Raw genomic sequence first — 111102 nt, 5'->3', positions numbered from 1 at the left:
GCAGCAGCAAATCGGCGCTGCGACGGCCGACTTTCAGTCCAAGCGAGAAGACACCATTCTCGTCCAGCTCCATGGGGATGGATGGTTTGCCCACTTTTCCGCGCTGGGGTTTTCCGCGTTTCAGAAGTCCGTCTTTTGTGAGCTTGCGTAGGATGATGGAGACTGTTTGAGGGGAGAGCCCGGTATGTCTTGCAAGATCAACACCTGACATGCCACCGCGTTGCTGCAACACCGAAAGAAGCAGGCGCTCATTATGGTCGCGAACCCCGCTCTGGTTTGCGCCTCCTTTGAGGCCAATGATTCTATTTACATCCACGGTGGAGACCATACTCAACTCCATTTATATGCGCAAGTTGGCATCGATTAATTAATAAATCAACTTTATTTATTAATTGACAGGCAAAATGAAATGTGGCTTTTTAGCTATCAACCTGAAGCTTGATATTCAGGGTTCGGACCTGGAGGGAGCCGGGAACCATACGAGATAAACTACAGATTTGCGGAGGAAATCATGAAAAAGATACTTGCAACTACAGCCATGGCATTTGCGCTTTCAAGCAGCACAGCGTTTGCTGGTGACATCAGCGCTTGTCTGATTACCAAGACTGATACCAATCCATTCTTCGTCAAGATGAAGGAAGGCGCAACTGCCAAGGCTGGTGAGCTTGGTATCAAGCTTGATACATTTGCAGGCAAGATTGATGGTGATGTGGAAAGTCAGGTGGCCGCAGTGGAAACCTGCATCGCAAGCGGAGCGAAGGGCATTCTGATTACCCCATCTGACAGTCGTGCTCTTGCGCCGGTGGTGACACAGGCCCGTGAAAATGGCCTGCTTGTGATTGCTTTGGACACACCGTTTGAACCTGCTGATACCGCTGATGCCACTTTTGCGACTGACAATTTCAAGGCGGGTGAGCTGATTGGGCAGTGGGCCAAGGCAAAAATGGGCGACAATGCGGCAAATGCGAAGATCGCGTTGCTTGATCTGAATGCTTCCGAGGTTTCTGTCGATTATTTGCGCAACAACGGATTTCTGAAAGGGTTCGGCATCGACATCAAGAACCCAAAGGATATCGGTGATGAAGATGATCCGCGCATCGTGGGCAATGATGTAACCAATGGCAATGAGGAAGGTGGCCGGACAGCCATGGAAAACCTGTTGCAGAAAGATCAGGGCGTCAATGTAGTCTATACAATCAATGAACCCGCTGCTGCCGGTGCTTATGAAGCGTTGAAAGCGGCTGGTAAAACCGATGGCGTGTTGATTGTTTCGGTTGATGGCGGTTGCCCGGGCGTTCAGAATGTCAAGGAAGGGATCATCGGAGCAACCTCCATGCAGTTTCCGCTGCTGATGGCGTCCAAGGGCGTCGAAGCCATCAAGGCCTGGGCGGAAAATGGCACCAAGCCGCAAAACACCTCTGGTCTTGATTTCTTCGATACAGGTGTGGAATTGATTACCGACCAGCCAGTCGATGGCATCAACTCCCTTTCCTCGAAAGAGGGACTGGGTAAGTGCTGGGGCTGATAAAAGCCTGTCATGAAAGCGGGGTGCATTTTGCACTCCGCTCTTTAGAACGTAGACTCATAAATGAACTGGATTTGGCGTCAATATGGTCAAGATCTGGCGTCGGCAAAGAGCTTGAAAATGCAGCACATTGTCTGCATCCTTGCTCCTTGTGACCAGAAAAATTTGCCTCTACCAAATGCATCGCATTTATGAGTCTACGTCCTGGTGTTCCAAAAATTTGACCCCTTAATTGCCGTTGATATGTTTTGCGGCAGCGGCAAGGGAGGCCTCAGTGACAAGTCAATTACAATCCGGGCAGGACTTTGAGCGCTCATTGGATCGAAGCGATACCAAGGTGGCGGAGTTCGAAACCAGTTATCGTTCTCCGCTGGATGGTGTTCAACATGTGTTGCACAACAATCCGACCCTTGTTCCGGTTATCGTTCTCGGGATCAGTCTGGCCGTTTTCGGCCTGATTGCCGGTGAGCGATTTTTCTCTGCATTCAATCTCAGTCTGATCATGCAGCAGGTGTCGATCATCGGTATCCTGGCCGCCGGGCAGAGCCTGATCATCATCACGGCGGGAATTGATCTGTCGGTTGCGGCAATCATGGTGCTGATGTCGGTCATCATGGGCAATCTGGCCGTCAATATGGGGGTGCCATCGGGCATTGCGTTGCTGGTCGGGTTTGCTGGCGGCGCAGCGGCGGGCCTGATGAACGGTCTTCTGATCACCAAAATAAAGTTGCCGCCTTTCATCACGACACTCGGTACCTGGTCGATCTTCTTTGCGCTGAATTTGTGGCTATCAGGGGCTCAGTCGATCCGCAGTCAGGATATTGATGCAAACGCGCCATTGCTTAAGTTTTTCGGAACTGCCTTTTCGTTTGGCGGCGCCCGGATCACGCTTGGCTCGATCCTGATGATCGTGGTCTTCATTGTGCTGTGGTACATGCTCAACAAGACGGCCTGGGGTCGCCATGTTTATGCAATTGGCGATGACAAGGAAGCAGCCGACCTTGCGGGTATCCGCACCGACCGCACACTTGTCTCCGTATATATGCTTGCTGGGCTTGTTTGCGCCATTGCCGGCTGGGCATCAATCGGGCGGGTCGGTTCCATTTCTCCGCAAAGTTTCTACGAAGGCAATCTGCAATCCATCACTGCGGTGGTTATTGGCGGTATTTCGCTTTTTGGAGGACGTGGTTCCATCATGGGTGCCTTGTTCGGCGCCTTGATCGTGGGTGTTTTTCAGTCTGGTCTGCGTCTTGCTGGCGTTGACGTGCTTTGGCAGGTCTTTGCCATTGGCTGGCTCATCATCATTGCAGTTGCGATAGATCAGTGGATCAGGAGGGTTTCAGCATGACATCAGATGTAACGCCTGTCGTACAGGGCCGGGGCATTGTGAAGCATTACGGCCATGTCACAGCCATAGATCATTCCGACTTCGAGCTCATGCCCGGCGAAATTCTGGCGGTCATCGGTGATAATGGGGCTGGCAAATCCTCCATCGTGAAGGCGATTTGTGGTGCGGTTCAACCCGATGCGGGAGAGATTCTGATTGATGGCGAACCGATCAGATTCTCTTCCCCCATCGAGGCGCGGGAACGGGGCATTGAAATTGTCCACCAGACGCTGGCATTGTCACCGGCCCTTTCCATCGCCGATAACATGTTTGTTGGCCGTGAAATTCGCAGGAAGGGCATTCTTGGAGACTGGTTTCGGCTTTTGGACAAGAAGGCGATGGAACGATTTGCGCGCGACAAGCTGACCGAACTTGGTCTGATGACGGTTCAATCGATCAATCAGGCGGTGGAAACCCTCTCGGGTGGCCAGCGTCAGGGTGTGGCTGTTGCCCGGGCTGCGGCCTTTGCATCCAAATTCATCATCATGGATGAACCAACGGCAGCTCTTGGCGTCAAGGAAAGCAGGCGTGTTCTGGAACTGATCAAGGATGTCCGTGCGCGCGGCATTCCGATTATCCTGATCAGTCATAATATGCCGCATGTGTTCGAATTGGCTGATCGCATTCACATTCACAGGCTTGGCAAGCGGTTGTGTGTTATCGATCCGAAGGATTATACCATGTCTGATGCAGTGGCGTTCATGACCGGCGCCAAGGAGCCACCCATCGAGGCAGTATGAGCAGCATGATACACGGAATTCCGAGGGCATTGCTTGAGCAAATTCAATCTGCGCCCCGGGCTGGCCGTCGCCGGTTGGTGGCATTGGTGGGACCACCTGCGAGTGGCAAGTCCACTTTGGCGACCAAGCTGGTGGAAGCGCTGGCAACCTTTGATCGCAAGGCGCAGGTTGTTCCGATGGACGGGTTTCATCTGGACAACAGGCTTTTGATGGAACGTGGCCTGATGCATCGAAAGGGGTCTCCTGATACTTTTGATGCTCGCGGGTTGCTGTCTCTGGTATCGCGGTTGTCCGATGAAGCGGATGTCATCTTTCCGCTCTTTGACAGGGCGCGTGATATTGCCATAGCGGGGGCAGGTCAGGTTCGCGATGATTGTGAAATCTTGATCATCGAAGGGAATTATCTTCTTTATGATGCTCCGCTCTGGCGTGAATTATCCCCTTGCTGGGACTTTGCCATCCGGCTTGAAGTCTCCACTTCAATGCTCAGAGAACGCCTGATTGATCGTTGGCTTGCCAATGGCTTGTCGCAGGAACAAGCGCAAAAACGGGCAGAAGAAAATGATCTGGTAAATGCCAACCTGATTGCCATGCATCAGCTATCTGCCGATGTTTCACTTGTGCCCGCTGCGAAAGACAATGAGTTTGAGCTGGCTCCCGGTTTTTAAAGCACCACTCACTATTTCTGGCCCAAGGTTGCCGTGGTTATTCTCCATAATATGTTCTTTAACATAAATAGATGCTTGGTATGACTAGGGTCTGATCACACCAAAAGGAGATGGATCATGCCAAAATTTCTGCTCATCTATCACGGAAAACCTGACATTCAGAGCCCTGAGGACGGGGCAAAACATATGGCAGCCTGGAAAGCCTGGAATGCCGGTATGGGCGATGCTGTTGTCGATCCGGGGCTTCCAGTTGGGCCGTCCAAAACCATCAGCGCGAATGGGGTGGAAGATCATGGTGGTGCCAATCCGGCGTCCGGCATGACGGTTCTTCAAGCCAATAGCATGGAGGAGGCAATTGCCCTTGCCAAAGGTTGTCCTCATCTGAGTGGTACCGGGACCATCGAGATCGCCGAGGCGTTGGATCTGGAAATGTAGATTGGGTTGGAAAAAATGGATTCGATTTTTGAAGTGCTGCCCTATCTCGGCGCCTATCGTTTTTCTTTTCTTGTGCTTGCCGGACTTTCCCTGATCACACTGATCCAGAATTTTGCGACTGCACCGCTTGCATTCATCAATGAGGAACAAGTACCGGGCCTGCCAGTGCGGTTTGATCATTCCAAGCTGAGCTTTCGTGTGCTGAGAACCTATTCGAATTCTGCCGAGACGTTTCCTGCGTTCGGGTGGGCGTTGCTTGTGGCCATCATTGCCGGCGCCTCGCCAATGCTGGTGAATTGGTTGGCAGGGGGATATTTTGCCGCTCGGATCGTGTTTTGGGGGCTGTATTATGCAGGGACCGGCAAGCCTGCCGGTGGCCCCAGAACACTGGTCTTTGTCGTTGGCTTGCTATGCAATATCGGATTGGCGATCACGGCTATCTGGTGTCTGGTGCAATAGCCTGCATGCTACGATCTCAAGCCGTCACTTGGCATCGGGTGTCTTTCACATGCAACAGGGGACCAGCTTGTGAAAGACACCCGTTTTTGTAAAGGAACCCTCGCGTCTTGCTGAGCGGGATGCGAGGTGTATTTTGTTTGTCGTTGTTGCTCGGCAAAGATCGCGATATTGGTAGCAATTTCCGAACCAGCATTGCCAATGAATGGCTGCTTTGAGCTGATATCTACAATATCAAGTATCCATGATTTGGCCTATACGAAGTAGGTTGCCATCCGTGTCGACGACTGCCAACTCACAAACCCCCCAAGGTTTGTTCTCGGCCTGTGTGAATCGCGGGATACCATCAGCCGGTAAATTTAGAGCCGAATACTCTTTGGAAAGACTGTCAACGTCTTCAGTCCTGATAAAAACACCATGATCTGATGTTTCTGCAACATGTTGAGGGGATTTGAAAAAATGTAGCTCAATATTATTTCGATGAAGGATCAAGTATCCTTGTTCGGGATATTCAGACCCAAACTCAAACCCTAAATTGTTGTAGAACTTTTTCGTCGCTTTAAAATTAGTGCTTGGTAGAATTGGGCAAGCATGAGTGAGCATCACTTTAATCTCCTTCTCTGGTGTTATTCCATCCCGCTTACTGGGTGACTGCTACTTGGTCCGCAAAGTTGACATATGATATACCAACCTCGTTTGGTGAAATTGGCAGGCGTTAGAGCCTGATTTAAAAGCCTTGAACCAAGCCCTTAGACGGGGCCATTGGTGGAAATCATGTTGTTCTTTCTACAGAATGCAGCGAGGGTCAGCTTTTGGTTGATGACCAGTTCCTAATAGGTGATCAATGTATCATTCAAAATACCTTAGAATGAAGTCGTGTGTTCTTATTCATTCAAATCTCAGCAACTGGTCATGCAATATTGGGCCTGCAAACATCTCGCATTGTTTCCTGACAATTTAGTATTACGAATGGGATAGGCATTGCAGAGTGCCCAAGATTGCCTGTGAAACGGTTTGTCATTCAGGAAGAGCGCCTCCATCATATCCCAGGATGGTTGTTCCGACCCTCAACTTGCTGCCTCTGCTGCCGTCTTGAACCGTGCTCTATAATCGCGCGGCGAAAGCGAGAAGCGTCGGCGAAATACTTTGCGCATCTGCTCGTCAGAGCTGAAACCCGATCTGAAAGCCACATTTTTCATCGGCAGATCGGTATCCAAAAGCAGTGCCTTGGCCCGATCGCAGCGCAGTCCTTCGAGATAGGCCATAGGTGTCACCCCAAGCTCGGTTGCAAAAGCACGTGTGAAGCTGCGCACACTCATCTTGGCCTGTGCGGCCATGTTGTCCAGTGTCATCGGCTGATTGAAATGCATGCTCAGCCAGGTCTGGATATCGCGCATGCCGGAAGAGCCGCTCATCTGCCCGGTCAACATGGTACTGAACTGTGACTGCCCGCCCGGTCGTTTGAGATACATGACCATGTCGCGGGCAACCCGCAATGCAATATCGCGGCCGAAATCCTGCTCTACAAAGGCCAGAGCCAGATCTATCGCCGCCGTGACGCCGGCTGACGTCCATAGGGATCCATCCTGTAGAAAGATAGCATCGGCATCAACATCAATCTCCGGGAAAAGTGTTTGTAAGCGATCTGCATACTTCCAATGGGTAGCTGCTTTGCGGCCATCGAGCAGTCCTGCTGCTGCAAGGATGAAACTGCCGGTACAAAGCGCGGTGAACCGCTTGGCCTCGAAAGCTCTGCGTCTGCACCAATCGACCAGTTCCGCCTCCCGTGTCAGCACAGTTTCGATGTCCTGGGCGCCGACGATAAATACCGTATCCAATGGAATATTGTCCGGCAATGCCGTACTGGCTTCGAGAGACATCAATGTATCCGAGCATACGGCACCAGGCTCAGGTGCCATGATTGTCACCTGATAACCACCATTCAGCTCGCCGCTACACAGATGCTGTCCGGCATAACTCAACACCGCCAGCACGCCGATTGCCTCAAGCGCCTTGAAGCCCGGATAGACTACCAGCGCCACGGATCGATTTTGTTCTGACATAGGGCGAGACGTCCGGTTCATATGTCTGTCCTCTTGGGCCGGGTTGATGTGTCGAATGGCCAGATATGCCTGATCGGCAGCCTTCGATGTGATTTTGATACGATATAACATTACATATCAGAAAATTGAAGAAGGAGCACTGTTATGAAGACCCGTGCAGCCATCGCTTGGGAACCCAATCGGCCTCTGGAAATTGAGGAAATCGATCTGGAGGGCCCCAAAGAAGGCGAGGTTCTGGTACGTATCGTGACGACCAGCTTGTGCCACACCGACATGTTTACCCTATCGGGTCGTGACCCGGAGGGATTGTTTCCGGCAGTTCTGGGTCACGAAGGTGTCGGCGTGGTCGAGGATGTTGGTCATGGTGTGACCTCGGTCGTGCCAGGTGACCATGTGATCCCGCTCTACACGCCTGAAGATCCCGAATGCCCCTATATCAAATCCGGCAAGACCAATCTTTGCCAAACCATCCGCAAGACCCAAGGTCAGGGGGTGATGCCCGATGGAACCTCGCGGTTTTCCTATAAGGGCAAGATGATCCATCACTATATGGGTACATCGACCTTCAGCGAATATACCGTGCTGCCTGAGATTGCGGTTGCCAAGATCTCGAAGGATGCGCCATTGGCGAAAGCCAGTGTCATGGGGTGTGCCGTTCCCACAGGAATTGGTGCGGTGCGTAACACCGCCAAAGTCGAGCAGGGTTCGACTGTTGCAGTCTTTGGTCTTGGTGCGGTTGGTATGGCTGTTATCCAAGGTGCCAAGATGGCCGGGGCAGGCCGCATCATAGGGATTGATACCAACCCCAACAAGTTCCAGCTTGCCCAAAGTCTGGGGGCGACCGATTGCATCAACCCCGCTGATTTCTCTCAGCAGATTCATGATGTCATCATCGAAATGACCAACGGAGGTGTCGACTATTCCTTCGAGTGTATCGGCAATGTCAGCGTGATGCGTTCGGCACTGGAATGCTGTCATAAGGGCTGGGGTGAATGTACCGTGATTGGCGTGGCTGGTGCAGGCGAGGAGATTGCCACACGTCCTTTCCAACTGGTAACAGGCCGTGTCTGGCGTGGTTCCGCTTTTGGTGGTGTTCTTGGACGCAGCCAGTTGCCGGGTATGGTGGATGAATGGTTGCGTGGTGATTTCGACGTAGACCCCTATATCACCCACAATATGGCCCATGAGCAGATCAACACTGCCTTTGACCTTCTGCATGCGGGCAAATCAATCCGGTCGGTCATTCATTTTCAGCCGAATGACACCATGTTTGTGAATGATCTACCTGGTGTTATTGTTCCAGCTTAACAAAGCAAGGTTCGCCGCTACCAGCGGCGGGCCGCGCAATTCCGTGGCCTTCTTGTCAGGGTTGGGGCTCTTGTCTCCCACTTTCCATTTTGTTCAATGCTGCGGTTAGAGCCTATTCCCGAAAAGTGTGCGTGGTTTTCGGAATTGAAATAGGCAAACGAACTTGCAGATGAATGATACCTGTTTCAATTTCACCACACTGGTTCCGATAGGTGTTTGTGCGGAAAAACGCTGTTGTCGTTTATGGCAGGACACTGGCGTTATTCAGCAAAGCCGATGTAGTGAGAACAGGAAATCTGAAGGTGTGAGGATTGGCAAAGAGAGGCGGCGCCTTTTTAGACGCCGCATCTGTTAGAGCGTGATGCCTATTTCGTAATGATCTCGGGGCCCATGAAGGTGTTGGGCAAGAATGTCGAGATCCAGGGCACATAGGTCACCAGGATCAGGAAGACGAAAAGCACACCGAGGAATGGCAGGGCGGCGCGTACGACCCGCATCATTGGCATCCCTGCCACTCCAGAGGTCACGAACAAGTTCAACCCGACAGGTGGTGTGATCATGCCGATCTCCATGTTCACCACCATGATGATGCCCAGATGGATCGGGTCAATGCCCAGTTCAATGGCAATTGGAAAGACGAGCGGAGCCACGATCACAAGCAATCCTGACGGCTCCATGAACTGCCCGCCGATCAACAGGATGACGTTGACGACAATCAGAAACATGACCGGTCCGAAGCCAGCCGACAGCATTGCGTTTGCCACATGCTGTGGAATCTGCTCATCGGTCAGGACATGTTTGAGGATCAGCGCATTGGCGATCACAAACAACAAGGTCACTGTCAACTTGCCCGCCTCGAACAGAGTGTGCTGCGTATCCCGGTGGAAGAATGCGGTCACAATGGCCCAGGGGCGATGGCGCAACGGAACGCTGCCAGCGACCCCAACCGCTGCAGCAGCGGAGAGATTGCTCGGCTGCTTTTCGACCAAGGGGCCCATATCCTTGTAAACGAAGCACGCTATGAAGAATGCATAAACCGCAGCCACGGCCGCCGCTTCGGTCGGGGTAAATATTCCGCCGTAAATGCCGCCAAGGATGATGACGATCAGGAACAGGCCCCAACCGGCTTCGCGTCCCGATGCAAGGATCTCTGCCCAACCCTGCCACTCTCCTTTGGGCAGGTTCTTGACCTTGGCCATGATATAGATGGCGGTCATCAGCATTATCCCGGCCAGCAGACCCGGAATGACACCGGCCAGAAACATCCGGCCAACGGATACTTCGACAGATGCCGCATAGACCACCATGACGATTGAAGGCGGGATCAGGATCCCCAACGTGCCGGCGTTGCAGATGACGCCAGCAGCAAAATCCTTGGAATAACCCACCTGACGCATGCCGCCGATGACGATGGTTCCAATTGCCACCACAGTTGCCGGAGAAGACCCCGATAGAGCGGCGAACAGCATGCAGGCAAAGACACCGGCAATTGCCAACCCACCGGGAAGATGCCCGACACAAGCGATTGAAAACCGGATGATCCGTTGTGCAACCCCTCCGGTCGTCATGAAGGACGAGGCCAGGATGAAGAATGGAATGGCCAGCAAGGTATAATGACCCTCAAAAGCACCAAACAGGGTCTGTGCTACCGAGGCCAATGAACTGTCAGAGAACCATAGCAGAAAGAGGACCGACGACATGCCCAGCGCAACCGCGATCGGGACGCCGATCAACAACAGACCCACAACCATGGCGAATAACAATGCGACGTCCATCAGGCTTCCTCCCCGAACTGCTCGCGAACTTCCTGGATTTCGTCTTCAACTTCGTGGCTGGCGACGACCCGATCACTTTTGCCGATCCATAGTGACCATCCGGCTTGCAGGAAGCGGAACAGCATCAGCGCCATCGATAAAGGCAGAACAACATAGGGCAACAAGCGCGGTATTTTCTCATATTCCTCGCCCTCGTTGAACACGGTCTCCATCCAGGACAGTATGACGGGATGCGGGATGTCATTGACCTCGTACCATCCCTTGTCGCGGTATTTCTCTTCAAAACCGAGGGGGAACCAGCGCCCCTCCGTGCCCGGGAGATTGGCGAAATTGGCCCAATAATCCCATGCCCCTTTCAGCATCAGAAAACTGAAGGCGATGCACACAGCCACCGCAACGAGCCCCATTGTGCGGCGCGGTTTCGGGGGCAGCATATTGACGACGATGTCGACGCCCAGGTGAGCGCCTTTCTTGACCGCGTAGGATGCTCCGAGAAGCACGAGCCAGCCGAACAAGAAGACCGTCAGCTCCAACGCCCAGAGGATGTTCTGACTGGAGCCATAACGCATCACCACATTGGCAAATGTGATCAGCGTCATGACCCCAAGGATACCTGCGATCAATGTCTCTTCAATTCGGTCCGTGAATGATCTTGTGTGATCCATCCCTTGCCCTCCCATTGAACGTTGGGGACGGAAAACCCGCCCTCAACGGTTTGAGTTCAGTTTCCGGAGTTGAAGGACTGCGCAGCCTTGATCATGTCCTGGCCAACATCATCAGAGAATTGGTCCCAGACTGGTTTCATGACATCGACCCAAGCCTGCCGCTCCTCGGGCGTCAGTGTGCGCACTTTGCCACCAGCGTCAATTATGGCCTGCCGATTGGCCTGATTGACCGCAAAGGACTCGGCATTGCGAAGCTCGGTAACTTCGTTCAGGATCTTCAGGAACGGGTCACGGACATCTGCATCCAGGCTGTCAAGCCAATCAACGCTGGTCACGACCAGATAATCGAGAACTCCATGGTTGGTCTCGGTGATGCCGTCCTGGACTTCAAAAAACTTCTTGCCGTAGATATTGGACCAGACATTTTCCTGCCCGTCGACCACACCTTGCTGGAGTGCTCCATATACTTCGGAGAAGGCCATTTTCTGCGGGGCACCCCCAATCGCCTTCATCTGTGCCACCAAAACGTCAGACGACATGACGCGGAATTTCAGCCCATTGGCATCCGCAGGCGATATCAACGGCACATTGGCAGACATCTGCTTCATTCCGTTGTGCCAGAACGCCAATCCCTGAATGCCACGACGCTGCATGCTGTCGAGAAGGGTCTGGCCGGCGTCGGATGCCTGGAAGGCATCAACAGCGACGATGTCCTTGAACATGAAAGGCAGATCGAAGATGCGGAACTGTTTGGTGAATTTCTCGAATTTCGACAGTGACGGGGCTGCGAGCTGCACGTCGCCCTGAAGCAACGCCTCAAGGACCTTGTTGTCATCATAGAGCGTCGAATTCGGGAAGATCTCCATGCAGGCCTTGCCATTCATTTCTTCGTTGACCCGCTTGGCAAGCAACGTGGCGGCGATGCCTTTAGGATGTTTGTCGGTATTGGTGACATGGCTGAACTTGATGACGGTCTCGCCCTCATCGCACGCAGCAAACGCAGATGTGGCACCCAATGCCATAGACAAGGTCAGGGTCGCTCTGAGCAGAAATTTCATGATGTCCTCCGGTTTTCTGTTTCGCGCCTCTGGTTCCTCCCCAACAGCGCTTTATGACACCGGATATTAATTGGGATCTCCGACAGGATTAGTCGCCATTATTGATCAGTTTTCCCGATTAGTTATTCTGATTTGATCTGAGATAATGAAGAAAATCTGATTTCCTTCAGGAGTCGAAAATGTTTCAGGAATTCGTGGAAGAGCGGGTCGAAGGAGACGGTGCGACCTTGTTCATCCGCCGTGCGGGACCGGATGGTGCGCCACCGATCGTGTTGTTGCATGGATACCCGCAGACGTCTGCGATGTGGCACGGTGTGGCACCGATATTGGCGCGATCATATCAGGTCGTCTGTCCGGATTTGCGTGGTTATGGTCGCTCGGACAAACCAGCGTCCGACCCATTTCATCAGCCCTACTCGAAACGTGCCATGGCCAATGACATTGTCGCGGTCATGCAACGTTTGGGACATGAAAGATTTCTCGTTGGCGCTCATGACCGCGGAGCGCGGGTGGCGCATCGTATGGGCCTTGATCATGCTGATCACGTCAGTGCCATGGTCTTGCTCGACATTGCACCGACCCGCGAGATGTATGCCGGGACAAATGCCGAATTCGCGCACGCCTATTGGCACTGGTTCTTCCTGACCCAGCAGCAGCCGCTGCCGGAAAAAATGATTGCTTCTGATCCCGAGGAATTCTGGAAGCTGAAATGCTTCAATCAGGCCCGTGGTGAGAACCCCTTTTCCTCCGAGGCCTTGAAGGAATATCTGAAGGCCTTCCAAGAGCCGGAGGTCATTCACGCAAGCTGCGAAGATTACCGCGCCGCCGCAAGCATAGATATCGAACATGACAATGCTGACAAGGGGCGAAAACTCACCATGCCCCTCCTTGCTCTTTGGGCGAAACGCGGCGTGATCGAGACCTGCTTTGATGCTCTTGATCTCTGGTATCAGCGTGCCGAGCGGGTCGAGGGTGATGCGCTCGACGCAACGCACTATATGGCCGAAGAAATTCCGGATGAAATCGCCGCACGTATGGTCGGTTTCTTTTCCCGCAACCCAATCCACGCGGAGGCCGCAGAATGAGCCGGACACTCTATGACAAACTGGTCGACGCTCATAAGGTTTGTGATCTGCCAGACGGCGACATGCTGATCTATGTCGATTTCCACATCATGAACGAATATACCAGCCCGCAGGCCTTTTCAGGACTTGATACAAAGCAGTTGAGCGTCTGGCGTCCCGAGGCGCATCTGGCGGTGGTCGACCATGTGAATGCGACCCGAAGCAGGGAACCGCATGATGCTGCATCAAAATTGCTGATCGACAATCTGGAGGCAAACTGCACCAAACACGGCATCGCCTTTTACGGTCTTGGTGACCGGCGACAGGGTATCGAGCATGTCGTGGTGCCCGAACAGGGACTTGTTGTGCCGGGCATGTTGATTGCCTGCGGGGACAGCCATACCACGACCTACGGAGCGTATGGTGCACTTGGCTTCGGCATCGGCACATCCGAGGTTGAGCACGTGCTGGCAACCCAAACCCTACGCTACAAGCGTTTGAAGACGATGCTGGTCGAGATTGAGGGCGATCTTGCCACCGGCGTAACCGCCAAAGACATCATCATGAAAGTGGTGCAGGTCATCGGTGCCGGCGGAGCCAATGGCTATGCCGTGGAATTTGCTGGCTCCGCCATCAGGGCGCAATCGATGTCGGGTCGCATGACAATCTGCAACATGGCCGTGGAACTTGGAGGACGCGCCGCACTGATTGCAGCGGATGACAAGGCCTTTCGCATGGCCGCTGGTCGCCCTCACAGTGAGATGCTGCACTTCGACGGTGAGGAATGGGTTTCAGACCCCGGCGCAGAATTCGACACCCTTGTCAGGATCGACGCCGGTGAGATTGCACCATTGGTCAGTTGGGGCACCAGCCCCGATCAATCGGTCTCCATAACGGGTCACGTTCCACATGCCAGCAGCCTGTTCACTCCGAAAGCCAAAGCGGCGCTGGAACGGGCGTTGGACTATATGGGTCTGACAGCCGGGCAATCGGTGCAGGACATCCCGATTGATGGGGCATTCATCGGTTCCTGTACCAACAGCCGGATTGAGGATCTGCGTGATGCGGCCCTTGTCCTGAAAGGACGCAAAGTCGCCAAGGGCGTCAACGCCATTGTTGTTCCGGGGTCCGCTCTGACACGACTTCAAGCCGAGGCGGAAGGGCTCGACACTGTGTTCATCGAAGCAGGCTTCGATTGGCGACCCGAAAGCGGCTGTTCCATGTGTCTGGCAATGAATGACGATATCGCCATGGATGGAGAACGCATTGCGTCCTCGACCAATCGCAACTTTGAGGGTCGTCAAGGGCGCGGTGCGCGCACGCATTTGATGAGCCCGGCCATGGTGGCCGCTGCTGCCGTTGCAGGTCACCTGACCGACGTGCGCAACTGTCAATTGGAGGCCAATTAGATGCCAAAAACGATCTCGGGTCTGGCCGCACCCCTTCCGCTGGCCAATGTCGATACCGACGTGATCATGCCCAAACGTTTTCTGATCACGATCACCCGTGAAGGGCTTGCCGACGGCACATTCGCGGATTTGCGCTTTGACGAGGCAGGTGAAATCCGCCCCGACTTTGTTCTGAACAAGACACCATGGTCCCAGGCCACAATCCTGATTGTCGGAGATAATTTCGGCTGTGGCTCCAGCCGCGAACACGCGGTCTGGGGCATGCGGCAACTAGGGATTGCGGCTTGCATCGGCACCGGGTTTGCGGGGATCTTTTTTGATAATGCCCGCAAGAATGGGCTGGCTCTGCCCATTGTGTCTCCTGACGCAAGGGATGAACTTATGAACTTGGCCAGCAAGGAATGCGGAGCCGAGATCTCGATTGATATCGAGCGTCGCGAGATAACGGTGGGCGAGTTGATCGTGCCGTTCCAGATGGATGATGCGACCCGATCCGCCCTGATCCGCGGCAGCGATGACACTCTGGACACGTTGAAATATGCTAAGACCATCCGTGCCTATGAAGCCAAGCTGGATGATAGAATGCAGGTAAACGTCATCAAATGACATGAGGGAGAAACGGATTGGACATCAGACAACTGGAATGCTTCGTCTCCGTCGCTGAGGAACTTCACTTCCGCAAGGCTGGTGAACGTCTGGGGCTTAGCCAATCCGCTCTTTCCGAACGTATATCTGCTCTTGAACATGAGCTCGGTGCACGGTTGTTTTTTCGAACCACCCGGCAAGTCAGCCTGACACAGGCCGGGGCGGAATTTGTTCAGGACGCCAAGAAAATTCTCTCGGATATCGAAAAATCGGTATCCAATGTTCGCCATACTGCCGAGTCCGATCTACGCCACATACGGGTAAGCGGCGTGGATGAGGCCATTTCGATGCTGTTGCCCCGGATGCTGCTTGCATTTCGCGAAACCGATCCGAATGTACATATTCAGGTTCTCGAAATTTCGTCTTCCGAACAACATTCACAGGAGTTGATCGGGCATCGAACCGATGTGGCCTTCGTGCGCATGCCCCAGAAAGACGAATTCATTACCAGCGAGCTTTTGCATCGTCAGCCGGTTGTGGTGGTGCTTGCCGATACAAATCCTCTCTCAAGCGCAACGACCCTTTCCGCTTCCGATATCGCCGACCAACCGATCGTGGGATATCCAAAACACGCCCGGCCAATCCTGCACGAGGCGCTCTGGAGCGAGTTCCGCCAGATCGGCGCCCAGCCGAACATTGTCTGCGAGATTATCGACAAGTCCACACTGCTGCAATTCGTGGCGCATGGGCTCGGGATCGCACTGGTTCCAGGATGGGTCCGCAACATTGCTCTTCCGGGCGTCACCTTCGTCCCGTTTGAGCCATGTGACAATCAGATTGAGCTATATGTCGCGTTTCGCAAATCCGGAAACTCTGACACCGTGGATAGGTTTGTGGAAGTGGTCAGGGCGACCGCTGACTGATTTTGCTCCCCCAATTACCTGGACAATGGCGCCCTATTTCACCGCTTGCGAAAGATAACTGTTTTCGTAAAGGAACCCGCGCGCGCCTCAGAACGAGGGAAGAGGTTTGTTTCTTTGGAATAGCCCCTTTCCCGCGGGCTTCTATTTTTTGCGAAGGATCTCAATATGTTTCTTGATCACAGCAGCGGTCAATGGTCCGCCATGACCAAGGAAGAATTGTTCGCAACCTCTCGACAAGAGATCCTCCAGTGAAGCAATAACGGTGCTTGTGTCTTCTTCGAATGGAGGTTGTTTGGGACGATTGCGCATCACAATTCCTCCCAGCAATATTCCGGAGGCAGTCAAATCCCCTGCGATAACACGACCTGCTTCCAAAAGAATGGATACAGATCCCTGTGTGTGACCCGGTGTATGAAGGACGCGAGCAGGAAATCCGTACTCATCGAGATTGAGCGTATCGGTCTCCATAATCCGGTCGGGTGTGAAGTAATCAAATGGCTGCTGGATTGCACCGGTTTTTTGAAATAACCGCCCAAATGTTCCAGTTGGTCTAAGAACTGGAGGCCGCCCCAGACAATATTGCACCTCATCTTGATGTGCGAGGATATCCCCCTGTGATAACGAACGGATTTCTGCAGCTGAACCAGAATGGTCAATGTGCGCATGTGTCAAGATCGTAAGGTGGAGGTTCGACCAATCAAGCTTGTGCTTGCTCAATGCCTTTTCGATTTTCATTTTTGAGTTTGGTAGGCCGGTATCTACCAGAAGAGCTTTTCCTTTGTTGACCACCAGAAAAGCGTTCAACATGCCAAAGGGCAGTATGGGGATGGTTTCTACGATCGTATCGGTCATTACCTGGGCCTTGTAGTTTTGAGACATGCCCATTCATGGCATTGTCGCGATTTTCCAATATGTTCCCAGGCGAAATTACCCTGGCAGAATGTGCTTAATTTGCGGGTCCCGAGCCTGGGGCATTGGCACGCCGGCGTTCGTAGCCCAGGCTAAAAATGGCAAGCATAACGATTGGGAAAAACAGCCATCCCTGAGGCATCGTCATATAGGACAAGCCGACGCCCGGTGGCAGGAGAACTCCCCAGATCTCGATGCATGCCATCATGCATGTCAAGAACATGACCAGCTCTACAGACGGTTTGACAATTGCGGACCATAGATAGCCCGCAGCGGTGGCCCACAGCACGATGGTTACAATGTGCCAACAAAAGAAGTTTAAGTATTTTGCCCGGTCCTCAAGCTCTGACGCCAAAAGCGGATCTGCGATCTCCGGGGTGCCAACAAATGTATGCAGGGCTGCAAGGGCCGCTGCACCAACTCCAGTAACAAGTTGGATTTTGTTCATGTCAGATATCCTTGCGATTGTAGATTTCAGTGTCTGGTGTGACCAATCCAAGCCGCTCTGCGATCAACACAACACTGGTTTCATTCTGAAAAACCCTTAGCTTCAATGTTGTCCAATTGCTCACGGCGATCTCCTTGGTTATATGGATGTTTCTTACGGTACCGTGGGAAAGGGAAATAGTTGCATCGCTAAAAAAAATGCCGGAAATCGCGCATGAATTGGCGCAATTTACTGGCTGACGTGATAGAAAGAAAATTGGCATCCAACCCGAAAGAAAAGAGATCGATATGACATCCAGAAGGCATCGAACATTGTCAGATCTTGGTATGGATGGCACCCAAAGCCTGATAATACCACAAGGATTGCATGACTACTCAGATGCTCAGGTGATCATGGAACACGGACAAAAAGCAATCTTTCAAAAGTGTATTCGGTCCAGTGTCTTTGGTGTGGAATTCTATAACAGTTGCCCATGCCTGTGTTTTGTTACCAAGGGCAAAGAGGTGTTTTTCACTCCCACAGGTGAGGAGATCATTGTCAGGGCCGGTGAGATGATCCTGCTGCCACGCAATGTTTTCATGGTATCCAATTTTTCAAGTACCGACGGACCATTGGAAGCGCTTTTGTTCTTCTTCGACAATAGCGTGATCCGTGAATTTGAGCGGCAAAGCGTACACTATTACGCTCAACCAGCGTCGCGGATAGGTGCTTACAAAATTGATCGGCATGACAGCTTAAGTGGTTTCATGCGCTCTATTACCGATATCTACAAAGGCATTGATGGGACGCGGGAGTTATTGCACACAAAACTGATGGAGCTGTTGTTTCTGGTCGCAGCGGAAGATGAGCCAAAACGCCTCAAATCGTTTCTGCATGAAAATTGTTCAGACAGTGGCAAACGCAATATTCGCCATCTGATGCGTGAGCATTGCTCGCATAATCTTAGCGTGCATGACTATGCACATTTGTCTGGACGTTCGGTGTCGGCATTCAACCGGGAATTCAAACGACAATATGGCGTTGCACCCAGCAGATGGTTGATTGAACAGCGCCTGACTCGCGCCCACGACGCTGTGGTGTCAACCGACGCATCAATTACGGATATTGGATTTGAGATCGGATATGAAAATACTTCCCACTTCATATCTCAGTTCAAAACGATGTTTGGGATTACACCCAAACAATTACGTTTGAAGCAGCTCTAGCAAATATTCCTGAGTTTTTTGGGAACAGGCTCTAACATTATCCTCCGATCAGCAGTTTGACTTATTTGGTTGTCCGATATTGCTGTCTGTTTTCAAGCGGCTTGCTTTCATCCTGCTTAGCATTTTGCCCCGCAATATTGAAACATGGGCGAGTTTGCCTTTTCCCACGACTTTCGGGTCGATCGAAATGACTGGAATGACTAGGTTCATTGAAGAGGTGATAAATGCTTTATCCGCGCATGATATCTCATCCAGCCGAATGGAACGTTCATCGATCGAGAGTCCAGGAAATTGTGTCGACTTGGTGTTGCGGTGTGCTCACAATTGATCCGGTGCAAGCGCAATATGTAGTTCCAGATGGCGCCCATATTGATCAATGCCGCAGCGTGTTCTAATGCCCGCGAGTCTGTTCTTCTAGCGATAGTTATCTCTTCTACCCACGCTTTGAATATCGTTCTGCCCACGCGCTCCTATGATCCATATTGGTGAGAAGGCAGCGGTCCAGTTGACATTTGTAATATAGAATGTATATTTGGATCCATGGATACAGAATCATCAAATACAATTTCGCAGACCCTTGAAACCGAGATCATTAACGGCAAGCTGCTTCCTGGATCTTTGCTACAGCAAGAGGAGTTAGCCGAACGCTTCGGTGTCAGTCGTCAACCGATTAGAGCAGCACTTGACATCCTCAGTGCCAAAGGTCTCGCAGAGAAGCGGCCTAACAGAACCGTCGAAGTTGGCGGTCTTCATCTTGGTGCGGCTGAGGAAACTCTTGCAGTAAGAAAACTGTTGGAGCCGGAGGCTCTACTTGGGTCTATTGATCAATTGACCCCTGCTGACCTGCTTATTGCTAAACAGGCGCAGGAAAGGTTTGAAATAGAGACGGATTCAGACCGTTTGGCACAGCATGACACGGACTTTCATCTTGCCTTGTATGCAAAATGCGGAAATCGGGTTTTGCTGGACCTAATCGTAAGCCTTCGACGCCTCAACCGACGTGCCTATCTTGGACAGCCTTTGGGCTCCACAACGCGAGAGCTTTGCATTCACGCACATTGGCAGTTGCTTGATGCGGTCTCCCAACAAGATAGCGATAGAGCTATATCGCTGTTGCAAGAACACTTCGATCACGTAAAGGAACGGGATAAATGACAGGCCGGTTCACGGAAACACCACAAAATCACTATTACGCAGTCATCTTCAGTAGTCAGCTAAGCGAAGATGATGCCGGATATGGCGAAATGGGCGACAAAATGTTTGAGCTCGCCTGTGAACAGCCTGGCTGTTTCGGAGCGGAAAGCGCAAGAGATGGGACCAATTTTGGCATAACAGTTTCGTACTGGGACAGCGAAGAAAGTATCGCTGCCTGGAAGAAGAACGCAAAACATCTGGTGGCGCAAAGTGTGGGCATCGATCGCTGGTACACGCACTACGAATTGCGCGTTGCCAGGATCGAGCGGTCTTATTCCGGCCCAAAGGGGCGTTCAGTCAAATAACCAGCTTTTTGGTGAACCCTGATTTCGCCAAACACCCGACATCGTTCGGATTGGAGTACTCTCATGAATATTCAAAACAATGACCTGGCCTATCAGGTCACCCATTGGCTTGCGGAATTTGAGCGCATGTTTGCGATCATGGATATGGCCGCTTTGGAGCATCTCTTCGATGATGAATGTTACTTTCGAGATGTGCTCGCGCTGGATTGGGATATCCGAACATTGGTTGGCAAGGGCGAGATACGCACCGCGCTCGAAGACACTCCTGGCAGGGGCGTTCCGCGGAACATCGCGTATTCTACGGACCGGACCCCTGCAAGCCGTACAGAGCTTGCCGGTATTGATGTTGTCGAGGCGCTTTTTGAATTTGAAACCGACGTTGGGCGGGGGGCTGGTGTTTTGCGGCTGAAAGCAGACCCTGAGCGGTATGGCCCGCCCAAAGCATTGTCGGTGTTTTTCGCGCTGAAAGAGTTGAAGGGTCACGAGGAGGCGCTTGGACCCAGTAGGCCCGCCGGGGCGGGTGCAATGCGTAACTTTCGAGGCCCCAACTGGCTTGACCAGCGAAATGCGGAGCGCGAATTTTCTGATCGTGACCCGGCTGTTCTTGTTGTCGGGAGTGGTCAAGCCGGCTTGTGTATTGCCGCTCGCCTGAAGCAACTCGGCGTTGATACTCTGGTTGTTGATCGCGAGGCCCGAGTTGGCGACAACTGGCGCAACCGATATCACGCATTGACGCTCCATAACTCGGTTGAAATCAACCATCTTCCTTATATGCCGTTTCCGCCCAACTGGCCGAAATACATCGCGAAGGACAAGCTCGCGAACTGGCTGGAATCCTATGCCGAGTCTATGGAGCTGAACATATGGACGGAGTCGGATTTTCAGGGTGCTACCTTTGATGAGAAAACCCAGAGTTGGACAGCACGGATTGAGCGGGCAGACGGAACCGTAAGAGAGGTCAAGCCCCGGCATGTTGTCATGGCGACCGGTGTCAGCGGAATTCCGAACATTCCAGACATCAAAACTCTGGAAAATTTCGGGGGGCCAGTTATTCATGCTGGCGCATATCGTGATGGCGATGACTGGGCTGGGAAGAAAGCCATTATCGTGGGAACAGGAAACAGCGCCCATGATATTGCCCAAGATCTGCATTCCGCAGGCGCATCTGTGACAATGATTCAGCGCAACTCGACCATGGTGATCAATGTCGAACCAAGCGCCCAACTCGCATATGAACGCTACGAACAGGGCCTTCCTCTGGATGATAGTGACTTGCTGAACATCTCCATTCCTTTGCCTCTGACCAAACGCGCGCATATCGGGCTGACGCAGATCGCAAAAGAGAACGACAAGCCGCTTCTGAAGAAGTTAGAAAAAGTCGGGTTCAGATTGAACTTTGGTGAGGATGAAACCGGCTGGTTGTTCAAATACCTCACCAAGGGAGGAGGATACTACTTCAACGTGGGCTGCTCCGATCTAATTGCAGATGGCAAAATCGAAGTTGTGCAACACGATGAAATCCATGGTTTTAACGCCAAGGGTATGTCGCTGGATGATGGCCGGCAAATTGATGCTGATCTGGTCGTTCTAGCGACGGGATACAAAGATCAGGAGTACCTTGCGCGGACATTGTTCGGGGATGACGTTGCGGATCGTGTCGGCCCGGTTTGGGGATACGGCGACGGGTTGGAGCTGAGGAACATGTTTACGCGAACCAACCAACCGGACCTCTGGTTCATGGCAGGAAGCCTTGCCCAGTGCCGCGTGTACTCCAAATATCTGGGGCTTCAAATCAAAGCTACCGAAGAAAATATGATTTAGATAGAACAAGATTGAAAGTAGCAGATATGGTTCATCTCATTGCAACTCTCAAAATCAAGCCGGGCAGCATTGAGGCATTGCTGTCCGCAGCAGCACCGTGTATTGAAGCAACACGAAAAGAGCAAGGGTGTATATCCTATGATCTATACCGAAGTACTACGGATCCAAATACCCTAGTATTTGTTGAGGTATGGAAGAGTCGTGAAGCCCTCACCTTGCATTTTGCCACTGAACACTTGCTAAAATGGAAAGAGCAAAGTGTGCCGCACATTGTGAAGCGAAGTGCGAAGATTATCAACTCGGGCGAAATTGAGGAAATTTAGTATGAGCAACAAGCGTGGTTGACAATAGATCTCCTCAACGTTGGAATGCTTGGAAGATCTTGCCAGTGATCTCAGCCTGTTTTGAAAATCATTGCGGACGTTTGTTTGAGCGCCGGTGAAAGACAGATTAGTCCTGTAGTGCAGGCATACCATATGCCAATCTCGTTTGGTGAAATTGGCGTATGGCTGACGGGGCTATTGGCAGAAGTCATGTTGTTTATTTTGACGGTGATGGTACTTTGGCGCACGGCCTGAACGGTTGACTTGAGGTGGGTTATTTTTCAAGTTCAATGAGGACTAGCTCGTGAAAGACAAGCCGTTTTCATAAAGAAATCCTGGTGTCTCTCAGAAAGGGATGCGTAGCGTATTTTCTTGATTGCTGTTGGTTGATACAGACTGATTGGATTGCCCGTTAGTCGAGCGCCTCGACGGATATTGAATAGCCGGTTGTCCAGATCTGGTCTTTTTCGAAAGTCTGATATGTCCGGATACCTGCTTGCGACAGAGGGTTGGTTCCGACGGAAATATCCGTGCCAAGGTCAAAGGCCGAGCAAACGGGTTCAACGCCAAGTGCGAGATGCTGACCATTCCAGGGGGACGCTTGTCTGCCACGGTTGGATATCCATAGCATGACAGAGGGAAAGTGGTCGGCATTCCATTCAAGACTTGTTTTGTATCCTTCATCCAGATTGTGAAGCTCAAAATGTCCATCGGTTTCTGTCAACAAAAGCAGGCATTCACAAGGCTCTGTGAGTGGCAGGCGAGAGAGATTGATGATGGATCCGTCTCTTGTCCGCATGGCGGACAGGGTCTGATGATGACTGTCTGTTTCCAGCGGACATGGCCCTCCTGTATCACCTGGATATGTCCATATGTCCTTATAAGTTCCTGGATGCAGAGATATGGCACCAGCTGTTGCGGGCAGGGCAAAAGTTGGGTGTAGCCCAATGGGAAGAGATGTGCCACGCCTTGCCGTAACTGACAGCGTGATATCAAGACCCGGTTGGCCTTTTTTCCCGGTCACCCTTCGTGTGAGTGAGCTGATCGGGGACTGGTCCGGATAGTCAAGTTGGGCACGGATGGCGCCGGATGTCTTGTTTTCCAGTTTCCAATGGGTATTTGAGCCAAAACCGTGGGGATGAAGGTTTGAGTGATCTGCGTGGTTCTCGGATGTGTTGTCAGATTTCCAGCGTGGAGGCAAAGGCCCGGTATCGGTGGCCCCAAAGGGCACGCATGGCCATTCTCCGCGCAGGTGATGCAGGATTGGGGGAAAGGATCCGATTTCGATATCCTCCTGCCACCTGGCAATATGCATTGGTGAGACATCTCTGCCATCGGGAAGAAGAAAGGTCACGGGTGCCAACATGGCCCCCAGACTTTGCATGGTTGCTCTGCCACACTCCCATTGCATGTCCATCTGTTGGCAGTGAGTTGCTTCTTTCATGGTCAGGGCCTATTGCGTCAATTCGCTTTTCCAGGGGGAATTGGCCCCGGCTCTGGAAACGGTAATGGCGGCAACCTGCGCGCCAAGAGACATGGCCGCCTGAAGTTGTTTGCAACTCAGGGTGCCGATCGCGTCTCTGGTCAGCAAACCCTGGTTTGAAAGGGATGCCAGAAATCCGGCATTGAATGTATCGCCCGCACCCACCGTGTCGACCACTTTCACTTTACGGGCCTTTATGGTGACTTCCAGATTGTTCGGGCCGAAAGCGGTTGCCCCTTCGCTGCCACGGGTCAGGATGATATAGAGGGCACCATCTTCCTGCAATCGGGTGACTTGTTCCGAGAGGGAGGCTGACGGATAGATCCAGTCCAGATCCTCATCCGATACCTTGATAATGTCAGAAGCGGCAATCATGGCTGCCAGACGTGCACGATGGGCTGTATCGTCCAATATGAAACCGGGCCGAATATTGGGATCCAGCATAATGACAGCCCGCCCGGCTTCCCGTTCGGCGAAAGCCTGATAGGTATCGGCGGCGGGTGGATTGCACAGGCTTATGCCGCCAAAATAGAGGGCTGTGATATCGTCCGATTGCGAGGGAAGGTCGGATATGGCAAGGCTGCGACCTGCGGAATTTTCGTCATAGAAAGTATAGGTTGCGTGCCCTTCAACCAATTGTACGAAAGCCAATGTGGATGTGCGATCCGATATGGCAATCCGGGCGGTATCCACGTTGCTTTGCTTCAAGCCTGCCAGCAATTGCTGACCGAACAGATCACTGCTCAATCCGGTGACCATACCTGTCGGGGCTCCGAGCCGTCCAAGGGCGATGGCGGTGTTGAATATGGCACCACCATTGAGAGGAACGAAACCGGTCTGACCGTCTGTTGTTGCAGTCGGGATCATATCGATAAGGGCTTCACCGCAGCATAAAATCATTGCGCAATCTCACTTACAGAAAAGTGTCGTAATCTGACACCAGCAGATGAAGGGGGGCTACATCCTCTTCCACTTTTGCAAAGCGGCCTATCTTCATTTCAAATTCATTGTCGGTGCGATCATCATTGACGGTGGAGACCTCTCCGATGAGTACATCAGCTCCTTCACCCCAGAAAGCATGCCAGACGCCGGGCATGAGGGTCACGCTTTCTCCCGGATCAAGCTTGAGCAATCCTCCGGCAGGCAATGTTGTCAGTTGGCCATCAACTGGCACTGTCACATCTGCCTCACGGTCTATGGATCCGTCCGGAGCGCCTGCAAACAGTTCCAGAACCAGCTTTCCACCACCACGGTTGATGATATCCTCCGCCTTGAGGAAATGCCGGTGCATGGGGCTGAGCTGGTCCTTGCGGCTGATCAGGAGTTTTTCGGCATAGAGCATGCCTTTGCCTTTCGCAAGATCGGTGACTTTTCCATTGCGAACGGTGAAAAGGAAGAGCCCCAGTTCATCAAATTTCTCCTGACCATAGTCGGTAATGTCCCAGCCCATGGCTCTTTCTTTCAGAACCTCGTGGTCGCTGGCCTTCAGCGCTTGTGGCGACAGATAGGCAAAAGGGGGGAGCTGGTAACCAAAGGAGCGAATGAAGGCATCTCCTTCGCGCAGGATTTCGTTTATCCGGGATCGTTTCATTGGGGTGTCTCGCGGCTTCTTTCCTGGTGATCTGTCGTTCTGTGTCTGTATCAGAGATTGGATGCCGACACAGTATGTTTCCTATAAAATCCGATTGGTGGTGTCCGGATCGAAAAAGACCACCTTTGCCATGTCGAAGGCAAGGCTGGTTGTCTGTCCTGTCTGGACCTTTGCGTTGGCGCGCAGCCGGGCGATTGCCTGTTTCCCGCCCAGTTGCAGAACGGCGAATGTGTCCGAGCCTGCCGGTTCCACAACATCGATCAGGCATTCGCGTTCTATGATCTGCTCTGATGCCTGGTCGGCGCCGGACGGATCTGTCAGGGCTTCCGGCCGGATACCGAGGATGACGGATTTTCCAAGATAGCCGGAGATATTTTCCTGTTTGTCGATTGGCAACAAAACGGGCGCTGTGGTGCCGGTTGCAAGACTTGCGGCAAGGCCGTCATCGGATGCGACGATTGTGGCTTCAAGCAGGTTCATGGATGGAGACCCCATGAAATCGGCGACGAACATGTTGACAGGATTGTCATAAATCTCGGCCGGAGTTCCAAATTGCTGCAAAAGGCCGTCCTTGAGCACGGCAATCTTGCTTGCCAGCGTCAGGGCCTCGATCTGGTCATGGGTGACATAGACAATGGTGGTGCCCATGCGTTGATGCAGGCGCTTGATTTCCGTCCGCATGTCGACCCGCAATTTGGCATCCAGATTGGAGAGAGGTTCATCGAACAGAAAGACCTGCGGGTCCCGTACGAGCGCCCGCCCCATGGCGACACGTTGACGCTGGCCGCCCGAGAGCTGGGCAGGTTTGCGATCAAGCAATTGACCGATCTGAAGTATGTCAGCCACACGTTCGATTGCGGCATTGCGTTCGGCTTTGGCAACGCCCCGGACTTCCATGCCAAAACTGATATTTTCAGCCACCGTCATGTTGGGATAAAGGGCATAGGACTGAAAGACCATTGCAATGTCCCGCTTTGACGGGGCCAGACCGGAGACGGATTGCTTGCCGATCCTGATGTCGCCGTCTGTGATATCTTCCAGCCCTGCAATGGTGTTGAGCAGTGTGGATTTTCCGCAGCCCGAAGGCCCGACCAGAACCAGAAATCCTCCATCCTCAATTTCGATATCAATGCCTTTGAGGACATCAACATTGCCATAGGATTTGTGCAGATTGTCGATTGTAAGTGAAGCCATTGTTTTATCCTTTTACGGATCCTGCCATCAGCCCGCGAACAAAGTAGCGACCAGAGACGATATAGACGATCAGAGTGGGAAGGGCGGCGAGGATGGAGCCAGCAAAATGGACGTTATATTCTTTGACGCCGGTTGAGGAATTGACCAGATTGTTCAAGGCCACCGTCATGGGAATGGAGTCGAAATCCGCAAAGGAGGCACCGAACAGGAAATCATTCCATATATTGGTGAATTGCCAGATGATGGTGACAACGAAGATGGGTGCTGAATTGGGCAACAGAATGCGACGGAATATCTGGAAGAAGCTTGCCCCGTCAATCTGGGCAGATCGCACCAGTTCGGTCGGAAATGCATCATAATAATTGCGGAAAAAGAGGGTGGTGAAGCCCAGCCCATAGACGGTATGGACAAGAACCAGCCCGGCTGTTGTTCCGGCAAGATCCAGTATTCCCAGAATGCGGGCCATGGGTATCAGAACAATCTGAAAGGGAATGAAACATGCCAGAAGCAGCATGCCAAAGACAATTCCGTGACCTCTGAATTTCCATTTGGTCAATACATAGCCGTTGAGAGCGCCCAGAAATGTCGAGAGCAGAACCGCAGGTACAACCATCAGGATCGAGTTGATGAAGAAAGGCTTTAGGCCGGTCGGTTTCACACCAATCTGGGCGGAAGACCAGGCGGTCAGCCAGGAATCGATGGTCCATTGTTGCGGCAGGTTCATCATGCCGCCGCCACGGATTTCCTCCAGAGGTTTGAAGGAATTGATCACCATCACATAGAGGGGCAGCAGATAATAGATCGCGAACAGGATCAGGCTTGCATAGATCAGGGCCCGAATCATGCGGTTGCCGTGTGTTGCGGACGAGGCGGAAACAGACTGGTTCATTTGGAGTCTCCGCTTTTCATTTCGCTATAGAGATAGGGGATGATGATGGAGAAGATCATGACCAGCATGATGATTGCGGAAGAGGCTCCGACGCCCATCTGGTTGCGGGTAAAGGTATAGGAATACATGAAGGTTGCTGGTAATTCGGTGGCGCGTCCGGGTCCGCCGCCGGTCAGGGCAATCACCAGATCATAAGCCTTGATTGCCAAATGGGCGAGCACAACAAAAGCTGAAAGAAAAACCGGTCGCATCATGGGGATGACAATCTTGCGATAGATTCTGAATTTCGATGCGCCCTCCATTTCGGCGGCTTTCAGAATCTCGGTATCAACGCCGCGCAGACCTGCAAGGAACATGGCCATGACAAACCCTGATGATTGCCATACTGCTGCAATGACGACCGTATAAATTGCCATCGAGCGATCCTTGATCCAATTGAACTGGAAGCTCTCCCATCCCCAGGCATGCATGGTCGCCTCGATGCCGATGCCCGGATCAAGGAACCATTTCCATGCCGTGCCGGTGACAATGAAAGACAGAGCCATGGGATACAGGAAGATCGGGCGCAAGACGCCTTCTGCCCGGATTTTCTGATCAAGCAAAATTGCAAGCAACAATCCGAGACAGCTGCTTATGGCAATATAAAGAAATCCGAACAGACCCAGATTGATCAGGGCCGTGTTCCAGTGTTTCAGCTTGAAGAGCTTCACGTAATTTGCAACGCCGATCCAGTCATTGGATGGCAGCATTCTTGAATTGGTCATGGAAAGATAACCGGAATACAGAATGAAGCCATAAACAAAGACAAGGATCAGTAAAAAGCTTGGAGCCAGCACGAGGCGAGGCACCCATTCTCGCAGGCGATCAACCATTGTATCATTCACATCTGAAGGTCGACAGGGAGATCGGAGAGCCGTTGCCCTCCGATCCGGGGATCTGATGTACCGGCCAGCGGCAATCAGAGTGGGGTTCGTCGATCATTTGCCCTTTATTGGGCAGCTTCTACCGCATTGACCAGCTCTTTTGCTGCGGTCTTGGCGTCATATTCGCCATTGAAATGGGCGGTTACAACGTCATAAATGGCGTTCTTGATGCTGGCTGGAACGGAATGGCCATGGGCCATCGAGCCGAACAGGCGGCTGTTTTTTGCTGCGTCCGACAAATCGGCCATGCCTTTTTTGCCGCAATCGTCAAAGTCTGTGTCAGGCACATCCGTCCGGGCCGGAACGGAGCCTTTGACAACGTTGAAGACGGACTGGAAGGCCGGATCCATGACAGCAGAGGCCATTTTCTTCTGTGCGTCGGTTCCTTCCTTGATGTCAAACATGACAAACTGGTCGGAGTTGAATGTTACCGCGCCTTGGGTGCCTGGGAAGCGGATGCAAACGAAGTCTTCGCCAGGCTTCTTGCCTGCCCGCAGGAACTCGCCCTTGGCCCAGTCGCCCATCATCTGCATGCCTGCTTCGCCATTTATGACCATGGCAGATGCGAGGTTCCAGTCACGACCCGAGAAATTGTCGTCGACATAGGAGCGAAGGGTTGCCATGCGATTGAAGGCTTCCACCATCTTCTCTCCACCAAGCACTGCCGGATCAAGGTCAATCATCGAGGCTTTGTAAAAATCATCTCCAAGCGAGAGGACCACTGCGTCGAAGATGGTGGCATCCTGCCAGGCCTGCCCGCCATGGGCCAATGGTGTGACACCTGTTTTTTTCATGGCGTCCAGAAGGGAAACAAGCTCTTCCCATGTTGTGGGGGCCTTGCCACCTGCGGCATCAAGGATGGATTTGTTGATCCAGACCCAGTTGGTGGAGTGAACATTGACAGGAGAGGCAATCCAGTTGCCCTCATGTTTGGAGAAGAATTGCAGGGCTGGTGGCACAACCTTGTCCCAGCCTTCTGCCGATGCAACATCATTGAGGTTGCCCAATACGCCTTCACCGGCCCAATCCTTGATATCAAATCCAAGCATCTGAACGGCGGTTGGCGGATTTCCTGCCGTAACACGGGCACGCAGGGCTGTCATGGCGCTGCTGCCACCACCGCCTGCTACAGGCATGTCCGACCAGGTCACACCCTGACCTTCGAGATTTTCCTTGAGAACCTTGAGGGCTGCCGCTTCTCCACCTGATGTCCACCAATGCAGAACTTCAACATTTGACGCTGCATTGACCGTTCCGGGTATGGATGTCATTGCGACAAGTGTCGCGCCAGCGAGTGTGGATTTGAGCAAAGATTTCAGTTTCATAAATTCCTCCCAGTTATTTGATGTCTGAAATTTCTTTATATTTATAACGTTATAATTATTTGCCTTGTCAATAGAGAATTTTATCCATCTGAAAAGTATAAGGTTTTTTGTATGAAATTGACTGACTTTATAAAATGTGCTAATCGAAATATTGAATTATATTGGGAAATTGATTGAGATGGCGGGTAAGAATTCCGATCAAAAGGGCTTGATTGACAAGCCACGTCCGACACAGAAAACCATCTCTCAGCTTACCGGTCTGGCCATTACCACTGTTTCAAAAGCCTTGCAGGGCGATCCCAGGATCGCCGCCAAAACGCGTGAGCGCGTGGAACAGGTTGCTGCGGAAATAGGCTATGTGCCTGATCGGGCGGCGCAGAGATTGCGTACCGGAAAGACCAAGGTTATCAGTCTGATTCTGGATCCGCATGATGAAATTCTGAGTTTTGGCAACTCGATGATTTCGGGTATCGTGGAAGCGCTCAAAGGATCGGATTATCATCTCAACATTACCCCGCATTTCACTGTTGGGGGAGATCAGGATGCCGTGCGTCATATCGTGCGCAATGGTCTTGCAGACGGGCTGATCTTCACGCGTACGCGGGTGTTTGATGAACGGGTCCGTTATCTTATGGAGCGTGAGTTTCCGTTCATCTCTCATGGGCGTACGGACTTTTCCGAGCAGCACAGTTTTTTTGACTATGACAATGAGGCATTTGCCTATCAGGCTGCGATGCGCCTGGTGGATAAGGGATGTCGGAACCTTTTGATTCTTCTGCCTATTCGAGATTTTACCTTTTACCAGCATATGCGGTATGGTTTCATGCGGGCCGTGCGCGAAACCGGTGTTTCCTATCTCATTCCCGAAGATGTGACGCTTGATTCCAGGCGGTCTGAATTGACGCAATGGGCGGCAAAGCTCGCCGGATCCGGGGATATGCCGGATGGTATCGTATGCCCCGGAGAATCATCCTATTTCGCGCTTCTGGCCGGTTTCAGAGAGCATGGTCTTTTGCATGGCAAGGATTTCCTTGCAGTTGTAAAAACCAATTCGGACATGCTGGATATGATTGATCCGACGGTTGACCGGATAGGGGAGGATATCAAGGTTGCGGGATATGAGATGGGGTCTCATCTGCTGAACAGGCTGAGAAGCAACGAGGGTGATCTCTGGCAGCGTGTTCAGCAGCCAAAAATCATTTTCTGTGAGTAATGATGGATGCATCCTGCTCATCTATGAGACTACGGCCTACACCAATTCGATCCTACCCTTCATATGGGGGTGGAATGCGCAGAAATAGCTGAGTTCCATGTCTGCGGTTACCTTGATCGAGCCGGTCTCGGATCGGGCGATCTCTCCTGTGTCCCAGCCGCCCTCCATGGCCGTAGCCGTGTGCGGGGCGAGATCCTCATTGGTCCAGACGATCACATCGCCGACCTTGACCCTGATATGCTGTGGCTCGAAGGTGAAGGATTTGATCCTGACATGATGGGTCTCTGGTGATGCAGCCAAGCCAGTTTTGCCAGATAAGGCCAGAGTGGTGGCACATGCCGCCACCCCGACCAGAATATCTCTGCGTTTAAGGTTCGATGTCATTATTTCAGCGCGCCGACCATCATCTCGGCATGCTTTTCATGGGCTTTGAAGATCCTCAAGCCCTCTTCGAACAGAGCCTTTACCTCGGCATTTTCGATATTGGGAATGAAGACATCGCCAACCAGAGCATTGACCGCCTTGTGGTAAGCCAGCTCATTTTCGGCATAAGCCTTGTCAAATTCCGCCCCGCTCAGCGCGCTGAATTTGGCAATGATCGCATCGCCATCGCGGTTCAGTTTCTGGCTCAGGAAATTGTCCTTGGCCTGCACACCCAGCTTTTTCAAAAGCGCCAGCGCCAACTCGTTCACCGCTTCATGATCGCGGATCATCGTCTTGGCGAAGACATGAATTTCGGGATTCTTCGATTTGGCCAGCGCCAGATGGGCATAGCGAATGTCCAGATTGTCAGCGGTGTAAGCCACATGCGCAATTTCGACATCGCTCAGTTCTGCCGGGTCATTGGCAAAGGCCTGCGTTGCAAACATCATTCCTGCGATGGTCAGTCCGGCTAAAATCTTTCTCATGATCCACTCCTGTTGTGATTTCTGTCCCTTCCAAATACAACGCAGAGCAGCGGCCAAACATGCCAGATCATGCGAAATTTCATGCAGATCGTTCAAACCTCTGTACAGAAGCAGATATTGATGTAATCTCAGCTTATGCTTGATCTTCTCAGTGACATCCTCACCAGCCTTTCGATGCGCGGCACGCTTTATTTCCGCACATCGCTCACCACCCCATGGGGCATTGAAGTGCCGCCCTTTGAAAATGTCGCGCGCTTTCACTTTGCCCATCGCGGCAATTGTCTGATCGAGGTGGCGGGTTGCGAGAAGCCGGTCGCAATTGCCCAAGGGGATCTGCTCATCATTCCCCATGGCGCTTCGCACAAACTCTATTGCGCCCCGGAAACAAGAGACGCGGTTCTTCCACTCGACACCGTCATTGAAAAATCAGGCTTCACCGGAACCGGAGTTCTGGTTTATGGCGGCGATGACGATGACCGCGAGACGCAGCTCATCTGCGGGCATTTTTCCTTCGAGCCCCACGCAAAACATATCCTGATGGAACGACTGCCGCCTTTCATTCATCTCAAGAATTATGGAGAAACAGCGGGCAAATGGATGGAAGCCACCTTGCGGGTGATTGGCGACGAGGCCGGTGGCCAGCGCATGGGCGGCGATCTGATTGCGCTAAAAATGTCCGAAGCCATCCTCGCCCAGGCCATTCGCAGTTTCATAGAGAGCAACGAGGCCCCGGAATGGGGGCTTGGTGCCTTCTCGGACGACAATCTGAGACGGGCACTGGATGCCTTTCACAAATCCCCTGCCACACCTTGGACGGTCGAAGCGCTGGCCCAGACGGCCGGCATGTCACGCACCAGCTTTGCGGTCCTGTTTCAAAAGAAAATGGCGATGACGCCCATGGAATATGTCACCGCCTGGCGCATCGAAATCGCCAAAAAATTGCTTGTGCATCCCAGAAACTCACTGACTGACGCAGCAGAGGGCGCAGGCTATGCCTCTGACTCTGCCTTTGCCCGTGTTTTCAAAAAGGAAACCGGCATGACCCCGGCAGGGTTCAGAAAATCGATTGCCACTGATCATTCAAATTCATGAACGATCTGCACAAAATATAGAGTGATCAAACATAGTTTGATCAGACAGCATCGCCTATTTCTCTTCCAGAGCAACCAGCTCGCTCAAACAAAAGGAAGAGAAATCATGTTCCCACGTTTCATCACCAAATCCATTCACGCCTATCTCGACTATCCGGTTGCACTTATACCAACGAGGGGAAAGAATGACCCATATGACCGGACTTTTCGGGCTTTGTGGCAAGGAGCAGATGCCGCTCTGGTCTGGTTGACCAAAAGGTAGCTGCGACGCAGTCTGTGAGGCTTGACAATCCGGCCTTCGGTGCTTTTCGATTGCTCGCTGAGCAGCGTTATCTTTCTTCCGAAAATGCCCCGGCATTGTCCGTCGAAAGCTGCCTTGTCAGCAAACAATCGAAAAACATCCTATGGCTTATTGTTCCCCCTCGTTGGTATTAACCTCATGGCCATGCCGTTTCTGTTTGGCCTGGGTAGCGGCAATGGTCTGGCATTCTGGCTGTCCGTCGTGACCGGCATCGCGGCCCTTATATTGACGCTGCTGACGGACCACCATCTCGGTGTATTCCGAGTGCTGCCCTATAGCGTGCATCTCACTGTCGATGGCCTCGTCGGCATCACCTTCATCGCCGCGCCGCTGCTGCTCGGCTTCGCTGGCATCGAGTTCTGGTACAATATGCTGCTCGGCCTGACCGTCATCGCCGTAGTCGGCCTGCACCAACCCGAAGAGCGCATGGCTGCCGCATGACCCAAACCCACAACGCAAACGGGCTGCAGTCATTCTGCAGCCCGGCGCGTTTGGTCGAAATTCTGAGGGCTACATTGTGTCCAAGATGCAGAAGTTCAAAAGAATGACTGGAATGGGGGCTTACGGGGACTGACAGCACCCACAAGATGAGCACACAAAAGCAGACATTGACTCTCCGTTCCTTCGCTCCTGTTTTTGCGAGAAACTTCGGCAAGTTAAGATTTCTGTTTCCAAACAGAGACCGAAATTGCGGGAGAACTATTTCTCTACAGTCGGCAATTTTCTATGGTCTTGAAGCTTACTCAGCATTGTGCGTTGCAACGCACTATACGATCTGATCATGATCTGTGGATTCATCCTGTTCCATGCCGCCTTGAATTGACGTACCTGAGGGTCTTCGGTTTCCTCGTCAGTCCCGATCAACAGCACGCCCGTCGGTTCTCGAAACTGGTGAAGTTGCAGACTGTCGCGAAGGTACGCCTGATCGCGGGCAGCATAGTCGAGGTAATTCATGAGCTGACAGACGCCCTTGTTCGCTTCAGCTGACAAATACACGCGCTTCCCTTGTTTCACGAAGGCCCTTTTATCAGGCCCCTTCAGTTCTAGCACAAAGTATTGGACCCCCATACTGTTGGCGCCAGCAACTAGATAGTCGGGTATAAGTCCGCCAACCTCCCCAACCGAGGGCCTGAACGGTGCCTTAGGGAAGATCCAGCTCATGTGATGTCCTGTTGAGAACAGCCAGATTACCATTGAGAGTGCCTCGCGGTTACGTGTGAGGAACATCTCAATCTCTCGCTCCCCGGCTTTCGCATCTAGTAGGGCAACCAATTCCTCATATTGCGCCACCGTCACGTCGTGGGGTATCACGTGCTTCGACTTGTCTGGCCAGTCCTGCGGCCATCGATTAAACAGATCTTCACGCCAATTTTCTGCGTTCGTAAACTTCATAAGCTTCGCCTTCCCACTTCCAATTGGCGGTTTCTGTTTGTCTTAGTGAATGGCCTCTTTCTGGCAGCGTACTAAGGCGCTTGCACGACAGGCACGGGGGACACTGCGCGCTGCCTAAATGGCAGCTTTCGCTAATAGGTATAAAATCCGTCAAAATCAGATGGGCTGGCTACCTCGGAAGGCCTGTCACAAATCTCCAGATATGTTGGTCTAGGAAACTAGTTGCACCATCCTCCGTACCCTCAAACTTAAGCATCTCAATCAACTCCTTGTTAGAAAGCAGAATAATAAGCTTTCCACTCTCTCTCATCGCTCCTTGAGCTGCGCGAAAACAACCCTCATCGTGTCCCTTGCGAGAGATTAGAAAAGCTACGGTTCTGAGCGCAGAGGTAAAAAGGTACCGTTCGGTTGAGTAGATCTGATCCGCAGTGATTTTATCTTTATAGTTCTTACATTCAAACAAAATGACTCGTGTGCGGAAATCTCTCTGCAACGCATCCCAGAACTGATCTCCTGACTTGATTCTGCAAACGAAATCAAATCTGTTTGCACCATCTGTAGTGCGATGTTGATCGCTAAAGCCAAAGAGAAATGGGTCGAAAAGAAACGAAAACACTTCCCTGCATAGTTTTTCGTAATCGGTTGGTGTCAAGCCATCCTTAGCTTCGTGTGATCTGAGACGTTCTATTAGGGAACTAGCTACTACTTCACGCTTCTCGCGAGATGCAGTATTGATATCCTGAGTATTCATATTTTCAGGGTCAATGAGCATATCTAATCGCTGGCGAAGCTCTTTCAGCTCAACAGTTTTATTTCTCAGCTCTTGGTAATCCCACACGCGAATGTCAAAGTTTGAAGATGACCAACCTCTAGCATACGCCGTGAGGGAGCCAATGATAACAAGTATGGGATTTGATAAACGTGGATCCACGGAAACCAGTTGACGCAAACGTACCGCATTCTCCAAAATGGTAGAATTACTAACCCGTTTTAAGAAAAACTTGACTTCCACTGGGTGCCATAAGCCATCACGCTCGATAATCATATCAACCATGATGCCACCGATGAGGACCTCTCTCGTGACAACATAGCCGAGCGCTTCAAATAGGGATGCTGCAAACTCTTCCGCCTCGAAACCTAGTTGTCGCCCTGTTGACTTTTTATCAGTCATTCAAACTATCGCTCTCACTACTTCTTGCTCAATATTCACGGGGCAATATCTCCATAGACGACGTAGTATATAATTCACAAACCATCAATTACTCGATGATTGCTACCAGATATTTCACAGGAAGCGGAGAGATGAAATGATCATTGATGTAATGACAACGAAAGTCAGCATTATCCGCCTGCCGACATGCCCGCCTCCCCACACAGACATGCCATCTCGAAACCCTGACTGCAACCACCCTATGGCCCAGCCCACTTAACGAGGCCCAAGATAACAGGATGGGCCTCGTCGTAATGTCAGCATCATGATCAAGCCGGAAGGGCGTCTGAGGCATATTGATCGGCAAAGTCTGCGGTCGGCGGAATGGGCTTGATCACATCAATCAAAACGCCGTTCGGATCACAGGTGATGAAGTGGCGCTGACCAAAGGCCTCGTCCGTCAGTGTTTTCAGAATGGGCAGGCCTGCTTCCTGAACATGCTGGAATTCCGCATCCACATCCTCCACCTCGAAATTTAGGATCAAGCCATTGACCGTTCCATGTCCCTGTTTCGGGATGGTCTCATGATCACCTTTCAGGATCGCGATGTTTACGCCTTCATCTTTGCTGGATTGCAGATGACAATACCAGTCTGCATCAAAGCTCACCTTGAAACGAAAGTGATCCACATAGAAGGCCTTTGTTGCTGCCGCATTGTCTGTCTGGATCACGGGATAATATTGGGTGCATTTCATATTGCGTCTCCTTCTAAAAAAACATACAGTCTGTATGCGATATAGTTATGAGCATCCAGGCTGAATGTATGAAAGAGAAAGAACAACCAAGGTCCAATAAGGCTCGCACCGAGGCCATGCGCTCTGCGCTGATTGGTGCGGCCAGAGCTCTATTTGCGCAAAAGGGCTATGCGGAAACCTCCACACCGGAAATCGTGAAGACCGCGGGGGTCACGCGCGGGGCGCTTTACCACCATTTCAAAGATAAAGAGGCGATCTTTCACGCTGTGGTCACCGAGGAATTTGTCGCCGTGGCCGATGAGATAAATGCATCCATCAAGCCCGCTCCTGCCTCTGCAATTGACGCATTGAAGCAGGGGAGCCGTGGCTATCTCCGCGCCATGCAGGAACCGGGGCGCGTCCGCATCATGCTTCTGGACGGCCCGGCAGTCCTGGGGCAGATCGAACTCGACAAGATCGATCGTGAAACCTCTGCAGATACATTGCGTCTGGGGCTTGCCGCCGCCATGAAAGCGAGCGAGATCCGGACCCTTCCCCTTGAAGCCCTGACGCAACAGCTTTCCGCCATGTTCGACCGAGCCGCCCTTGCAGTCTCTGAAGGGGATGATCCTGAGGATCATTTACAGGTGCTCGATGCCCTGATTGCCACCTTGAAGGAAGGGTGAAAGCCCAAACATCTGTGCCAGATTGAGATCCTGGCTATAAAGATGGTGACTGTCGGCTTTCTTCAAGACAGGACATCAGCCGCCTGTTTATCCTGCCTGCAAGAAGTCAATTCTGGAGGCACTTTGAATGATCTTTCGCTACACGATTTTTTACGTGGATGATGTCCCGGCTTCACTTACCTTTTTCGAGAAAGCATTCGGGCTTGAGCGCGCCTTTCTTCACGAGGGTGGCGATTATGGGGAATTGGTCACCGGAGAGACGAAACTGGCCTTTTCCTCAAAGGCTCTCATGCATCAGTTGGGCAAGAACCCGGCATCCCCACGATCTGATAATCCGACATTTGAGATTGCGTTTGAGACGGATGATGTAGCAAGCGCCCTGAAAAGAGCGGTTGATGCTGGCGCGACGCTCATTCAGGATGTACGTGACGAGCCATGGGGGCAGACGACATCCTATGTCGCAGACCCCAATGGCTATCTGATCGAGATTTGCTCAGCAGTCCAGCTTCCGGGATAAATACATGATGAATGAAATTGAAAAAGCCGAAATTGCCGAGCACTTGAAGGCCCTGATAAAACGAGTGGTGCCTGAAGCGGCATTCGTCGCGAAATATGGTGGCACCATGGTCGAGGCCATCCCCGGAGAGATGAAATCGCAATTCTGCGGGGTCTTTGCCTACAAGAACCACGTCTCGCTGGAATTCACCAACGGATGTGATCTAGATGATCCCGATAAGATCCTGGAAGGAAGCGGGAAGTTTCGTCGCCATATCAAGTTCGCCAAACTCTCAGACATCGAGGAAAAGCAAAGCGAGGGCTTTTTACGTCAGGCGGCTAAAGCTCTTTGATTTGAAGCGACTTCTTATGACCAATTCCCAAGGCCCGGCTCTGCCAGATACTTCATGACATCCGGGCTTTGGCGCAACTGGGCTGGCGTCAGGCCAAACCATCGGACAAACTCCCGCGTCATGTGGGCCTGATCGCTATAGCCATAGTCGAGGGCAATGTCACTGAGCGGCACCCGACATGGCAGCGCCTGAACGGCCCTCCTTGCCCGCCCCAATTGACGCCAGAAGACCGGCGGCGGAAGGGAAAGGCTCTTGAAATGACGTTGCAGACTTCTTTCCGATACCCCTTGCTGTCTGGCCAGGCCATCGACGCTGCTTTCCGGTAAACCCAGAGCTTCAATGATCTGCGTGATCTCTTGATCAGGGCTTGCAGCATCATTGATCATGGCCTCCAGATTGGAGACGTTACCGACTTCTGCATTAAGCTCGGGAAGATCGACCATGGTTCCTGGCCGAAGCCGATAGCCAGTCAGAGTAAGCCCGGCACGAAGCGCTACCGGTCTCGGCGAAAAGTCCCAATGAGTGGCACACAGCATATCCTTTCCCGTCTCCACACAGGAAACGACAAGAATGTCCAAACACCCGTCCGGCAGGACGATAGAGGTCTCGTCTTTCTCAACCGTGTAGGACCAGCGGTGAACACAGGAGGGGTTTTCGTCGGTGAAATCAGCCATATAGGTCAATCTAAACATTAAAAATCAATCGGTCTAGCAGGTTGCACAGGTGACATTGCCGGTAAGATAAATCTTTTTATTGATTGCTATATACAATCATTGTATATAGCAATGATTATGAATTATGAGAATTTTCCGCATTACTGGGTGAACCATCTCGGGTTTCAGCTCCGAAAGGAGCTTGAAACAGCATTCGTTGCCAACGGGCATCGGGTGACCAGTGAAGAATGGGCCTTGCTGCTTATTTTGAGCAAACATGGTCAATTGAGCCCGCGTGATCTGTCACAACTGACATTGCGTGATCCCACGACAGTATCGCGCCTGATTGACCGGCTGGAAGGCAAGGGGCTGCTCGAACGCACCCGAACCCGCAAGGATCGCAGGATTGTTGATGTCGGCATAACGGAAGCAGGTCGCGTCCTGTTTGCAAAACTTGCTGACATTGCCAGCCGCCTTATCAATCTTTCCTTGCAGGACATTGCCCCACAGGATTTGGAGCTGGTGAACCAGGTGCTGAAAAAGATGTCAGAAAATCTCAGCAATCTGGAAAGGGGAGCAGATGTATAATTATAGTCAGTTCAATGCCGAGGATTATGACCTTGTGAATTTTCGCGGACCGCAACCCGGCACCAATGCTCCTGATTTCAACCTGACCCTTGCAGAAGGCGGGCAGTCTCGTCTGCTGGATTTTGACAATTCTTTCCTTGTGCTGGAAATGGGTAGCCTGACCTGCCCTTTGTTTCAGGGACGCCGGAAAACCATGAGTGCGCTGCATCATGAGCATAAAGATGTCAGCTTTGCCGTGCTTTATGTGCGCGAAGCTCATCCGGGAACCATGATCTCGGCGCATCAGTCCGATGAGGAAAAGCAGAGCTGTGCGGCGCGTCTTCGTTCGGACGGGGAAAATCGCCGAATATTGGTCGATGATCTGGATGGATCGGCCCATCAGGCCTATGGGGGCTATCCGAATTCGGTTTTTATCATCAATCACAATGGCTGTGTGGTCTATGCATCGGACTGGAACAATCCTGAAATCACCGCCCGGGCGCTGACATTGCTCAAACAGGGCAAGCCTGCCAATCTGAAAGCCTGGTTCAAACCGGTGCCACCAACCGTGAGCTGGAAGATATTGCGTGCCGGTGGACAAGGCTCAATGGCGGATTTTCTGCGAGGGCTGCCCAGACTGATCTGGAACAATCTCATATTGCGCAACATTCGTCTCATGCGTGGCAAACCGATGGAGATATCACCGGATGTGCACTGTTGAATGTTATCGGGTGCGATAGAACTGCATCATGGTGCCGTTTTCGCTGGGTTCAGATCTTGTGAGCTTCAATTGACTTGGTGTGCTGCCATCTTCAAACAGCCGTTTGCCACCACCAGTTATGATTGGAAAAATCCACAGGCGATATTCGTCGATCAATTCATGAGCCATCAATGTCTGTATCAGCCGGGCGCTGCCATGCACTTGCAACAACGGCCCGTCCTGCTTTTTCAGAGAGCGAAATCTTTCAGCAATATTGCCTGTGATCGGGTGGGAGTTCTCCCATTTCAAACTGTCCGGGTCTGAAGTCGCTACATATTTGCAAGCGGCGTTCAAGCGATCCGACAGTGCGGATTTTGGTGCTTTCGGCCAGTGGCCGGCGAAGATATCATAGGTCGTTCGACCCAGCACCATATCATATGGCTCGGACATGGCATGGCGTTCGACCTGTGCCATGATGCCTTCCCAATAGGGTGCTGCCCAACCGCCTTGCGTAAATCCACCGGAAGGGTCTTCGTCTGGCATGCCAGGAGATTGCATCACGCCATCAAGCGTAACAAATGTCAGGGCTGCAAGCTGTCTCATGGGGTTCCTTTCGGGGCTTTTTCAGAGCCGAACCTGCGGTGTAGCCAACCCAGAACAAGACCAAAGATCCCGAATTGCAAAAAGCCGACAACGAGTTCGATGCGAAGCCAATCCGTGATCGAAGGGACAGCATATTTTGCCGGTTCTGTCAGTGCGATATAGCTGACCAGGAATGCGCCAAAGATCAGGGAAATCAATAATCCCTCTTTTATTTGCACAGCGTCACCCTTCCAGATTTGCAGGCTGAAACTGAGAATGGCGCCCTGAATGATCATGACGGCGAAGCCCATTGCCATGATTGGCTCGGCTCGCAGGAAACCAATGGACGCAAAGTGATCGGCATTGATGACGAAATGCGACACACCCTGTGCCGCAAATGTCACCAGCATGAAGGCGATAACCGACAGGATATGAACGATCATCAGACGGCCTTGTCTTTTGCGGAAAGATACTCGGTCAGCTTGTCGAATGCCTGGTTCCAGCCGCCAGCACCAGCTGTTCCGGTCTCGACGCCGACATGAACCATGATCATCAAGGTTTTTCCATCAGATTCAGATAGTTCCACGATTACTTCCGTGATGTCGGGAAAATCAACCGGCATGCCCATCGACTGGGGTGAGATGAGTTTGCCGTCCTCATCGCACATGCTCTCGGTATAGACGAGGCGATGCGGACGCGTGACTTCCTTGTAAATGCCGGTGAACCACATCTTCATGGAGCGCTCGGGAGAAGTCATTTCCATGCAGATCTTGCGTTTTCCGCCCACGGTGACGTTCATTTCCGCGACTGGTATCGACATACCACGGGGGCCGTACCATGCCTTGAACAAGATCGGATCTGTCCACATGTTCCAGATAGTTTCAATCGGAGCGTCAAATTCGCGCTCAATTTTCACCCACTTCTTTTCATTGCTCATTCGGCGGTTCCTTCATTCCTTGTAGAATTCGGTCCATTGCGTCGAAGCGACCTTCCCAGATGAAGCGATATTGGTCAGTCCAGCTCGCAACGGTCTGCAACGGCTGTGTGTCCAGGACACAGGGGCGGAATTGTGCCTCTTTGCCGCGAGAAACCAGACCTGCAGCTTCCAGCACCCGGATATGTTTGGAAATCGCTGGCAATGTCGCGTCGAATGGTTCTGCCAGTTCATTCACGGTTGCGGTGCCTTTGGCCAGCCGTGCCAAAATGGCGCGCCGCGTTGGGTGGGCCAATGCAGAGAAAATTGCGTCAAGTTGTTCGTCATTATTCATGAAGGCTATATTATACCAATTCGTTAATTAATCAATGGGTATAATACTGACGCCAGCAGTTTTCTCTTCAGACAGCTCGTGCTGATGGGGTGCCATTCTGGCAGCGGATGTCGGCGCAGTTACGGCCAAAGTTTGCCCGGTCTGCACAATTCGAGTTTGCTGAATGTAGCGAATGACTGCTTTGAGTCTTTACTACCTACTTCTTGCAAGCCATGAAGGCGGCTAATGAGGGCAAAGCCAAGCATTTAGATAGGTCGTCAGTCTATTCCTGATATCCTTATCACTATGCAGAGCACAAAAACTCAATGCCACCGCATTGATGCAAAAGGACTGAATTCCTTCCGACAGTAAGTCGGTCGAAACATCTTGTCGAAATGGATTGTCTTTCAACTGATTGACTAGAATTCGCTCGTGTCGATAGATCGTAGTGGCAATATTTCCAATTTCCTCAACTGCAAGCGCGCCAGACAGTCGCAGGAATACATCAAATACATATCGCTCGCTTGATATGAAGCACAGTAATGGCATCGTGCTATCTACGAGTTCTTCGACCGTTCTGAAATGAGGCTTTGCTTCCATTTCATTGAGGACATCATCAATTTTTTCTCCAATGAGAATGTCCATCAAGGCGTCTTTGTCCTTGAAATGGGCAAAGAATGTGCCTTTCGCAACCTTGGCACCTTTGACAACCTCTTCGACACGCAAAGCCTCATATCCGACATTGATCACTATTTCACGAGCAGAGCTGATGAGCTGTTCTCGTGTCTTCAAGGTTCTTTGTTGCGTGGCTCGTTTCATAGTTTTTTGTAAACCGTATATTGACCGCGGTCAATAATAATGCAAATAAATGACCATGGTCAATTTAAGGAATGATTATCATGACAATCAAACGCATTTACATTCTCAATGGGCATCCCGCCGAGTCCTCGCTTTCAAAGCTGTTTGCTGAGAAATACTCGGATGCTGCAGAAAAGGCTGGCCACGATTTACGGATCACTCATTTGCATGATCTGGATTTTGATCCTGATTTTGAAAATGGTGGATATAAGAACGTCAAACCACTGGAACCTGATCTTGAAGTGGTTTTGGATAATCTCAAATGGAGTGAGCATGTGGTGGTGCTGACGCCGATGTGGTGGGGCGGACTGCCAGCCAAACTCAAAGGGCTTATCGACCGGATCCTTCTGCCGGGTGAAGCATTTGATACACGTAACACATCCCGATTGGGCCTTCCTTCTCCGTTGCTAAAAGGACGGTCTGCGCGTGTGATAATGACATCAGATACGCCGAACTGGTTTTTCCGCTTTATCTATAAATACGCGATGGTGCATCAGTTGCGTGGACAAATACTTGGGTTTGTGGGTTTCAAACCCACACGCATCACTCACTTTTCAGGAGCCAGTCACCCGGAACCTGCGACAGTTGAGGTCTGGTCAAAAAAAATATCTGAACTTGGAACGCAAGCTGCCTAAATCAATGAAAGCAGATCTTGGTTCCAAGAGATCGATCTTTACTTTATCCGCATAGTCGCCATTTGCTGCAAGATTGTGAGGGTGTGATTGATGCTGCGGCGTGGAGCGCCTCGCAGAGCGGGATGCGAGGCGCATCTGGGAATGTCATTCGGCAAAGGCAGAGCCATGCATGGCATCGCAGAAATTGTGGCGGTGATGGCCCTCGACATGACGTTCCAGTATATCCTCGGCAAAGGTGTGCATGGTCATATGGGGCTTGCGGCCAACAACCTCTGCAATGCGTTCGAGCATTTTGTTCTTGAAATCGGCACGGGGATATTCGACCAGCACTTCATCGACGAATTGGCTGTCGAGCATTTCCAATGGTACCACGCCGACATCGATGCCAGCACCCAGTTGGACCAACCCGATTTCGGGTCGTTTGCTTTGGGGAATGCCCAATGTGGTGTGCAGGGCAATGGCATCCCAGACAATCTCGATCTTGTCGTCCGGATAGCCTGCCCCGAGAAGGAAGTCGGCTGCTGCATTTGCGCCATCAATCTCAAAGCGATTGTCGCGTACATAGTCTTCCACCAGCCCCAGATCATGCATCACTGCTCCCAGAAAGAACATCTCCTGATCCAGTTTGGCAGAGGCCCGCTGCGCAGCCAGTGAGCCGAAAAAGTAGGTCCGCATGACATGGTTGAGCAGAAAAGGCTCGTGACTGGCTTTGACAAATTCCAGTGCTGTCTTGCACATCTGACTGTCGGGAATGGAGACATCATTGAAAATGGGCATTGGGGACTCCTGCGAAAAGTGCCTGATCATTGTCGAAATGAAGGACATGAGGTAAGTTTGGACTTGAATTGTGTACTGGATCGCATAAAAATAAGGGGCGGTCAATATTTATATGCGAAACGGTACAGAAATGAATAAACGTGGACGCCCGAGGCAGTTTGATGAAGATGCGGTCAATGAGGCGATGCAGGATCTGTTCCTGCGGCAAGGCTTTGCGGCAACGTCGCTGGATGACATAGCAAAGGTCACCAGTTTGAACCGGCCCAGCCTCTACAGAGCGTTTGGCAACAAGGAAGACATGTATCTGGGTTGTCTGCGGCACCGAACCGAGGAATTGGCTGCTGAGCTTGGTGGGGTGTTTGTGGAGGCCGAGAGTTTCGAAGCTGCGCTTTGGGGCTTTTATGCCGGGCTGATCGAGTATTATTACGAGGCAGGAGACGATAGAGGGCTTGGTTGCCTTGTCTTTTCAAATGCGATAGCTGATGCCCCTTCCAACGATCAGATCAGGGCGTATCTGGGAGAGACGTTGGAGCGAGTTCGCCGGGCCATTACACGCTGTGTGCAAAAGCATCACCCTGATTGTCCTGATGCGCAATTGAACGCGGCCACCGAACTGGCTCTTTCGGTCTTTCTTTCCCTTGGCACCCGCACGCGCAGCGGACAGGAACGAGCCAGTGTAGAATGCGCAACCCGCGCCTCGGTCAAGGCAATTGCCGGCTTGGTCGGGTAGGGGACTTCATCCTTCTGGACCATCTTTGCTATCAGACTGTTTGTTCCAGGTTGCCAATGAACATTCGAGCTCATCCATCAGCCAGGATTTGAACTTCCTGACACTTGGATTGCGCTCGGATCGTTTGCTGCAGGCAAACCAATAGCTTGACCCGAGGTCTGATCGTATGTCGAAGGGAGAGACAACCAATCCTCGCTCCAAAGCATCGCAAGCAACGATTTCCCATGCCATGAAGATCCCTTGTCCGGTCATCGCTGCATCTAAACACAAAGAGCCGTCCGCATAGGTGGGGCCGGGGATCAGATCTTGTCCTGAAAGACCGACTTCAGCGAGCCATGGCTTCCAACCTATGAATTCGTCATTCTCGCGAATGATCGGAAATTTCAAGATATCTGCGGGTGTTTTGATTTGTGCGGCAATGCCGGGCGAGCAGACTGGAAAGACGTGCTTGTCCAGCAATTTGGTGACACCATCGTCTGATCCAAAATTGGCTCCAACCCGGATGCCGATGTCAACCTCGGAATTCTCCAGATCGACCACATCATTCGTGGGTAGAATACGCAAGGAAATGTGAGGATTCTGATCGGTGAATTTCTTTATTCTCCATATAAGCCAACGGCTTGCAATGATAGTGGCAACGGTGACCGTCAGGGTGTTCTGGTTGTTGTCCCTTATGTCCGAGACAATGTTCGACAATTCCTGAAAGACTGATGTCAGTCTTGGGGCAATCTCAATGCAAATGTCCGTTGGTTGCAGTCCGGTGGAGGAGCGCACAAACAGCGTTTGTTGCAAAGCAGCTTCTGTTTTTGCCAGTCTTTGGCTGAGTGCGCCAACCGTCACGCCCAGCTCTTCTGCTGCACTGCGCATGGAGCTGTGCCTGGCAAGCACTTCTATGGTTCTGAGTGATGAGATCGAAAGGCTGTTGAGATTTTGCATTTAGATAAACTAAACACATTGCCTTTCGAAGTCGATTCCGAATTGCGACAATGTCCGCGATAATTGGGGCATGATACAGACTATGACAGCATATCTTGCACGCCTCTGGAAACGACTGTTGCAAACAGATGATGGGTTTCATGATGGGGCAAATTTCGACCGGGACCCCCTTGCGCATCCTGATATTCAAAGGATGACAGAAAATCAGAAAGCGGATCTTCCCTTCTGTGCGTCTTGCGTAAAACCTGAATAGAGCCGGCTCTGTATGTGTCAGAGCAACCTGCAGAATGCTTTTGATCAGGGAATGAAATATGGGCCATCTATTGTGCGCTGATCATTGGCGTGATCGGTTTCTGGTGGCGCTGATATTGGGTGTGTCTCGGTCAAGGCAATTGCCGGGTTGGTCGGGATGGGATGGTTGTTTCAGAGCTTGCCGGATCGGAAATCGTTATCGGCAGTCCGTAGCTCGATGGGTGACAATATTCCGTTCTTATCCTTGTCTACAATTGAAAAGGCAAAGCCATAGGCACGAAAAAAGCGGATGCGTTTCGCAGCGGGCTGCCCCGCCGTTGCCATCAGATTCACAAAAGTGCGAAATTCGCTTTTGTTCAATTTCTGATCGGCATTTGTGTCAGCCTTGATGAAGGCATTGATCTCGGTTCGGTTTGCTTTGACTTTTTCAGCCCAAAGGCTGCCGGTACTCATGAAGACCGTGACTATGGATGCAATGGCAATCAACGGTGTCGATGGGTGCATTCCTGACTGTCCTATTTGCCGATTGTCTGCTTGGGCCTTTGCTGTCGGCGCGCGGGAGTGCAGAGGCTTTGATCTTCTGATCCTCATGATTGTCCCCCAGATCCTGGTCAAAATCCGCATTTTCTGGTGAAGATGACACGGTGCGCATCATGCAGGCCTTTGATGCAGCTTGTCAAAGTTTGCGTTCTTTTGGGGTGTTGACCCCATACAGTCAGCCTTGAACATTTGGCATTTTCCTTACATCGAACTTCACAACAGCTTCAGCCCCAACCGAGCCGGGGCCTACCCAGAGGGAAATGACCAATGAATACTTTTAGCAAAATCTCACTTTGTGCAGCCGCCGCACTTGTTTCTGCTGCCTGCCTGTCTTTCTCCGTTTCGACACCAGCAGAAGCTGCTTTCAATATCTGCAAGAATGTGAAGCTTCATGTCGACAACAAATCCTCCAAGACCGTTCGCCTGTTTGATATCGACTATTATGATTATGCCAAACGCAAATGGCGCTCCGAGCCGATCCGCGATTTCATCATGCAGCCGGGTGCAAAGTTCCGCAGAACACACAATCTGGAAAAGGTGAACCGGACCGAGACAAAGATCCGGGTGAAATATCGCACATTGAAATCCAACGGTCGCTGGAACAATGCCCAATATTGGTATTACGACTCTCCCAAAAAAGTCTGCAGAAATGGCAGCAAGTTCAAGATCAATATCTGGCAGTAAGCCGATCTGACCAGCCAGCCACGCTTCATTCCTCCCGGGAGCGTGGCTTTTGTGTTTCATACGTATATTTGGAAACAAGGATATAGAACCATGTTGAAAAAATATTCCCGCCCGTCTCTGCTGCTGATGACATCCTCATTTCTGGTTCTGGCCATTGCCATGTTGGCCGGCTCTCAATTGCTGGAAAGCAACAAGATCGAACCGTCTTCCGGCGGGACGCTGTCCCTATCATCGGAGCCGGTGAAGCCGGCCAATGACCAATATCTGAACGAATTGAAGAGTCCCCTGCCTTCCACCCGTGTGGAAATGGGCAAGGGGACTGCTCAGAGCCATGCTCCGCAACGCAATCTTGTAGGTCTGTTCAATATGTCGGGACAGCAGGCGGGTGGTATGTCCAGAAAGGCTCGAATATCGAGCACCGATCACATGCCCGCACCGCCCCCCACCATGCTGGATCGCGAGCGCTTTCCTGATATGGAGCAAAATCCTCTCAAACAAAGTCTGGAAGATCCGGTTTCTACCTTTTCCATAGATGTCGATACCGCCTCTTATTCCTTTGTTCGCAGCAATCTGAATGCGGGGCGCTTGCCCAAGCCTGATGCGGTTCGCATTGAGGAAATGGTGAATTATTTTTCCTATGATTATGAGAGGCCAGTCTCTCTGGAGAGGCCTTTTTCATCGAATATATCGGTGATGCAGACCCCCTGGAACAAGGCTACCCGGCTGCTGCATATCGGTATTCAGGGCTATAAGCCTGATCTGGCCAGTCTGCCGCCACAGAATCTGGTCTTCCTGATTGATACGTCCGGGTCCATGAGAGCGCCAAACAAGTTGCCTTTGCTTCAGCAATCCTTCCGTCTGCTGTTGTCTTCATTGCGGCCGGAGGATGAGGTCGCCATCGTGACTTATGCGGGCAGTGCGGGTGTTTTGCTGGAACCTACGAAAGTTGCCGACAAGGATCTTATCCTGAGCAAACTGAACCAGTTGGGTGCGGGTGGCTCCACTGCCGGGCAGGCGGGTCTCAAGCAAGCCTATGCAGTGGCGAGCCAGATGAGTGGGCAGGGCGAAGAAGCGCGCGTGATCCTGGCCACCGATGGTGATTTCAATGTCGGTCTTTCCGATCCGGAAAGCTTGAAGCGCTATGTATCGGACCAACGCAAAAGCGGTACAGCCCTTTCCGTATTGGGATTTGGACGTGGCAATTATAATGATGCCTTGATGCAGACATTGGCACAGAATGGCAATGGTGTTGCTGCCTATATCGATACCTTGTCCGAGGCGCGCAAGGTGCTGGTGGATCAAATGGTCAGCTCTCTGGTTTCCATCGCACAGGATGTGAAAATCCAGGTGGAGTTCAATCCATCGAAAATTGCGGAATATCGACTGGTGGGTTACGAGACACGGGCGTTGAAGAATGAAGACTTCAACAATGATCGTGTTGACGCTGGCGATATCGGGGCCGGACATACGGTGACAGCTATCTATGAGATCACGCCGGTCGGGTCGCCAGCGGTTAAGCTTGATGAACGCCGCTATGGTGCAAACTCCCCGAAAAAGGTTTCATCCGACAGGAGCGATGAACTTGCTTTTGTCAAGATCCGTTACAAGAAACCCGGACAGTCGCACAGTAACCTGATCAGCACGCCTGTGCTGGAAGAGGAGCAGGCCATCAACCGCACCGAGACACGATTTGCGGCGGCTGTTGCAGCCTTTGGTCAATATCTGAAGGGAAGCAAATATCTCGAAGACTTCTCTCTGACCGAGATCGAAAATCTTGCCAGAGCCAATCGAGGGACGGATGATTTTGGTTATCGGGCGGAATTTCTCAATCTCGTTCGTCAGGCCCGGATAGCCCGGCGATAGGATTTGTTCCTGACTGTATACTCATGCAAGAAGGCCGGCTTCATGTCGGCCTTATACCAGCGAGGGGGAACAATAACCCATAGGATGCTTTTCTCTTGTTTGCTGACAAGGCAGCTTTCGACGGACAATACCGGGGCATTTTCGGAAGAAAGATAACGACGTTCAGCGAGCAATCGAAAAGCACCAAAGGCCGGATTTTCAAGTTTGGTGGACTACGTCGCTGCTCCCTTGCGGTCAACCAGATCAAGACGGCATCCGCTCCTAGTCACAAAACCCGAAAAGTCCGGTCATATGGGTTATTGTTCCCCCTCGTTGTTATTATTGGTTCCAGTCAAAACGGATATCGGTCTTGTGGTTGTTGCCAATCGGGTTACTGGCAGCAAATGAGGACACGTCCCCCGCAAGAGCGAGTGTGGTGGTGACAAGGACAGTTGAAAGTGCTTTGGAGATCATGGGGAGGTCCTTTCAGTTTGGCTGAAAGGACCGTAACGTGCGGCCTGTTCCCGCCCTATGGGGGAAATACCCCATTTGAAGTCGGGCATGCACTCATCGATATGATCAACGATCTGCGCCTAATCCTGTTCCCAATTGAGCGTGATCTGGGTTCCCTCGGAGTCGCGCAGGTCCAGTCGATTCGACAAGGTAAGGGCCAATTTTCCAAGGGTATTGGTTTTCCAGAAATAGATGGTTTGGCGTGTCGGCTCGAATTTGGCACAGGTGGTCTTGCCGGAACCAACGACAAAACGCGGGCTATCCCGCCTTTGAACATCGAAAGCCTTTGTACCGGAATTTGTGGCAGCATTGCTGAGACAGACGGTTACCAGCCGCTCTGAAATGCCATTGTCGAGAACAGGGCGCGGCGCAAGGGCTGATCCAACAGGTGATGCCAGGGGGGACTCGGAAAGTGATTCAGGAACAGGGGGTGGAACCAGAGAAGCAGCTGGCGGGGCAATGGCATTGTTTTGAATGCTTGCGCCACCGCCTGATGACATCGGAGCGATCCGGGATGCAATATCGGGCTTTGCAGACGGCTTTGCCATTTTGCGCTTCATTCTGGTCGGGGAGGTGGCTTTCCCGATATGGGCGCGTTGGCCAGCAGACGGATCTTCCGCCGAGAAGGTTGCTGATGAGCGGCGTCTCAGAGCTTTGGAAGGCGATTGGGGGGCAATAGGGGTGGCGGCATCCGGTATCTGGCCCCGTTGAAGGCTGATAACGTCATTGCTGCCGCTTTCCATCACTGTTGGCAAGGATTGATTTTGCGCCAAGCTTGCTCCTGCCATGAACAAAATCATGGCGGAACCAACGATCGCATACCTGCCTTTCGTTCTGGAAACTTCTTGCACCGTCCGGTTGCCTTTCCTCTTCAGTTGATGTTCCGGTATTGAAACCACACACCGGAACCACGTACTGGAACCACGTACTGGAACCATTGTCTATTTTGCAGGGTAAAGGTAGCCTATGTGAACCCATCCTGCAATTTGTCCAACGCTCACTTTGCACCAATTGCCTTCACAGAAATTGCTGAGTTTGAGCGAGCAATCGCCAGCGGGCAGCTGACCAATCACAGCAAATCGCAATCCTGGCCCTGCGCGCACGGGGAGCATCTTGCCCATGGCGAGCTTCACACACATGCGGTTGTCGTCCGCTGACATCGCTTTTGTCGGTATGTTCAGGCCTGCAATGAGGAAGGTGATGGCGGTGATCAGCAGGGATGTCATCACGGCACGCATGGCGGCGTCTCTGTGTTCACCCGTTATCGGCACAGACCGGTTTCCGTCATACCCCGATAGCAAAGCGGCTTTACATGCATGGAGAGCAACTCCCAGCGCCCGTTGGAGGTGTAAATGACATGGCCGAGGAAATGTTCGCCGCGTATTGAATCATCAAGATATCCGTCCTTGATGATAGTGACCTGATAGCCGCTGCCGCTCTGACGGACCCGGATATCCATCTTACCGATACTTTCGTCATTTTCCGGGTGATCCTGCACGAAGGGAAGAATGGTGCCGATCAGGCTGTCGGCTTTTGCATAGCCAGGCGCGACCTTGATTTCCTTGAAGCCTTCAAGCGGGTTTGACGTCATATCCGATGCCTGAGCCAGGCCGGTGCCGAGCATGATTGTTGCCATAAGCAAGGTGGTCAGGGGTTTGGAAATCTTCCGGCAGACAGGAGATGACATGGCTTTTTCCTCTATTGGCTGTTTGTTGCCATTCTGGATCATATTCGGTTGCGCTCATATGGGGTAAAGACCCCAATGTGTTTGTTGACTTGACGTGCCAGAACGTAAATTGATGAACCCGGCTCATTCATGAGCCTACGGCCTAAAGCTCAAGAGAGGCGTCGATCATGCCTTCTTTCAGGGCCAGTGCCATCAATTGAGGAACAGAATGAACCTTGAGTTTTTGCATCAGACTGGTGCGGTGTTTATCGACGGTTTTGACGCTGATGCCCAGACCTTCGGCGATTTCCTTGTTCGAACGTCCTCTGATGATCATGTTGAGCGTTTGGCGTTCCCGGTCGGTCAGGATGGCCGGTTTGGGATTTTCTTCAAGAACATCAAGAAATTGCTTTGCAATATGGCGACCACCCCTAAGAATATTGGGCAGCTTTTCATACATTTCTTCGTTGGAGGATGCCTTGGAGAAGAGACCATCAACGCCGGCTTCGATCAGCTCGCTTATCAGGCCGACAGCCGAGACGCCGGTCAATACCACAACCTTGGTATCCGGCGACCAGCGACGCACCTCCACCAGAACTTCGACACCCCCGGCAAGCGGCATGGATACATCCAGCAACAATAGTTCAGGGCGGTGTTTTCGCACCTCTGCGATCGCACTCAGGCCATCCCCCGCTTCGGCGACAACCTTGATGCCGTCCTGTTCAACCAGTCCGGGTTTTTCCAGTGCATCTTTCAATCCGGCGCGCACTATTGCGTGATCGTCTGCAACAATAGCATAATATCGGTCATGTCTCATAAGATGCATTCCTTTAGGTAATATCCTCAATGTGCCGGAGCTCCTCAAAAATATCCAGCAAAATAAGCCTGCTTGTTCTGCTGGCATTGCTGGCCTGCTCCTGGTTTTCGGCAACGGCCATGGCGGTTGACCTTCAGCCGGGCAGGGGAATTGCGGACCTTGAAAGGCATTTGTCTTTCCATGGCGACCCATCGGCGCGCCTTGGTACAATGCTACGGCGTTTCCGTGACGGTGCCTTTGAGACAGAAATGAAGGCATCACCGCGCTATCCCAATTCTGCCCCAATCGTCTGGGCGGCCGTCGAGATCGTCAATGCGACTCTGGATGATGGCCGCGCACCTGACCCGTTTGTTGTTACGCTTGCGCTGGCTTTGCCAACGGCAGTTGATATCTATGTCATTCGGGAAAGTGGTTTTACGGAAAGCCTGCTCAATTACACGGCCCGACAGTCCTTCGTGCCGGAAGACCATTCCGTTACACGCTTGAGAACACCACAATTCGAGATTGCCCCGGGCGAGACTGTGATCCTGATGGCAAAGCTGACTTTCGGCCCGATCCAGTCTTTCAATCTGGCTCTGGAAACACCCGTGGAACTGGAAGCGTCTGCATTTTCGTCTGGCATCTATCACACGGCATTCTATGCCTTTGCCATTGCCTGTCTTGTCTTCTTCTTCGGGTTTCATGCCGCGATGAAAAACTGGATCGGCTTTACTTATGCCGTTCTTTTTGCGGTCGCCCTGGGCTTCATTGCCTTCATCGACGGGTTGCTGTTCCGCTTCCTTTATCCCGATGCTCCGCAATGGCATTCCCTTGCCGGATTTGGTTTTCTTTTTGCCCTGTCCGGTGTCGGCCTTTTTGTGGCAGGTCGATCCATGCGGCTAGATGGACGCGAGACGATCCTGTCGCTGGGTGTCAGTTCACTGAGTGTGCTCTCCGTCATCGGTTTTGTGATCTCGCTCTATTCGCCCGGTCCCTATACCGCTCTGGCCGCCTATATCTTGCTTGGTCTGGTTCCCGTCACAACCTTCATGGCCAGCAATGTGTGGCGCAGGAATGAAGGCGATGTGCAGATCAGTTCCATGATTGTTGCAGCCATTTCCATTGTTTGCGTCATTGGCGTGCTGGCTTTTGCGGTGATGGGATGGGCGAACAATTCCGTGCTGCTGCCAGATGCGGTGAAAGCTGCCTTTGCCGCCATGTTGCTTGCGACAATGACCAGTCTGACAGTGCATATGATGAGCCTGCGCCGCAATCATGCAAAGGCGGTGAAAGCGCAGATTGCAGCCCTGCAGGAAGAGGCAAGGCGCAGTCAGGAATTGCTGGAAGCGGAGCAGAATTATTCCCGCGCGCGTGAACTGGCATCCCTGCGTCAAAGGCAGCTTGCAACTGCGTCCCATGATTTGAAGCAGCCCATTGCCTCATTGCGTATGAGCTTTGACAGTATTTCGGCAGAGGCCGCCCCTGAGCTGCGCAGTCGGATGCGAGAAGCATTCGACTATATGGAGCAACTCTCTTCCGACTATCTGAAACAGACCACGCCCGACATGCCTGAAGATGGCGAACATGAGCAGAGTTTTGCTGATGAGGGCGATCCCGACAAAGTCGAGGAAGCTTATGAGCTTTCGCTGGTATTGGGAACAATTCTGCAGATGTTCCATGAAGAGGCCATCTCGAAAGGGCTTGCTCTGCATATGGTGGCCTCTTCCCTGACGACACAGGTGCCTGCTCTTGCCATCATGCGTATTGTCAGCAATCTGGTCTCAAATGCCGTGAAACATACATTGACCGGGCGCGTGCTGTTTGGTGTGCGGCGGCGGGATCATCATGCAATCATTCAGGTATGGGATACAGGACCAGGCATGAGCAAGGCGCAGCGACTGGCATTTCGACAAGCCTACCGCAAAGGTGCCGGTTCGGACGGCCATGGCCTTGGCCTTGCCGTCTGCTTCGACCTTGCCAAGCAACACGGTCTGAAGCTGGATGTGCACTCAGTTCCCGGCAAGGGAACAAGGTTCGATCTGCATGTGCCGGTGTCCATGTGACTATCCCTGAATTTTGGGCCTTGAAGTCTTCCAAAACTGATAGAGGATCAGGACAAACAGAAACATCGATCTGATGTCGAAAGTGAAACCGGATTATTGAGAGTTAAATTTCAAGCCATAGGCAGAGTCTCTTATGATTTTCACAAGCGCCCTGGCAGATCTACTCAGATTTCTTGAAGATGGGACGATTGCAAAATGGGCCTCTGGCAAGGAAGGCAAGAGCGAATTCTGAGGAAGAGGTGCCAGACCCTTGGTGAGGCTTGACAAGGTTAGCGGCGTAACGCCCAGTCCTGCAAGAGCAGCAGACTGAACCCCCGCCAAACTTGGACTGGTGCATGAAAGTTGCCAGTTCGTGCCTCTCTTATCAAGACTGGCAATAGCAACTTCTCTATACGGGCACGGCTCAGGAAAAACTGCAATTGGCAAAGGCTTGCTCCAATCAGGTTCCCGCTGGCTCGCAAACGCCCAAATAAGCGGCTCGCTCCATAAATGTTCGGCACCTTCAATTCTCTTGCAAGTCGGACCAACAACGATGTCAATCCCACCTTCCTGCGCCTCCGGGAGCAGGTCTGTGGTCAAGCCCAGTTGAACTTGAATGGTTACATCCGGATGCTCTGAATTGAACGAGGAAACGATTGGCAACAACCAATTGGCAACAAAACCTTCGGAGCAGCCAAGTTTGATACATCCAGAAAGATCATCTGAGGAGCCGAGGCGAAGCATGGCCTGTTCATGCAAGGCAACGATTTGCTTCGCATAGCCGAGCAAAAGCTCTCCTTTCACCGTCAGCTTCTGTGTTCTGGTTGTTCGCTCCAGAATTACAAAATTTGCCTGCTCTTCCAATCTTTGAATTTGGGCGCTGACAGCTGACTGCGTGAGGTTAAGTCGCTCTGCGGCCTTTGTGATGCTTCCTGCCTCAACCACATGAACGAGACTACGAAGGAGTTGAGAATTAAACATAAAACCTTATTCAGTGATTTTCTTTCTGAATTGAAGTAAAATAATTCGTTTTATTTGTCAATAAATCAGTGACAATCTCTTCTGTGGCGAAACCGTCGTTTACCAGCAATCAGAAACCAGATCCGACAGCTCTTGATTTTTTGAAATCGTGGTAGCGGCCCTGGCCTGAATTCAAGCCAGCCAATCGGAAGCTCCGGTAGCCCAGGCGGAGATGTACTCCGCCGCTTGTGAACCAGATCAGTCCATGAAGGGAAAATCCATTGCCAAAAATTTTATATGTCGAAGCGTCTCCAAGAAAGGAACGTTCAGCCAGTATCGAAGTCGCAACTGCTCACATTGAGCAAATAAAGAAGAAACACCCGGACACCGAGGTTCGGAAGCTTGATGTATGGAATATGGAGCTACCGGACTTCACTGGACATATCATGGACGCGAAATATGCAGCATTAAGCGGTGTAGAACTTTCGCTTGCTCAGAAAGATGCCTGGGAGAAAATTCAGGAACTGGCTGCGTCATTTTTTTGGTCAGATCATATTGTGTTTTCCATTCCTCTTTGGAATTTTGGAATACCATATAAACTCAAGCACCTGATTGATGTGATCTCTCAAAAGGATATTCTGTTTTCGGTGACGGAAGATGGACTGGAGGGGTTGTTGGGAAAAAAGAAAGTCACAGCTATTTATGCGCGTGGCCTTAACTTTGACACAGATTCCCTGACACCAGCGCGTAATTTCGACTTCCAAAAGCCCTATATGGAGATGTGGTTTCGCTTTATTGGGATAAGCAATTGGGAGTCCATTGTCATCGAAAAAACTCTCTTTGGACCTGAGGTTGATCACGATGCTCGCGCCGAAGCGCGGCTGGCGGCGAGCGAGAAAGCTGACTTGCTGTGGTGAACTGGCAACGGTTACCACTTGTTTTGGTATAGTCTTCTTGTTGTGTCAGCAAATACTGAAGCGTCATTTATATGGTCTGGCCAAATAGGGCAGGCTGTCACAAGGCTGCAACGTAACGGGTTTATCGATTCATATCACTAGTCTGAAAAGCGTTGTTTCTTCAGATATAGTCAGGACCAAACAAATCCCGATGCATGGCGAGAAAGAATGACCATTGGTCATGTGCGGGATCGCAGCTATTGCCGACCATATCTCAGATTTCGTTTTACAGACAAAGAGGCTCGAACAGTAGACCAGAACTCAAAGGTATATCCATGTCTTCCAACCATGAAACCGAAGTCAGCTTTGACGATTTTGATGAGATTGTAAATCCACGTCCTGACGAAACCGATTTTGACCGGGTTGTCGAGGCTTCCATCAGTCGCCGTGGATTTCTCGGTGGCACTTTGGCATTCGGCAGTTTTGCCATGCTGAACAGCACTTTTTTGTCTACCAGTGCCAAGGCTGCGACCGACCGGTTCGCCTTTGAGGCCATTGCTGCCAACAGCGATGATGCCATCACAGTGCCCAAAGGTTACAAAGCCGAGGTGCTGGTGCGCTGGGGTGATCCGCTCTGGTCCGACGCTGCCGAGTTTGACCCTGCCACACGTGGTACGGCCAAGTCCCAGGCACGTGCATTTGGTGACAATACCGATGGCATGGATGTCTTTTCTCATGGTGATAAAACGCTTTTGGTGGTCAATAACGAATATACCAATCGCAAAATCATCTGGGGCAATCGCGAAGAGGGAAAAGCCGCCAATGATGATGATATTGCCAAGGGTAAGAATGCCCATGGCCTCTCTGTCGTGGAGATTGCATTCAAGGATGGAAGCTGGAGTCTGGTGAAAGACAGCCCTTATAACCGTCGTATCACTCCGGACAGCGAAATGGAGCTTACCGGGCCTGCTGCCGGGCACGATCTGCTGAAAACGGCTGCGGACCCGACCGGAACCAGATCGCTGGGGACATGGAACAATTGCGGCAACGGTAAAACCCCTTGGGGCACCTATCTGGCATGCGAAGAGAACTTCAACGGCTACTTTTCCTCGAGTGATGAGAGCGTTGAATTGTCATCTGAGCTGAAGCGCTATGGCATCGGTAAGAAGGACTGGGGATATGGCTGGGCAGCAATCGACGAGCGCTTCGATGTTGCCAAGCATCCGCAAGAACCCAATCGTGCCGGTTATGTCGTGGAAATAGATCCTCGCGATCCCAATTCGACACCGAAAAAACGCACGGCTCTGGGCCGCTTCAAGCATGAAAATGCGGAATGTGTGGTCAACAAGGATGGCCGTGTTGTTGTCTATATGGGGGATGATGAGCGTGGCGAGTTTCTGTATCGCTTTGTCTCCAAAGGTGTCTATGCGCCGGGTGGGGAAACCGATACTCTTCTGAGTGAAGGATCTCTTTATGTTGCCAAATTCCATGACAATGGTGCTGGCGAATGGCTTGAGCTCAATCCTGAGACCACCGGCATGGCCAGCCAGGCGGAAATCTGCATCCATGCGCGTATCGCTGGATCCAAGGTCGGCGCCACCACCATGGATCGTCCTGAATGGGTTGCAGCCAACCCCAAAGCGGATGAAGTTTACTGTGCTCTGACCAATAACAAGAACCGTGGCATCAAGCCGAACAAAGGTGGTGATTTGACGCCGGTTGGTGGTCCGAACCCGCGTGAAGCCAACAAATATGGTCAGATCTTGCGATGGAAACCAAATGCTGGTGACCATACTGCCAAAGGCTTTGCATGGGATCTTTTCGTGATTGCTGGTAACCCGACTGTCCATGAAGATGATCGTGCCGGATCTGACAATGTCAATCCGGATAACATGTTCAATTCTCCGGATGGTTTGAAATTTGACTCCAACGGCCTGCTCTGGATTCAGACGGATGGCAATTATTCCAATGAGAAGGATTTTGCCGGACAAGGCAACAATCAGATGCTGGCCGGTGATCCTGTTACCGGAGAGATCCGCCGCTTTCTGGTTGGCCCAAAACAGTGCGAAGTAACCGGCCTGTCCTGGACCGCTGATCGCCGCACCATGCTGGTGGGTATTCAGCATCCTGGCGAGCGTGGCGACAGTCATTGGCCAGAAGGCGGTGATAGCGTTCCTCGCTCTGCAATCATTGCTGTCACCCGTGAGGATGGCGGTCTTGTAGGCTAAATCGCCCTTCAGGTGGAACAAGCTTGCTGGCCGGGTCCCTTGGGTTGCCCGGCCAGTTCCTTTTGAGCTTATGCCCAATGAATATGGATCAATTCGGTACTGGAACCTGACCATGGCCAAACCGAAAATGACAGACCGACGTGATATTTTGGCGTTGATCTTTGCTGGTATTTTTGCAGCTTTCGGTGAGCGTGGTGTGCAAGCTGAGCCGAATACCAAAGTCATCAAGCTGGAAAAATGGTCCTGCACCAATCACGATTGTGATCCTTACATCTATGATCCTTCGGTGGGCGATATGAATATCAATGATGAGGATAATCCCATTCCGCCAGGTGTTGCCTTTGAGGATCTTCCCGATGACTGGATCTGCCATGTCTGTGGCGATCCCAAGAGCCACTTCGAACCGATGGGGGAGTGGGTGGACGTCGTCTTGCAAGTCTGAAAAGGTGCATGAAATGCTTTGATTCAATCCTTCCTGATCCTGGATAGATAGTTTTCTGCGATATCAATCCGAATGCCGCATTGTGCCTGATGTGGTATGTCTGCAGTTACTGTTTCCAGTCCAATTGCAGTCAAAATCTAAATAAGGTGGTGGCCGCTCATCTGCACATAAATTGGGTGCTCACTGGACATGCGATTGTAGAAGCGCCCCCACCATCGTTTGGAACGATCATAGGCATTGCGTGTCGTCGACGTTCTCATATGAAGAAACTGGATCAGGCTTTCCAAGGTATGATTGGTTATCTCTGTTTGCGCCGACATCATACGTCCAATCGACGCCATACCACCCGACGCCCCCATTCCCAATGATTCTCCTGCGGTATTCATGCCTTGAGTGAGCGGCTTTCCAGAGACTATGATGGTTGGAAAGCGAGTAAGATCATACATAGGAAAAACCTTCTTTCAGCCTAGTTGTGGTGCGAATTTGTTGGAAGTCACAGATCGGTTCAAATCGTTTGACAAAGTGTTGCACAGCTTATGTGGTGCCGACGTGAAAAACTCTTCCTGTGTTGTAAGGAAGGCTATTTGGCGCTTCATGATCATTGGATATAACCATGTTAAATGTTCATTCTTTATGTGGCCGTAGACAGATTAGCCGTGGATGAATGAGCCTTGAGACGATATTCTGGTTTCATGGAAGTCATCAAAACGTCCCACAGCATGTATTGCCTTCGATATGATGTGGTGTGGGTTTGCAAATATCGTCGCAAGATCCTGAAGCCTGGTGTCTGTTCGTACATCCGTAAAACTCTGCCCGGCCTGCTGCGCGCAATGCCCGGTGTTACGATAGAGACAATTGGCTTTGACCAAGACCATCTGCATATGTTGATGGTCATTCCTCCCAAATACAGTATTGCAGACGTTATGGGGCAGCTAAAAAGCCAATTGGCGTCCCGTATGCGTAAATTCTTTCCGTGGCTTTCGAAAGTTTATTGGAAGGAAAACATTATCTGGTCACCTGGCTATTTCGTGAGCAGTGTCTGGCTGGACGAAGAAACGATACGTCGCTATGTGGAGCACCAAGGGCAGCAGGATTCAGGACAACTCCGGCAGGAGTTGTAAGCAGACGCGATAGCGGGCGCAAGCCATAGGACCCCGGCTTTAGCCAGGGGTATCTATGTACGTAGTATGAGCAATGAGTAAAACCCTGCGATTGAAAGGATTTTTCGGCGAGTTGGTGGTGTTTAAACCCCACCCATCGAACCAATTGTATTGCATATCATCCCAAGCATCGCCCCTCCGGTCAGATCGCTGGAACTCATGCGCTCCATGGCCGCCCACGGCAACGGCGTCGGCATCAGCTATTCCCGCCCACCCGGCGCACCTGCTATGACGGCGAAACGCTTAAAACCATCCCCATCATCACCCCGGAAGCCAAAGTCGACATCAAACTGATCTGGTCAAATTTGGCCGAGCTGGAGGATTTGTTTGAAGAGGTAGCAAGGTGCTTGGTTGCTGTGCTGCAGGAGTGAAACGTCTTTTCATTAACTCTCGCTAAAGTTGCTTGTCATATTTTTTGAGCGTCTCCCGAGTTTTGCGGAGATGATTTCCGCCCCATTTCAAAGAATTCGCTAACGACAAGTGGTTCCATTCAAAATGCTGAAATTAATATACAAATACTCCCTGGTAGCCGTGCTGTGCTCGTTTCTCGTTGTTGGCTTTATAAGAACCGCGATTGCGTCACCAGCCGAACCAAACATCGAGCAATTGGCAGAAAAACTGGTTTCGGATATTCGCGCTGACGGGTTGAAGAAAGCTTGCCAAAGTTTTTCAGCTATAGAATCTGAGTTCCGAGATCGAGCCATGAGGATCATGGTTCTCAATTATGAAGGGGTCATGATCTGCAATGGTTGGGGCGGCTCGTTAGGTAAAAATATAAGCGAAATGAGAGGCATCCATGGCAAGAAATTCATTCGGGAGCAAATTGGTGCTGCACTAGACGGAGGAGATCAATGGCTTGATTATCGTGGGAGCACGCAAAAGCGTGATGAAGCCATTCAAAGATCTGGCTATGTAGCAAGAATCAACGATGAGATGTTTCTAAGCTTGAATCTTCACAAGCTATTGCCTTCAAAAATTTCTGAAAGCAAGTTGGCCAAATTAGCTGTTTCAGCGGTTGATCATTTTAAACGTGTTGGCAGAGAAGAAGCGTGTGCTGACTTTGCGTCTGAGCAACATGTCTATATTGGCGATGGATACCATATTGAAGTGTATGACGGTACGGGTACTGCTATTTGTCATGCCATCAGGCCAAACCTAAATGGAATGACAGCAAAGGCCATCCAAAAGCAAACGAAAGAGACGTATGTACAGGAGTATCTGAAAGCTGTAAAAAGTGGTGGTGATGCATCGCTTAAATTCAACCAATTACCTGTTGGTCGAGACTTGATGATCGAGCAAAAAGCTTTTGTCAAAGTAGCTGATCAGAAAACACTCGTTATTGCCAGTTCTCATGAAACTCGTGCTGTGTGGCCCATGTCTCGAGAAGCAGTGAATCTTGCACATCGCGCGGCCTCTCACATCAAGGAAGTTGGGACAGAGAAAGCATGTGCAGAATTTACCAAACGATCAAAAGTATTTTCTGTTGGTTATCTCCATCCTATGGTTTTTGATTTGGAGGGTGTTCGTATCTGTGATCCGCTTAACCCACGGTTTAATGGGAGAAACATATCCAGACTGGCTGATATAGACGGCAAGAGATTTGTGACGGAATATATTCGTACCGCTCGCAGTGGTGGTTTGAAATGGGTGGAGCAACGAAGATATTCACAAATTTTAGATATGAAACAAACGCTTAGGACTTATGTTGTGAATGCAACTCAAAGCGCATTTGTTGTGGTAGAAATGCACTCGGTGCCTACTCTCACACCGAGGGATGAGGTTGCCATTTTGCTTGCGAGGAAGGCCAAAACCACGGTCTCACAATTTGGAGTTGAAACTGCCTGCAAGAAATTTGCTGATGAGAGTTCAGAGTTTCGCGATACAGACAAGCACATAGAATTGTATAAAAACAATGGAACGCAAATCTGTAATCCAGACAAACCCCAGTTCAATGGCAGGGGATTAATAACTCTCGATGACATAATGCAAAGGCCATTTATTAGGCATTTTGCAAATGCTTCGAGTGCAGGAGGACAGATGTGGGTCAATTTTCATTGGATGTCATCCAATCGGGACAAAATTGCAGAGAAAAAGGGCTATGTGCTGCCCCTTGATAACGAGAGTTTTGTGGTTGTCCCAATTCTCAAGGACGAAAGATCAGTATGGGGACTGCATTCTTACTGGCGCTCCAATCCATAATCTCGCTTAAGCTTGAATATGATCTGGTGAAACAGGCGGAAGTGTTTCGGTGCTCAGACGACGGGGTGAAAATTTGCTCCCTAAATTGCCTCGAAAATATCTTCAGACAGATACCTGCTGCCCCTAACCCACAAAAGCAGGGGTGCTGTCGGATAGGAGTTTTATGGCGGTGAGGGTGAGGAAGCCGTAGGTGATTTTTATCAAGATGTCCTGATTGACCAGAGCATGCAGGCGGGAGCTGATGAGCATGCCTGCAAACAGGATCGGGCGAGATAGCCTTTAGCCCTCAAAGCTCCACCCAATCCCACATTCTTTGACAAGATGAAATTTCTTCTTGACCTCAACTATACTTGAGGCTCGATACAGGTGGCGTCGAAAGGAGACGTCAATGTCGGATATGGAAGAAAATTTTTCGCATGATATGAGTTGGGGCGGGTTGATCTCGGGGCAATATGGACGGGCTCTGGCTGTGGTGAGTTTGGCCGTTTGGCTTCATGCCGGGGACAGCCTGATCGTCGCGACGATGTTGCCGTCGATCGTGGCGGAAGTCGGCGGCGAACACATGATCTCATGGTCGTTCATTCTATATGTTCTGGCGTCAGTGATAGCTGGAGCAACCAGCGCGCTTTTGACCATGTCCTTTGGGCTTCGGGTGCCGATGTTCTGGGCAGCGCTTCTGTTCGGCTTGGGCTGTCTCATCTCTGCTTTGGCGATGAGCATGCCTGTCGTGCTTTTGGGGCGGCTGCTTCAGGGCGCGGGGGGCGGCGTGCTGGTCTCGCTTGGCTTCATTGCGGCGCGGGTGCTTTTTCCGTCTCATCTGCTTCCTAAAGTGATGGCAGCGACATCAACGCTGTGGGGCGCTTCGGCTTTTCTCGGGCCGCTTTTAGGTGGTTTGTTCGTTGAATATGCAAGCTGGAGATGGGGTTTTGCCGCCTTTGCCATACAGGCCATTGCTTTGGCGCTGTTTGTCAGAAGCCAGAAAATCCCAGCTGATCAAATGTCCGAGACTGGCGAGACTTCAGAGGCTTCAGAGACTTCCGGGCCTTTGGGGGCGAAGCGCTCTGTTCCCTGGCTGGGCTTGGCTGTCCTGAGCCTGTCTGTCCTTTGCATTGCCATGGCTTCTATCAATGTTCGCCCGGTTCAAAGCAGTGCTTTCATTCTTGCCGGTTTGGCTTTGGCCGTACTTTTCCTGAAAGTCGATGCCCGGGCCGGGGCATCTCGCATGCTGCCAGCCCGACCGTTTGATCTGCGCACACCGGTCGGTGCGGCCTTGCTGATGCTTGCCTGTTTTTGTTCTGCGACGGTTACCAATTCGGTCTATGGCACGCTGCTGCTGACCAGATTGCATGGCGTCTCTGCTTTGGTTGCTGGCTATGTGCTGGCCTGTGCCGCCTTTGGCTGGTCGATTACGGCCTTTGTGGTGAATAGCAGTGCCGAAGAAAAGGACGCAAAGATGATCGGCATTGGCATGACGGCCGTTGCCACCAGTCTGGTCGCCTTTTCGTTTCTTTATCCGGTCGGTCCGGTTTGGATCCTGGCCATGATTGCGGGACTGAGTGGTGCAGGATTTGGCATGTCCTGGACCTTCATCTTGCGCAGGACCACCAGCCTTGTGGAGGAAGCGGAGATCCCTCGGGTGACAGCCGCCATCACGACGGTTCAGCGGGTGGGATATGCATTTGGCGCCGCGTATATCGGACTGGTCGGCAATGCGCTTGGCTTTGAAGAGACCGCGGAGCCTATTGCCCTTGGTGAACTGGCACGATCCCTCTTCATGGCCTGCTTTCCCTTTGTTCTGTTAGGACTTCTGGCGACCTGGCAGTTTGTCAAACCCGGGCATGTCTCATCATAGCTGTGAGGGTTGAGTATGCAGACCATGCTGGTTGATCAAAGAACCAGAGAGCGGTCTATTCCGATATTTCTGATGAAAACCGGGTCATGGCTGACCAGTATGAGTGCTCCATCATAATCGGATAATGCGGCTTCCAACAGCTCGGTTGTCTCTATGTCCAGATGATTGCTTGGTTCATCCAGCAATAGCAATTGTGGCGGTGTTTTGCGCCCGAGTGTGCAGGCGAGGCCAACGCGCATCTGTTGGCCCCCGCTCAGCGTTCCGACCAGGCGACTTGCCGCCTTTGCGCGGAAGCCGAAGCGGGCAAGAGTGGCCTGACATTCATTCTGCGTTGCTTCTGGATCCAGACGTGTGATGTTTTGCAGAATTGTCTGGTCTGGATTGAGAAGTTGCATATCCTGATCAAGCAGGGCCATGGATACATGGAGGAACAGGGTGCCTGAGAGGGGTGTCAAATCCCCCATGATACAAGACAGCAAAGTGGATTTTCCGGTGCCATTGTTCCCTTCAATGGCAATTCTTTCAGGTCCTCTAATCTCCAGTGAAACGGATTGCAGAACAGGCCGGTCTGGTTCGAAGCCGAAATTCAGATCTTCCATATCGAGTACAGATCGATCTGCTGTTAGGCCGGTAGAAGCTATGTGTATGCTTAGAGGTTCGAGGATTTCGATTTTCTCTCGTGCTTTTTCCAGCGCTCTGTTTGCTTCTGCACACCGGTTTTGACGCAGATGGGCGTTTGCGCTGCCTGAATTCTCGCTGCGTTGTTTGGCGACATCCATCAGCATTTTTGATTGGCTGCCTGAGGCGCGAAGAATTCGCCCTTGTCTGTTCGTGCGTGCTTTACGTTCGGCAGCTTTTTGAGCGCGACGTTTGCTCTGGGCAACTTGTTGCTCTGCCTGAACATGATCATGCCGTGCGGCAGCAAGCTCCACATTCTTTTGGTGGCGATATGCGGCATAGTTGCCGCCGTAGCACCGTAGACCGAGCCCTGACAATTCGGTGATCATATCCATGTCGTTCAAAAGAAACCGGTCATGGCTTGCTACCATGAGGCCATGTGGCCAAGCTCGCAAAGCCTCAATAACCAGAGTGCGGCCTTGTTTGTCCAAATGATTGGTTGGTTCATCCAGGAATAGAATATCCGGGTCGCAAAAGAACAAGGCAGCAAGCGCCGCCCGCGTTCTTTGTCCACCAGATAGAGATGCCAATTGGCAATCTGGTGCGATATCATCCAGCCCGACACGGGCGAGAGATGCTGCCATCCTGCCCTCCAGCATCCAATCTGCTCCTGCAAAATCACTTGCTGTGGCTTCACCAGCTTCCATCTTTCGCAAGCTTGTAATCTGATCTCGCACACCGAACAGGTCTGCAATATTGTCATTTTCCGGAATACCGAGTGTCTGGGGCAGATATCCCACCTTTGCGTTACGGGAAATGCATCCGGAAGACGGTGCTATCTCTCCGGCCAACAAGCGTAAAAGGGTGGTTTTCCCGGCTCCATTGCGGCCTACAAGGCCGACATGTTCGCGGCTGAGTGAAAGATCAAGTCTGGAAAATAGCACGGTGCCATCTGGAGCTGCCCAGCGGACGTCAGAAAGTGTGATAGAAGGCATGAATAAAACTCAACTCGCAAGAATGTATCTGAAGGGTTCAGAGAGCGAGTTGGTTGTTCATCATTCTTTCCTCAATTGGGTGCAGTGCACTTAAAATACGTCATCTTATTCATCAAATCAACCGTGACCGTACGATTTCAATCGCCTCGTGTCAGTCCGCGGCGATGTCTTGAAACCGGGTCTTGGGCTGTGGTGGGAAGCTCTTATCCGTGGGGCAGGTTCTCTTGATGCGGTCTATTGGGAAGGTGCGGAAGTCGGCTTGTAGACTGTTACAGGCGGTGATGCAGCAGCGGACCAGTTGAAGGAGATATAGTGCGATGTGATCCCTGTTTGTCTCCCGCTTCCCTTGCATTCTGAGCTGGCATGGGAGGACATGCTGCATGTCCGCTTCGAGCCCAAACGGTAAATTGAATACGGTGCGACGAACGGCAGCTTTTCAGAAACTGATCTGATTTTGAGTGAAAGTGGTTTTCATGAAGACGATTGTGCCTTTATCTCATCTCGCATGAAATTGATGAAAGCTCTCACGCGAGGTTTTCGGAACGCTGACGGGAGCTGGACGCTTTGAATTGGCAATGTGCGCGACTGAAAGGACGGAAAGAGTTCGACCAGCCGACCCTTTTCAATATCATCGCCCAGAAAAACACTTGGACATATGAATATCCCCAAGCCCGCTCGTGTTGGTACCAGGCAAGCGGGCGGACTGTTAGCAATAAATGGACCGGATACAGGAACCTGTACGGTTTGCCCTTCAATCAGGAAAGGCCAACGGTTTGGGTCAGGATTATTGGCGTCTCGGATGCAAATGTGGTCAGTCAATTCGGTTGGATGTGAAGGTAAACCATGTTTTTCGAGATAGGATGGCGTAGCAACAACTTTCATATCGGTTTCGCCAAGTTTGCGAACAATCAGACTGGAATCGCTGAGGTTACCGATCCTGATTGCAATATCGAACCCACCCTTTGCGAGATCGACATAGGTGTCGGATAATTCCAGTTCGACCGTTACATTGGGATTCAGCTCGACAAAACGACTAGCGGCGCTGGCTACAGCTGTATCGCCATAGGTCAGTGGTGCGGCTATTCGCATGGTACCTTTTAGCCCGTCTGAGACATCAAACTCAGTCTCCAACTGTTCCAATTCAACCAGCACGCGACGCGCCCCTTCAAGATAACGTTCACCTTCGTGGGTCAGCGACATAGAACGGGTTGTTCGATGCAGTAGCGACATGCCGAGTTGATTTTCGAGTTGGGCAACGCGTTTGCTCACGAGCTTGTTCGAAATGCCCAAGCGCTGCCCGGCGGCAACAAATGATCCGGTTTCCACCACTGCTACGAAACTCTGCATTCCATCAATACGATCCAAGTAATTATCTCCTGATTGGCGATATATATTCCTATTTATCGCCATTTCGTGACTAAATATCAATCGCTATGTTTGGTGCAAGTTAGCGCATTGGAGACACGAACATGGCAACTTCGGACGCCCCCATTACAATTGGACAGGTCGCATTGACTGTCCGTGATCTGGACAAAACAGCGAAATTCTATGAAGACGTTATTGGTCTTGGTCTGATCAAGCGTGACGGTGAATCTGCGCTTCTCGGTGCAGAGAACATCCCGTTGTTTGAGTTGCGCCAAGACAAAAATGCGATGCCCTCCCCGAATGAGGCCGGGTTGTTTCACACAGCATTTTTGCTGCCAACAAGGCAAGACCTCGGCTCATGGTTGGTCCATGCGTCAGAGCGTGGGGTTAGACTTGAAGGTGCATCGCACCATGGTGTCAGCGAGGCACTTTACCTCAATGACCCAGAGGGCAACGGCATCGAGATTTACCGAGACTTGCCGCGCGATGAATGGGCCCGTAGTGGCAATGCCGTTCATATGACCACCCGCCCTTTGGACTTGAAGTCATTGACACAAAAGTTTGGCAACTGGACGGGTGTGCCAAAAGATACAGTTATCGGCCACGTCCATCTGCGTGTTGGTGATGTCACCGAAGCGGCGAACTTCATCACCCAGAAGATAGGAATGGTGCAAACATTCCAACTTCCCTCAGCCCGCTGGTTTGGATCAGGTGGATATCACCATCATCTGGCGGTCAACGAATGGCAGTCACAGGGCGTTGGGCGTCGGCCTGCCGGAACTACCGGATTAGCCAGTATCGAACTGTTGGCTGAACCAAATGTTCTTCCTTCGAACATCATCACCGACCCGTGGGGCACTGAATTCAAAATCATTGCAGCACAATCGCGGGCCGCATGAAAATTTCCAAAACCAAACCGACATAAGGAGATAATAGATGTCAATCAAAGAAATCGTTTTGCAAGCTGTAACCGCAATCTTCATCCACTTCGATCCCGAAGCGGCAGAGCAACTGCTTGCCAAAGATTATATCCAGCATAATCCTGCAGTCCCAACAGGTGCAGCTCCTATCCTGGGATTTATCCCTGGCCTGAAAGACAGTGGTATCAAAGTCGATATCCATCGAGTGATCACTGAGGGTGACATGGTCGTCCTGCATACTACTTACAACAATGCGCAGGCGTTCGGTGCAGACACACTGGTCGGCTTTGATATATTCCGTGTTGAGGATGGCAAGGTTGCTGAACATTGGGATAACCTTACACCACTCACACCTCCGAATCCTTCTGGCCACACACAGACAGATGGTCCAACCGAGGTTGCTGATCTGGACAGAACTGCTGAAAACAAAGCACTTGTGACTGACTTCGTGGAAACCATTTTGAAGGGTGGAGATGTGGACCGGATCACAGATTTCCTGTCGACCGAGACATATATCCAGCACAATAGCCAAATCGCTGATGGTTTGGGCGGTTTGGGCGCCGCTTTGAAAGCAATGGCCGAACAGGGCATTCAGATGATCTACAATGATGTTCATATCGTTGTAGCGGAAGGCAACATGGTCTTTACAGCATCCGAGGGAACATTCGGTGGCAAACCGACTGCCTTCTATGATCTCTTCCGGGTGGCTGATGGCAAGATCGTTGAGCACTGGGATGTGATCGCGGACATTCCAGCGGAAATGGCTCACGATAACGGCAAGTTTTAAGCGGGTATTTGATATGAGAACACTATTATTCACCCTTATGATGTTTGTAGGGGGCACAGCTATGGCGCAAGATGCTGGTGTCATTGAGATTGTGACTATGAAGCTTGCAGAAGGGGTCACTGTTCAAGAGTTTAAGCCGGTCGATAAGGCCATCGAAGAGGAACATGTTTCCAAACAGCCCGGTTTCATCTCGCGCCAAGCGGCTTTCTCAGGCGGCAAATGGGCAGTCGTGGTCAGCTGGGAAAGTGCCGATGCCGCGCAAGCATCCATGGATAGCTTTGCTTCTGCACGTGCAGCCGAAAGGTTCATGAGCATGATCGACCCATCTTCCATGTTGATGACGCGCTACGAACTGGCCCGATGACAGCCTTCTAGAGCATATTCCCGAAAAGTGTGTGCGGTTTTCGGACAAGAATATGCTTGGAAACAATGACTTGGGCATCTTGAATGACCAGGTATTCATTCAAGATGCTCTAGAGTCCAAAAGCGCCCGTGGAGATCACGGGCGCTTTGTTATTTTGAAGAAATTTGATCGGCAAGAGCAGATATTCAATATTTACAAACGAAAGGCTGCAAGGGTCTGCAAAACTGACATCCCGTCTTGCTCTAAATCGCTTTGAGTTGGTCCGCGGCGATGTCTTGAAATCGGGTCTTGAAACCAGGTCTTGGGCCGCAATGAGAAACTCTCATCCGTAGGGAGGGTTCTCTTGATGCGGTCTATTGGGAAGGTGCGGGTGTCGGCTTGTAGACTGTTACAGGCGGTGATGCAGCAGCGGACCAGTTGAAGGAGATATAGTGCGGTGTGCTCCCTGTTCGTCTCCTGCGAGTAAAAAAGCGATTTTTGGCGAAAATCGGCCAAGAGAGGTTTTCCGTTCGCAATCTGCACGTTGCAGGCGTTTATCGAAAGCTGCTATTCGTTCATGACTTGGCACATGTGTGTATTCGGTGTTGACTGCATGAATTACAAGTGCAACGCACATTTTCATTACCCCAACCTAGAGTGCTGTATCATGGGAATGCTCTGCATTTAACTGCCTAGCTTCTATCTGTCCCGATACCAAAGAACACCAACGACAAGTGCCCAAACCACGTCGATAAACCAGATCAGGAGACCGAAAAAAGTTAGGAAAACCGTGACTGTGAGGACAAATGCCACGAGCATAACCAGCAACTGAAGAATGCCGGTTATTGGCTTTTTCATCATCAATGTACCGACGCCTGGTAGGACCAAATTACACAATATCTGAAGCACGGTGGTTCCTGGAAAATGGGTTCGAGCGGATGCAACGCAAACAAGAAGTGAGAGGTCATAGTGCCGCAATCAAAGACCAATTGAAAGCGGGGATTGTTCGCAGAGTAGCTGACCCAAGCCGGCTAACATCAGGTCGTTATTGAGGAATTTTTCGTATTGCTACATTTCAGCAACGGAAAACTCCATTGTCACAGAGATTTTTTTATGTAACGGTCAGCGCTTCGTGCCTACCATCGTCAGTGTCTTGCCAGGCCATCCAGACGCATTGCTTTCTAATTGGAAACTGGCAGTTCCAAAGAATTACTTGATGTCTTTTTTTGAGAGGTATTTCCATGAAGAAAACTGTGCTGTTCCTGTTTGTTACCGCATCTATGGCTCTGACCAGTGCCCCGGCATTTGCCCAGAACTATTGGGTTGTTTCAGTGAATGAGGCCGAGTCCCTTGCCAAAGGCATGGCACTCTGCAAAAGCCGAGCAAAACATCCAGATCGTTGCCGGTTTGTCAAAATGCTACGCAGCTCCGATGGCCGCTATAAAGCGGTTTACGTGGCCCATTAGACGACATGACCCTTTACAAGGGGTATCGTGAAGACCTTAGTTGCGCGTTGGTGGTTCTGAATTCAAACATCATGGCAAAGACAGGCAACCAACGCGCATTTGAGGAGGAGTCGATAGTCATTCTAGGCTAATTTTTTTGGCAAAGATGCCGACGCCACTTCTGTGAGAACTCTCTGTTGAATGGCCGCCGTGTCAAAATGGTTAGGCAATATTGCGGTGCAATGAAAGTCTGCAAGGTCCGCAAAGCTGGCTCTCGATCTCACCTTTAAATAGCTTCGAAATAGTCTGCTACGATGTCCTGAACCGGATCTAGCCTGCAATCTTCTGTGCGCCAAATTCCAAGATTTCCTTTGCAAGTTCGTAGCGATCAATTGACTTTTCTTCGATCGCAGTGAGCTTCCAGTTTGAGCCAAAAAGTAATTCAACATCAGCTATGTCGAAGAAGCGTTTCTGCTGTCCCTTCACCATATAGAAATTGGGTTGAATTTCCGTGTTGCCTGTCGCTCCGAAATTGTCATCTTTTTTAGAGTTCACTCTGACCACCATGAACCCTTCAGGTGTCAGTATCCGTGATATCTCAGAGACAATATCCTGTGTCATGCTCCAGCTGAAATAGTGCAGACACAAGCTGGCAACCACCACATCGAATGTACCTGTTTCGAAAGGCAGTTTCTTGCTGTGGTCTAGAACCAAAACCTCTTTGGCACCCTCTATTTCGGGTGGAGGTGACAGATCGCAGGCAATTACGGAACTCGCATGCTCAATAATTCTACGTGTATCAATTCCCGGTCCGCAGCCGAGCTCAAGTACGGATTTGCCATTTAGGTAATCTGCCCATTTGTCGATCCATGCAAAGTCTGATTTCATTGCTCCAACTCACCTCTGCTTCTGCAACCTGAGTGTAGGTCACAACTTTATGGTGAACAACAGTATCCGAGGAAAAGGACGTAAAGATGATCGGCACAGGCATGACGGCCGTTGTCACCAGTCTGGTCGCGTTTTTGGTCTTTATCCGATTGGTCCGGTTTGGATCCTGGCCATCTTTCCCTTCGTTCTGCCAGGGCTGGTGGCGATCTGGCATGCGAGGAAATGCTGCCTGACTGCTTCATCCTGATTTTGTGATTAGCAGCAGTTTTTCTTACCGACGCAACAGGCACGAATAGTTTCGTCTCCTCCACAACAATCGTCCATGAAAAAGCTGATCAGCGCACCAATCGCTTTGTAATCTGCACGATATGTAATTTCTCGGGCTGATCGGCTGGATGTGATCAATTCAGTCTTCGACATGTTCGAAAGATGGAATGATGCACGCGATGGGCTCGCCCCAACGGCGTTTGCAATTTCTCCGGCACATAGACCTTCAGGGCCCGCAGCCACTAACTCGCGGAGTATGCGCAGACGTGTAGCATTGGAAAGAGATGCAAAGGCCGCAAGTGTACTCTCTTCATTCATATTTCAACACCTCTTGAAATGACTTTTCCTTTGTACTATTTATATTTCAACATATCTTGAAATGTAAGGGCCAATCAATGACACTTCGTGATCTGATCAACATGATAAGTACCCTGCCAGCAGACGCACCACTTGTATGCTCAACCACAGACGGCCCGATCGGCAAAGGGTACCACGTGACTGAACTGAAACTGGCGAGTTTCAACAGCATCGATTGTGGGGCGCAAAGAGATTCATGGACAGAAACCATCCTTCAACTTCTTGATGGTCAAGGCAGAGATCATATGCCCGTCGGGAAGTTTGCAAGCATACTTGAACAAAGCGTTCGTTCTATCAAAGGCCTTGAAGACAGCCCGCTTCGGATCGAATTTTCTCACGGCAATAGGGGACTGCAGATATTTGAGCCGATGGCGCCGGAATTCGTCGATGATGCTGCCTTGCTAAAATTGCGAACCATTCAAGCGCAATGCAAACCCGCAATGAGAGGGAAGCAAACCGAAGAGACGGTATCCTGCTGCGCTCCACAGTCGCAGCTTTCCAAGGATGAGAATGATTTCGAAGCACAAGTTCCCGAACAAGGCTGTTGCGGTGGGCCAGCACCGAACGGTGTCGACGCGTGCTGCGCAAAGGATGCCGATGCAAAGGCTGCTGGCGAAGCGGGCTGTGGTTGCAACAGCAAAGCTACAGAGCCTTCGATGGAGAGTTCGCAGTCTTCTTCCAAAGGCTGTTGCAGTTAGGAGCGTCCCTTGATTGGAGAAAAACTGCTTTGAGCCTTTATGGACATTCATTCAACGCGGCCTAGGAACTGCTGGACCGCTTCCCGCTCTACTATACCCTCTTGTTGCAAAAGCAGGATGCGGTTCGACATTTTTTGAAGCGGGGCCAGATCATGGCTTACGATCAGCATGGTCAGATTGCGTTCGACATGCAGCCGTTTCAATAGCTCCACCGTCCTGTTTTGCGTGATAAGATCCAGTGCCGAAAGCGGTTCATCCAGAATAAGAAGCTTGGGTTCCGCAGCCAAGGCACGAGCAAGGGCAACACGCTGACATTGTCCGCCAGAAAGCGCATGGGGGCGACGCGCTTGCATGTCCGGTGAAATGCCAAGATCAGAAAGCAGCCCTCTTGCCTTTTGGAAACGCTCTTCTTTGGCACCGATGGAAAAACCGTTCAAGGTTTCCATGAGGGCGGCATGGGCTGTCAAATATGGACTGAGAGACTGGCTGGCATCTTGCCAGAGATATTGAATATTTTTCCGTGCATTGGCTGTTCCGGTTTCAAAGGTTTCGCCATCGAGCGCGAAGACACCCTCGTCGGGCTGCTCCAATCCAACCAGACAACGCGCCAAGGTGGATTTTCCAATCCCCGACCGGCCGATGAGGCCGACCACTTCCCCCTGTTTGATGGACAGACGAACATCTTTGAAGATATGGCGACCATGATAGGCCTTGGTCAGATTTCTCACCTCTAGCATGTTGCTTCCAGCGCTTTGGCTGCCTCTGCAAGTTGACGGGCAGCAGGGGCCGCAGATTGGTTCAACTCTGCCACAGGGCAATCCTCCACGATGGTCCCGGCTTCCATGACCAATACACGATTGGCAACTTGAGACACGGCCCGCAAATCATGGCTGATGAAGATCAGTGCCGATCCGGTCTCATCCAGCATCTCGCTCAGTGCCGCCAGAATGTCCGCCTCGGTCAAGATATCCAGTCCGGTTGTCGGCTCATCAGCGATCAGAATGGTCGGGCGCAAGATGAGCGCCATGGCGATCAGAACCCGTTGCTTCATGCCCCCTGAGAGCTGATAGGGAAACTGACCCATGACATCATGGGAGAGCTTGACCCGCTCCAGTGCCAAATTCGCGGTCTCAATGGGCGCGCCAACCTGTTTGCAGCATTCTTTCAGTTGCGGTCCAATCCGGCGACCCGGAGTCAAAGCCGAGGCTGGACTTTGGAAGATCTGAAAGATCTTTTTGCCGCGAAGGCGGCGCCAGTCACGACTGCTCGCACGGCGCATTTCAGATCCATCTAAGTCCAAGTGATCGACGCAAGCCGCAAGCGGGGGCCGCAGCAATCCGCAAAGCGCAGCTGCTGTCAGCGACTTACCCGAACCGCTGGTGCCAACCAGACCGATGCGCTCACCCTTTGTCACATCAAGGGCGATATGGTTGAGAAGGGTTCTGTCATCTGCGCATGTGACCTTGAGCCCGGAGACTGAGAGAACATTTACCATTGGAACGGCTCCCTTTTGTCCAATAGGTCCCGCAATCCTTCACCAACCAGATTGAAAGCCAGCACAGTCATGACAACAGCAATGCCGGGTGCAAGCAGCATGTGAGGTGCCTGCGCAAAGAACGGACGCGCCTCATTCAGCATCGCCCCCCATTCCGGGGTTGGCGGCTGTGCTCCGATGCCCAGAAAACTGAGCGAGGACAGCGCCAAGAGGACAGAAGCCGTTTCCAACGAGATCATCACGGCCAGAGGCGGTAAGATTTGCGGCAGGATATGACGAAAAACCAGCCGGGACCGCGATGCGCCCGCCATATGGGCAGCGCGGACAAAATCACGTTCTTTGGCAGACAACACCAAAGCCCGTATCAAGCGCGCATTGCTGGGCCACCAGGCTGCAGCCACTCCAAGAATGGAAGCTTCCAGTGATGCTCCCATGAACCCGATAACAGCAAGCGCCAGCACCAGCGTTGGGAAAGCCATGATGATGTCTGAGAGGCGCATCATGACCATATCAAGACGCGGACTGCCAAGACCAGCGATGAGCCCCCAAGGCAAGGCAATAGCCAGAATGATGCCCATGGTTTGGGCTGCTGCGCCAAGGCTGATCGGAATTGCAGCAAGAAGCCGGGCCAGCTGATCACGCCCCAAATGATCTGTTCCAAAGAGATGGGCCTTCGACGGTGGTGACAGGCGCGCAAGCAAATCCATGGCCTCTGGCTTTGGAAGGCTGAGCAGGCTCGGCACAATGGCCAAAAGACAGATGCTGGTGAGCATGAGCACGCCCAACAGGAAGCTTGTCTGGCCCGACGAGAACGCGAACCACGACAGAAGCCGACGCCTTTTTAGAGGATGGTCATACATGCTCTCAGTCACGATGCAGCCTCCGTCGCAATTGGGGATCGGCAACAACCACCACGAGATCGGCGATAAGGGACGTGGTGACAAAGACCAGTCCCATCAGAACCAGATAGCCCTGAATGACCGGATAGTCTCGCTGGCCAATGGCTTGCAATATGAGCTGCCCGAGGCCGGGCCAACCAAAGATGCTTTCAACAATCACCGCGCCGCCCAGCATCCAGCCAAGTGTCGTGGCCCAGACGGTGACGAGCGGCCCTATGATACGGGGAGCGATATGACTGATCAGGATGCCCAGAGGACTGATCCCCTTGGCAATTGCAAGGCGGACATAATCCTCACATGCTTCAGCTCTCACCCGTTCATAGACCAGCCTGCCAAGGGACGCACCAGCACCAAGACTGAGCGTCAAGGCCGGCAGGATCAGATCACTCAGGTCCCCTTCACCGACCAGCCGAGACCAGCCAAGATTGAGAATGAAAACATGGATCAAAATCAGGGCAAGCCAGAAGGAAGGAATGGAGACCAGCAATATGGTGATGGCGCGCAAAAGCGACGCCGTGAGACGGTTCCCCATGATGGCAAGAGCACCAAGGAAAAGCGAAATGACAATGGACCCGACAAGCGACGAGATTGCCAGCATCAAGGTGGCAGGCAAATAGAGGCCGATTTCCTCGATCACGCTGCGCCCGGTCGCAATGGATGTGCCAAAATCCAGTTGCACAGCCCGCCAGAGCCAGTGGATGTAACGCGCCAAAAACGGCTTGTCCAAGCCATATTCCGCCTTGATGGCAGCAATGTCTTCCGGCTTGGGCACAACGCCCATGGCGCGCAATTCCATCTGGACCGGATCACCCGGAGCCAGTGTGACAATTGCAAAAGCGACAAAAGACATGCCCAGCAGTGTTGGCAATGTCGCGCCAAATCGGTTGAGAAAAAATCTGAACATAACAAAGGCAAGGCGACCTTGCGGCCGCCCCCTCGCTCTTATTTCTCAAGGATCACATCGCCATAACCGATCCAATCGGCATATTCGGACATGGGAACCTTCACACCCGGACGGGACAGTGTGAAGTTTGGAACCAAAAGAATGGGCACGGTTGACGTATGCTCATCCACGATGGCCTTGTAAGCCTGACGCACCAGATCGATCGCTTCTTCACGTGTGGCTGCCACCCGGGATTTCTTTGCCAGTTCGTCGACATTGCCACCAGGTGCCGTGGTGTCATATCCCCACGGGCTATGGGTGGTGAAGACATTGTTGAGCAGATAGGTCGGGTCCGTATTGTTATTGGACGCATATTCCAGATACATGTCCGCCTGGCCATGATCGAAATAGCTGTCGTAATAGACGCCACTATCATCCACTTCGATGATTTCGATCTCAGCGCCTACGGCCGCAAACATCTGGTCGAGCATTTCCGGCATTGGCTTCACAGTGGAGACGTTTGGATAAGCCGCGACCAGACGCAACTTCATTTTACGCCCATCTTTCTCGCGGATGCCGTCCGAGCCCTTTTTCCAACCCGCTTCATCCAGAAGGACATTAGCCTTTTTCAGATCAAACCCGAAACCATCCGCGTGATCATCACCCAGATCGAACATCCAGCCAGGCAGGATCGTCTTGGCAGGTTTGCCTTTGCCGCCATAAAGAACCTTGGCCAGGGTGTCACGATCAATGGCCCAGGCAAGAGCCTGGCGAACCTTGATGTCGCTGGTGATATTATAAGGAGCCTTATCCAGCATGTTGAACATCAGCGCTGCATAGCGGATCGGGCGGCTTTCATGCAGAACCACAGAGCCATCCTGCGGCATGGAAAGCATCATCTGCGGGGTCACTTCGCCGATGATATCAACCTCACCATTTTGAAGTGCCAGAAGGCGCGCATTCTCATCGCTGATGAAGCGATAGGTGATCTTGTCGATCTTTGGCGCTTTGCCCCAATAATCGGGATTGCGCTTGACCGTGATCTGCTTCTTCGGCTCATAGCTTTCGAGCAGATAAGGCCCTGTACCGATTGGGTTCTTGGCCATGGTCTCAGTTGGCAGGAATAGAGATGTGCCACGATGGGTCATGTTTTCAATGACAAGGGCTGAGCCCACCTCGGAACGGAACGAAATCTGATAATCGCCCAGCTTCTTGAAGCTGTCCTGATCGAGCTGCAGGAAATCCGATTTGTTCTTGTCGTAAAGCTTGAGCGATGCAATGGCATTGTCAGCATTGAACGCACTGCCGTCGGAGAATGTCACACCATCCTGCAAGGTAACCGTGTAGGTGCCGTCTTTGAAGGCCCAATCCTTGAACAGAAGCGGAGACGGATTGAAGTTGGCATCCGGCATGACCGCCGTTTCGGCAATCTGACCTGCGGGGCGGTTGGTGGTGAAGGTGAACTTGTTGTCTGCAATGCTGTAACGGTCTGACTTGACTGCAATGGTCAGATGGGTTTCTGCAATGGCAGGAACAGCGAAAAGGGGCAGCGCACAAAGCACTGCTGCGGTCGCGCGGGCCGCAAACTGGTATTTGGTCATCGTGATGAGCCTCAAAGTGAGTTGAATTGTAAAGTGTGAGTTCAACTCGACAAAGGAGGCCCTCTGGTCAGATTGGAGTTTTGGGCGCGCCGTTTGATTGCGATTTCATGCTGAGGGAAATGCGCCCAGAATTGCCAATTGAGTTTTTTCTCCTGGAGAGAGGGTACAGCGTCCAGCACGGCTGCGCTCTGAGCAGCAAAGAATGCACAAGCCGTATCAACTGGCTCGACAGGCTCTCCATCTTCAGACGGAAGCGTGATGAGCTGAATGCCGTAGGCGGTACAAATCTCGAAGGTCAGACCGTCGGCATCATTGCTCAGCATGATGCCCGGAGGCCGTGCGAAGACGACAAACAGCAGAACAACCGTCAGAAATGTACTGATGATTTTTTTCAAAGCCGAGCCCGTTCGCACCATGGTTGCGATCTGATTGATAGTGACCGCTCCAATTAGAGGCTGCAACGAGCCGTTCAATCAACCCCAAACTTCTTAAATACACATATTGTTCAACGGAGTTTAAATTGGAAGCCTCAATTCCTCGTCGCAGTATGGGGGCATGGATTAAGCCTTGAAGGCATTCAGCGCTATGCGGTTGCCTTCACTGTCTTCGATCTCGGCCACCCAACCGCCTTCGCCAATGTCTTTTTTGGGGTAAAGAATGGCCGCTCCCGCGTTCTTTGCTTGGGCCAGTGTTTCGTCGATATCCTCTACGTCAAAATAGATGATGCATCCGGCATGAGACGGCGTATAAGCATCGCCCTTCGCCAAGGCCCCGCTGGCTGGCACCGGCTTTGCCATCTGCACGGGGAAAGAGGGCCATCTCATATCCATCAACGACCTTTCGTTTGAGGTTGAACCCAAACACGCTCTCATAGAAAGCAACAGCGCGATCCATATCGATGACCGGGATCTCAAAATAAAAGACCGGGTTCGTCATTGCTCTCTGCTCCTGCTCGTTCATGAGACCATGGCCCAAAATATATCCATCCCATAGATTGCAGGCAATTGGGGGGTATCGGATGGCATATTTCCCTTTTTGCAACAAACCTTCGGGATTGGTGGTATTAAAAGTTTGATCGCATTCTCGGCTACGACAGCTCTGTGAAATATTGGATTTTGAAATGAGTGACAGTGATTTTTATATAATTGATTTGAGCGGAAACAAGGTTCGGGTTTCGTATTTGGATTTACATCTTATACGCCGTGATCTCCTTTTGTATTTTGATGAAAATGTAGGGGAGCCAGTCCATGTTTTGATGCCTTGTAACGTCTACAAGCAAGACTATTGGAAGTTTCTATCTATTGGATATGACAAAGAAACGGCTGAATCCGTTGCATATAAAAACTTAATCGAGCGAGGATGTCTTGCGTTCATCAATGGTATGACATTGGAGATGTTGTATGAGCCAGCTTCCGGCATAAAAACATGGTTAGAACGAGAGATCAGTGCCGATGCAATCTTGCCATATATTGAAGCATATCAACCAAGTTCTCCAGTATTGAATGAAGGTAAGAAATTTCTGATAAGCACCCTGAATTTCATTGACCAACTCTCCCCTGCTGATTTTGATGAATATGGCGATATTGCAGATTTTGATTTGGTAACACAGGCAAAGTGGTTTGATGAGAATATTGTCCGAGAATATTATCGCACCATGGCCAAGGAATGGGGTTGATTACTCTAACAGACGCTAATTCCCTTAATTGATTGTGTCCTACCCTAAATCGCTTCGAAATAGTCGGCGAAGATGTCCTGAAACTGGGTTTTGGGTCGTAGTGCGAAACTCTCTTCCCTCGGGGAGGTTCTTTTGATGCGGTCTATTCGGAAGGTTCGGGTGGTGGTTCGTAGATGGTCCCAGGCGATGATGTACCAGGCGGGCCAGTTGAGGAGGATATAGTGCGGCTCGATCACGCGGGTGGTGCGTTTGTAGGCCTCTGACAGATAATCGATTTCCAGACATTGCTGTTGCAGAAAGGCGGAGGCGATGGTCTCCGACAGGGGTGCATCGGGTGTCTTGTAGAAAGAGGCGACATTCTTTGAGGCTTTGTCGCCGATCAGGATGCGTTTGCGCAACTCATTGACCTTGCTGCGTTGCTCTTGCGGGAAGGCTTGAAACAGCTTCTGGCGGATGGCTTTCAGATTGCCGGTGAGCAAGGGGGATTGCAGATTTTCCATCACCGCCAGTGCCAGGATCAGTTCCACCACTTCCTGATGGCTGAGGTTCAGCCGCTCGATCCCCCAGCGGCCATTGAGGCGGATGCCGCCGCCGCGTCCCCGGTCAGAGTCTATTGGGTAACCGGCATCGCGCAGATCAGAAAGCTCGCGCATCAGGGTGCGCTGGCTGATGCCCAATTGCTCACGCAAGTCCGTACTCGTCCAATGCTCTTCTGATCGTAGCAGACCGAGCAGGCGGGTACGTCTCTCCATTCGTTTATCAAACGATGTCTGCATCGTGATCCTTTTGCCATTTCGATGTCAGTGCCCGATTTAAAAGTCTCTCATCGAGACTTTTAGGCCGCATCACCAGCCCTCTCCCCCTCCCAACCACCCGATATGGTACCCTTGTGGGCGGTTTGGGAGGGGGAGAGGGCTAGGCCAGGACTTTTAAATCAGGCTCTCATGTTCAGATGATTTTTGATTATGCATTTTAATGTGCCAAATAATGGCATATTTATCAATATAGCTGCGGGTCAGAAGAGCCTGTGACGGGCTTGTGATAGGATCAACGAGAATTGGCACAAAGGATTTTTGATCATGAAGCATTATTTCCATCCCATGAGCAGAGGCATCACCACCAACTGGATGTTGAAGGAGCTGGATGTCCCCTGTGAGCAGGTCATCATCGATTTTGATGCAGGTGAGAATGAAGAGGCGGGCTTTCGCAGGCTCAACCCCATGGGCAAGGTGCCGGTGCTGGTGGATGGTGAGACGGTGGTGACAGAGCTGCCTGCGATCTGCGCCTATCTGGCGGATAAATATCCGGAAAAAGGCTTGGCACCGGAGGCAGGGTCTCCCCTGCGTGGGCCTTATTATCGCGCGCTCTTCTTTGCGGGCAGCACGGTCGAGCCAGCCTTTACCTTGGCCGCTGCCGGGTTTGAACACCCAAAGCCAAGCACAGCCGGGTGGGGCGATATGGCTCGTGTGATGGATAGTATCGAAGCCATGACACCGGAGAATGGCTGGATTTTGGGTGATCAGTTCAGCGCTGCTGACGTGGTCTATGGCGGGCTTTTGGATTTCTCCATGACCTTCAAACTGTTCGAACCCTCTCCCAAGGTCGCCGCCTATATCGGGCGCCTTCGCGAGCGCCCGGCCTATATCGAGACCCATCAGGCTTTTCTGGCCATTGGTGAGGGCGGCGAATAGAGGATTGACCCTGATAGAATGAAAAGAGCCTGCGCCTTGGAAAGAAGATGCAGGTTCTTATGAATCCTTTTGTCGCCTCACTCCATTGCTTCCTTGGCAGGATCATGTGGCTCGATGCGGTTTTGCTTTACCAGATGGTCTATCAGAGCCCTGACCCGCTGGGGAACAAGTCGCTTGCTTGGCATCACCAGATATAACGGCAGGTCGGGCAGGGTTCCTTCGCAGGGCAGCTCGACAAGTTCACCAGATTGCACCTCATTTTCACAAAGGGATTGTGCAAGAAGAGCAATCCCTTGCGATTGAACCGCCATCGCCTTGCTCAGCTCCTTGCTTTCTGTTTGAAGCAAGGAAGGCACGCTTTTCTTTGTCAGATCACCGCATTTGTGCGCCTGCAAGAATGGGTCAAATAGCGTGCACCCTTCGAAATTTGCCTCCATCAGCTTTGCGCCCCGTTTGGCGATATAGTCGGGGCTTGCGAAAAAGCCGAGTTTCTCCTGACCCAATTGGCGGCAAATGAGACTGTCGGTTCCCGGTGCGCGGCCGCGCAGGGCGATATCGATATTGTGATCCACAAAATCCAGAACCGCGTCAGTGACGATGATGTCGAGCTTCAACGATGGGTGAAGGTTTGAGAAGTTGCCCAGCATGCGTGCCAGGCGCGGCATGGAGAAATCGACTGGAACTGTCAGTCTTATGTGTCCGGTCAAGTCTTCTGAGCGCACAGAGCGTGCTTCCAAACTGGAGATGAGTTCGAATGCTTCGTTGTAGATCTCGAAATGATGCTGCCCGTCGCTGGTCAGCGCCACCTTGCGGGTCGTTCTGCGAAAGAGCGTGACACCAAGCCGATCCTCCAAGGCCTTTATGCGTGCGCTTACGGTGGAGGATGGCAGCGACATGCGCCTGCTGGCGGCGGCGAAGCTGCCAGCTTTGGCCACTTCGAGGAAGGTTTCGATCTGTAACAGATTCATATTATCCAGCTTTATTGGCTACTGAATTCAATATTGGCTGATTTATTCGCTTAAAGCTGACTGCTACATCTGTCAAGCAAGTGTTTAACTCAACCATGAAAGGCAGTCGGATGGATCGTCGATCATTTCTCAAAAGTGCCGGGGGTGCCATTGTTCTGGGGGGCAGTGTTGGCTCTGCCAAGGCAGGGGCAGCTTCCTCTTCCACTCCCCTGATCAAAGTGACCTGGCATGGTGCCTCAACCATGCAACTCGAATTCAATGGCCTTACCTTCCTGACCGACCCGTGTTTTGGCGAAGGGGAAGAAGCCTTTGTCATGGGCGACCCCAATGAGATGTTTGATCTTGCAAAGGGGCCCAATGTCAAACCGCATGGGCGCAGAACACCATTGCGACGTGCCAAACTGAAAGTGCCGGATCATGTCATTCTCAGTCATGCACATGAGGATCATTTCGATCAGAGGGCTGCGCGGGAATTGTCAAAGGATGTACCCTTCATCCTGCCGCCCTTTGATGTGAAGAAGATCAACGACATGGGCTTTACTGCGCTTGATCCGATGGATTGGGGCGAGGTGCGGAGCTTTGTCGTTGGCAATGGCAAGGTCGAGATCACGGCTCTGCCAGCCTTCCATTCGGAAAATCCGGAAATCGCAAAAATTCTGGGCAAGGGCAATGGCTATTGGATCACCTTCTCACAAGGGGATTGGTCACGCTCCCTCTATTGGACAGGCGATAGCTTTGGGACCAAACAGGTGGTTGAAGCGACCTCTGCCATGGGTATTCCGGATCTGATGGTTGCCCATATGGGCGGGGTTGGCACAACTGGGCCATTGGGAAAGATCAGCATGGAGGCGGAGGACCTGTTGCCTTTCGCTGCGGCCATCAAACCCGCGCAAGTCCTGGCCATTCATCACACGACCTATGATTTGTATCTTGAACCCATTGCAAAGCTGATGGCGAAAAATGAACACGGCGCGTTGCCATTGGATGTGCTATCGAGTGGTTCCACCCTTTTGCTTGAGTGAGGATGCAACTGCGCGCCCTGCAAAAACTTGAAACGGTTTGCAGGACGCGCTCTATTTCATCTGCCCTATTTGCGATATTTCCTGGCCAGGGCTTCGCCCAATTGGCTCATGCCTTTGGGCTTTTCCTTTGGGCGGTGCGAAGGCTTGTGATCGCCTCTTGGTGCGTTTCTGGGCCCACCTCTGTGATCACCTCTGGGCCCGCCTCTGCCACCGCGGGATTGCTCGCCAATTTCAGGGTTGGATTTCATGGACAGGCCAATGCGTTTGGCTTTTTCATCGACGGAGAGAACCACAACGCGGACCACCTGACCAGCTTTGACAATCTTTGACGGATCATCGACGAACTTGTCGGCCAGTTGCGAGATATGCACCAGACCATCCTGATGCACGCCGATATCGACAAAGGCACCGAAGGCGGCGACATTGGTGACCGTGCCTTCCAGTCGCATGCCGGGCAGCAGGTCCGAGATTTCGTTGACGCCTTCCTTGAAGCTGGCCGTCTTGAATTCCGGGCGTGGATCACGGCCGGGCTTTCGCAGCTCGTCCAGAATATCCTTGATGGTGGGGATGCCGAATGTATCGGTCACGAAGCGCTCGGGAGCAACCCCTTGCAGGCTGTTGGCATCGCCCATGATGTCACGCAAATCGCGGCCGCAATCGGCGACAATCTGCTTGGCGACCTTATAGGCTTCCGGATGCACGGCAGAGGCATCTAGTGGTTCCGCGCCGCCATTGATGCGCAAAAAGCCAGCACATTGCGAGAAGGCGCGGGGCCCAAGCTTTGGCACTGACTTCAGCTGCGTGCGCTTGTTGAAGACGCCATTGGCATCGCGATAATTGACGATGGATTCGGCCAAAGCCGGGCCGACGCCTGCCACATAAGACAGCAGCGCAGGGGAGGCGGTGTTCACATCGACGCCGACCGAATTCACCACATCTTCCACGGCACCGGCCAGCGCCTTGGCCAGACGGGACTGGTCCACATCATGCTGATATTGGCCAACGCCAATGGCCTTGGGGTCGATCTTAACCAGCTCGGCCAGTGGATCTTGCAGGCGGCGGGCAATGGAGACCGCACCGCGCAAGGACACATCGAGGTTGGGGAATTCGCGGGAGGCGAATTCGGACGCCGAATAGACGGACGCGCCCGCCTCGCTGACCACCACTTTGGTCGGTTTGTTGCCAGCCAGCTCTTTCAGCAGATCTCCCATCAGGGCATCGGTCTCGCGCGAGCCGGTGCCATTGCCGATGGCGACCAGTTCCACATTGTGGCGTCTGATCAGTGCGCCCAGCTCGGCCATGGTGCCTTGCACATCCTTGCGTGGAGGGAAGGGATAGACCGTGCTGGTGGCCAAAAGCTTGCCTGTTGCATCGACAATTGCCACCTTCACGCCGGTGCGAATGCCGGGGTCGAGGCCCATGGTGGTTTTCATGCCGGCGGGGGCAGCCATCAGAAGCGCCTTCAGATTGGTGACAAAGACCTCGATGGCTTCCTTCTCGGCCCGCTCGCGGACTTCGGCTGTCATTTCCGAGACCAGCCGCTTGGAGAATTTGTTTTTCCAGGTCCAGTCGACCACCTGTTCCAAAAAGCCGTTGCCTCTTGGCACTCTGTTGTCATTACTGATGGTGTTTTTGGCAAAGAGGGCAGCGTCCTCTTCGATATCAATGCCAAAGGACAGGAAGCCCGCTTCCTCGCCGCGCAGCATGGCCAGCACGCGGTGGCCGGGGGCTTTGGCCCAGCTCTCGCTATGGTCGAAATAGTCGGCGAACTTTTGCCCTTCTGATTCCTTGCCTTTCGCGACTTTTGATTTCAGCATGGCGGTACGCTTGGCAACGGGGCGCAGTTTGGCGGCGGTGTCGGGGTGTAAGGAAAAGCGCTCGGACAGGATATCGCGCACGCCGGTCAGCGCGGCTTTCACGTCGGCCACAGCTGCGCTCAGATAGGATTGTGCCAGTCCTTCCGGGTCGCGATTGGATTGTGCCAGAATGGCATCGGCCAAAGGCAGCAGGCCGTTATCGATGGCTTTCTGGGCACGGGTTTTCAGCTTCTTGCGGAAAGGTGCGTGAATGTCTTCCAGCTCTGCCTTGGTGGTGGCTTTGCGCAGGCGCTCCAGAATATCGTCGGTCAGCTTGCCTTGCTCTGCAATCGCTTTTTGCACGCTTTCGCGGCGCTTGGCAAAGTCGCGCAAATAGGTCAGCCGTTCATCAAGCTTGCGCAGCTGCACATCATCCAGGCCGCCGGTCACTTCCTTTCGATACCGCGCAATGAAAGGAATGGTGTCGCCATTATCAATCAGCTCAATCGCCGCAATCACCTGCTTTGGCTGACAGCCAATATCACCGGCAATCGAAGAAGGAATGGACGCATCCACGGCTGTATTCATCATCAATATCCTATGCTGTTAAGCCATTGATAATGCGCCATTGGGGCAGGATTTGGAAGGCGGAAGTGATGGGCCGAGCGAGTTTTGCAGAGGGTCTGAATGTAAACGATCTTTACCGAGAGCCTTCCTCTATGTTCAGCCAATAGCGTGTATATCTGAGCTCTCCGGTGCGTTTCAGCGCACCTTTCTCGACCAGATCCTTTAAATCACGCGTTGCTGTTGCCCGTGTTGTGTCGGTAATGGTGATGTAGTTCTCGGCGCTCAAACCGCCCGTGAAGCCATCTGGGCCTTCACGGAACATGCGGGCAATGGCTTTGGCTTGCCTTGGGTTCAGCTGATCGCGTAGCCGATCATAGAGGCGTGTTTTTGCCAGCAAAAACTCGATCAAGGTTTGTGAGGTTTCTTGTGCCTCAAGAATTGTTTGCGCGAAATAAACCAGCCAGTCCGTGACTGTCAGTTCCTTGTTATTGATTTCAAGGTGGCGATAATAGGCTTTGCGGTTCTTTTGAATGGTTTGTGAGAGTGCAAGCAATGTCGGCTGCTTGAGAGTTTGCGAAAGCGCCTTTTCTGCAATCGCCCTCCCAATACGGCCATTGCCATCCTCATAAGGATGAATGCAGACAAAATATAAATGAGCAAGGCCGCAGCGCGTTAGGGCGGGCAGTTTATTGCTATGATTAAACCAGTCGATAAACTGATCCATTTCTGCATTCATCTGTGCAGAAGGGGGCGCTTCAAAATGGACTTCAGGCTCATGCAAGGAACTTGAAACAACCTGCATCGGCTCTTCTTGGGTACGATAGGTGCCAATATCGCGCAGATCGCGTCGCCCCATCGTCAGCATCTTGTGCCATGCATGCAGAGCTTCATGGGATAAGGCATGATCGAAATTCTGATAGAGATCGATCATCATATCGGCAATGCCTTGCTCGGCTGGGCTTGTTTTGGTCTGTGTAGGAGCCAGGCCAAAATTGCGTCGAATAGACGATTGAACAGACTCTCTGTTAAGGAGTTCTCCCTCAATCTCGGATGTTTTCATGGCTTCGGTCGAAATGAGTTCGATCGTCAGGCCTTGCTTTTGCTCATCGTTCATATGTTTGAGCGTGCCAAGCAATATGCCCGACTGGTGCAAAAACCGCGCCTCCAACTCTTCAAGAGCGGCTTTGTCCCAGCGAAAGTGAGGCCAATCTGATTTTTGCCAATTCCACGTCATGAGTTATAGGATCCTTTTCTATAACTCATTTTATAGCATATTTATGAGCTATAGAAGCGTTTTCTATTGCTCAATGTGGGTGTTTTGACGTTCGGGTTTCGGACCTGGTTTCCGGGCACAGCTATGTAAAAAACGCGCCATGGAAATGAGCCAATTGGGTCGGCAAATAAGTAACTTTCAGATGAAATCATGTCGATGCTAATAATGGAGTGATCGTAGTCATCACTTTCACATGTTTGCTCTATTCCACCAGAATCGTCGCATACCAAGGCCACCTGTTTGTTACTCTGCAATGCAGATAGAACGTAGGATCGGAGAGTTGCAAAGGGACAAAGATTATTGTGGTCTAGCGAATTGTCCATATGGATACTTGGTCCTCTCTCGTTCCAAGTCACGCTTTGCGCCAGCAAACAAGAGCACCCCAAAAGGGCTCCTGTTGCTTTTTCGCCAAGATAATAAATAAAAGGAAACGTCTTCAAGGGTGGTGGGGTCCAGATCGCTTGCTCGATACCCAGTGATCCGTCCGGAACATCCATTGTTTCAAGAGCTCTGTGAGATCCAAGGTAAACACTCAGGCACATTTTTTCCTCACAATCTCAATTCTATCTGAGATAATTTTTGCTTGTATATGCCTTAATATGCAGTTCCCAGTTAATTTGAGGTATGCCTTGGATGTTAGGCCATCTATACCTACCCATGCATCTTGGCGCCTTTGGTGATTTTGTCGACGATCTTTTTATCGGCGCGTAGGGCTATGCCGACGGTGTTTGGCTCGTCCGGGCCATGCTGGGCGAAGACGGCGCGGTTGGCGTCGTCGTGGCCGATGGCGAACATTTCTTCGATATAGGCGGCGGTCTCGACGCCCCGACTGCGGGCGCGAGTGCGGATATTGGTCAGGACACTTGAAGTGACTGAGCCTGACCAGCCAGACGCTTAACTGACTGGCTCTGTCTCGCTTGCCGGGGTGTCATCGCTCGCTTGTTTGCGCCGGTGATAGATCTCCAGGCCCAGCGCGATGAGCGCAAGGGCCGGGGCTATGAAGGCGTAGGATAGGAGGTTGAGAATGTAGAAGGCGCTATAAATTTCAATCACGCTGTCCGGGATCGTCTGGCAATTTCTGTAAGAGAAATAATTGCTGCTGCAATCATTCTCGACCATGAGCAGGATCAGCGCGGTGACCAGATACCAGATGGATCCTGTCCGCAAGATCCAGAAGGCTGCGCGGTTCTTTGCATAAAAACTGCAGACCAGAGCGATGAGCGGCGGGACGAACAGAATAGTCAGAAAGTCGGCTTCCAAGTTTCACACTCCGGTTTCGTGTTTGCGTTCTGGATCATTCGCCAATGATGTGTCCAAGTCATGGCACAATGCCTCATGGTCTCTCTCTATCCAAAGACGCTTGCATGATGTCTGAAGCAATTTTGAGGAACGCAGTCTGGAATGAAACTCGGGTATGTTTCTGAGATATGACATCTCTTATGTCAAAAAAATTAGAAGTTTTTGATATAAATATTGCATATTGATCTGATTCTGACATAAAAATAGTAATACTTCAGAAAACGCAGTGGATTCTGACATATGGATCTCTCTCATTTCAAATCAGGTCGCCTGGAAGCGCAGCGAGACTATAAGAGTTTTCTGCCAGAACCTATCCATCACAATTGGATCATATCTGATCCTGAGATTGTTCAGCTTCTTGGGCAGTCGGACCGTGCTTTGGGAGAGTTGAATGCCTTTGCTCAACTTATCCCGGATATCGACTTCTTCGTCAAAATGTATGTCGCGAAGGAAGCCATGCAATCCAGCCGTATCGAAGGAACGCAAACCAATATTGAGGACGCCTTCAAGGGAGCGGAAGATCTTAGTCCCGAGGCTCGCGATGATTGGGGAGAGGTGCAGAATTATATTCAGGCTATCAATTATGCTATTGAGGGGTTGGAAAGGCTTCCACTATCCAATCGTCTCTTGCGAGAAACCCATGCTGTCTTGCTTCAGGGCGTAAGAGGAACGCACAAGATGCCAGGCGAGTTCCGCAAAAGCCAGAACTGGATTGGGGTCAGCCTTAAAAATGCGATCTTCGTTCCGCCTCACCATGACCATGTTGCAGATCTGATGGGCGACATGGAGCGATTTCTCAACAATCCTGATATTGTTGTTCCTCCTTTGATCAAGATTGCTATTGCGCATTACCAGTTTGAGACCATTCATCCCTTTCTGGATGGCAATGGCCGGTTGGGTCGCTTGATGATTTCTCTTTATCTCGCATCCGAAGGTCTGCTTCAGAAGCCTGCCCTCTATCTATCCGACTATTTCGAGAAGAACAAAACAGCCTACGTGGATCATCTGATGGCGGTTCGGCAAGGCAATCATATGCGGCAATGGCTGATATTTTTCTTGCATGGTGTACAGGAAACGGCCCGCTCTTCGATCAGCGTCTTCAAGGATATCCTCGCTTTGAAAGAAAGGATCGAGCGTGAGGTTCTTCCTCGTTTCAGCACACGACGTCAGGAAAATGCACAAAATCTGGTGCGATATCTCTATCAGCAACCCGTTGTGGATGTGAAGGCTGTAACAGCGCTGATTGGGGGCAGCGCGAACACGGCCTCTTCGCTCATCGCAGATTTGGCAAAACACGGCATCCTGGTTGAGATAACCGGCCAGCACCGCAATCGCCTGTTCGCCTTTAGTGACTATATCCATCTATTTGCGGCTGATCGATAAAGGAACTGATTTAAGGTATATTTCATTGCGAGGAAGAAAAAACTAGAAGGCTGCGCGGCTTTTTGCATAAAAACTGCAGACCAGAGCGATGAGCGGCGGGACGAACAGAACAATCAGAAAGTCGGCTTCCAAGTTTCACACTCCGGTTTCATACATGCGCGTGTTAGACCATCCTGCAGCGATGTGTTCAAGTTGCGACGGTGACGACTGCTGAGCAGCACGGCTGGGCTTTTTGTTTTGGTTCACTCCAAAAGGGGTGAACCACACATGGTTTCCTGAATGAAGTCTGTTGGCACCTGATCGTTGTAATTTCGTCGAGGGATCACTACATCGAATGAACATATTCAATCGTTAGTTGCTTTGACGCAAGGAACAAAGCGGAGACGCTTTTGTGACAACATTCGATCATGCATATTGTTCTGCACTTATAGATATTATATTTAGGGGTTCTGGCTATTTGCATTGGCAAATCGACTACTGATCCAGAGCCTTAACAAGAATATTATGCGTAGCAAGGACCTTTTCCGCTCCAGGGCCTAAACGGTTTGGGTTCATCAACCATATTCCGGTACTAAGAAGAGAATTACCTGTGAAATTACGTTCGATTATTGTCAGATTGCGTTCCATATCGATCAACATAAAGTGACCACCATAGCCATCGGTCCAAATGGTTTTCTTATCTTCATCAATCATCCAGACATAGCCAGACGCGGTATATCGTTTATAGGGAACCGAGCTAAGAGAAAGATCGCTCAACGGCGCGGTACTGATGTCGATCCAGCTGCGCGGGACAATCTGCCTGTTATTCCATGCACCTTTATTTGCGACCATCGCACCAATTTTGGCAAAATCACGGGCGCTCAGATACATGTAATACATGTCATGCAAGGATCCATTTGTTGGCATAAACCAAGGATCGCCCATAACGATGTTATTTGCATTAAAATCTTGCATTCCCAAGGGTTTGGCTAGGTTTTCGGTCATGAAGTGCCCAATAGATTGCCCCGTTTCCTGTATGAAAATCGTTCCCAAGGCATTGAAGTCAAAATTGTTGTAGAAAAAATATTCCCCTGGTTTGTGCTGCTCTCGTTTCGGGCGGTGCGTTAACTGTTCATCATGCTCACCTTCGGCTGGCAAATAGATTCCAGACCGCGCCATAAGCAAATCCCGGATGGTTGCGGTTTTTTCCTGATCCGTTAGTGGAGTGGCTTCATCAATAGCCAAGTCAGCCAAGGATTTATCGAGATCAATCAGGCCCTGCTCAACAGCAATGCCGTATAGCAAACTAAGAAATGCTTTGCGTGTTGAATGGCCATTCATCAACCGGTCAGTTTCTCCGCGCTCATAGAGTACCTGGCCATCTTTTACGACCATGAAGGCCATTCCTTTTGTGGTTGCACCTCCGAATTGGTGGTCGATATTTTGGATGGTTTGGGCGGCTAAAATACTCTTCTTTGGTAGGTCTTGGCCATAATCCGTATCAGGGTTCCAAACTCGAGGTAACATGGTGATTGCAAGGGCCACAGCAAGCCCCCCAAAAAATCCCCCCACTAAAATAGATTTTGCTGTCATGTCCCACCTCCGATATTTCATACTCGTTGAATGTGGGGGGCTTGCCTCCATTTTCAACTCGCCCGGTTAAATTATGTCACGGCCTGAAACCTATCTAGGGATGAACCTGCTCCACCCCAACCAGATCAATTAATGGTGGAACCACCTGCTTGAAGGTACTGGTGATATTTTTGAGATAGTTACTGCAGCTCCTGAGCCGGAACCAGTTGACGTTGAAGCTTTTCATGTCAAAATCGGGGAGCTGACACTTGAGAATGATTTTTTTAGGCGGGTCGCTTAGCAAAACCGATCTGCTGAGCGCATCGAGCTGATTGATTCCAAGTATAAAGTTTCTTTGTTCAGGCAAGCAAAGGCATTGGGTATCAGCAGAGGTATTGGTATCCGGTTCGCCCCGTGGACGTGGTGGTCTGGGACATGAAGTAAGCTCCTTATAGGGCGCAGATTGCGCACCAGTTTGAGATTAGTGGTATCTGAGTCTTGTGCACTGCGCAAAGACCGAGCCATACATGACACTTCGAGAATTTGGCTGTCGAGGGAGGTCAGCGGGTTTGGCTGGGGGCATGTCCGAAGCGGTCGCGGAAGTCGCGGGAGAAGCGGCCGAGATGGCTGTAGCCGCAATCATAGGCAATCTCGGAGACGCTGGCCCGGTTATGCCGTTGCAGGAGGTGGAAGCGTGCATTGTCGAGACGGACATTGCGCAGGAACAGCATTGGCGACATCTGCAGCTGCTCTCGAAACGCAGTTTGCAAGGTGCGGTGATGCACTTGTGCTGCCTGTGCGATGTCTTCCAGCGTGATCGTGTCATAATAATTTGCGCGAATGAATTCGACCGCACGGCGCAGATGTGTGGAGCTCACATCGGTCCGCTCTTTCAAGAGATGAGAGATATTGCTACGCTGGGTTTCCAGCATTGTCACGGCCAATTGCCGCTCCAGCGCCAGCAAGTTCAGATCCTGCGAGGTGGAGAGAATATCACCCGCTTCAATGGCGCGCGCGGCGGTCACGGACAGGGCAAGCAATCGTCGCCCGGATTGGCCTTTCAGATCCACCTTCGGGTCAAAGCGTACTGGCCCCGGCAGGGTGCCACCGATTTCCTCATAGGCTACCTGTTTCAGAAAAGCCCGATCGATCTGCACCATCAGTTTGCGACAATCGCGCTGCCAGATCATGTCCGTTGGGCGGTCCGGGTTGAGGAGCGTACCGCTCTGCGGGCTGGCATGGACTTCCTCACCACGATGGATGATTTTTGCGCCCCCTGACAGGGGCAGTTGCAGCAGATAGAAATTTTGCAATTCGCCGGGATTGATGGCGACCTCTGCCCCATATTCCAGCACATTGAGCGAGATATGCTCTCCGCGCACATGGTTATAGACCACCTTGGCATCGCGCCCCGACAGCATGGTCAATTGATGATCGCAATAGCGCTCGGCGACTGCTGCGCGTGCTTCATCCAGCTCGCGCGTCTGCAAGACATTGTGCCCTTTTAGCAATGTGTCACGGCTCACCATAGGGAAAAAACGTATAGCAAAAGAAATATATTTCAAGCTTAAAGCTTTTTGACTCGCAATCTGGATAAAGATTTCCGGGCATTTGCCCTCAGACTGTCTTCAAGCTTCAGGGTCTGGCAGTTCCGAGCCAAGCTCTCTCCCCCTCCCAACCACCTTTGATGGCACGATAACGGGTGGTTGGGAGGGGGAGAGGGCTGGTGATGCGTCTGACAGAGCGCTCTGAAGAGAAAAAAAAAGACCATAGAGAGGAGAGTTACATGGACAAGGGAATTACGCCGAGCGATGGCCATATTGGAGAGAAGGCCTGGAATGTGGTGGGGCATACCTATACGCCGAAGCTTCACAGCCCCAATGCTTTTGTCTGGCATGCCCATATCCCCGACACCACCTTTGTGCCGCCGCATATTCACCCCACACAGGATGAATGGATCAACGTTCTGAGCGGCAATCTCGAGATCGAGTTCGGCCATGACGAAGGCAATGTCACGGTCCATAAGGCCGGGCCGGGCGATCTGGTGCGCATGCCAATGGGCAAGTCTCATGGCATTTTCAACCGCTCTGGCGCTGATGCGACCTGTGTCTTTGGCGTGGCCCCGTCCCGCAAGCTCTTTGATCTGTTTGGCGCGCTGGATGGCGTGACGGATCCTGAAGAACTGGTCCGTTTGTCTGCGATGCATGAAGTGGATTTCCTGCCACCTGCACCGGACGCAGAATAAAAGGGGCCAGCATGATTAAGCGCAAAAAGGTGGCTGTCATCGGTGGCGGGGTCTCCGGCCTTGCCGCTGCCAAGGCTTTCGACGAGCGGGGGCACCGTGTCGTCGGGTTTGAGCGCAGCCATGATTTCGGAGGCGTTTGGGAGCTCAGCCGTTCCTATCCGGACGTTCAGACGCAATCGCCCAAGGATCTCTATTGCTATACCGATCATCCGATGCCGGATGATTATCCTGAATGGCCCAAGGGGCCGCAAGTGCATGCCTATCTGCACTCTTACGCCAAGAAGCATGATCTGCCTCGGTTGTTTCAGCTCAATACCAATGTCTTGTCCATGGATCGCCGTGCCGACAACCAGCCCGGCTGGACACTGACATTGGAAGCGGGCAGTCAGTGCTGGACCGAGGATTTCGACTTTGTTGTCGTCGGAACCGGGCAATTCTCGGACAAGAATATCATCAGTCATCCCGGTCAGGACGGCTTTGAAGCGGCGGGTGGCGAGGTGATGCATTCGTCCGAATATGTCGATCCGTCCGCAGTAGAAGGAAAGAGAGTTGTGGTGCTGGGCGGCTCAAAATCCGCAACGGATATTGCCGTGAATGCCGTCAATGAAGGGGCCAAATCGGTGCATTGGGTCTATCTGGAGCCGGTCTGGCGGGTGCCCTATTTCATCGGCGGGATCAACTTCAAGCATCTGCTCTATATCCGCGCGCAGGAACAGCAGTTCAATGCGTGGGGGCGAACAGCTTTTCAGAAGCTTCTGGGGGCGATCTTCAAGCCGCTTGTCTGGTTGAATTTTCGGGGTCTGGAGACCTTGCTGAAGGTTCAGCTCGGCATGAAGAAATTTGGGATGGTGCCGAAAATTCCCATTGAGAGAGATGTGTCCTGTTCCGTTCCGATTGTCACCCCTGGGCTTTATGAGGGGCTGAAGGCAGGCACGATCAAGAATATCGAAGGCACCTATGATCACTATGATGGCAAGACCATCCATATGACGGGCGGAGAAAAGGTGGAGGCGGATGTCTCGATCCTTGCGGTTGGGTGGAAGCTCGGCGTGCCTTATCTGCCGCAGGAATTCAAGGACAAGCTGATTGAAAGCGATGGGCAATATCGCGCCTACCGACTGTCGGTCAATCCTGATCTGCCGGACATGGGTTTTGTTGGCTTCAATTCCTCCTTCTGCACCGTGCTGTCTGCCGAACTAATTGCAAACTGGCTGGTGCGCTATGCGGATGGGCAATTGGCCAATCAGCCCGATGCAGCTGCGATGAATGACAATATCGAGATGATGCTGCATTGGAAGCGCCATGAGCGCCCCGCCGCGCAGATCTATGGTGGCCTATGTTCTGCGCCGTTCCATTTCAAGCATTTCGATGAGCTGCTTACAGATATGGGCGCTGGCAAAACGAAACGATCCAATCCACTGGCTGAGCAATTTGGATATCCGGATCATAAGGCCTATGGGGACTTTTTGGCGTCCTGTCCGCAATATCAGGCAGGATGAGATAATTTTTAAGGGAGGAAAGACAATGCCAGAATTAGAAGGTGGCATCACCAAAGAGGGCGAAGGAACAAAGCTGAATATCCTTGGCCAGACTTACTACACCAAGGCATGGTGCGAAACGACCTTTGCCTTTGAGACCAATTCCGAGCCTGGTCAGTTTGTGCCGGTTCACATTCATCCGACCCAGGACGAGTTCATCCTTGTGCAGGAAGGTGTGCTGGATCTGAAACTGGATGGCGTCTGGACCAAGGCCAAGGCGGGCGATCTTGTGCGCATGCCCAAGGGCGTCCCCCATGGCTATTTCAACAAGTCTGACAAACCGGCAAAAGCGCTCTTCTGGGTCTCGCCAGCGGGGAAGCTGAAAGAGCTGTTCGACGAGCTGCATGAGCTGACCGACGTTGAGGCCGTGGTGAGAATTTCTGCCGAGCATGACGTCGATTTCCTGCCGCCGGAGGCGAATGAATAGAGACACACGTAAACTATAAATAGTCCTCCCAGGACGGCGCCCCGCCATGCAGTCGGCGGGGCGTTTTTTGTTTTAGGCCCTGACCTACTCGGTAAAAGCCGAGCCATGCATGGCGTCGCAGAAATTGTGGCGGTGATGGCCTTCAACATGATGCTCCAGCACATCTTCGATGCTTATTTGGAAATCAGGCACTCAGGAAGAACCGGAAACCAGCCCGGGCACCCTTTGCGAGGCTGGCGGGAATATCTGCCTCTTCCGAGAATTCATTCCATCGGCTTGCAGCGGCTTCAACGTCTCTCAAGATCTCTTCGGTTTGGCGAGGTTTCAAATCCGCCATTTTGCCGAGCTGGAGCAAATCGTCGAGTGTGAAATCGTCGGATTTTCCGTTGATTGTCATCTGGTGAGCATTTGTCCAATCTCCTGCCGGATTGTGGGCATAGACGACGTCATAAGCTGGTGCGAGCCTCCATGTCCCGGCCTTGTCCATCAGGAAGGCGATATTCTTGACATGGTCATCCTGATTGCGGATGACCACGTTGGTGAAAGCGCGGCGCACCATTTCTTCCAGCGTGTCTCGTCCCAGTCCGAGCTGCCGGATTGTTTCCAGCGATTGTTCATAGGAATAGCCTCTTGGCAGATTGAAGTCGAAATGGCGCAGTGCTCCAAGCGAAAGCATGTGCAGTTTCTCACTCTGTCCCGTGTCTTTAGAGCCTTCCCGATCAAATCGCTGGGTCATGAAATGTGCGCGGCCACCTTCATGATGGAGGCGAGAGCGCATCATCTTGACGCCGGCCTCGGTGGCGAGGCGATAACAGGCAAATTCGAGCCGTCCGAAGCCTTGAGGGTCCGCAAGGCCATGGTCGCCGCTTTTCGCGACGCCGTCAAACTTGAAAAGCCATTGGGTATATCCCGGGCCAGCCTTGAGCTGGCCGGAATGGAAGTCCCCGGTCTCTTCGTTCCAGGCGAGGACTGCCTTGGCGCGCGCGCCACCGGCAGACGTTCCGACCCGAAGAATCTCGGCAAGGGCCTCTTGCTGGTTCTTGCCGGTCATGACGCCTGACAGTTCCTTGCGCTCATTCAGCACACGGTTTGCCAGTTCCACCAATGGGGCAATGTCTACTGGTGCACCTTCCTCGCGGCGCAGTCCTGTCGCGGGTTCGAACTCCAGCGCGCCCATGCCACGGCGCCCGGTATAGAGAAGGCGCTCGACCGGATCCATGCTGTTTGCCGGGCGCCCCAGCTCGGCAAGCCAACGGTTGATCAATGTGTTTCCGAAGCGGTCAGGAAGACTGTCTGCCAGCAATCCCGGTAAACCATGGAAGGTGCCAAAGGGAAGGGATGGAAAATCGAACGGACCAGAACGCAAGGGGAGCGTCAAGGGGGCGATCTCGATATGTGAATTCAGGAAAGATGGTTCATATTCGAATGTGCCAATCGAGCGGCGCTCGTCCCACAGGACCGCCCCGACCCGGCGGCCCCAAAGATATATATCTGCGCGTGTTGCCATTACTCACCCCAGCTCCATGGTTCCTTTGCGGGCTTTTCGGTCGAGCCAGTTCTGGCGCGCTGACGCGGGCCAATTTCGCTTCGTGGGTCCAGTGGGCTGAGACTGGCGTCCGGTAGCAGCATCTCGATGCGATCCTCGACATCGAGTGCCTGCATGATCCTCAGGAGACTGTCGATTGTGCCGCCTTTGCCCGCTTCAATGCGGGCAATTGCCCCGCGAGAGATGCCACTGCGGTCGGCCACATCTTTCTGGCGAAGATTTCGAGAGAGGCGATAGCTGGAAAGGCGCTCGCCCAGCTCCTCGGCCAATAGGCTGATTGGTTTTTTTGATGGCATTTAATGCCTCATTTTCAATGCATTAAATTGTAAATCTTATTTAATGTATCAATTTTGAAACTTAAAGTAAATTCCAAATAGTGATTCAAATATGATGCTTTACGATACTATCCGGTGATAAAGATCTATTTTCGATACGTAATTTCTTGTTTTTCCTCATTTGTTTGGGAGGGTAGGAAATATCCTGATGTGACAACTGCCTCGGTTTCTTCATGGCCGGGCAGGACCATTGAAAAGCCCTTGATGACCTGGTCTCGAAACTCGGCCAGCTCAGCCAATTCGGGGGAATGGTAGAAGGCCAGGGCGGCATCAAAGCTTTTGAGTTTATAGACGACCATGTGCGAATGGTCCGTCTTTCCTTTCAGTGCCTTGGCCGGGCTGGCAATCATGATTTCCGCACCGTATTTTTTTGCGATGGGCAAGGTCAATGGGCCCAGTTCGTCAATTCTGGTGACATCCAGAATGTTATAATGATGCAAGACATATCCAGCCATCTTGATCTCTCCGTGATCTGGTTTGAGAGCTTTCCCGTTTTCTCGCGTGGGGCTCATATATTTCCAAGAGGGGTGAGCTTTTTCAGAAGGTGTGCAAATTCGGCAGTCTCCGATTCTGTAAAGCGCTGCTCGATGGATTGGGCCAGCACACCGGCATAGACAGGCCACATGGCCTTTCTCGTTTCCTGTCCTTTTTGTGTGAGCGTGATGATGTGTCCGCGACCGTCATCTTCGACATCCTGTCGGTTGATCAGGCCTGCCTTTGCCATTCTTTCCAAAAGTCTCGACACGCCATATTGCGGCAGCAGAAGGCGCTTTCGCAGCTCGAACGGGCGGATGCCATCTTCGCCTGCCTTTTCGATTTCCAGAAGCAGATCATACCAGTGAAGCGTCGGGAGTCCCTCACTTTTCAGGGCATCTTCGATGTCGTCCAGCAATATCTTGTTGGCAGATACCAGGGAGGTCCAGACAGCGATTGTTTCAGGTTTTGGATAGGTCATGGCTCACATTATGCATATCGATGCAGCTGCATCAACCTTGACAAGGAGAGAAAATTGATCAATGTAGATGCAGTTGCATCGACATAAGGAATTCAAAATGACCCTTCATCTTACAAGCCACGCGCTTTGCCCCTATGTTCAACGGGCTTCCATCTCCATGACCGAGAAAGGGGTGGCCTTTGAGCGCACAGATATCGATCTGGCGAACAAGCCCGATTGGTTTCTTGCCATCTCTCCCTTGGGCAAGACACCGGTTTTGACCGACAATGACCAGTCGATCTTTGAATCATCGGCAATCCTGGAATATCTGGAAGAGACGCAGCCCCATCCGCTGCACCCATCAGATCCGCTATTGCGTGCGCAGCATCGGGGATGGATCGAGTTTGGCTCGTCCGTCCTCAATGACATTGCTGGCTTTTATGGCACCAAGGACAAGGATGTGTTCGAGGCCAAGGTCGAGACCTTACGGGCGAAATTCTCTCAACTTGAGACGCAATTGGGGGAGGGGCCATATTTTGAGGGAAGTGCATTCAGCCTGGTTGATGCGGTCTTTGGGCCGGTCTTTCGATATTTCGATGTGTTCGACCAGATTGGTGATTTCGGAATTTTGACAGATAAGCCGAAGGTGCAGTCCTGGCGCGCTGCGCTGACGGCACGACCCTCCGTTCAGTCTGCGGTCTCAGCTGATTATCCGGAGCTTCTCTGGGCGTTTCTTTTAAAGCGACAATCGCATCTGTCTGGTCTCATGATGGATCGTCCGGGCGGTGAGGCGGGTTTGTAAGGGCGATGCATCGAAGCGGGCACTTGGGAAGAGATCTTTGCTACAGCGTGTTCCCGAAAAATTGAAGCATTTCTCGGGAACACGTTTCAAATCATAGAGTTGAAGAACCTCTCGCGATTCAACAATTGTGAGAAGTGCTTTATGAGTCCATGTTCTAATCCGTCAGATTTTTGAGATATTCGTCGGAGAAATCAATTTTCAGCTCGACCCAAAGTGGCAGATGATCGCTTGCCCGGAATGTGCGCCATGTTGACAGATAGTATTTCTTGAGTTTGTCATCATTGGTTAGAAGCTGTGTCCATTCTGCAATCTCATCGAGTTTCTTTTGAATTTTCTCTTCTGCTTTTGACTTGGTTTCTTCAGTTCTTGCACGGGCTTTTCGCGCCTCGGCAGATTTCTTTTCGCGTTTGAAATCCTTTATTTTTACGCGTACCGATTTCAGCAATTCGGTGCGGTAGCTGTCAAAATCAGTTGCCCGGTAAATGCTGTCAAAAAACTGCAAGACCCCGTGGCTGCCATCGGTGGCGAGCTGGACCTGATTTTCCTTTGATTTGAAGGAAATCTGATCATAAAATCTGTTCTGATCCTTATTGGTCCCCTCTCGATTTCGAAAGATCGTGAAGCCTTCTTCTTCCAGGGCTTCGTCGCCGGGGCTTCCCTCGCGTTTGATATTGAAATCCCCCACAAGGATATGACTGCCGAGCTCTTTTTTGTTCACGTCCCGATCTGCCCGCTTGGACAGGAATTTCGCAACAGTTCGGATTTCCTTCACGCGGCGTTCGTATTTCGGGCCCGAATTTTCCCCGAAATAGATATGCACGGTCGTGAGAATGAACTTGAACCAACCGCTTTGAAAGGCGGCCATGAAGGGGGTGCGAGAGAATTGGCGGCGCTTTTCCTTGTCCCCTTCGCCATCAATGATTTGCATCTTGTCCGGAAGGACCAGCTCACCGGTCATTCCTCGAAAGCTGACCTTGTCTTCATCATAGATGAAGGCCAGGCGCTCCTTGTTGCCCGGGCGACCCTCCGTGACATCGGAAACAATATAGCGATAGTTCCGGCCCAGCAGTTTCATCACTTTATCGAGTGGTGCAATATCTTCGCAAAGCTCCTGCACTGCGATGATGTCAAAACGGGATATGATTTCGGCAATATAAAAGAAGTCTTCTGTGGTGCGGTGACCATTGTTGAAACGATCATCGTCAAAATTTCGGATATTCCAGGTGCCAAGCAAGAGAGTCTCGGTGACTTTGCGGTTTGGAATTTCTTCATCAAGTTGCTCACGCAGCCGGGCCAGTCCGCCAAGCGTGCGTGCTTTCATGTCCAAAGGCATTTTTCGAATGGATGGATAAAATGGCATGATCACTCCTATTCAATCAAATGTTGAAATTCTTCGTGATACACGCAGTTTACCAGAGGATGTCAGCTGCCGTACAAACTTTCTTTTGCCCTTTGCTTTCTTCTCGCAATGACTATGATTGCATGTCTTTGGGTGGCGGGTCTTGCCATCTGCCTTCAAGAATTGAGATTGGGTATCCCTGATGGAAAGTTGGGTCTTCATTGCCGTTGCGGCGGCGGCGTTTCAGACGCTTCGCTTCATGTTGCAAAAGCAGTTGAGCATGGGGACGCTATCGACCGGTGGTTCGACCTTTTCGCGCTTCTTTTATTCGGTGCCTTTCATCTGCACCCTGGCCATTGGCTATGCGCTGATCAAGGGCCATGGCGTGCCGGACTTGAGCGGTATGTTCTGGCTCTATGCCATTATCGGTGGGCTGTCGCAGATTTTGGCGACATGGTGCGTCGTGGCTTTGTTTCAGCAGCGCAATTTTGCCGTGGGCATTACCTTCAAGAAGACCGAGGTTCTGCTGACCGCTTTTGTCGGGTTGATCATTCTGGGTGACACCATCTCGCTGACCGGTTTCATTGCCATCTTTCTTGGCCTGCTTGGGGTATTAGCCCTGTCGCAAAAGCCGGGCAATGTGCATGGCTCTTTCCTGTCTGGCATTGTCAATGCGGGCAGTGGTCTGGGCATCCTGTCCGGCATCTTCTTTGCTTTTTCCGCCGTTGGTTATCGCGGGGCGACGCTGGAAATCCTCAATGCCGATCCGCTCTATCGCTCCAGCATGTCCTTGATGCTGGTGACCATCGGCCAGACGCTGGGCATGATGGTGTGGCTGAAGCTGCGCGAGCCGGGCGAGATCTTGCGGGTGGTTGCGGCGCGAAAGACGGCAGTCTGGATGGGCATCACCGGCATGGCGGGATCGCTGTGCTGGTTCACCGCTTTCACGTTGCAAAATGCCGCCTATGTCTTTGCCGTCGGCCAGATCGAGGTGATCTTCTCGCTTGTAGCTTCGGCGCTGTTCTTTCGCGAGGTCATCACCCGCAAGGAGATCACCGGCATAGCCCTGATCACCATCAGCATTCTCTGTCTGGTGGTGTTTGGGTAAGGGATGGCTTATGGCTTATGGTGCGAGGAGCTAGAGAACTCTCTCTGAAGCTCCTCACTATTGGTTATGCGCAATTAGTCTTTCTCTTTGGGCGCATATTGTGCATAAGCATCGAGCAGCATTTGGGTATATTCAACTGTGCCAGATGCATGTTCGCTGAGATCAGGCCAAGCGAAGACTGGTGGGGAAAATCGCATCTCTTCGAAAACCTCAATACCCAAGAGTTTTGCGACTGCCAATGCTGTCTCTGCTTCTTTACCTTCAGGCCAGAAATGCATATCAAATGCGAGCCGGACGTCATTCTCATCGTCAACTGTGATTTCTGCCAGTTGAGCTCCTAATCGTTCCTTTGTGTTGGTTGCATCCTCAATTAGAGCGGTTCGGATTAGCAGAGTGATCTTTTCACTATTCAGATCAAGTCTGGGCTTCATCTGCACGTAACGAACAATCGGTTCCAGTGTTTCTCTGTTTGATGCATCAATAGGTTTGACCTGTTCTCTCTTTTCATTCAGCCAGAAGGGCTTTTTGTGGATGTCTATTGGTGAGGCTCCACATCCTGGGCAGTGCCAGAGATTTTGGGCAATCTGAGGCCCCGTTATCTCTCCATCGCAATGTAGGCAATACCAGATATTGGCCTCGATGCTTGTTCCTTCGGGACCCGTAAAAATAGGATGGCGAACGTTACCCTTTGCATCCGGCATGGTTGAACGGCGAGGCCAGTCGGTGGCTATTTTTGATCGAATAGAGGAGTGATGTTCCTTACCAATCTCAAGTGCTTCTCCGACAATTTCAGGATCATTCATAGCGCTTGAGTGCTTCATGTCCTGATCAATCTCGATTATTGGAGCAGAGTTGGGATTTTCAGGTACACATATGTGCCATCCTTCTCCGTAAATATGTATGTCACCTAAACTGTCAAGGAGCTGGTAGGTCTCGCCTTTTATGCTTCCAGTGATGACTTCCTCGGCGCTGAAGAGGTTACCAAAAATCGTATCTGCATCGTCCTGTTCTGCATGGCGAATTGGAACTGTATTCTTTACAAAAGCTTCAGCAGCCAAAATGTCATCATCGCTTGGTTGCCATCCCTTTTTGCTTTCTCCGATGAGAGCGTTCCAATGTGGAAAGCCAAGCACGGCTGCTATTAAATCAATTGCTTTATGATGTGCTATCTCGTTTGCGCGAGCGTAGCTCTTGGCGAGCTTACTAAGTTTTTTTAAATGATAATTCTTTGTCATGATCCATGTCCTGATCGGATCCGACTAGGCGCCCACTGCTAACCAGACCCTACCATTGGCATGAAGTCTGTTCATTGAGTTTACAATAAATAATGCTGCTTAGCTTCGCATGGCGGGCACACAGGCCTGCATAGAGGGCCTGTGCTATTTTGATCATATCAATCTACGGTTGTCAATGCGTCAGAGATGCTAATGTTTTGTTGATTACATTTAACTGCACGACTTTCGTAGAATTTTTGAAAGCTCTATTTCGCGCTCGTTTAATGCAGGCATTAGGGCTTCGAAAGTGCTGCTATACACTCTGCCAAAGACCCAAGAGTCAAATGCTAGTTTCCGTATATATGGCCACTGGTTTCTCTTTATATAAATAGTTAGTGTCGCGTATCCGGGAGATTTTGAAGGATTGGGGAATCGGAGTTTGGCGGGAAAACCACCCTTAAAATCAAATGCTTCTGATGATCCGTCGACGGATGCTGCTAAACGAGTGGGTTTTAGGGGCTCTGAAAAGGAGTTCTCTAATCCGTTATAGTGAAAGGTCAGTGAGCTCGATGTGCAAGTGATTGAAATATCGATTCCGTCATCAGTTCTTGCATCTAAATACACCAAGCCACTTGTTGTATTTGCGTGGCGAATAATAAAGTTCGACCTGGTTTTTTCACGAATTACATTGATCTTTCTAGCCAATTTTTCATCTATTTGTAGAAGTTTGGATGAAGCATCGGAGGAATCTGTTGCAGATGCGAGAGCAAAGACTCTTATGTCGTCGATCATGGCATACACATATTGAGCTACGTAGCCAGCTAGTAATTGAGTTTCTGCGCTTTCAGCTGCTGGGTTCGTTTTCAGGTCCGGATTAAGAACCGCTTCTCTATTATAAAATTGATGAACCAGTAACTTGTCATTTGGGGTGAAGCTTCTGTTCACTCCCCCTAGGAAAGCATAGGCACATGAGCTTGCACATACTCCAGGCTTAAAACTGCTTTGAACGATGTCTTTTTGGAGATCGGTTTTGGAAAATGAGTAATTCCAAGATTTGGTTTGGCCAATTCTTGTGTTTAAATCGTGCTTCCTAATTATTGCGCCAAGCTGTAGCCCTGCAAGTACATTGCCACCCATAGAATTCAGGTGAACTTCTGTTCCTTTTCTGAATGGTGCATCTGATCGTTTTAGATTTGCCAAAAATGTTTCGAATTCACTAGGAGTGTTTGCAGTTATCTTTCCCTGTGCAGCAATCCAATTGAACGCCGACCCTGCACCAAATGTGGTATTGGACCAATGAAACTTCATTGGACCATTGTAGGTGCTTCCGTCGAATTCCTGATCTACACAAACCCAATCATTTGCATGTGTGGGACAATCTCGTTCAGCGGCAAACGAATAGTTGGTGAATAGTGATAGCGCTGCAATCAGGAGCGTTTTCTTGAGGTTTAAAGGCATGGCGTCTTCATGTCCCAAAAGCAGGTGCAAGTGAGACTTAAATATACTCTTTGAAGTCAATTATGCATTGATTTTAATTTGGTTGTATATATTGATATTACGATTTTAAATATATTTGTTTAGGTAGATGAAGCCGTCCTGTGATCAATCAAGCCTTAAAACAATTGTCTCTATGCCATGCAAGGAATGTGGGGTGGGGGCGGTCGGATTGGCGGGGTGGGACGATGGCTTTGCCGGTTTTGTTGATCAGGCTTTGGATGCTGGATGGGTCGTTCACATGGCGTGAGATGAGGATCTCGTAATCATCTCTCAGCCCGATGAGGCCACGGTCGAACATCCAGTGCACGGTGCCGGAGAGGGCGATGCCATTGCTGATGATATCCGGGCCATTGTCTTTGACCGGTTTGATATGGGCGGCTTCGACCTCGGCTCTGCCGCCGCCATTGATCAGCTGCAGGCCGGTGATGGCGCATCTCTTGTCATAGGCTTTGACGACGACCGAGCGGAACAACCGGTCCCGCACCTTGCGCTTTATCGTCTGCTCTTCGATTGTGCGAGGCTGGTCGAAAATGAAAGGCGTTTGGCCTTCTGCCATGCCCGGAAGTTCGAGTGAACCAGGCTGATCTTCTTGCTGTTCGTCGAAGCGGGGGAGATCCAGCTCTTGTTCGTCAAAGCCCCGTTCTATGATGCGGCCAAAATCTTTTGGTGAGACGGGGCGCACGGCGGACTGGGCACGGCCGGAAATCTTGCCTTGCTCATTCAAGAGACCGCGCTCGACAAGGCCATCCTCATCTTTGAAGGAGACCGGATTGACGAAGTCCATATAGCTGCCCGGCTCGATGAGGGCGAGATACATGTTTTGGGCTGTGGGGTCGGGGATGATCTTCTCGACCTTGGCAATGGCGAAATAGCCACGGGTATTTTTCACCTTGCTTGGCTCGTAATAGACAATCCAGTCATCAATGAACTTCTGCGCCCGGCTCAGATAGTTAGCCGGAAACTGATAGCGCTCAGCCGGGCTGTCGTCATAGATAGAGTCTGATCGGTGAATGAATACGCCAAATGCCATAAGCGAGCTCTATCACGCCGCAACCCGTGGCACCAGGGCGCAAAGCTGCGTCTTTGGGTTTATCAAGCGCTCAGATCACCCCTCCCACACAAACCAAGCTCCCCATCACCGCAGATGCTTGTTCAGGAAGGCTTTGACTTCTTTGATGGCGCGGGCCTCGGATGCTTTGTCATGGCCGAGGATGCCGCCGCTGGCGGCGAAGCCGTCGGGGTTTATTTGGGATCTGGTCACCTGTTTGGGGGAGCCGAATTGCGGGATGTCGAAGCCATGGGTAGCATTCTCCAGCATGATGAGGGAGACGGGGAAGTCATCCTGACGGGAGACCCGCTCCACGCGTTTGCAGACTGTGTTGTCGATCCAGCTATCCTTTGCCCCAGCGATGATCAGGATTGGCCCGCCATGGGGGCCGCGGGCGAAGGAACAGAAGGGATAGAGCGCCACACCGGCCGAGAATTTATGCGGGAAGAATTGGGCGAAGCCTTCATAATTTAAAATGGAAAGCGGGATCATGCCAAGGCGTGACCAGGACAGGATGCCGATCTTTTTGGCGTCGATCTCCGGCTTTTTTGCCAGAAAATTCAGCGCGCCAATGGCGGCAAGGGACCCTCTTTTCCAGTCAAAAGCGGGGATGGTGGCGTCGTCCGGTTCAAAGCTCGGTGGTTGGCAGCGAGAGAAGGTGAGCGTCGCAAAGCCCCAGTCATTCAGACGGTCGAGCCAGGCATCATAATAGCTGGCGTCGTGGCAGGTTCTGATCACCACAAGGGCAGGCTTTTTGTCGTTGCCGCCGGGATGTCTGTATCGGCCTTCAAAACTGCCCGGATCCAGATTTTGCGCCCCTTGTGGCAATTGTTTTTGTTGCATGGGCGTCAGCGGTGCGCGGGGTAACTCGAACCGGATGACCTCATCGACTTTTGCCATATCGGCAGAGGCGGGGAAGGAACTGAGAGCCAAAATGGCCAGCAGGCTGCCCAGCAAAGTGTAGGGCCAAGTTATGTTCTTTCTCATGTCCGATCCCTCCCAAGCAAAATGACGTAACAGTAATGAAGCCAGCATAGCACAGCTTTTGAGTGTGGCGAGTGGTGGGGCGGGTAAGAGGATCTTATTAGATCTTGTTAGTTCTTGTTAGTTCTTGTTAGTTCTTGTTAGGAATGCCATATTATAGATATGAAAACAGAACCTATGAAAACCCTTAGTGTCTCCTTGTCTCCGCAGCAGGTGGCGCGTTTGCATGATGCCGTTGAATCCGGCTCTTACGCGTCCAACAGCGAAGTGGTGCGTGATGCATTGCGCTTGTGGGAGCAACGACAAGAGCTGCGCAAAATCGAAATGACGCGTCTGAAACAAGCCTATGAGGATGGCATGGCTAGAGGTGAAGGCCGTACTGTCGATGCCGATACCTTGCTGGCAGACTTGAAGGCGGAAGCCAAAAGCCGGTGAGTGAATATTTGAGGCCGTAGCCTCATAAATGAGCTGGATTTGGCGTCAAAATGGTCTGATATGGCTAGAAAAAGAGTTAAGGATGGGCTTGTTGCCCATTCAAGCTCTTTGCCGACGCCAGGTCTTGACCATTTTGTCGTCCGAAGGATAGGGCGATTTTTTCTGCTCACCACGTCGTAAGAACTTGAAAATGAACCACATTGTCTTCGCTCTTCCTCCTTGTGAGCAGAAAAACTTGCCTCTACCAAATTCACCGCATTTATAAGGCTACGGCCTGAGCCCTCGTGCAGAGCAAGACATTCGCGACATTTGGCGCGACATTGCGCAAGATAACGAGCCAGCAGCAGATGCGCTTGTTTATCGCCTCTTCGACAAGTTCGAACTTGCTGCAGGCCAGCCCAAGATGGGGGCCCCACGGCCTGAGCTGAGCCAGACTGCTCGCCTTCTCATTGAGGGGAGCTACATCGCCATTTATGAGCCAAAGTCCTATGGGGTGTTTATTGTGGCCGTGGTCTATGGCGGGCGGAAGCCTGAAAACTGGCTGTAGGTTGAACTTCTAATCACTCATTTGTGCTCGATTTAAAAGTCTCTTGATGAGACTTTTAAGCAGCATGTCCAGTCCTCTCCCCCTCCCAACCACCCGTCATGGTACCCTCGTGGGCGGTTTGGGAGGGGGAGAGGGCTTGGCCCAGGACTTGGCCCAGGACTTCTAACCATAAGGATTATGTTTGCCATCGTCGCAGGTTTGCTCGTCGGTGCCCAGGCGTTTGGCCTTGGGCATGACCGGTTGGGCGAAGGTGAGGAAGAGCGCATCGGCCCGGTTGGGTGAGGGGATGCCGCGTTTTTTCATCTCGTCCTTTGCTTCCAGCTGCAGCTTGCCATCGGTGCGGGGTTTCAGCTCTGGTCCGATCAGGTCCTGATAGAGCACCTCGTCTTTTGGGTCTATGGCGCCGCCATCCATCAGCCATTGGCGGCCCGCCTGCCAGATTTCCATGCGCTTGTTCAAACAGCCGGGGTCGGAGCTTTCCCCGGAAAACCAGATCAGCCGCCAGTCGCGGTTCCATGTCTGGCCGATGGAATAGAGCCCCGTGCCATGGCCGCCATCGATGAAGACGGCATCGACCCCCAGCTCTTTCTCATAGCGCAGGATATGCTGGGCCATGATCACGTCATTGTCGTTTTTCTCAAAGGTGGCCAGCAGTTTGGAATAGAGCCCCTGACGGAAATAGATGACGAATTCGTCCTCACCGGTCCAGGCCGGGTCGACGCCGATGATCTTTGGCGCAAAGTCATATTGGTCGGTGCGCAGATGCACCTTGGCGGCGGCGTCCACCAGATCGGTCGAGATATATTGATGGCTGGCGCTGGATGGGAACATGCCTCTGACCCTTACCTTGGCGATGTCGCTGTCTTCGCCATATTTCTGGATGAGTTGTTTAAGGAACGTCTTGTTTGTGCCTTCGACATTGCGGCTGTCGATCTGGCGGGTGTGCCAGAATTTGCGATATTTGCGAAAGCATTCGCGAAAGCGGCCGATATTGCGCGTGGGGTTGCCAAAGGCCACCCAGATGATGACGGTCTTCTCGTCGGTCAGCGCGCCTTCGGCCACCTCCCAGATGACATCAGGGATGTTCGAGGCCTCATCCATCAAGAGCAGGATGATGTTGCCCTCGTTATGCAGTCCGGCAAAGGCCTCTGTGTTGTTCTCGGACCATGTGTTGAAATCCAGCCGCCAATTGTCCTTGTTGCTCTTGTCCTTGGATTTGATGGACAGCGAGGCATATTCGAACCAGTGGGCGGTGATCGATGATTTGAACCATTTGGTGATTTCAGGGCTGGTCTTGGTGGTCAGCTGGTCGCCGGTATTGGCCGTGACCACCACCTTGGCATTGGAATAGCAGGACATGGCCCAATTGGCGAGCATGCCCATCTGCGCCGATTTGCCGATGCCATGGCCAGACGCAATGGCGATTTGTAGCGGCTGATAGCGGGTGGTGGGGTCGGCCAGATGCTGTTTGATGCGCAGGTTCACATCGCGCTGCCAGCCGCGCACGCGCTTGTCCGCCAGCGGCCCAAGGCCCCAGTCCCAGGCAAAGTCCGCCCAGAGCTGCGGGTCAAACTCGCACGCCGCTGCCTGCTCGATCAGCTCTTCTTCGGCTGTGTTTTCAGAACCATTTTCCGGCTCGTGCTCTGGGGTGTTGCCAGATGTTTTGCCAGATGCGTTGTATGCTGGTTGGTCTGATGTTTGATCGGGTGATGGAGAAGACACAGATTTCGACTCGTTCGCTGTTGGAACCAGTCATCACCCTAACATTGCGCAGGTGCTGCATCTGTTGCGGTTTTGGCAAATGAGGGTGGGGTGGGAATGGAGGTAGTCGTGGATTTGTTCACATTTATCCAAATCCATTTCTAAAATATGAGTAATATATTCATATTAATATTGTGCCATTAAAGACTCATGTTTTAAATACGCCCGTACAAATAACAAGATAAAACGGGATTTGAGGCATGAAACAATCAGCATTGGCGCGTCTGTCGGCGCTGCTACTGGGCTCTACCATCTTGGGGGTGCCAGCATGGGCGCAAGACGTGGCAAGTGATGCAACAACCTTGCGCCCCATTATCGTGATTGGAGAGAATGGAGAAGGCTTTGACGGCGTTTTCGGGGGGGAAGGAGATATCGGCAAAACGGTGCTGAATGAGGAGGCACTGAAGATTTTGGGCGGGGCGACGGGTGATGCCAATGCTGTGCTGAAAGCCCTGCCCAATGTGCAATATGCAGATCATACCAATACCAAGGCCGGCATGACCCCGGAAAGTGTGGTCGATTTGCGTCCGCAGCAATTCTCGATTTCTGGCGGGGATTTCAATTCAAACAATTTCGTGCTTGATGGGGTCGGTATCAATGCGGTGGGTTCTGGTACGGAACAGTCGACCAGTACGCTGACTGATCGCTTCTATCCGGCCTTTGACAGCCTCTATAGCCTGCATCCGCAGACCATTTATGTGCCTGCGGCCGTTGTTGAGAAAATGGAAGTGCAGGATTCCAATGTTTCTGCCGAATATGGGGGGTTTCAAGGTGGGGTGGTCGAGTTCCAGACCCGTGCCCCCAAGCGTGAAAAATGGGGGGGATCTGTCGAATTTTCGGGCAATAACAGCGATATGGCACAGTTTATCGTTGCGACGCCAGACGGTACGAACCCGCTGAACCGCAAGCCCATCGATTTCAAGAAATATAACGCTGCGGCTTCTGTAAGCGGTCCGATCAGTCCTGATCTGGCGGTCATGTTCTCGGTGTCCAACCGTTTTGCCAGCACCTCGCGTCAGCGGGATCCGCAATATAAGCCCGATCAGGTCAATCTGAAGACCAATCATACATCGCTTCTGGCAAAGGCGGTTCTGGAAAAGGATTGGGGTCAGCTCACCTTCCAGCATATGCATGATTTCTACAACAATGATTGGGAATCCTACCGCACGCTTCATGACGGGTTGACGCTGGTTGGCAATGGCACCTCATCCAAGGTTGATTTTGACAGAACATTCGAGCAGGTCGGCCTGTTCAACAATGTGAACCTGACCATGCACGCGGCTTACAATACATCCGAAAAAGGCCGCGATGAGAAGTCGTCGACCATGGTCACGTCCTATATCAAGAAGACCTATAACGGTCATTCTTATCTGAGCCCGAGCCTGTCCGACAAATGTCAGGATGTGGCAGGGGAAGATCAATTGTCTTGCAGTTGGGGTGGCATGGGTGATTTGCTGCAGAGCGAGAAAAAAGCCGAAGCCAAGTTCAAGGCCGGTGCTGAAGTGGGCAATATCAAAGTACGTGGTGGGGCATCTGTGCGCTTCATCACTGCTGATCGTCATCGTCCCGATGATGTGAATTTTTTCACCAGCACCAAATTTAACGATGCAGGCCTTAGATCTCGTGATCAAAGTGGTGGTAATTTCACCTGCGCCGATCCCAATGATCCGCTTTGCTTTGACAATGACCAGTTCACCAGCCGTAAAACCTATCTGAGGGCATACAAGGCCCAGGTCAATCTGTTCCAGTCCGATATTTGGGGCGAGTTTGAAATCAAGACGGGTGACTTTACCCTGACCCCCGGTTTTCGCGTCAATTACAATGATTATTCCAAGAATATCGATCTGGATCCGCGTCTGAAAGCCAAGCTGGCCCTGTTTGATGATCGGGTGACCCTGAGTGCTGGCGTGAACCGCTATCATTCCAATTCCATGCTGGCTTATGCCATGGCTGATCAGCGCCCGGACGTGCTGGCCTATACCCGTGCTGTGAATGGTGGGGTAGTGAGCAACGCCCATGCGGCCGGAGGCTGGACTGCAGCGGGCACCTATACCCGCACGCAGTTCAAGGATGCGAATTTGAAAACGCCTTTTACCGATGAATTGACCGGTGGGGTGGAAATCAAGGATCCGCTTCTGGATGGGACATTCCGCCTGAGCTTGCTGGAGAGACAGGGACAGGATCAATATTCCAAAACTCAGGATTCCACCTCCAAGCTTTATAAGCTTGGCAATGATGCATCGAGCCAATATCGCTCGGCCACTGTCGAATATGCCAAGGAATGGAAGGACTTGAATCTCTTCCAAATGAACAGCTTTGGCATCAAGACGGCGCTGACCTGGTCCGAGCAGTATCGCTCGACCAATGGCTATTTTTCTGCCAAGCCGACGGATAAATTCGTCTGGTACAAGGGGCGTTCATATTCCATACGCGAATTTGATGTGGTGACCGGCAATCTGGATATTCCAGTGCGAGGATCGGTTGCCTTCCATGGCTCCTTCTTTGATGAGCGGTTGAAATTGTGGTCCAACGCCAACTTCTCCCTTGCCTATGAGGGCGTTTATGACACCAGGAAAAACAGCTCGCAAACCAACCAGTTCGGTGCGGTTGTCTCTCATGATGTGTATGACGACAAAACCCTTGGCGCGGTTGTGACCGTTGATGTCGGTGGGTCTTATGAGCTTTACAAGAAGGGGGACTTGGGTGCCGTCCTGGATTTCAAGGTCGACAATCTGTTCTCCACCAAGGGTAATTCCACCGCCAGCAACAGCTATCCCTTCAAGCAGGGCAGAACCGCCTGGCTCG

The 111102-nt window shown here is 51.6% G+C and carries 119 protein-coding genes and 1 pseudogene (2 of these 120 cut by a window edge); 53 read left to right on the top strand and 67 right to left on the bottom strand.

Features of this window, described 5'->3' with window-relative positions; translation table 11 throughout:
• Positions 1-328: the 5' portion of an ROK family transcriptional regulator gene (locus CRO57_RS13130; protein WP_097153887.1), read on the bottom strand. Its footprint begins 884 nt before the window's first position; 328 of the gene's 1212 nt are visible here — the first part of the coding sequence; the start codon lies at positions 326-328; its stop codon lies beyond the left edge, outside the window.
• Positions 329-511: 183 nt separating this feature from the next.
• On the opposite strand from CRO57_RS13130, the gene CRO57_RS13125 reads away from it, so the two are divergent.
• From CRO57_RS13125 to CRO57_RS13100, 6 genes are all read left to right on the top strand, one after another.
• A complete protein-coding gene (locus CRO57_RS13125; RefSeq protein ID WP_170956090.1) occupies positions 512-1525 on the top strand; it encodes a sugar ABC transporter substrate-binding protein in 1014 nt (337 codons plus the stop codon).
• 274 nt (positions 1526-1799) lie between these two features.
• Entirely contained in the window at positions 1800-2873 is a 1074-nt protein-coding gene (locus CRO57_RS13120) for an ABC transporter permease (RefSeq protein ID WP_097153885.1), read from the top strand.
• On the top strand, positions 2870-3652 hold the full coding sequence (locus CRO57_RS13115) for an ATP-binding cassette domain-containing protein (protein ID WP_097153884.1): 783 nt from the start codon (positions 2870-2872) through the stop codon (positions 3650-3652). The genes CRO57_RS13120 and CRO57_RS13115 overlap by 4 nt, the downstream gene beginning before the upstream one ends.
• Positions 3649-4320, top strand: coding sequence for a nucleoside/nucleotide kinase family protein (locus tag CRO57_RS13110; RefSeq protein ID WP_210200862.1), 672 nt, complete (start codon positions 3649-3651; stop codon positions 4318-4320). The genes CRO57_RS13115 and CRO57_RS13110 overlap by 4 nt, the downstream gene beginning before the upstream one ends.
• 117 nt (positions 4321-4437) lie before the next feature.
• Positions 4438-4755, top strand: a complete 318-nt coding sequence (locus tag CRO57_RS13105; protein WP_097153883.1) for a YciI family protein — start codon at positions 4438-4440, stop codon at positions 4753-4755.
• A 15-nt stretch (positions 4756-4770) separates the two neighbouring features.
• Positions 4771-5214, top strand: a complete 444-nt coding sequence (locus CRO57_RS13100) for an MAPEG family protein (RefSeq protein ID WP_097153882.1) — start codon at positions 4771-4773, stop codon at positions 5212-5214.
• A gap of 231 nt (positions 5215-5445) precedes the next feature.
• Here CRO57_RS13100 and CRO57_RS13095 read toward each other — a convergent pair whose 3' ends face one another.
• The gene (locus CRO57_RS13095; protein WP_097153881.1) at positions 5446-5814 is read right to left on the bottom strand and encodes a bleomycin resistance protein; all 369 of its coding nucleotides are present in this window, start codon (positions 5812-5814) and stop codon (positions 5446-5448) included.
• A 464-nt stretch (positions 5815-6278) separates the two neighbouring features.
• The gene (locus CRO57_RS13090; protein ID WP_170956089.1) at positions 6279-7295 is read right to left on the bottom strand and encodes a GlxA family transcriptional regulator; all 1017 of its coding nucleotides are present in this window, start codon (positions 7293-7295) and stop codon (positions 6279-6281) included.
• 123 nt (positions 7296-7418) lie between these two features.
• On the opposite strand from CRO57_RS13090, the gene CRO57_RS13085 reads away from it, so the two are divergent.
• Positions 7419-8582 (top strand): S-(hydroxymethyl)glutathione dehydrogenase/class III alcohol dehydrogenase, encoded by a 1164-nt coding sequence (locus tag CRO57_RS13085; protein WP_097153880.1) that lies wholly within the window; start codon positions 7419-7421, stop codon positions 8580-8582.
• Positions 8583-8947: 365 nt separating this feature from the next.
• On the opposite strand, the gene CRO57_RS13080 is transcribed toward CRO57_RS13085, so the two are convergent.
• From CRO57_RS13080 to CRO57_RS13070, 3 genes are read right to left on the bottom strand one after another with little or no spacing between them, the layout of a single operon-like run.
• Entirely contained in the window at positions 8948-10357 is a 1410-nt protein-coding gene (locus tag CRO57_RS13080; RefSeq protein WP_097153879.1) for a TRAP transporter large permease, read from the bottom strand.
• Positions 10357-11022 (bottom strand): TRAP transporter small permease, encoded by a 666-nt coding sequence (locus CRO57_RS13075; RefSeq protein ID WP_097153878.1) that lies wholly within the window; start codon positions 11020-11022, stop codon positions 10357-10359. Before CRO57_RS13075 ends, CRO57_RS13080 begins: the two co-directional genes overlap by 1 nt.
• Positions 11023-11078: 56 nt before the next feature.
• Entirely contained in the window at positions 11079-12080 is a 1002-nt protein-coding gene (locus CRO57_RS13070) for a TRAP transporter substrate-binding protein (protein ID WP_097153877.1), read from the bottom strand.
• 179 nt (positions 12081-12259) lie between these two features.
• On the opposite strand from CRO57_RS13070, the gene CRO57_RS13065 reads away from it, so the two are divergent.
• The 4 genes from CRO57_RS13065 to CRO57_RS13050 are packed head-to-tail and all read left to right on the top strand — an operon-like array spanning position 12260 to position 16061.
• Positions 12260-13165 carry an alpha/beta fold hydrolase gene (locus CRO57_RS13065; protein WP_097153876.1) on the top strand — a complete coding sequence of 302 codons (906 nt, stop codon included), beginning with the start codon at positions 12260-12262 and terminating at the stop codon, positions 13163-13165.
• Positions 13162-14553, top strand: a complete 1392-nt coding sequence (gene leuC, locus CRO57_RS13060; RefSeq protein ID WP_097153875.1) for a 3-isopropylmalate dehydratase large subunit — start codon at positions 13162-13164, stop codon at positions 14551-14553. The genes CRO57_RS13065 and leuC overlap by 4 nt, the downstream gene beginning before the upstream one ends.
• Positions 14554-15159, top strand: a complete 606-nt coding sequence (leuD, locus tag CRO57_RS13055; protein WP_097153874.1) for a 3-isopropylmalate dehydratase small subunit — start codon at positions 14554-14556, stop codon at positions 15157-15159.
• 17 nt (positions 15160-15176) lie between these two features.
• Positions 15177-16061 carry a LysR family transcriptional regulator gene (locus tag CRO57_RS13050; protein ID WP_097153873.1) on the top strand — a complete coding sequence of 295 codons (885 nt, stop codon included), beginning with the start codon at positions 15177-15179 and terminating at the stop codon, positions 16059-16061.
• 141 nt (positions 16062-16202) lie between these two features.
• Here the strand turns inward: CRO57_RS13050 and CRO57_RS13045 are convergent, their stop codons facing one another.
• From CRO57_RS13045 to CRO57_RS25250, 3 genes are all read right to left on the bottom strand, one after another.
• Positions 16203-16913, bottom strand: coding sequence for an MBL fold metallo-hydrolase (locus CRO57_RS13045; protein WP_210200861.1), 711 nt, complete (start codon positions 16911-16913; stop codon positions 16203-16205).
• A 94-nt stretch (positions 16914-17007) separates the two neighbouring features.
• The gene (locus CRO57_RS13040) at positions 17008-17418 is read right to left on the bottom strand and encodes a hypothetical protein (protein WP_097153871.1); all 411 of its coding nucleotides are present in this window, start codon (positions 17416-17418) and stop codon (positions 17008-17010) included.
• Between the two features lies 1 nt (position 17419).
• Positions 17420-17542, bottom strand: coding sequence for a hypothetical protein (locus CRO57_RS25250; RefSeq protein ID WP_280176180.1), 123 nt, complete (start codon positions 17540-17542; stop codon positions 17420-17422).
• 163 nt (positions 17543-17705) lie between these two features.
• Between CRO57_RS25250 and CRO57_RS13035 the strand changes: the two genes are divergently transcribed.
• The 5 genes from CRO57_RS13035 to CRO57_RS13015 all read left to right on the top strand — a co-directional run bounded on the left by CRO57_RS13035 (position 17706) and on the right by CRO57_RS13015 (position 22266).
• Complete coding sequence (locus CRO57_RS13035; protein WP_097153870.1) at positions 17706-18623, top strand: helix-turn-helix transcriptional regulator; 918 nt, start codon at positions 17706-17708, stop codon at positions 18621-18623.
• A 540-nt stretch (positions 18624-19163) separates the two neighbouring features.
• A complete protein-coding gene (locus CRO57_RS13030; protein ID WP_097153869.1) occupies positions 19164-19778 on the top strand; it encodes a GntR family transcriptional regulator in 615 nt (204 codons plus the stop codon).
• Positions 19775-20122 carry an antibiotic biosynthesis monooxygenase family protein gene (locus tag CRO57_RS13025; protein ID WP_097153868.1) on the top strand — a complete coding sequence of 116 codons (348 nt, stop codon included), beginning with the start codon at positions 19775-19777 and terminating at the stop codon, positions 20120-20122. The genes CRO57_RS13030 and CRO57_RS13025 overlap by 4 nt, the downstream gene beginning before the upstream one ends.
• Before the next feature lie 63 nt (positions 20123-20185).
• The gene (locus CRO57_RS13020) at positions 20186-21943 is read left to right on the top strand and encodes a flavin-containing monooxygenase (protein WP_097153867.1); all 1758 of its coding nucleotides are present in this window, start codon (positions 20186-20188) and stop codon (positions 21941-21943) included.
• Positions 21944-21954: 11 nt separating this feature from the next.
• Positions 21955-22266 (top strand): putative quinol monooxygenase, encoded by a 312-nt coding sequence (locus CRO57_RS13015; RefSeq protein ID WP_244580093.1) that lies wholly within the window; start codon positions 21955-21957, stop codon positions 22264-22266.
• 412 nt (positions 22267-22678) lie between these two features.
• On the opposite strand, the gene CRO57_RS13010 is transcribed toward CRO57_RS13015, so the two are convergent.
• The 7 genes from CRO57_RS13010 to CRO57_RS12980 form a co-directional block, all read right to left on the bottom strand.
• Positions 22679-23710, bottom strand: coding sequence for an aldose epimerase family protein (locus CRO57_RS13010; protein ID WP_097153865.1), 1032 nt, complete (start codon positions 23708-23710; stop codon positions 22679-22681).
• A 9-nt stretch (positions 23711-23719) separates the two neighbouring features.
• The gene (locus tag CRO57_RS13005; protein WP_097153864.1) at positions 23720-24649 is read right to left on the bottom strand and encodes a carbohydrate kinase family protein; all 930 of its coding nucleotides are present in this window, start codon (positions 24647-24649) and stop codon (positions 23720-23722) included.
• A 13-nt stretch (positions 24650-24662) separates the two neighbouring features.
• A complete protein-coding gene (locus CRO57_RS13000; protein ID WP_097153863.1) occupies positions 24663-25340 on the bottom strand; it encodes a D-lyxose/D-mannose family sugar isomerase in 678 nt (225 codons plus the stop codon).
• A gap of 81 nt (positions 25341-25421) precedes the next feature.
• Complete coding sequence (locus CRO57_RS12995) at positions 25422-26534, bottom strand: ABC transporter ATP-binding protein (RefSeq protein ID WP_097153862.1); 1113 nt, start codon at positions 26532-26534, stop codon at positions 25422-25424.
• A 4-nt stretch (positions 26535-26538) separates the two neighbouring features.
• Positions 26539-27423, bottom strand: coding sequence for a carbohydrate ABC transporter permease (locus CRO57_RS12990; protein WP_097153861.1), 885 nt, complete (start codon positions 27421-27423; stop codon positions 26539-26541).
• Positions 27420-28295 carry a carbohydrate ABC transporter permease gene (locus CRO57_RS12985; protein WP_097153860.1) on the bottom strand — a complete coding sequence of 292 codons (876 nt, stop codon included), beginning with the start codon at positions 28293-28295 and terminating at the stop codon, positions 27420-27422. Before CRO57_RS12985 ends, CRO57_RS12990 begins: the two co-directional genes overlap by 4 nt.
• Positions 28296-28411: 116 nt before the next feature.
• Positions 28412-29617, bottom strand: coding sequence for an ABC transporter substrate-binding protein (locus CRO57_RS12980; protein WP_210200876.1), 1206 nt, complete (start codon positions 29615-29617; stop codon positions 28412-28414).
• Positions 29618-29849: 232 nt separating this feature from the next.
• Here CRO57_RS12980 and CRO57_RS12975 point away from each other — a divergent pair, with 232 nt between their 5' ends.
• Entirely contained in the window at positions 29850-30884 is a 1035-nt protein-coding gene (locus CRO57_RS12975; RefSeq protein ID WP_097153858.1) for a LacI family transcriptional regulator, read from the top strand.
• 36 nt (positions 30885-30920) lie between these two features.
• Here CRO57_RS12975 and CRO57_RS12970 read toward each other — a convergent pair whose 3' ends face one another.
• Together CRO57_RS12970 and CRO57_RS12965 are read right to left on the bottom strand one after the other, a co-directional pair.
• Complete coding sequence (locus CRO57_RS12970) at positions 30921-31268, bottom strand: plastocyanin/azurin family copper-binding protein (RefSeq protein WP_097153857.1); 348 nt, start codon at positions 31266-31268, stop codon at positions 30921-30923.
• Positions 31268-31792, bottom strand: coding sequence for a DUF4142 domain-containing protein (locus tag CRO57_RS12965; RefSeq protein ID WP_097154070.1), 525 nt, complete (start codon positions 31790-31792; stop codon positions 31268-31270). The genes CRO57_RS12970 and CRO57_RS12965 overlap by 1 nt, the downstream gene beginning before the upstream one ends.
• 135 nt (positions 31793-31927) lie before the next feature.
• On the opposite strand from CRO57_RS12965, the gene CRO57_RS12960 reads away from it, so the two are divergent.
• The 3 genes from CRO57_RS12960 (at position 31928) to CRO57_RS12955 (ending at position 33625) form a co-directional block, all read left to right on the top strand.
• Complete coding sequence (locus CRO57_RS12960) at positions 31928-32884, top strand: AraC family transcriptional regulator (protein WP_097153856.1); 957 nt, start codon at positions 31928-31930, stop codon at positions 32882-32884.
• A gap of 105 nt (positions 32885-32989) precedes the next feature.
• Positions 32990-33145, top strand: a complete 156-nt coding sequence (locus CRO57_RS24785; RefSeq protein WP_170956088.1) for a hypothetical protein — start codon at positions 32990-32992, stop codon at positions 33143-33145.
• 84 nt (positions 33146-33229) lie between these two features.
• The gene (locus CRO57_RS12955) at positions 33230-33625 is read left to right on the top strand and encodes an SPW repeat domain-containing protein (protein WP_425291282.1); all 396 of its coding nucleotides are present in this window, start codon (positions 33230-33232) and stop codon (positions 33623-33625) included.
• 258 nt (positions 33626-33883) lie between these two features.
• On the opposite strand, the gene CRO57_RS12950 is transcribed toward CRO57_RS12955, so the two are convergent.
• From CRO57_RS12950 to CRO57_RS12940, 3 genes are all read right to left on the bottom strand, one after another.
• Positions 33884-34576 (bottom strand): Shedu anti-phage system protein SduA domain-containing protein, encoded by a 693-nt coding sequence (locus tag CRO57_RS12950; protein ID WP_097153855.1) that lies wholly within the window; start codon positions 34574-34576, stop codon positions 33884-33886.
• 169 nt (positions 34577-34745) lie between these two features.
• Entirely contained in the window at positions 34746-35747 is a 1002-nt protein-coding gene (locus CRO57_RS12945; protein WP_097153854.1) for a PDDEXK family nuclease, read from the bottom strand.
• 308 nt (positions 35748-36055) lie between these two features.
• On the bottom strand, positions 36056-36481 hold the full coding sequence (locus tag CRO57_RS12940) for a VOC family protein (protein WP_097153853.1): 426 nt from the start codon (positions 36479-36481) through the stop codon (positions 36056-36058).
• A 68-nt stretch (positions 36482-36549) separates the two neighbouring features.
• Between CRO57_RS12940 and CRO57_RS12935 the strand changes: the two genes are divergently transcribed.
• From CRO57_RS12935 to CRO57_RS12925, 3 genes are all read left to right on the top strand, one after another.
• A complete protein-coding gene (locus CRO57_RS12935) occupies positions 36550-37146 on the top strand; it encodes a TetR/AcrR family transcriptional regulator (protein WP_097153852.1) in 597 nt (198 codons plus the stop codon).
• A gap of 127 nt (positions 37147-37273) precedes the next feature.
• Positions 37274-37663 (top strand): VOC family protein, encoded by a 390-nt coding sequence (locus tag CRO57_RS12930; protein ID WP_097153851.1) that lies wholly within the window; start codon positions 37274-37276, stop codon positions 37661-37663.
• Between the two features lie 4 nt (positions 37664-37667).
• On the top strand, positions 37668-37994 hold the full coding sequence (locus CRO57_RS12925; protein ID WP_097153850.1) for a DUF1801 domain-containing protein: 327 nt from the start codon (positions 37668-37670) through the stop codon (positions 37992-37994).
• A gap of 14 nt (positions 37995-38008) precedes the next feature.
• Here the strand turns inward: CRO57_RS12925 and CRO57_RS12920 are convergent, their stop codons facing one another.
• Positions 38009-38668 (bottom strand): helix-turn-helix domain-containing protein, encoded by a 660-nt coding sequence (locus tag CRO57_RS12920; RefSeq protein ID WP_170956087.1) that lies wholly within the window; start codon positions 38666-38668, stop codon positions 38009-38011.
• Positions 38669-38779: 111 nt separating this feature from the next.
• Between CRO57_RS12920 and CRO57_RS12915 the strand changes: the two genes are divergently transcribed.
• Both CRO57_RS12915 and CRO57_RS12910 read left to right on the top strand, forming a co-directional pair.
• Complete coding sequence (locus CRO57_RS12915; RefSeq protein WP_097153848.1) at positions 38780-39235, top strand: MarR family winged helix-turn-helix transcriptional regulator; 456 nt, start codon at positions 38780-38782, stop codon at positions 39233-39235.
• Complete coding sequence (locus CRO57_RS12910) at positions 39228-39935, top strand: deiodinase-like protein (RefSeq protein ID WP_097153847.1); 708 nt, start codon at positions 39228-39230, stop codon at positions 39933-39935. Before CRO57_RS12915 ends, CRO57_RS12910 begins: the two co-directional genes overlap by 8 nt.
• 3 nt (positions 39936-39938) lie before the next feature.
• Here CRO57_RS12910 and CRO57_RS12905 read toward each other — a convergent pair whose 3' ends face one another.
• The 5 genes from CRO57_RS12905 to CRO57_RS12885 all read right to left on the bottom strand — a co-directional run bounded on the left by CRO57_RS12905 (position 39939) and on the right by CRO57_RS12885 (position 42562).
• Positions 39939-40517: a dihydrofolate reductase family protein gene (locus CRO57_RS12905; RefSeq protein WP_097153846.1), complete on the bottom strand. Its 579-nt coding sequence runs from the start codon at positions 40515-40517 to the stop codon at positions 39939-39941.
• The gene (locus CRO57_RS12900) at positions 40514-40939 is read right to left on the bottom strand and encodes a hypothetical protein (RefSeq protein WP_097153845.1); all 426 of its coding nucleotides are present in this window, start codon (positions 40937-40939) and stop codon (positions 40514-40516) included. Before CRO57_RS12900 ends, CRO57_RS12905 begins: the two co-directional genes overlap by 4 nt.
• The gene (locus tag CRO57_RS12895) at positions 40939-41433 is read right to left on the bottom strand and encodes an SRPBCC family protein (RefSeq protein ID WP_097153844.1); all 495 of its coding nucleotides are present in this window, start codon (positions 41431-41433) and stop codon (positions 40939-40941) included. Before CRO57_RS12895 ends, CRO57_RS12900 begins: the two co-directional genes overlap by 1 nt.
• Complete coding sequence (locus CRO57_RS12890) at positions 41423-41764, bottom strand: ArsR/SmtB family transcription factor (protein ID WP_097153843.1); 342 nt, start codon at positions 41762-41764, stop codon at positions 41423-41425. The genes CRO57_RS12895 and CRO57_RS12890 overlap by 11 nt, the downstream gene beginning before the upstream one ends.
• A 222-nt stretch (positions 41765-41986) precedes the next feature.
• Positions 41987-42562 carry a TetR/AcrR family transcriptional regulator gene (locus tag CRO57_RS12885; RefSeq protein WP_097153842.1) on the bottom strand — a complete coding sequence of 192 codons (576 nt, stop codon included), beginning with the start codon at positions 42560-42562 and terminating at the stop codon, positions 41987-41989.
• 80 nt (positions 42563-42642) lie between these two features.
• Between CRO57_RS12885 and CRO57_RS12880 the strand changes: the two genes are divergently transcribed.
• Positions 42643-43236 (top strand): NAD(P)H-dependent oxidoreductase, encoded by a 594-nt coding sequence (locus tag CRO57_RS12880; protein WP_097154068.1) that lies wholly within the window; start codon positions 42643-42645, stop codon positions 43234-43236.
• A gap of 144 nt (positions 43237-43380) precedes the next feature.
• On the opposite strand, the gene CRO57_RS12875 is transcribed toward CRO57_RS12880, so the two are convergent.
• Positions 43381-44013, bottom strand: coding sequence for an HD domain-containing protein (locus tag CRO57_RS12875; RefSeq protein WP_097153841.1), 633 nt, complete (start codon positions 44011-44013; stop codon positions 43381-43383).
• 130 nt (positions 44014-44143) lie between these two features.
• Between CRO57_RS12875 and CRO57_RS12870 the strand changes: the two genes are divergently transcribed.
• Positions 44144-44743, top strand: a complete 600-nt coding sequence (locus CRO57_RS12870; RefSeq protein ID WP_170956086.1) for a TetR/AcrR family transcriptional regulator — start codon at positions 44144-44146, stop codon at positions 44741-44743.
• Between the two features lie 6 nt (positions 44744-44749).
• Here CRO57_RS12870 and CRO57_RS12865 read toward each other — a convergent pair whose 3' ends face one another.
• Both CRO57_RS12865 and CRO57_RS24410 read right to left on the bottom strand, forming a co-directional pair.
• On the bottom strand, positions 44750-45679 hold the full coding sequence (locus CRO57_RS12865) for a LysR substrate-binding domain-containing protein (RefSeq protein ID WP_097153839.1): 930 nt from the start codon (positions 45677-45679) through the stop codon (positions 44750-44752).
• Between the two features lie 423 nt (positions 45680-46102).
• Positions 46103-46435 (bottom strand): EF-hand domain-containing protein, encoded by a 333-nt coding sequence (locus CRO57_RS24410; RefSeq protein WP_170956085.1) that lies wholly within the window; start codon positions 46433-46435, stop codon positions 46103-46105.
• Positions 46436-46738: 303 nt separating this feature from the next.
• Here CRO57_RS24410 and CRO57_RS12850 point away from each other — a divergent pair, with 303 nt between their 5' ends.
• Positions 46739-47155, top strand: a complete 417-nt coding sequence (locus CRO57_RS12850; protein WP_097153836.1) for a hypothetical protein — start codon at positions 46739-46741, stop codon at positions 47153-47155.
• 90 nt (positions 47156-47245) lie between these two features.
• Positions 47246-49018, top strand: coding sequence for a vWA domain-containing protein (locus tag CRO57_RS12845; protein WP_097153835.1), 1773 nt, complete (start codon positions 47246-47248; stop codon positions 49016-49018).
• Between the two features lie 318 nt (positions 49019-49336).
• On the opposite strand, the gene CRO57_RS25245 is transcribed toward CRO57_RS12845, so the two are convergent.
• From CRO57_RS25245 to CRO57_RS12825, 5 genes are all read right to left on the bottom strand, one after another.
• The gene (locus CRO57_RS25245) at positions 49337-49471 is read right to left on the bottom strand and encodes a hypothetical protein (RefSeq protein ID WP_280176179.1); all 135 of its coding nucleotides are present in this window, start codon (positions 49469-49471) and stop codon (positions 49337-49339) included.
• 119 nt (positions 49472-49590) lie between these two features.
• Positions 49591-50298 carry a hypothetical protein gene (locus CRO57_RS12840; RefSeq protein WP_141401246.1) on the bottom strand — a complete coding sequence of 236 codons (708 nt, stop codon included), beginning with the start codon at positions 50296-50298 and terminating at the stop codon, positions 49591-49593.
• Positions 50299-50451: 153 nt separating this feature from the next.
• Positions 50452-50748 (bottom strand): SH3 domain-containing protein, encoded by a 297-nt coding sequence (locus CRO57_RS12835; protein WP_097153833.1) that lies wholly within the window; start codon positions 50746-50748, stop codon positions 50452-50454.
• Positions 50749-50771: 23 nt separating this feature from the next.
• A complete protein-coding gene (locus CRO57_RS12830) occupies positions 50772-51197 on the bottom strand; it encodes a hypothetical protein (RefSeq protein ID WP_141401245.1) in 426 nt (141 codons plus the stop codon).
• 142 nt (positions 51198-51339) lie between these two features.
• Positions 51340-51993, bottom strand: coding sequence for a response regulator (locus CRO57_RS12825; protein ID WP_097154067.1), 654 nt, complete (start codon positions 51991-51993; stop codon positions 51340-51342).
• Positions 51994-52112: 119 nt separating this feature from the next.
• On the opposite strand from CRO57_RS12825, the gene CRO57_RS12820 reads away from it, so the two are divergent.
• Positions 52113-54035 (top strand): sensor histidine kinase, encoded by a 1923-nt coding sequence (locus CRO57_RS12820; RefSeq protein WP_170956084.1) that lies wholly within the window; start codon positions 52113-52115, stop codon positions 54033-54035.
• Between the two features lie 93 nt (positions 54036-54128).
• Here the strand turns inward: CRO57_RS12820 and CRO57_RS12815 are convergent, their stop codons facing one another.
• Positions 54129-54995 (bottom strand): LysR family transcriptional regulator, encoded by an 867-nt coding sequence (locus CRO57_RS12815; RefSeq protein WP_097153830.1) that lies wholly within the window; start codon positions 54993-54995, stop codon positions 54129-54131.
• A gap of 260 nt (positions 54996-55255) precedes the next feature.
• Here CRO57_RS12815 and CRO57_RS12810 point away from each other — a divergent pair, with 260 nt between their 5' ends.
• The 3 genes from CRO57_RS12810 (at position 55256) to CRO57_RS12800 (ending at position 58540) form a co-directional block, all read left to right on the top strand.
• The gene (locus CRO57_RS12810) at positions 55256-55891 is read left to right on the top strand and encodes an FMN-dependent NADH-azoreductase (RefSeq protein ID WP_097153829.1); all 636 of its coding nucleotides are present in this window, start codon (positions 55256-55258) and stop codon (positions 55889-55891) included.
• Positions 55892-56205: 314 nt separating this feature from the next.
• Positions 56206-58098: a PhoX family protein gene (locus CRO57_RS12805; RefSeq protein WP_097153828.1), complete on the top strand. Its 1893-nt coding sequence runs from the start codon at positions 56206-56208 to the stop codon at positions 58096-58098.
• A 112-nt stretch (positions 58099-58210) separates the two neighbouring features.
• Entirely contained in the window at positions 58211-58540 is a 330-nt protein-coding gene (locus CRO57_RS12800) for a rubredoxin (RefSeq protein WP_210200858.1), read from the top strand.
• Positions 58541-58677: 137 nt separating this feature from the next.
• Here the strand turns inward: CRO57_RS12800 and CRO57_RS12795 are convergent, their stop codons facing one another.
• Positions 58678-58986 carry a hypothetical protein gene (locus tag CRO57_RS12795; RefSeq protein ID WP_097153827.1) on the bottom strand — a complete coding sequence of 103 codons (309 nt, stop codon included), beginning with the start codon at positions 58984-58986 and terminating at the stop codon, positions 58678-58680.
• 246 nt (positions 58987-59232) lie between these two features.
• Here CRO57_RS12795 and tnpA point away from each other — a divergent pair, with 246 nt between their 5' ends.
• From tnpA to CRO57_RS12780, 3 genes are all read left to right on the top strand, one after another.
• On the top strand, positions 59233-59661 hold the full coding sequence (tnpA, locus tag CRO57_RS12790) for an IS200/IS605 family transposase (RefSeq protein ID WP_097153826.1): 429 nt from the start codon (positions 59233-59235) through the stop codon (positions 59659-59661).
• Between the two features lie 534 nt (positions 59662-60195).
• A complete protein-coding gene (locus tag CRO57_RS12785; protein WP_097153825.1) occupies positions 60196-61899 on the top strand; it encodes a cache domain-containing protein in 1704 nt (567 codons plus the stop codon).
• Between the two features lie 388 nt (positions 61900-62287).
• Complete coding sequence (locus CRO57_RS12780) at positions 62288-63751, top strand: MFS transporter (RefSeq protein WP_097153824.1); 1464 nt, start codon at positions 62288-62290, stop codon at positions 63749-63751.
• A gap of 35 nt (positions 63752-63786) precedes the next feature.
• Here the strand turns inward: CRO57_RS12780 and CRO57_RS12775 are convergent, their stop codons facing one another.
• Positions 63787-65364: an ABC-F family ATP-binding cassette domain-containing protein gene (locus tag CRO57_RS12775; RefSeq protein WP_097153823.1), complete on the bottom strand. Its 1578-nt coding sequence runs from the start codon at positions 65362-65364 to the stop codon at positions 63787-63789.
• Between the two features lie 471 nt (positions 65365-65835).
• Positions 65836-66729 carry a LysR family transcriptional regulator gene (locus CRO57_RS12770; RefSeq protein WP_170956083.1) on the bottom strand — a complete coding sequence of 298 codons (894 nt, stop codon included), beginning with the start codon at positions 66727-66729 and terminating at the stop codon, positions 65836-65838.
• A gap of 104 nt (positions 66730-66833) precedes the next feature.
• Here CRO57_RS12770 and CRO57_RS12765 point away from each other — a divergent pair, with 104 nt between their 5' ends.
• From CRO57_RS12765 to CRO57_RS12745, 4 genes are all read left to right on the top strand, one after another.
• Positions 66834-67628 carry a VOC family protein gene (locus CRO57_RS12765; protein ID WP_097153821.1) on the top strand — a complete coding sequence of 265 codons (795 nt, stop codon included), beginning with the start codon at positions 66834-66836 and terminating at the stop codon, positions 67626-67628.
• A gap of 37 nt (positions 67629-67665) precedes the next feature.
• Positions 67666-68436, top strand: a complete 771-nt coding sequence (locus CRO57_RS12760; RefSeq protein WP_097153820.1) for a nuclear transport factor 2 family protein — start codon at positions 67666-67668, stop codon at positions 68434-68436.
• A gap of 13 nt (positions 68437-68449) precedes the next feature.
• Positions 68450-68800, top strand: a complete 351-nt coding sequence (locus tag CRO57_RS12755) for a hypothetical protein (RefSeq protein ID WP_097153819.1) — start codon at positions 68450-68452, stop codon at positions 68798-68800.
• 1220 nt (positions 68801-70020) lie between these two features.
• Positions 70021-70245: a hypothetical protein gene (locus CRO57_RS12745; RefSeq protein ID WP_097153817.1), complete on the top strand. Its 225-nt coding sequence runs from the start codon at positions 70021-70023 to the stop codon at positions 70243-70245.
• A 309-nt stretch (positions 70246-70554) separates the two neighbouring features.
• Here CRO57_RS12745 and CRO57_RS12740 read toward each other — a convergent pair whose 3' ends face one another.
• The gene (locus tag CRO57_RS12740) at positions 70555-71112 is read right to left on the bottom strand and encodes a class I SAM-dependent methyltransferase (RefSeq protein WP_097153816.1); all 558 of its coding nucleotides are present in this window, start codon (positions 71110-71112) and stop codon (positions 70555-70557) included.
• A 255-nt stretch (positions 71113-71367) separates the two neighbouring features.
• Positions 71368-71697 (bottom strand): ArsR/SmtB family transcription factor, encoded by a 330-nt coding sequence (locus tag CRO57_RS12735; RefSeq protein ID WP_097153815.1) that lies wholly within the window; start codon positions 71695-71697, stop codon positions 71368-71370.
• A gap of 77 nt (positions 71698-71774) precedes the next feature.
• On the opposite strand from CRO57_RS12735, the gene CRO57_RS25240 reads away from it, so the two are divergent.
• Positions 71775-72434 (top strand): DUF6428 family protein, encoded by a 660-nt coding sequence (locus CRO57_RS25240; protein ID WP_097153814.1) that lies wholly within the window; start codon positions 71775-71777, stop codon positions 72432-72434.
• Between the two features lie 47 nt (positions 72435-72481).
• On the opposite strand, the gene CRO57_RS12725 is transcribed toward CRO57_RS25240, so the two are convergent.
• The 8 genes from CRO57_RS12725 to CRO57_RS25380 all read right to left on the bottom strand — a co-directional run bounded on the left by CRO57_RS12725 (position 72482) and on the right by CRO57_RS25380 (position 78272).
• Positions 72482-73171 carry an ABC transporter ATP-binding protein gene (locus CRO57_RS12725; protein WP_097153813.1) on the bottom strand — a complete coding sequence of 230 codons (690 nt, stop codon included), beginning with the start codon at positions 73169-73171 and terminating at the stop codon, positions 72482-72484.
• The gene (locus CRO57_RS12720) at positions 73165-73929 is read right to left on the bottom strand and encodes an ATP-binding cassette domain-containing protein (protein ID WP_097153812.1); all 765 of its coding nucleotides are present in this window, start codon (positions 73927-73929) and stop codon (positions 73165-73167) included. The genes CRO57_RS12725 and CRO57_RS12720 overlap by 7 nt, the downstream gene beginning before the upstream one ends.
• Entirely contained in the window at positions 73923-74702 is a 780-nt protein-coding gene (locus CRO57_RS12715) for an ABC transporter permease (RefSeq protein ID WP_170956082.1), read from the bottom strand. The genes CRO57_RS12720 and CRO57_RS12715 overlap by 7 nt, the downstream gene beginning before the upstream one ends.
• 91 nt (positions 74703-74793) lie before the next feature.
• Positions 74794-75732 (bottom strand): ABC transporter permease, encoded by a 939-nt coding sequence (locus CRO57_RS12710; RefSeq protein ID WP_097153810.1) that lies wholly within the window; start codon positions 75730-75732, stop codon positions 74794-74796.
• 38 nt (positions 75733-75770) lie between these two features.
• On the bottom strand, positions 75771-77312 hold the full coding sequence (locus tag CRO57_RS12705) for an ABC transporter substrate-binding protein (protein WP_097153809.1): 1542 nt from the start codon (positions 77310-77312) through the stop codon (positions 75771-75773).
• A 41-nt stretch (positions 77313-77353) separates the two neighbouring features.
• Positions 77354-77773, bottom strand: a complete 420-nt coding sequence (locus CRO57_RS12700; RefSeq protein ID WP_141401243.1) for a hypothetical protein — start codon at positions 77771-77773, stop codon at positions 77354-77356.
• Positions 77774-77872: 99 nt separating this feature from the next.
• Entirely contained in the window at positions 77873-78136 is a 264-nt protein-coding gene (locus CRO57_RS25005; RefSeq protein WP_244580092.1) for a VOC family protein, read from the bottom strand.
• Positions 78024-78272, bottom strand: coding sequence for a VOC family protein (locus CRO57_RS25380; RefSeq protein WP_425291280.1), 249 nt, complete (start codon positions 78270-78272; stop codon positions 78024-78026). Before CRO57_RS25380 ends, CRO57_RS25005 begins: the two co-directional genes overlap by 113 nt.
• A 160-nt stretch (positions 78273-78432) precedes the next feature.
• On the opposite strand from CRO57_RS25380, the gene CRO57_RS12690 reads away from it, so the two are divergent.
• Entirely contained in the window at positions 78433-78987 is a 555-nt protein-coding gene (locus CRO57_RS12690; RefSeq protein WP_097153807.1) for a hypothetical protein, read from the top strand.
• Positions 78988-79031: 44 nt separating this feature from the next.
• Here the strand turns inward: CRO57_RS12690 and CRO57_RS12685 are convergent, their stop codons facing one another.
• On the bottom strand, positions 79032-79739 hold the full coding sequence (locus tag CRO57_RS12685) for a helix-turn-helix transcriptional regulator (RefSeq protein WP_210200855.1): 708 nt from the start codon (positions 79737-79739) through the stop codon (positions 79032-79034).
• Positions 79740-80066: 327 nt separating this feature from the next.
• Here CRO57_RS12685 and CRO57_RS12680 point away from each other — a divergent pair, with 327 nt between their 5' ends.
• Positions 80067-80678 (top strand): glutathione S-transferase family protein, encoded by a 612-nt coding sequence (locus CRO57_RS12680; RefSeq protein WP_097153805.1) that lies wholly within the window; start codon positions 80067-80069, stop codon positions 80676-80678.
• Between the two features lie 77 nt (positions 80679-80755).
• Here CRO57_RS12680 and CRO57_RS12675 read toward each other — a convergent pair whose 3' ends face one another.
• Complete coding sequence (locus tag CRO57_RS12675) at positions 80756-81646, bottom strand: LysR family transcriptional regulator (RefSeq protein ID WP_097153804.1); 891 nt, start codon at positions 81644-81646, stop codon at positions 80756-80758.
• Between the two features lie 110 nt (positions 81647-81756).
• Here CRO57_RS12675 and CRO57_RS12670 point away from each other — a divergent pair, with 110 nt between their 5' ends.
• Positions 81757-82668, top strand: coding sequence for an MBL fold metallo-hydrolase (locus CRO57_RS12670; RefSeq protein ID WP_170956081.1), 912 nt, complete (start codon positions 81757-81759; stop codon positions 82666-82668).
• Positions 82669-82733: 65 nt separating this feature from the next.
• On the opposite strand, the gene CRO57_RS12665 is transcribed toward CRO57_RS12670, so the two are convergent.
• From CRO57_RS12665 to CRO57_RS12645, 4 genes and pseudogenes are all read right to left on the bottom strand, one after another.
• Positions 82734-85052, bottom strand: coding sequence for a Tex family protein (locus CRO57_RS12665; RefSeq protein ID WP_097153802.1), 2319 nt, complete (start codon positions 85050-85052; stop codon positions 82734-82736).
• A 112-nt stretch (positions 85053-85164) separates the two neighbouring features.
• Complete coding sequence (locus tag CRO57_RS12660; RefSeq protein ID WP_097153801.1) at positions 85165-86265, bottom strand: Fic family protein; 1101 nt, start codon at positions 86263-86265, stop codon at positions 85165-85167.
• Between the two features lie 690 nt (positions 86266-86955).
• Positions 86956-87180, bottom strand: a pseudogene (locus tag CRO57_RS12650) (DUF2000 family protein); the annotation flags it as partial.
• 18 nt (positions 87181-87198) lie between these two features.
• Positions 87199-87564: a hypothetical protein gene (locus tag CRO57_RS12645; RefSeq protein ID WP_097153798.1), complete on the bottom strand. Its 366-nt coding sequence runs from the start codon at positions 87562-87564 to the stop codon at positions 87199-87201.
• 279 nt (positions 87565-87843) lie between these two features.
• Here CRO57_RS12645 and CRO57_RS12640 point away from each other — a divergent pair, with 279 nt between their 5' ends.
• The gene (locus CRO57_RS12640; RefSeq protein WP_097153797.1) at positions 87844-88986 is read left to right on the top strand and encodes a Fic family protein; all 1143 of its coding nucleotides are present in this window, start codon (positions 87844-87846) and stop codon (positions 88984-88986) included.
• A gap of 474 nt (positions 88987-89460) precedes the next feature.
• Here CRO57_RS12640 and CRO57_RS12635 read toward each other — a convergent pair whose 3' ends face one another.
• Both CRO57_RS12635 and CRO57_RS12625 read right to left on the bottom strand, forming a co-directional pair.
• A complete protein-coding gene (locus CRO57_RS12635; protein ID WP_170956080.1) occupies positions 89461-90558 on the bottom strand; it encodes a serine hydrolase domain-containing protein in 1098 nt (365 codons plus the stop codon).
• Between the two features lie 539 nt (positions 90559-91097).
• On the bottom strand, positions 91098-92027 hold the full coding sequence (locus CRO57_RS12625) for an AraC family transcriptional regulator (RefSeq protein WP_170956079.1): 930 nt from the start codon (positions 92025-92027) through the stop codon (positions 91098-91100).
• A 296-nt stretch (positions 92028-92323) separates the two neighbouring features.
• On the opposite strand from CRO57_RS12625, the gene CRO57_RS12620 reads away from it, so the two are divergent.
• The 3 genes from CRO57_RS12620 to CRO57_RS12610 are packed head-to-tail and all read left to right on the top strand — an operon-like array spanning position 92324 to position 94747.
• The gene (locus CRO57_RS12620) at positions 92324-92782 is read left to right on the top strand and encodes a cupin domain-containing protein (protein WP_097154065.1); all 459 of its coding nucleotides are present in this window, start codon (positions 92324-92326) and stop codon (positions 92780-92782) included.
• An 11-nt stretch (positions 92783-92793) separates the two neighbouring features.
• Positions 92794-94281, top strand: coding sequence for a flavin-containing monooxygenase (locus CRO57_RS12615; RefSeq protein ID WP_097153793.1), 1488 nt, complete (start codon positions 92794-92796; stop codon positions 94279-94281).
• Positions 94282-94306: 25 nt separating this feature from the next.
• Positions 94307-94747, top strand: coding sequence for a cupin domain-containing protein (locus tag CRO57_RS12610; RefSeq protein ID WP_097153792.1), 441 nt, complete (start codon positions 94307-94309; stop codon positions 94745-94747).
• Positions 94748-94931: 184 nt separating this feature from the next.
• Here CRO57_RS12610 and CRO57_RS12605 read toward each other — a convergent pair whose 3' ends face one another.
• From CRO57_RS12605 to CRO57_RS12590, 4 genes are all read right to left on the bottom strand, one after another.
• The gene (locus CRO57_RS12605) at positions 94932-96254 is read right to left on the bottom strand and encodes a type II toxin-antitoxin system HipA family toxin (RefSeq protein ID WP_097153791.1); all 1323 of its coding nucleotides are present in this window, start codon (positions 96252-96254) and stop codon (positions 94932-94934) included.
• A complete protein-coding gene (locus CRO57_RS12600; RefSeq protein WP_097153790.1) occupies positions 96254-96589 on the bottom strand; it encodes a helix-turn-helix domain-containing protein in 336 nt (111 codons plus the stop codon). Before CRO57_RS12600 ends, CRO57_RS12605 begins: the two co-directional genes overlap by 1 nt.
• 125 nt (positions 96590-96714) lie before the next feature.
• A complete protein-coding gene (locus tag CRO57_RS12595) occupies positions 96715-97083 on the bottom strand; it encodes a DUF1330 domain-containing protein (protein WP_097154064.1) in 369 nt (122 codons plus the stop codon).
• Positions 97084-97136: 53 nt separating this feature from the next.
• Positions 97137-97583, bottom strand: a complete 447-nt coding sequence (locus CRO57_RS12590; protein ID WP_097153789.1) for a MarR family winged helix-turn-helix transcriptional regulator — start codon at positions 97581-97583, stop codon at positions 97137-97139.
• Positions 97584-97680: 97 nt separating this feature from the next.
• Between CRO57_RS12590 and CRO57_RS12585 the strand changes: the two genes are divergently transcribed.
• A complete protein-coding gene (locus CRO57_RS12585; RefSeq protein ID WP_097154063.1) occupies positions 97681-98364 on the top strand; it encodes a glutathione S-transferase family protein in 684 nt (227 codons plus the stop codon).
• 154 nt (positions 98365-98518) lie between these two features.
• Here CRO57_RS12585 and CRO57_RS12580 read toward each other — a convergent pair whose 3' ends face one another.
• Positions 98519-99724 (bottom strand): endonuclease/exonuclease/phosphatase family protein, encoded by a 1206-nt coding sequence (locus tag CRO57_RS12580; RefSeq protein ID WP_097153788.1) that lies wholly within the window; start codon positions 99722-99724, stop codon positions 98519-98521.
• Between the two features lie 181 nt (positions 99725-99905).
• Between CRO57_RS12580 and CRO57_RS12575 the strand changes: the two genes are divergently transcribed.
• The gene (locus tag CRO57_RS12575) at positions 99906-100811 is read left to right on the top strand and encodes a DMT family transporter (RefSeq protein ID WP_097153787.1); all 906 of its coding nucleotides are present in this window, start codon (positions 99906-99908) and stop codon (positions 100809-100811) included.
• Positions 100812-100885: 74 nt separating this feature from the next.
• Here the strand turns inward: CRO57_RS12575 and CRO57_RS25145 are convergent, their stop codons facing one another.
• The 4 genes from CRO57_RS25145 to CRO57_RS12555 form a co-directional block, all read right to left on the bottom strand.
• Positions 100886-102046: a hypothetical protein gene (locus CRO57_RS25145; RefSeq protein ID WP_244580091.1), complete on the bottom strand. Its 1161-nt coding sequence runs from the start codon at positions 102044-102046 to the stop codon at positions 100886-100888.
• A 210-nt stretch (positions 102047-102256) separates the two neighbouring features.
• Positions 102257-103483 carry a hypothetical protein gene (locus tag CRO57_RS12565; RefSeq protein WP_097153786.1) on the bottom strand — a complete coding sequence of 409 codons (1227 nt, stop codon included), beginning with the start codon at positions 103481-103483 and terminating at the stop codon, positions 102257-102259.
• 148 nt (positions 103484-103631) lie between these two features.
• Positions 103632-104552 (bottom strand): HNH endonuclease, encoded by a 921-nt coding sequence (locus CRO57_RS12560; protein ID WP_097153785.1) that lies wholly within the window; start codon positions 104550-104552, stop codon positions 103632-103634.
• A gap of 105 nt (positions 104553-104657) precedes the next feature.
• Positions 104658-105557: a dienelactone hydrolase family protein gene (locus CRO57_RS12555; RefSeq protein ID WP_097153784.1), complete on the bottom strand. Its 900-nt coding sequence runs from the start codon at positions 105555-105557 to the stop codon at positions 104658-104660.
• A gap of 174 nt (positions 105558-105731) precedes the next feature.
• Between CRO57_RS12555 and CRO57_RS12550 the strand changes: the two genes are divergently transcribed.
• A complete protein-coding gene (locus tag CRO57_RS12550) occupies positions 105732-105989 on the top strand; it encodes a type II toxin-antitoxin system ParD family antitoxin (protein ID WP_170956078.1) in 258 nt (85 codons plus the stop codon).
• Positions 105990-106263: 274 nt separating this feature from the next.
• Positions 106264-106536: a type II toxin-antitoxin system RelE/ParE family toxin gene (locus CRO57_RS25140; RefSeq protein ID WP_280176183.1), complete on the top strand. Its 273-nt coding sequence runs from the start codon at positions 106264-106266 to the stop codon at positions 106534-106536.
• 162 nt (positions 106537-106698) lie between these two features.
• On the opposite strand, the gene CRO57_RS12540 is transcribed toward CRO57_RS25140, so the two are convergent.
• Entirely contained in the window at positions 106699-108258 is a 1560-nt protein-coding gene (locus tag CRO57_RS12540; RefSeq protein ID WP_244580090.1) for a terminase, read from the bottom strand.
• Between the two features lie 239 nt (positions 108259-108497).
• On the opposite strand from CRO57_RS12540, the gene CRO57_RS12535 reads away from it, so the two are divergent.
• Positions 108498-111102: the 5' portion of a TonB-dependent receptor gene (locus CRO57_RS12535; protein WP_097153782.1), read on the top strand. Its footprint extends 20 nt past the window's final position; only the first 2605 of its 2625 coding nucleotides appear in the window; its start codon is at positions 108498-108500; the stop codon falls past the right edge of the window.

Origin of the sequence: Cohaesibacter gelatinilyticus, from assembly GCF_900215605.1 — a bacterium.
In the GTDB taxonomy this organism is placed as follows: Bacteria; Pseudomonadota; Alphaproteobacteria; order Rhizobiales; family Cohaesibacteraceae; genus Cohaesibacter; species Cohaesibacter gelatinilyticus.
This window is presented reverse-complemented; position numbering and strand designations above follow the sequence as displayed.

Excerpts from the sequence above, each read along its gene's own strand:
- CRO57_RS12995 (WP_097153862.1), bottom strand. The coding sequence starts at position 26,534 with ATGGCTTCACTTACAATCGACAATCTGCACAAATCCTATGGCAATGTT.
- CRO57_RS12670 (WP_170956081.1), top strand. The coding sequence starts at position 81,757 with ATGGATCGTCGATCATTTCTCAAAAGTGCCGGGGGTGCCATTGTTCTG.
- tnpA (WP_097153826.1), top strand. The coding sequence starts at position 59,233 with ATGGAAGTCATCAAAACGTCCCACAGCATGTATTGCCTTCGATATGAT.
- CRO57_RS12890 (WP_097153843.1), bottom strand. The coding sequence starts at position 41,764 with ATGAATAATGACGAACAACTTGACGCAATTTTCTCTGCATTGGCCCAC.
- CRO57_RS12755 (WP_097153819.1), top strand. The coding sequence starts at position 68,450 with ATGAGAACACTATTATTCACCCTTATGATGTTTGTAGGGGGCACAGCT.
- CRO57_RS12985 (WP_097153860.1), bottom strand. The coding sequence starts at position 28,295 with ATGGTTGATCGCCTGCGAGAATGGGTGCCTCGCCTCGTGCTGGCTCCA.
- leuC (WP_097153875.1), top strand. The coding sequence starts at position 13,162 with ATGAGCCGGACACTCTATGACAAACTGGTCGACGCTCATAAGGTTTGT.
- CRO57_RS12930 (WP_097153851.1), top strand. The coding sequence starts at position 37,274 with ATGATCTTTCGCTACACGATTTTTTACGTGGATGATGTCCCGGCTTCA.
- CRO57_RS13070 (WP_097153877.1), bottom strand. The coding sequence starts at position 12,080 with ATGAAATTTCTGCTCAGAGCGACCCTGACCTTGTCTATGGCATTGGGT.
- CRO57_RS12590 (WP_097153789.1), bottom strand. The coding sequence starts at position 97,583 with ATGACCTATCCAAAACCTGAAACAATCGCTGTCTGGACCTCCCTGGTA.
- CRO57_RS12685 (WP_210200855.1), bottom strand. The coding sequence starts at position 79,739 with ATGGAGAGACGTACCCGCCTGCTCGGTCTGCTACGATCAGAAGAGCAT.
- CRO57_RS12840 (WP_141401246.1), bottom strand. The coding sequence starts at position 50,298 with ATGGCAGGAGCAAGCTTGGCGCAAAATCAATCCTTGCCAACAGTGATG.
- CRO57_RS12710 (WP_097153810.1), bottom strand. The coding sequence starts at position 75,732 with ATGTTCAGATTTTTTCTCAACCGATTTGGCGCGACATTGCCAACACTG.
- CRO57_RS13020 (WP_097153867.1), top strand. The coding sequence starts at position 20,186 with ATGAATATTCAAAACAATGACCTGGCCTATCAGGTCACCCATTGGCTT.
- CRO57_RS12620 (WP_097154065.1), top strand. The coding sequence starts at position 92,324 with ATGGACAAGGGAATTACGCCGAGCGATGGCCATATTGGAGAGAAGGCC.
- CRO57_RS12805 (WP_097153828.1), top strand. The coding sequence starts at position 56,206 with ATGTCTTCCAACCATGAAACCGAAGTCAGCTTTGACGATTTTGATGAG.
- CRO57_RS25245 (WP_280176179.1), bottom strand. The coding sequence starts at position 49,471 with ATGATCTCCAAAGCACTTTCAACTGTCCTTGTCACCACCACACTCGCT.
- CRO57_RS12660 (WP_097153801.1), bottom strand. The coding sequence starts at position 86,265 with ATGACGTGGAATTGGCAAAAATCAGATTGGCCTCACTTTCGCTGGGAC.
- CRO57_RS12605 (WP_097153791.1), bottom strand. The coding sequence starts at position 96,254 with ATGGCAACACGCGCAGATATATATCTTTGGGGCCGCCGGGTCGGGGCG.
- CRO57_RS12575 (WP_097153787.1), top strand. The coding sequence starts at position 99,906 with ATGGAAAGTTGGGTCTTCATTGCCGTTGCGGCGGCGGCGTTTCAGACG.
- CRO57_RS13030 (WP_097153869.1), top strand. The coding sequence starts at position 19,164 with ATGGATACAGAATCATCAAATACAATTTCGCAGACCCTTGAAACCGAG.
- CRO57_RS24410 (WP_170956085.1), bottom strand. The coding sequence starts at position 46,435 with ATGCACCCATCGACACCGTTGATTGCCATTGCATCCATAGTCACGGTC.
- CRO57_RS13085 (WP_097153880.1), top strand. The coding sequence starts at position 7,419 with ATGAAGACCCGTGCAGCCATCGCTTGGGAACCCAATCGGCCTCTGGAA.
- CRO57_RS12945 (WP_097153854.1), bottom strand. The coding sequence starts at position 35,747 with ATGACTGATAAAAAGTCAACAGGGCGACAACTAGGTTTCGAGGCGGAA.
- CRO57_RS12675 (WP_097153804.1), bottom strand. The coding sequence starts at position 81,646 with ATGAATCTGTTACAGATCGAAACCTTCCTCGAAGTGGCCAAAGCTGGC.
- CRO57_RS12925 (WP_097153850.1), top strand. The coding sequence starts at position 37,668 with ATGATGAATGAAATTGAAAAAGCCGAAATTGCCGAGCACTTGAAGGCC.
- CRO57_RS12765 (WP_097153821.1), top strand. The coding sequence starts at position 66,834 with ATGGCAACTTCGGACGCCCCCATTACAATTGGACAGGTCGCATTGACT.
- CRO57_RS12915 (WP_097153848.1), top strand. The coding sequence starts at position 38,780 with ATGATTATGAATTATGAGAATTTTCCGCATTACTGGGTGAACCATCTC.
- CRO57_RS13090 (WP_170956089.1), bottom strand. The coding sequence starts at position 7,295 with ATGAACCGGACGTCTCGCCCTATGTCAGAACAAAATCGATCCGTGGCG.
- CRO57_RS13125 (WP_170956090.1), top strand. The coding sequence starts at position 512 with ATGAAAAAGATACTTGCAACTACAGCCATGGCATTTGCGCTTTCAAGC.
- CRO57_RS12960 (WP_097153856.1), top strand. The coding sequence starts at position 31,928 with ATGCTTGATCTTCTCAGTGACATCCTCACCAGCCTTTCGATGCGCGGC.
- CRO57_RS13110 (WP_210200862.1), top strand. The coding sequence starts at position 3,649 with ATGAGCAGCATGATACACGGAATTCCGAGGGCATTGCTTGAGCAAATT.
- CRO57_RS12975 (WP_097153858.1), top strand. The coding sequence starts at position 29,850 with ATGGCGGGTAAGAATTCCGATCAAAAGGGCTTGATTGACAAGCCACGT.
- CRO57_RS12680 (WP_097153805.1), top strand. The coding sequence starts at position 80,067 with ATGAAGCATTATTTCCATCCCATGAGCAGAGGCATCACCACCAACTGG.
- CRO57_RS12830 (WP_141401245.1), bottom strand. The coding sequence starts at position 51,197 with ATGTCATCTCCTGTCTGCCGGAAGATTTCCAAACCCCTGACCACCTTG.
- CRO57_RS12735 (WP_097153815.1), bottom strand. The coding sequence starts at position 71,697 with ATGAATGAAGAGAGTACACTTGCGGCCTTTGCATCTCTTTCCAATGCT.
- CRO57_RS12600 (WP_097153790.1), bottom strand. The coding sequence starts at position 96,589 with ATGCCATCAAAAAAACCAATCAGCCTATTGGCCGAGGAGCTGGGCGAG.
- CRO57_RS13025 (WP_097153868.1), top strand. The coding sequence starts at position 19,775 with ATGACAGGCCGGTTCACGGAAACACCACAAAATCACTATTACGCAGTC.
- CRO57_RS12785 (WP_097153825.1), top strand. The coding sequence starts at position 60,196 with ATGCTGAAATTAATATACAAATACTCCCTGGTAGCCGTGCTGTGCTCG.
- CRO57_RS12720 (WP_097153812.1), bottom strand. The coding sequence starts at position 73,929 with ATGGTAAATGTTCTCTCAGTCTCCGGGCTCAAGGTCACATGCGCAGAT.
- CRO57_RS12935 (WP_097153852.1), top strand. The coding sequence starts at position 36,550 with ATGAAAGAGAAAGAACAACCAAGGTCCAATAAGGCTCGCACCGAGGCC.
- CRO57_RS25005 (WP_244580092.1), bottom strand. The coding sequence starts at position 78,136 with ATGAGATGGCCCTCTTTCCCCGTGCAGATGGCAAAGCCGGTGCCAGCC.
- CRO57_RS12565 (WP_097153786.1), bottom strand. The coding sequence starts at position 103,483 with ATGCCTTTAAACCTCAAGAAAACGCTCCTGATTGCAGCGCTATCACTA.
- CRO57_RS12885 (WP_097153842.1), bottom strand. The coding sequence starts at position 42,562 with ATGAAACGAGCCACGCAACAAAGAACCTTGAAGACACGAGAACAGCTC.
- CRO57_RS12615 (WP_097153793.1), top strand. The coding sequence starts at position 92,794 with ATGATTAAGCGCAAAAAGGTGGCTGTCATCGGTGGCGGGGTCTCCGGC.
- CRO57_RS12955 (WP_425291282.1), top strand. The coding sequence starts at position 33,230 with ATGCCCCGGCATTGTCCGTCGAAAGCTGCCTTGTCAGCAAACAATCGA.
- CRO57_RS12745 (WP_097153817.1), top strand. The coding sequence starts at position 70,021 with ATGAAGAAAACTGTGCTGTTCCTGTTTGTTACCGCATCTATGGCTCTG.
- CRO57_RS12705 (WP_097153809.1), bottom strand. The coding sequence starts at position 77,312 with ATGACCAAATACCAGTTTGCGGCCCGCGCGACCGCAGCAGTGCTTTGT.
- CRO57_RS12610 (WP_097153792.1), top strand. The coding sequence starts at position 94,307 with ATGCCAGAATTAGAAGGTGGCATCACCAAAGAGGGCGAAGGAACAAAG.
- CRO57_RS13095 (WP_097153881.1), bottom strand. The coding sequence starts at position 5,814 with ATGCTCACTCATGCTTGCCCAATTCTACCAAGCACTAATTTTAAAGCG.
- CRO57_RS12580 (WP_097153788.1), bottom strand. The coding sequence starts at position 99,724 with ATGCCATTTTATCCATCCATTCGAAAAATGCCTTTGGACATGAAAGCA.
- CRO57_RS12870 (WP_170956086.1), top strand. The coding sequence starts at position 44,144 with ATGAATAAACGTGGACGCCCGAGGCAGTTTGATGAAGATGCGGTCAAT.
- CRO57_RS12845 (WP_097153835.1), top strand. The coding sequence starts at position 47,246 with ATGTTGAAAAAATATTCCCGCCCGTCTCTGCTGCTGATGACATCCTCA.
- CRO57_RS12835 (WP_097153833.1), bottom strand. The coding sequence starts at position 50,748 with ATGCGTGCCGTGATGACATCCCTGCTGATCACCGCCATCACCTTCCTC.
- CRO57_RS12715 (WP_170956082.1), bottom strand. The coding sequence starts at position 74,702 with ATGCTCACCAGCATCTGTCTTTTGGCCATTGTGCCGAGCCTGCTCAGC.
- CRO57_RS12895 (WP_097153844.1), bottom strand. The coding sequence starts at position 41,433 with ATGAGCAATGAAAAGAAGTGGGTGAAAATTGAGCGCGAATTTGACGCT.
- CRO57_RS12825 (WP_097154067.1), bottom strand. The coding sequence starts at position 51,993 with ATGAGACATGACCGATATTATGCTATTGTTGCAGACGATCACGCAATA.
- CRO57_RS12875 (WP_097153841.1), bottom strand. The coding sequence starts at position 44,013 with ATGCCCATTTTCAATGATGTCTCCATTCCCGACAGTCAGATGTGCAAG.
- CRO57_RS24785 (WP_170956088.1), top strand. The coding sequence starts at position 32,990 with ATGTTCCCACGTTTCATCACCAAATCCATTCACGCCTATCTCGACTAT.
- CRO57_RS12550 (WP_170956078.1), top strand. The coding sequence starts at position 105,732 with ATGAAAACCCTTAGTGTCTCCTTGTCTCCGCAGCAGGTGGCGCGTTTG.
- CRO57_RS12900 (WP_097153845.1), bottom strand. The coding sequence starts at position 40,939 with ATGATCGTTCATATCCTGTCGGTTATCGCCTTCATGCTGGTGACATTT.
- CRO57_RS13005 (WP_097153864.1), bottom strand. The coding sequence starts at position 24,649 with ATGATTTTATGCTGCGGTGAAGCCCTTATCGATATGATCCCGACTGCA.
- CRO57_RS12665 (WP_097153802.1), bottom strand. The coding sequence starts at position 85,052 with ATGAATACAGCCGTGGATGCGTCCATTCCTTCTTCGATTGCCGGTGAT.
- CRO57_RS13035 (WP_097153870.1), top strand. The coding sequence starts at position 17,706 with ATGACATCCAGAAGGCATCGAACATTGTCAGATCTTGGTATGGATGGC.
- CRO57_RS13100 (WP_097153882.1), top strand. The coding sequence starts at position 4,771 with ATGGATTCGATTTTTGAAGTGCTGCCCTATCTCGGCGCCTATCGTTTT.
- CRO57_RS12795 (WP_097153827.1), bottom strand. The coding sequence starts at position 58,986 with ATGTATGATCTTACTCGCTTTCCAACCATCATAGTCTCTGGAAAGCCG.
- CRO57_RS12800 (WP_210200858.1), top strand. The coding sequence starts at position 58,211 with ATGGCCAAACCGAAAATGACAGACCGACGTGATATTTTGGCGTTGATC.
- CRO57_RS13105 (WP_097153883.1), top strand. The coding sequence starts at position 4,438 with ATGCCAAAATTTCTGCTCATCTATCACGGAAAACCTGACATTCAGAGC.
- CRO57_RS12725 (WP_097153813.1), bottom strand. The coding sequence starts at position 73,171 with ATGCTAGAGGTGAGAAATCTGACCAAGGCCTATCATGGTCGCCATATC.
- CRO57_RS12865 (WP_097153839.1), bottom strand. The coding sequence starts at position 45,679 with ATGCAAAATCTCAACAGCCTTTCGATCTCATCACTCAGAACCATAGAA.
- CRO57_RS12815 (WP_097153830.1), bottom strand. The coding sequence starts at position 54,995 with ATGTTTAATTCTCAACTCCTTCGTAGTCTCGTTCATGTGGTTGAGGCA.
- CRO57_RS12740 (WP_097153816.1), bottom strand. The coding sequence starts at position 71,112 with ATGAAATCAGACTTTGCATGGATCGACAAATGGGCAGATTACCTAAAT.
- CRO57_RS12555 (WP_097153784.1), bottom strand. The coding sequence starts at position 105,557 with ATGAGAAAGAACATAACTTGGCCCTACACTTTGCTGGGCAGCCTGCTG.
- CRO57_RS12950 (WP_097153855.1), bottom strand. The coding sequence starts at position 34,576 with ATGAAGTTTACGAACGCAGAAAATTGGCGTGAAGATCTGTTTAATCGA.
- CRO57_RS12560 (WP_097153785.1), bottom strand. The coding sequence starts at position 104,552 with ATGGCATTTGGCGTATTCATTCACCGATCAGACTCTATCTATGACGAC.
- CRO57_RS12820 (WP_170956084.1), top strand. The coding sequence starts at position 52,113 with ATGGCGGTTGACCTTCAGCCGGGCAGGGGAATTGCGGACCTTGAAAGG.
- CRO57_RS25240 (WP_097153814.1), top strand. The coding sequence starts at position 71,775 with ATGACACTTCGTGATCTGATCAACATGATAAGTACCCTGCCAGCAGAC.
- CRO57_RS12850 (WP_097153836.1), top strand. The coding sequence starts at position 46,739 with ATGAATACTTTTAGCAAAATCTCACTTTGTGCAGCCGCCGCACTTGTT.
- leuD (WP_097153874.1), top strand. The coding sequence starts at position 14,554 with ATGCCAAAAACGATCTCGGGTCTGGCCGCACCCCTTCCGCTGGCCAAT.
- CRO57_RS13000 (WP_097153863.1), bottom strand. The coding sequence starts at position 25,340 with ATGAAACGATCCCGGATAAACGAAATCCTGCGCGAAGGAGATGCCTTC.
- CRO57_RS12940 (WP_097153853.1), bottom strand. The coding sequence starts at position 36,481 with ATGAAATGCACCCAATATTATCCCGTGATCCAGACAGACAATGCGGCA.
- CRO57_RS13115 (WP_097153884.1), top strand. The coding sequence starts at position 2,870 with ATGACATCAGATGTAACGCCTGTCGTACAGGGCCGGGGCATTGTGAAG.
- CRO57_RS13010 (WP_097153865.1), bottom strand. The coding sequence starts at position 23,710 with ATGAAAGAAGCAACTCACTGCCAACAGATGGACATGCAATGGGAGTGT.
- CRO57_RS12965 (WP_097154070.1), bottom strand. The coding sequence starts at position 31,792 with ATGAGAAAGATTTTAGCCGGACTGACCATCGCAGGAATGATGTTTGCA.
- CRO57_RS12760 (WP_097153820.1), top strand. The coding sequence starts at position 67,666 with ATGTCAATCAAAGAAATCGTTTTGCAAGCTGTAACCGCAATCTTCATC.
- CRO57_RS13045 (WP_210200861.1), bottom strand. The coding sequence starts at position 16,913 with ATGACCGATACGATCGTAGAAACCATCCCCATACTGCCCTTTGGCATG.
- CRO57_RS12880 (WP_097154068.1), top strand. The coding sequence starts at position 42,643 with ATGACAATCAAACGCATTTACATTCTCAATGGGCATCCCGCCGAGTCC.
- CRO57_RS12980 (WP_210200876.1), bottom strand. The coding sequence starts at position 29,617 with ATGACATCCATACCCGGAACGGTCAATGCAGCGTCAAATGTTGAAGTT.
- CRO57_RS25145 (WP_244580091.1), bottom strand. The coding sequence starts at position 102,046 with ATGACAAAGAATTATCATTTAAAAAAACTTAGTAAGCTCGCCAAGAGC.
- CRO57_RS13065 (WP_097153876.1), top strand. The coding sequence starts at position 12,260 with ATGTTTCAGGAATTCGTGGAAGAGCGGGTCGAAGGAGACGGTGCGACC.
- CRO57_RS12920 (WP_170956087.1), bottom strand. The coding sequence starts at position 38,668 with ATGGCTGATTTCACCGACGAAAACCCCTCCTGTGTTCACCGCTGGTCC.
- CRO57_RS13040 (WP_097153871.1), bottom strand. The coding sequence starts at position 17,418 with ATGAACAAAATCCAACTTGTTACTGGAGTTGGTGCAGCGGCCCTTGCA.
- CRO57_RS12990 (WP_097153861.1), bottom strand. The coding sequence starts at position 27,423 with ATGAACCAGTCTGTTTCCGCCTCGTCCGCAACACACGGCAACCGCATG.
- CRO57_RS12635 (WP_170956080.1), bottom strand. The coding sequence starts at position 90,558 with ATGACAGCAAAATCTATTTTAGTGGGGGGATTTTTTGGGGGGCTTGCT.
- CRO57_RS12585 (WP_097154063.1), top strand. The coding sequence starts at position 97,681 with ATGACCCTTCATCTTACAAGCCACGCGCTTTGCCCCTATGTTCAACGG.
- CRO57_RS12775 (WP_097153823.1), bottom strand. The coding sequence starts at position 65,364 with ATGCCTTCTATCACACTTTCTGACGTCCGCTGGGCAGCTCCAGATGGC.
- CRO57_RS12910 (WP_097153847.1), top strand. The coding sequence starts at position 39,228 with ATGTATAATTATAGTCAGTTCAATGCCGAGGATTATGACCTTGTGAAT.
- CRO57_RS13075 (WP_097153878.1), bottom strand. The coding sequence starts at position 11,022 with ATGGATCACACAAGATCATTCACGGACCGAATTGAAGAGACATTGATC.
- CRO57_RS25380 (WP_425291280.1), bottom strand. The coding sequence starts at position 78,272 with ATGAACGAGCAGGAGCAGAGAGCAATGACGAACCCGGTCTTTTATTTT.
- CRO57_RS12690 (WP_097153807.1), top strand. The coding sequence starts at position 78,433 with ATGAGTGACAGTGATTTTTATATAATTGATTTGAGCGGAAACAAGGTT.
- CRO57_RS12595 (WP_097154064.1), bottom strand. The coding sequence starts at position 97,083 with ATGGCTGGATATGTCTTGCATCATTATAACATTCTGGATGTCACCAGA.
- CRO57_RS12970 (WP_097153857.1), bottom strand. The coding sequence starts at position 31,268 with ATGACATCGAACCTTAAACGCAGAGATATTCTGGTCGGGGTGGCGGCA.
- CRO57_RS12640 (WP_097153797.1), top strand. The coding sequence starts at position 87,844 with ATGGATCTCTCTCATTTCAAATCAGGTCGCCTGGAAGCGCAGCGAGAC.
- CRO57_RS12905 (WP_097153846.1), bottom strand. The coding sequence starts at position 40,517 with ATGAGACAGCTTGCAGCCCTGACATTTGTTACGCTTGATGGCGTGATG.
- CRO57_RS13080 (WP_097153879.1), bottom strand. The coding sequence starts at position 10,357 with ATGGACGTCGCATTGTTATTCGCCATGGTTGTGGGTCTGTTGTTGATC.
- CRO57_RS12780 (WP_097153824.1), top strand. The coding sequence starts at position 62,288 with ATGTCGGATATGGAAGAAAATTTTTCGCATGATATGAGTTGGGGCGGG.